This window comes from Microbispora sp. NBC_01389, assembly GCF_045040095.1.
Classification (GTDB): Bacteria; Actinomycetota; Actinomycetes; order Streptosporangiales; family Streptosporangiaceae; genus Microbispora.
Genome location: NZ_CP109552.1, coordinates 6323266 through 6435925, shown reverse-complemented (window position 1 = coordinate 6435925; position 112660 = coordinate 6323266). Strand labels below are relative to the sequence as shown.

103 protein-coding genes and 1 pseudogene (1 of these 104 cut by a window edge) are annotated in these 112660 nt (G+C 72.6%); 55 read left to right on the top strand and 49 right to left on the bottom strand.

The features are described 5' to 3' along the window. On the top strand, nucleotides 1-528 hold the end of the coding sequence (locus tag OG344_RS28395) for an FAD-dependent oxidoreductase (protein WP_405085711.1). Its footprint begins 624 nt before the window's first position; the window shows 528 of its 1152 coding nt (coding positions 625-1152); its start codon lies beyond the left edge, outside the window; it ends in the stop codon at nucleotides 526-528. A gap of 83 nt (nucleotides 529-611) precedes the next feature. Here OG344_RS28395 and OG344_RS28390 read toward each other — a convergent pair whose 3' ends face one another. Both OG344_RS28390 and OG344_RS28385 read right to left on the bottom strand, forming a co-directional pair. Continuing rightward, the gene (locus tag OG344_RS28390) at nucleotides 612-2216 is read right to left on the bottom strand and encodes an amidohydrolase (protein WP_405085710.1); all 1605 of its coding nucleotides are present in this window, start codon (nucleotides 2214-2216) and stop codon (nucleotides 612-614) included. 56 nt (nucleotides 2217-2272) lie between these two features. Further along, nucleotides 2273-3670 carry an NAD(P)/FAD-dependent oxidoreductase gene (locus tag OG344_RS28385; RefSeq protein WP_405085709.1) on the bottom strand — a complete coding sequence of 466 codons (1398 nt, stop codon included), beginning with the start codon at nucleotides 3668-3670 and terminating at the stop codon, nucleotides 2273-2275. Nucleotides 3671-3865: 195 nt separating this feature from the next. On the opposite strand from OG344_RS28385, the gene OG344_RS28380 reads away from it, so the two are divergent. The 3 genes from OG344_RS28380 to OG344_RS28370 all read left to right on the top strand — a co-directional run bounded on the left by OG344_RS28380 (nucleotide 3866) and on the right by OG344_RS28370 (nucleotide 7857). After that, nucleotides 3866-4930, top strand: coding sequence for a GNAT family N-acetyltransferase (locus OG344_RS28380; RefSeq protein WP_405085708.1), 1065 nt, complete (start codon nucleotides 3866-3868; stop codon nucleotides 4928-4930). A gap of 411 nt (nucleotides 4931-5341) precedes the next feature. Beyond that, nucleotides 5342-6859 (top strand): SMP-30/gluconolactonase/LRE family protein, encoded by a 1518-nt coding sequence (locus OG344_RS28375; RefSeq protein ID WP_405085707.1) that lies wholly within the window; start codon nucleotides 5342-5344, stop codon nucleotides 6857-6859. A gap of 56 nt (nucleotides 6860-6915) precedes the next feature. Beyond that, nucleotides 6916-7857 carry a hypothetical protein gene (locus OG344_RS28370; RefSeq protein ID WP_405085706.1) on the top strand — a complete coding sequence of 314 codons (942 nt, stop codon included), beginning with the start codon at nucleotides 6916-6918 and terminating at the stop codon, nucleotides 7855-7857. 12 nt (nucleotides 7858-7869) lie between these two features. On the opposite strand, the gene OG344_RS28365 is transcribed toward OG344_RS28370, so the two are convergent. From OG344_RS28365 to tkt, 7 genes are all read right to left on the bottom strand, one after another. Next, the gene (locus tag OG344_RS28365) at nucleotides 7870-9138 is read right to left on the bottom strand and encodes an ROK family protein (RefSeq protein WP_405085705.1); all 1269 of its coding nucleotides are present in this window, start codon (nucleotides 9136-9138) and stop codon (nucleotides 7870-7872) included. A gap of 206 nt (nucleotides 9139-9344) precedes the next feature. Beyond that, complete coding sequence (pgl, locus tag OG344_RS28360; RefSeq protein ID WP_405085704.1) at nucleotides 9345-10124, bottom strand: 6-phosphogluconolactonase; 780 nt, start codon at nucleotides 10122-10124, stop codon at nucleotides 9345-9347. Beyond that, nucleotides 10121-11068: a glucose-6-phosphate dehydrogenase assembly protein OpcA gene (locus OG344_RS28355; RefSeq protein ID WP_405085703.1), complete on the bottom strand. Its 948-nt coding sequence runs from the start codon at nucleotides 11066-11068 to the stop codon at nucleotides 10121-10123. The genes pgl and OG344_RS28355 overlap by 4 nt, the downstream gene beginning before the upstream one ends. After that, on the bottom strand, nucleotides 11065-12762 hold the full coding sequence (gene zwf, locus OG344_RS28350) for a glucose-6-phosphate dehydrogenase (RefSeq protein ID WP_405085702.1): 1698 nt from the start codon (nucleotides 12760-12762) through the stop codon (nucleotides 11065-11067). The genes OG344_RS28355 and zwf overlap by 4 nt, the downstream gene beginning before the upstream one ends. Before the next feature lie 46 nt (nucleotides 12763-12808). Further along, nucleotides 12809-14434 (bottom strand): glucose-6-phosphate isomerase, encoded by a 1626-nt coding sequence (locus tag OG344_RS28345; RefSeq protein WP_405085701.1) that lies wholly within the window; start codon nucleotides 14432-14434, stop codon nucleotides 12809-12811. Nucleotides 14435-14441: 7 nt separating this feature from the next. Continuing rightward, nucleotides 14442-15545, bottom strand: coding sequence for a transaldolase (tal, locus tag OG344_RS28340; protein ID WP_327046303.1), 1104 nt, complete (start codon nucleotides 15543-15545; stop codon nucleotides 14442-14444). Between the two features lie 10 nt (nucleotides 15546-15555). Next, nucleotides 15556-17658: a transketolase gene (gene tkt, locus OG344_RS28335; RefSeq protein ID WP_405085700.1), complete on the bottom strand. Its 2103-nt coding sequence runs from the start codon at nucleotides 17656-17658 to the stop codon at nucleotides 15556-15558. A gap of 238 nt (nucleotides 17659-17896) precedes the next feature. Between tkt and OG344_RS28330 the strand changes: the two genes are divergently transcribed. Further along, nucleotides 17897-18850 carry a heme o synthase gene (locus OG344_RS28330; protein WP_405085699.1) on the top strand — a complete coding sequence of 318 codons (954 nt, stop codon included), beginning with the start codon at nucleotides 17897-17899 and terminating at the stop codon, nucleotides 18848-18850. 20 nt (nucleotides 18851-18870) lie between these two features. Here the strand turns inward: OG344_RS28330 and OG344_RS28325 are convergent, their stop codons facing one another. After that, on the bottom strand, nucleotides 18871-20439 hold the full coding sequence (locus OG344_RS28325) for a N,N-dimethylformamidase beta subunit family domain-containing protein (protein WP_405085698.1): 1569 nt from the start codon (nucleotides 20437-20439) through the stop codon (nucleotides 18871-18873). Between the two features lie 141 nt (nucleotides 20440-20580). Here OG344_RS28325 and OG344_RS28320 point away from each other — a divergent pair, with 141 nt between their 5' ends. Together OG344_RS28320 and OG344_RS28315 are read left to right on the top strand one after the other, a co-directional pair. Next, nucleotides 20581-21942, top strand: coding sequence for a PrsW family intramembrane metalloprotease (locus OG344_RS28320; protein WP_405085697.1), 1362 nt, complete (start codon nucleotides 20581-20583; stop codon nucleotides 21940-21942). A gap of 231 nt (nucleotides 21943-22173) precedes the next feature. Continuing rightward, a complete protein-coding gene (locus tag OG344_RS28315; protein WP_405085696.1) occupies nucleotides 22174-23283 on the top strand; it encodes a lytic polysaccharide monooxygenase in 1110 nt (369 codons plus the stop codon). 283 nt (nucleotides 23284-23566) lie between these two features. On the opposite strand, the gene OG344_RS28310 is transcribed toward OG344_RS28315, so the two are convergent. Further along, a complete protein-coding gene (locus OG344_RS28310; protein ID WP_405085695.1) occupies nucleotides 23567-24286 on the bottom strand; it encodes a vancomycin high temperature exclusion protein in 720 nt (239 codons plus the stop codon). Beyond that, nucleotides 24283-25305: a COX15/CtaA family protein gene (locus tag OG344_RS28305; protein WP_405085694.1), complete on the bottom strand. Its 1023-nt coding sequence runs from the start codon at nucleotides 25303-25305 to the stop codon at nucleotides 24283-24285. The genes OG344_RS28310 and OG344_RS28305 overlap by 4 nt, the downstream gene beginning before the upstream one ends. Before the next feature lie 172 nt (nucleotides 25306-25477). On the opposite strand from OG344_RS28305, the gene OG344_RS28300 reads away from it, so the two are divergent. Beyond that, nucleotides 25478-26188, top strand: a complete 711-nt coding sequence (locus OG344_RS28300) for a GntR family transcriptional regulator (protein WP_405085693.1) — start codon at nucleotides 25478-25480, stop codon at nucleotides 26186-26188. A gap of 18 nt (nucleotides 26189-26206) precedes the next feature. On the opposite strand, the gene OG344_RS28295 is transcribed toward OG344_RS28300, so the two are convergent. From OG344_RS28295 to OG344_RS28285, 3 genes are all read right to left on the bottom strand, one after another. After that, entirely contained in the window at nucleotides 26207-27118 is a 912-nt protein-coding gene (locus OG344_RS28295; RefSeq protein ID WP_405085692.1) for an EamA family transporter, read from the bottom strand. Between the two features lie 92 nt (nucleotides 27119-27210). Further along, nucleotides 27211-27939: an ABC transporter permease gene (locus OG344_RS28290; RefSeq protein WP_405089183.1), complete on the bottom strand. Its 729-nt coding sequence runs from the start codon at nucleotides 27937-27939 to the stop codon at nucleotides 27211-27213. A gap of 56 nt (nucleotides 27940-27995) precedes the next feature. Continuing rightward, nucleotides 27996-28925 carry an ABC transporter ATP-binding protein gene (locus OG344_RS28285; RefSeq protein ID WP_327049616.1) on the bottom strand — a complete coding sequence of 310 codons (930 nt, stop codon included), beginning with the start codon at nucleotides 28923-28925 and terminating at the stop codon, nucleotides 27996-27998. A gap of 395 nt (nucleotides 28926-29320) precedes the next feature. Here OG344_RS28285 and OG344_RS28280 point away from each other — a divergent pair, with 395 nt between their 5' ends. The 9 genes from OG344_RS28280 to OG344_RS28240 all read left to right on the top strand — a co-directional run bounded on the left by OG344_RS28280 (nucleotide 29321) and on the right by OG344_RS28240 (nucleotide 37841). Continuing rightward, entirely contained in the window at nucleotides 29321-30112 is a 792-nt protein-coding gene (locus tag OG344_RS28280) for a helix-turn-helix transcriptional regulator (protein ID WP_405089182.1), read from the top strand. Further along, nucleotides 30109-31521: a Fe-S cluster assembly protein SufB gene (gene sufB, locus OG344_RS28275; protein WP_405085691.1), complete on the top strand. Its 1413-nt coding sequence runs from the start codon at nucleotides 30109-30111 to the stop codon at nucleotides 31519-31521. The genes OG344_RS28280 and sufB overlap by 4 nt, the downstream gene beginning before the upstream one ends. Continuing rightward, nucleotides 31521-32645: a Fe-S cluster assembly protein SufD gene (sufD, locus tag OG344_RS28270; RefSeq protein WP_405085690.1), complete on the top strand. Its 1125-nt coding sequence runs from the start codon at nucleotides 31521-31523 to the stop codon at nucleotides 32643-32645. Before sufB ends, sufD begins: the two co-directional genes overlap by 1 nt. After that, the gene (locus OG344_RS28265) at nucleotides 32642-32971 is read left to right on the top strand and encodes a non-heme iron oxygenase ferredoxin subunit (RefSeq protein WP_327046293.1); all 330 of its coding nucleotides are present in this window, start codon (nucleotides 32642-32644) and stop codon (nucleotides 32969-32971) included. Before sufD ends, OG344_RS28265 begins: the two co-directional genes overlap by 4 nt. Before the next feature lie 7 nt (nucleotides 32972-32978). Then, nucleotides 32979-33731 carry a Fe-S cluster assembly ATPase SufC gene (sufC, locus tag OG344_RS28260; protein WP_405085689.1) on the top strand — a complete coding sequence of 251 codons (753 nt, stop codon included), beginning with the start codon at nucleotides 32979-32981 and terminating at the stop codon, nucleotides 33729-33731. Beyond that, nucleotides 33731-34996, top strand: coding sequence for a cysteine desulfurase (locus OG344_RS28255; protein ID WP_405085688.1), 1266 nt, complete (start codon nucleotides 33731-33733; stop codon nucleotides 34994-34996). The genes sufC and OG344_RS28255 overlap by 1 nt, the downstream gene beginning before the upstream one ends. A 2-nt stretch (nucleotides 34997-34998) precedes the next feature. Next, on the top strand, nucleotides 34999-35436 hold the full coding sequence (sufU, locus tag OG344_RS28250) for a Fe-S cluster assembly sulfur transfer protein SufU (protein ID WP_117410045.1): 438 nt from the start codon (nucleotides 34999-35001) through the stop codon (nucleotides 35434-35436). Between the two features lie 73 nt (nucleotides 35437-35509). Next, the gene (locus OG344_RS28245; RefSeq protein WP_405085687.1) at nucleotides 35510-35902 is read left to right on the top strand and encodes a metal-sulfur cluster assembly factor; all 393 of its coding nucleotides are present in this window, start codon (nucleotides 35510-35512) and stop codon (nucleotides 35900-35902) included. Between the two features lie 409 nt (nucleotides 35903-36311). Then, entirely contained in the window at nucleotides 36312-37841 is a 1530-nt protein-coding gene (locus OG344_RS28240; protein ID WP_405085686.1) for a DEAD/DEAH box helicase, read from the top strand. 166 nt (nucleotides 37842-38007) lie between these two features. Here the strand turns inward: OG344_RS28240 and OG344_RS28235 are convergent, their stop codons facing one another. The 3 genes from OG344_RS28235 to OG344_RS28225 form a co-directional block, all read right to left on the bottom strand. Continuing rightward, nucleotides 38008-38955: a carbohydrate ABC transporter permease gene (locus OG344_RS28235; protein ID WP_405085685.1), complete on the bottom strand. Its 948-nt coding sequence runs from the start codon at nucleotides 38953-38955 to the stop codon at nucleotides 38008-38010. Then, complete coding sequence (locus OG344_RS28230; RefSeq protein WP_405085684.1) at nucleotides 38955-39869, bottom strand: carbohydrate ABC transporter permease; 915 nt, start codon at nucleotides 39867-39869, stop codon at nucleotides 38955-38957. The genes OG344_RS28235 and OG344_RS28230 overlap by 1 nt, the downstream gene beginning before the upstream one ends. A 124-nt stretch (nucleotides 39870-39993) precedes the next feature. Beyond that, a complete protein-coding gene (locus tag OG344_RS28225) occupies nucleotides 39994-41286 on the bottom strand; it encodes an extracellular solute-binding protein (protein WP_405085683.1) in 1293 nt (430 codons plus the stop codon). 337 nt (nucleotides 41287-41623) lie between these two features. On the opposite strand from OG344_RS28225, the gene OG344_RS28220 reads away from it, so the two are divergent. The 6 genes from OG344_RS28220 (at nucleotide 41624) to OG344_RS28195 (ending at nucleotide 46865) form a co-directional block, all read left to right on the top strand. Further along, a complete protein-coding gene (locus OG344_RS28220; RefSeq protein WP_327046287.1) occupies nucleotides 41624-42589 on the top strand; it encodes an acetylxylan esterase in 966 nt (321 codons plus the stop codon). Between the two features lie 118 nt (nucleotides 42590-42707). Then, nucleotides 42708-42971 carry a phosphoribosyl-ATP diphosphatase gene (locus tag OG344_RS28215; protein ID WP_150934647.1) on the top strand — a complete coding sequence of 88 codons (264 nt, stop codon included), beginning with the start codon at nucleotides 42708-42710 and terminating at the stop codon, nucleotides 42969-42971. 68 nt (nucleotides 42972-43039) lie between these two features. Continuing rightward, a complete protein-coding gene (gene hisG / locus OG344_RS28210; protein WP_327046286.1) occupies nucleotides 43040-43885 on the top strand; it encodes an ATP phosphoribosyltransferase in 846 nt (281 codons plus the stop codon). Nucleotides 43886-43980: 95 nt separating this feature from the next. After that, entirely contained in the window at nucleotides 43981-44865 is an 885-nt protein-coding gene (locus OG344_RS28205) for an ABC transporter ATP-binding protein (protein ID WP_327046285.1), read from the top strand. 2 nt (nucleotides 44866-44867) lie between these two features. Further along, entirely contained in the window at nucleotides 44868-45605 is a 738-nt protein-coding gene (locus tag OG344_RS28200) for an ABC transporter permease (protein ID WP_405085682.1), read from the top strand. Nucleotides 45606-45695: 90 nt separating this feature from the next. Then, nucleotides 45696-46865, top strand: coding sequence for a sensor histidine kinase (locus OG344_RS28195; protein WP_405085681.1), 1170 nt, complete (start codon nucleotides 45696-45698; stop codon nucleotides 46863-46865). Here OG344_RS28195 and OG344_RS28190 read toward each other — a convergent pair. After that, a pseudogene (locus OG344_RS28190) lies at nucleotides 46828-47550 on the bottom strand (RNA-guided endonuclease TnpB family protein); the annotation flags it as partial. The gene OG344_RS28195 and the pseudogene OG344_RS28190 sit on opposite strands and share 38 nt — an antisense overlap. A gap of 166 nt (nucleotides 47551-47716) precedes the next feature. Between OG344_RS28190 and OG344_RS28185 the strand changes: the two are divergent. Further along, nucleotides 47717-48322: a response regulator transcription factor gene (locus tag OG344_RS28185; protein ID WP_405085680.1), complete on the top strand. Its 606-nt coding sequence runs from the start codon at nucleotides 47717-47719 to the stop codon at nucleotides 48320-48322. Between the two features lie 75 nt (nucleotides 48323-48397). Here OG344_RS28185 and OG344_RS28180 read toward each other — a convergent pair whose 3' ends face one another. After that, entirely contained in the window at nucleotides 48398-49777 is a 1380-nt protein-coding gene (locus OG344_RS28180; RefSeq protein WP_405085679.1) for an EAL domain-containing protein, read from the bottom strand. A 118-nt stretch (nucleotides 49778-49895) separates the two neighbouring features. On the opposite strand from OG344_RS28180, the gene OG344_RS28175 reads away from it, so the two are divergent. The 5 genes from OG344_RS28175 (at nucleotide 49896) to OG344_RS28155 (ending at nucleotide 55697) form a co-directional block, all read left to right on the top strand. Then, on the top strand, nucleotides 49896-50636 hold the full coding sequence (locus tag OG344_RS28175; protein ID WP_405085678.1) for an acVLRF1 family peptidyl-tRNA hydrolase: 741 nt from the start codon (nucleotides 49896-49898) through the stop codon (nucleotides 50634-50636). A gap of 130 nt (nucleotides 50637-50766) precedes the next feature. Then, the gene (locus tag OG344_RS28170) at nucleotides 50767-52365 is read left to right on the top strand and encodes an ABC-F family ATP-binding cassette domain-containing protein (RefSeq protein WP_327046279.1); all 1599 of its coding nucleotides are present in this window, start codon (nucleotides 50767-50769) and stop codon (nucleotides 52363-52365) included. 115 nt (nucleotides 52366-52480) lie between these two features. Continuing rightward, entirely contained in the window at nucleotides 52481-52696 is a 216-nt protein-coding gene (locus OG344_RS28165; protein WP_030904785.1) for a helix-turn-helix domain-containing protein, read from the top strand. A gap of 198 nt (nucleotides 52697-52894) precedes the next feature. Beyond that, nucleotides 52895-53749: an enoyl-CoA hydratase/isomerase family protein gene (locus OG344_RS28160; RefSeq protein ID WP_405085677.1), complete on the top strand. Its 855-nt coding sequence runs from the start codon at nucleotides 52895-52897 to the stop codon at nucleotides 53747-53749. A 79-nt stretch (nucleotides 53750-53828) separates the two neighbouring features. Next, nucleotides 53829-55697, top strand: coding sequence for an ABC transporter ATP-binding protein (locus OG344_RS28155; RefSeq protein ID WP_327046277.1), 1869 nt, complete (start codon nucleotides 53829-53831; stop codon nucleotides 55695-55697). On the opposite strand, the gene OG344_RS28150 is transcribed toward OG344_RS28155, so the two are convergent. Further along, entirely contained in the window at nucleotides 55694-56572 is an 879-nt protein-coding gene (locus OG344_RS28150; RefSeq protein ID WP_405085676.1) for a sulfotransferase family protein, read from the bottom strand. The genes OG344_RS28155 and OG344_RS28150 overlap by 4 nt on opposite strands. Nucleotides 56573-56603: 31 nt before the next feature. On the opposite strand from OG344_RS28150, the gene OG344_RS28145 reads away from it, so the two are divergent. The 3 genes from OG344_RS28145 to OG344_RS28135 all read left to right on the top strand — a co-directional run bounded on the left by OG344_RS28145 (nucleotide 56604) and on the right by OG344_RS28135 (nucleotide 59619). Then, nucleotides 56604-57578, top strand: coding sequence for an LD-carboxypeptidase (locus OG344_RS28145; protein ID WP_405085675.1), 975 nt, complete (start codon nucleotides 56604-56606; stop codon nucleotides 57576-57578). Between the two features lie 43 nt (nucleotides 57579-57621). Next, complete coding sequence (locus OG344_RS28140; protein ID WP_405085674.1) at nucleotides 57622-58527, top strand: hypothetical protein; 906 nt, start codon at nucleotides 57622-57624, stop codon at nucleotides 58525-58527. A 102-nt stretch (nucleotides 58528-58629) separates the two neighbouring features. Next, a complete protein-coding gene (locus tag OG344_RS28135) occupies nucleotides 58630-59619 on the top strand; it encodes a pirin family protein (RefSeq protein WP_150934658.1) in 990 nt (329 codons plus the stop codon). Nucleotides 59620-59682: 63 nt separating this feature from the next. Here OG344_RS28135 and OG344_RS28130 read toward each other — a convergent pair whose 3' ends face one another. From OG344_RS28130 to OG344_RS28115, 4 genes are all read right to left on the bottom strand, one after another. Beyond that, complete coding sequence (locus OG344_RS28130; protein ID WP_405085673.1) at nucleotides 59683-61482, bottom strand: glycoside hydrolase family 15 protein; 1800 nt, start codon at nucleotides 61480-61482, stop codon at nucleotides 59683-59685. A gap of 27 nt (nucleotides 61483-61509) precedes the next feature. Then, nucleotides 61510-62100 carry a snapalysin family zinc-dependent metalloprotease gene (locus OG344_RS28125; protein ID WP_327046271.1) on the bottom strand — a complete coding sequence of 197 codons (591 nt, stop codon included), beginning with the start codon at nucleotides 62098-62100 and terminating at the stop codon, nucleotides 61510-61512. A 108-nt stretch (nucleotides 62101-62208) separates the two neighbouring features. Continuing rightward, entirely contained in the window at nucleotides 62209-64014 is a 1806-nt protein-coding gene (locus OG344_RS28120) for a glycoside hydrolase family 15 protein (protein WP_405085672.1), read from the bottom strand. A 24-nt stretch (nucleotides 64015-64038) separates the two neighbouring features. Then, nucleotides 64039-64677 carry a YitT family protein gene (locus OG344_RS28115; RefSeq protein WP_405085671.1) on the bottom strand — a complete coding sequence of 213 codons (639 nt, stop codon included), beginning with the start codon at nucleotides 64675-64677 and terminating at the stop codon, nucleotides 64039-64041. A 64-nt stretch (nucleotides 64678-64741) separates the two neighbouring features. On the opposite strand from OG344_RS28115, the gene OG344_RS28110 reads away from it, so the two are divergent. The 3 genes from OG344_RS28110 (at nucleotide 64742) to fxlM (ending at nucleotide 69888) form a co-directional block, all read left to right on the top strand. Further along, nucleotides 64742-66223 carry a PLP-dependent aminotransferase family protein gene (locus OG344_RS28110; RefSeq protein ID WP_405085670.1) on the top strand — a complete coding sequence of 494 codons (1482 nt, stop codon included), beginning with the start codon at nucleotides 64742-64744 and terminating at the stop codon, nucleotides 66221-66223. A 202-nt stretch (nucleotides 66224-66425) separates the two neighbouring features. Then, nucleotides 66426-68534 (top strand): DUF222 domain-containing protein, encoded by a 2109-nt coding sequence (locus OG344_RS28105; RefSeq protein ID WP_405085669.1) that lies wholly within the window; start codon nucleotides 66426-66428, stop codon nucleotides 68532-68534. Between the two features lie 94 nt (nucleotides 68535-68628). Beyond that, nucleotides 68629-69888, top strand: coding sequence for a methyltransferase, FxLD system (gene fxlM, locus OG344_RS28100; protein WP_405085668.1), 1260 nt, complete (start codon nucleotides 68629-68631; stop codon nucleotides 69886-69888). 65 nt (nucleotides 69889-69953) lie between these two features. Here fxlM and OG344_RS28095 read toward each other — a convergent pair whose 3' ends face one another. Beyond that, on the bottom strand, nucleotides 69954-71459 hold the full coding sequence (locus OG344_RS28095; protein ID WP_405085667.1) for a peptide MFS transporter: 1506 nt from the start codon (nucleotides 71457-71459) through the stop codon (nucleotides 69954-69956). Between the two features lie 168 nt (nucleotides 71460-71627). Here OG344_RS28095 and OG344_RS28090 point away from each other — a divergent pair, with 168 nt between their 5' ends. Then, nucleotides 71628-73487, top strand: coding sequence for an AMP-dependent synthetase/ligase (locus tag OG344_RS28090; protein WP_405085666.1), 1860 nt, complete (start codon nucleotides 71628-71630; stop codon nucleotides 73485-73487). A 127-nt stretch (nucleotides 73488-73614) separates the two neighbouring features. Here the strand turns inward: OG344_RS28090 and OG344_RS28085 are convergent, their stop codons facing one another. After that, nucleotides 73615-74037 (bottom strand): hypothetical protein, encoded by a 423-nt coding sequence (locus OG344_RS28085; RefSeq protein WP_405085665.1) that lies wholly within the window; start codon nucleotides 74035-74037, stop codon nucleotides 73615-73617. Nucleotides 74038-74241: 204 nt separating this feature from the next. Between OG344_RS28085 and OG344_RS28080 the strand changes: the two genes are divergently transcribed. The 3 genes from OG344_RS28080 to OG344_RS28070 all read left to right on the top strand — a co-directional run bounded on the left by OG344_RS28080 (nucleotide 74242) and on the right by OG344_RS28070 (nucleotide 76899). Next, nucleotides 74242-74868, top strand: coding sequence for a hypothetical protein (locus OG344_RS28080; RefSeq protein ID WP_405085664.1), 627 nt, complete (start codon nucleotides 74242-74244; stop codon nucleotides 74866-74868). 171 nt (nucleotides 74869-75039) lie between these two features. Continuing rightward, nucleotides 75040-76002 carry a hypothetical protein gene (locus tag OG344_RS28075; RefSeq protein WP_405085663.1) on the top strand — a complete coding sequence of 321 codons (963 nt, stop codon included), beginning with the start codon at nucleotides 75040-75042 and terminating at the stop codon, nucleotides 76000-76002. 240 nt (nucleotides 76003-76242) lie between these two features. After that, nucleotides 76243-76899, top strand: coding sequence for a response regulator transcription factor (locus OG344_RS28070; protein ID WP_327046261.1), 657 nt, complete (start codon nucleotides 76243-76245; stop codon nucleotides 76897-76899). On the opposite strand, the gene OG344_RS28065 is transcribed toward OG344_RS28070, so the two are convergent. The 9 genes from OG344_RS28065 to OG344_RS28025 all read right to left on the bottom strand — a co-directional run bounded on the left by OG344_RS28065 (nucleotide 76801) and on the right by OG344_RS28025 (nucleotide 87460). After that, entirely contained in the window at nucleotides 76801-78585 is a 1785-nt protein-coding gene (locus OG344_RS28065; RefSeq protein ID WP_405085662.1) for an ATP-binding cassette domain-containing protein, read from the bottom strand. The genes OG344_RS28070 and OG344_RS28065 overlap by 99 nt on opposite strands. Then, nucleotides 78582-80294 (bottom strand): ABC transporter ATP-binding protein, encoded by a 1713-nt coding sequence (locus OG344_RS28060; RefSeq protein ID WP_405085661.1) that lies wholly within the window; start codon nucleotides 80292-80294, stop codon nucleotides 78582-78584. Before OG344_RS28060 ends, OG344_RS28065 begins: the two co-directional genes overlap by 4 nt. A 107-nt stretch (nucleotides 80295-80401) precedes the next feature. Further along, the gene (locus tag OG344_RS28055) at nucleotides 80402-80539 is read right to left on the bottom strand and encodes a SapB/AmfS family lanthipeptide (protein ID WP_327046258.1); all 138 of its coding nucleotides are present in this window, start codon (nucleotides 80537-80539) and stop codon (nucleotides 80402-80404) included. An 83-nt stretch (nucleotides 80540-80622) separates the two neighbouring features. Further along, nucleotides 80623-80757 carry a SapB/AmfS family lanthipeptide gene (locus OG344_RS28050; protein WP_327046257.1) on the bottom strand — a complete coding sequence of 45 codons (135 nt, stop codon included), beginning with the start codon at nucleotides 80755-80757 and terminating at the stop codon, nucleotides 80623-80625. Nucleotides 80758-80763: 6 nt separating this feature from the next. After that, nucleotides 80764-83475 (bottom strand): class III lanthionine synthetase LanKC, encoded by a 2712-nt coding sequence (gene lanKC, locus OG344_RS28045; protein ID WP_405085660.1) that lies wholly within the window; start codon nucleotides 83473-83475, stop codon nucleotides 80764-80766. A 255-nt stretch (nucleotides 83476-83730) separates the two neighbouring features. After that, complete coding sequence (locus tag OG344_RS28040; protein ID WP_405085659.1) at nucleotides 83731-84444, bottom strand: sensor histidine kinase; 714 nt, start codon at nucleotides 84442-84444, stop codon at nucleotides 83731-83733. 265 nt (nucleotides 84445-84709) lie between these two features. Beyond that, nucleotides 84710-85771: an NAD(P)/FAD-dependent oxidoreductase gene (locus OG344_RS28035; RefSeq protein WP_405085658.1), complete on the bottom strand. Its 1062-nt coding sequence runs from the start codon at nucleotides 85769-85771 to the stop codon at nucleotides 84710-84712. Further along, the gene (locus OG344_RS28030) at nucleotides 85768-86325 is read right to left on the bottom strand and encodes an isoprenylcysteine carboxyl methyltransferase family protein (RefSeq protein ID WP_405085657.1); all 558 of its coding nucleotides are present in this window, start codon (nucleotides 86323-86325) and stop codon (nucleotides 85768-85770) included. The genes OG344_RS28035 and OG344_RS28030 overlap by 4 nt, the downstream gene beginning before the upstream one ends. 55 nt (nucleotides 86326-86380) lie before the next feature. Further along, nucleotides 86381-87460 carry a type III polyketide synthase gene (locus OG344_RS28025; protein ID WP_405085656.1) on the bottom strand — a complete coding sequence of 360 codons (1080 nt, stop codon included), beginning with the start codon at nucleotides 87458-87460 and terminating at the stop codon, nucleotides 86381-86383. A 100-nt stretch (nucleotides 87461-87560) separates the two neighbouring features. Here OG344_RS28025 and OG344_RS28020 point away from each other — a divergent pair, with 100 nt between their 5' ends. Then, nucleotides 87561-88448, top strand: a complete 888-nt coding sequence (locus OG344_RS28020) for a UbiA family prenyltransferase (RefSeq protein ID WP_405085655.1) — start codon at nucleotides 87561-87563, stop codon at nucleotides 88446-88448. Here the strand turns inward: OG344_RS28020 and OG344_RS28015 are convergent. From OG344_RS28015 to OG344_RS27995, 5 genes are all read right to left on the bottom strand, one after another. Next, nucleotides 88341-89201, bottom strand: a complete 861-nt coding sequence (locus tag OG344_RS28015) for a hypothetical protein (protein ID WP_405085654.1) — start codon at nucleotides 89199-89201, stop codon at nucleotides 88341-88343. The two genes, OG344_RS28020 and OG344_RS28015, sit on opposite strands and share 108 nt — an antisense overlap. Before the next feature lie 104 nt (nucleotides 89202-89305). Next, the gene (locus OG344_RS28010; protein WP_405085653.1) at nucleotides 89306-90028 is read right to left on the bottom strand and encodes an IclR family transcriptional regulator; all 723 of its coding nucleotides are present in this window, start codon (nucleotides 90026-90028) and stop codon (nucleotides 89306-89308) included. 94 nt (nucleotides 90029-90122) lie between these two features. After that, nucleotides 90123-90734: a methyltransferase domain-containing protein gene (locus OG344_RS28005; RefSeq protein ID WP_405085652.1), complete on the bottom strand. Its 612-nt coding sequence runs from the start codon at nucleotides 90732-90734 to the stop codon at nucleotides 90123-90125. Further along, nucleotides 90731-91438, bottom strand: a complete 708-nt coding sequence (locus OG344_RS28000) for a TIGR04282 family arsenosugar biosynthesis glycosyltransferase (protein WP_405085651.1) — start codon at nucleotides 91436-91438, stop codon at nucleotides 90731-90733. Before OG344_RS28000 ends, OG344_RS28005 begins: the two co-directional genes overlap by 4 nt. Beyond that, entirely contained in the window at nucleotides 91435-92082 is a 648-nt protein-coding gene (locus OG344_RS27995; protein ID WP_327046246.1) for a glycosyltransferase family 2 protein, read from the bottom strand. Before OG344_RS27995 ends, OG344_RS28000 begins: the two co-directional genes overlap by 4 nt. Before the next feature lie 93 nt (nucleotides 92083-92175). On the opposite strand from OG344_RS27995, the gene OG344_RS27990 reads away from it, so the two are divergent. Both OG344_RS27990 and OG344_RS27985 read left to right on the top strand, forming a co-directional pair. Continuing rightward, entirely contained in the window at nucleotides 92176-93543 is a 1368-nt protein-coding gene (locus tag OG344_RS27990; protein WP_405085650.1) for a hypothetical protein, read from the top strand. A 56-nt stretch (nucleotides 93544-93599) separates the two neighbouring features. Then, nucleotides 93600-94928, top strand: coding sequence for a cytochrome P450 (locus tag OG344_RS27985; protein ID WP_405085649.1), 1329 nt, complete (start codon nucleotides 93600-93602; stop codon nucleotides 94926-94928). On the opposite strand, the gene OG344_RS27980 is transcribed toward OG344_RS27985, so the two are convergent. Then, nucleotides 94916-96070, bottom strand: coding sequence for an RtcB family protein (locus OG344_RS27980; protein ID WP_405085648.1), 1155 nt, complete (start codon nucleotides 96068-96070; stop codon nucleotides 94916-94918). The two genes, OG344_RS27985 and OG344_RS27980, sit on opposite strands and share 13 nt — an antisense overlap. Nucleotides 96071-96384: 314 nt before the next feature. On the opposite strand from OG344_RS27980, the gene OG344_RS27975 reads away from it, so the two are divergent. The 4 genes from OG344_RS27975 (at nucleotide 96385) to OG344_RS27960 (ending at nucleotide 99045) form a co-directional block, all read left to right on the top strand. Next, complete coding sequence (locus tag OG344_RS27975) at nucleotides 96385-96873, top strand: hypothetical protein (protein WP_405085647.1); 489 nt, start codon at nucleotides 96385-96387, stop codon at nucleotides 96871-96873. A gap of 172 nt (nucleotides 96874-97045) precedes the next feature. Then, nucleotides 97046-98035 carry a GTP 3',8-cyclase MoaA gene (gene moaA, locus OG344_RS27970; protein ID WP_405085646.1) on the top strand — a complete coding sequence of 330 codons (990 nt, stop codon included), beginning with the start codon at nucleotides 97046-97048 and terminating at the stop codon, nucleotides 98033-98035. Between the two features lie 12 nt (nucleotides 98036-98047). Then, nucleotides 98048-98731: a molybdenum cofactor guanylyltransferase gene (locus OG344_RS27965; protein WP_405085645.1), complete on the top strand. Its 684-nt coding sequence runs from the start codon at nucleotides 98048-98050 to the stop codon at nucleotides 98729-98731. Further along, a complete protein-coding gene (locus OG344_RS27960) occupies nucleotides 98728-99045 on the top strand; it encodes a DUF6457 domain-containing protein (protein ID WP_405085644.1) in 318 nt (105 codons plus the stop codon). The genes OG344_RS27965 and OG344_RS27960 overlap by 4 nt, the downstream gene beginning before the upstream one ends. 260 nt (nucleotides 99046-99305) lie before the next feature. Here OG344_RS27960 and OG344_RS27955 read toward each other — a convergent pair whose 3' ends face one another. Further along, nucleotides 99306-99629, bottom strand: coding sequence for a DUF3099 domain-containing protein (locus OG344_RS27955; RefSeq protein WP_327046238.1), 324 nt, complete (start codon nucleotides 99627-99629; stop codon nucleotides 99306-99308). Between the two features lie 86 nt (nucleotides 99630-99715). Here OG344_RS27955 and OG344_RS27950 point away from each other — a divergent pair, with 86 nt between their 5' ends. Then, nucleotides 99716-99931, top strand: coding sequence for a dodecin (locus OG344_RS27950; protein WP_117409424.1), 216 nt, complete (start codon nucleotides 99716-99718; stop codon nucleotides 99929-99931). A gap of 49 nt (nucleotides 99932-99980) precedes the next feature. On the opposite strand, the gene OG344_RS27945 is transcribed toward OG344_RS27950, so the two are convergent. Together OG344_RS27945 and OG344_RS27940 are read right to left on the bottom strand one after the other, a co-directional pair. Continuing rightward, nucleotides 99981-101414 (bottom strand): metallopeptidase TldD-related protein, encoded by a 1434-nt coding sequence (locus tag OG344_RS27945; RefSeq protein ID WP_405085643.1) that lies wholly within the window; start codon nucleotides 101412-101414, stop codon nucleotides 99981-99983. After that, nucleotides 101411-102904 carry a TldD/PmbA family protein gene (locus OG344_RS27940; protein ID WP_405085642.1) on the bottom strand — a complete coding sequence of 498 codons (1494 nt, stop codon included), beginning with the start codon at nucleotides 102902-102904 and terminating at the stop codon, nucleotides 101411-101413. The genes OG344_RS27945 and OG344_RS27940 overlap by 4 nt, the downstream gene beginning before the upstream one ends. Before the next feature lie 76 nt (nucleotides 102905-102980). On the opposite strand from OG344_RS27940, the gene OG344_RS27935 reads away from it, so the two are divergent. Both OG344_RS27935 and fabI read left to right on the top strand, forming a co-directional pair. After that, a complete protein-coding gene (locus OG344_RS27935) occupies nucleotides 102981-103685 on the top strand; it encodes a beta-ketoacyl-ACP reductase (protein WP_405085641.1) in 705 nt (234 codons plus the stop codon). 55 nt (nucleotides 103686-103740) lie between these two features. Next, nucleotides 103741-104505, top strand: a complete 765-nt coding sequence (gene fabI, locus OG344_RS27930; RefSeq protein ID WP_327046234.1) for an enoyl-ACP reductase FabI — start codon at nucleotides 103741-103743, stop codon at nucleotides 104503-104505. 15 nt (nucleotides 104506-104520) lie between these two features. Here the strand turns inward: fabI and OG344_RS27925 are convergent, their stop codons facing one another. After that, nucleotides 104521-105558, bottom strand: a complete 1038-nt coding sequence (locus OG344_RS27925) for a hypothetical protein (protein WP_405085640.1) — start codon at nucleotides 105556-105558, stop codon at nucleotides 104521-104523. A gap of 141 nt (nucleotides 105559-105699) precedes the next feature. Further along, entirely contained in the window at nucleotides 105700-106647 is a 948-nt protein-coding gene (locus tag OG344_RS27920) for an aldo/keto reductase (RefSeq protein ID WP_405085639.1), read from the bottom strand. Between the two features lie 35 nt (nucleotides 106648-106682). Here OG344_RS27920 and OG344_RS27915 point away from each other — a divergent pair, with 35 nt between their 5' ends. From OG344_RS27915 to mshC, 6 genes are all read left to right on the top strand, one after another. After that, nucleotides 106683-107501: an undecaprenyl-diphosphate phosphatase gene (locus tag OG344_RS27915; protein WP_327046225.1), complete on the top strand. Its 819-nt coding sequence runs from the start codon at nucleotides 106683-106685 to the stop codon at nucleotides 107499-107501. After that, entirely contained in the window at nucleotides 107498-108199 is a 702-nt protein-coding gene (locus tag OG344_RS27910; RefSeq protein WP_405085638.1) for a histidine phosphatase family protein, read from the top strand. The genes OG344_RS27915 and OG344_RS27910 overlap by 4 nt, the downstream gene beginning before the upstream one ends. 9 nt (nucleotides 108200-108208) lie before the next feature. Next, on the top strand, nucleotides 108209-108784 hold the full coding sequence (locus OG344_RS27905; RefSeq protein ID WP_405085637.1) for a DUF3090 domain-containing protein: 576 nt from the start codon (nucleotides 108209-108211) through the stop codon (nucleotides 108782-108784). Nucleotides 108785-108837: 53 nt separating this feature from the next. Further along, nucleotides 108838-109641 carry an SCO1664 family protein gene (locus OG344_RS27900; protein WP_405085636.1) on the top strand — a complete coding sequence of 268 codons (804 nt, stop codon included), beginning with the start codon at nucleotides 108838-108840 and terminating at the stop codon, nucleotides 109639-109641. Between the two features lie 94 nt (nucleotides 109642-109735). Beyond that, nucleotides 109736-110560 carry an NRDE family protein gene (locus OG344_RS27895; protein ID WP_405085635.1) on the top strand — a complete coding sequence of 275 codons (825 nt, stop codon included), beginning with the start codon at nucleotides 109736-109738 and terminating at the stop codon, nucleotides 110558-110560. A 10-nt stretch (nucleotides 110561-110570) separates the two neighbouring features. Beyond that, nucleotides 110571-111782 (top strand): cysteine--1-D-myo-inosityl 2-amino-2-deoxy-alpha-D-glucopyranoside ligase, encoded by a 1212-nt coding sequence (gene mshC, locus OG344_RS27890; RefSeq protein WP_327046221.1) that lies wholly within the window; start codon nucleotides 110571-110573, stop codon nucleotides 111780-111782. 44 nt (nucleotides 111783-111826) lie between these two features. Here mshC and OG344_RS27885 read toward each other — a convergent pair whose 3' ends face one another. Then, entirely contained in the window at nucleotides 111827-111967 is a 141-nt protein-coding gene (locus OG344_RS27885; RefSeq protein ID WP_327046220.1) for a hypothetical protein, read from the bottom strand. Nucleotides 111968-111978: 11 nt separating this feature from the next. Then, nucleotides 111979-112644, bottom strand: coding sequence for a class E sortase (locus tag OG344_RS27880; protein ID WP_327046219.1), 666 nt, complete (start codon nucleotides 112642-112644; stop codon nucleotides 111979-111981). Nucleotides 112645-112660 lie beyond the last annotated feature (16 nt).

Here is a 112660-nt window from a genome sequence, read left to right as displayed (position 1 = left end):
GGCCCGGCTCTTTCGGTCGCCACCTGCCGGGCCGGTGAACCGCCGCCGGGGTCTCCCGCCGTACGGCTCACTCCGGTGCCCGCCTACTTCGCCTGGCAGGTGTCGTGCGACAGCGACTGGGGGAGCGCGGCGGACCTGCGGCAGGCCGATGCCGCCACACTGCACCGGGCGGCCCTGGAGGCGATCGCCCGCTTCCACCCGGCGGCCCGGGGGATCGTCGAGGAGGCCGACGTGTCCGCCACCTTCCCGGTCGCGCTGCGGACCGCCCGGCCCGTCGAACCCTGGACCACCGGGAACGTCACCCTGCTCGGCGACGCGATCCACACCATGTCTCCCGGCCGGGGCGAGGGCGCCAACGTCACCCTCCGCGACGCCGCTCTGCTCACCCGCACGCTGGCCGAGGCCGCTGCCCGGGACGTGCCGCCGCCCGCCGCCCTGGCGGGCTACGAGCGGGAGATGCTCCGGTACGGCTTCGCGGCCGTCGCCGCCTCCCGCGACCAGCCGTTCATGCCCCGCCGGTTCGGCTGAACGAGGCGATCAGGCGGGGCCGGCCGCTTCTGTCGTCCGCCGAGGTGGTCGTCCTCGCGCCGGCCGGGGCGCTCGTCGAGCGGTCAGCCGTGCACCTGTTCGCCGTCGAGGAAGGTCATGACGACCTTGGTCGTCCAGATGTCCTTCGGATCGAGGGCGAAGGGGTCGCGGTCGAGGACGACGAGGTCGGCCGGGCGGCCCGCCTCGATCACACCGGCGGGGGAGCGGTTGATCCAGGCCGATCCCTCGGTGTAGGCGGTCATGACCGTCCGCAGGCCTAGGCTCTGCTCCGGCAGGAATGGCGTCTGCGCGGTGGGGTACGTCGCGTGGACCGAGCCGCCCGGCTCGGTGCGGTTGACCGCCACGTGCATCGCCTCCAGCGGGTTGGCCGAGGAGACGGGCCAGTCGGAGCCCCCGGCGATGCGGGTGCCGTGCCGTACGAGGTCGGCGAAGGGGTACTGCCAGGACGCCCGCTCCTCGCCCAGGTAGGGGATGCACAGCTCGTCCATCTGCAGGTGGTGGGTCGCCCACAGCGGCTGGAGGTTGGCCGCCACGCCGATCTCGGCGAAACGCGGCACGTCCCGCGGCGTGATGATCTGCACGTGCGCGATGTGGTGGCGGTTCGCGGGGTCGGTGCCGGTCAGCGCGTCGAGCGCCTCCCGTACGGCCCGCTCGCCGATGGCGTGGAAGTGCACCTGGAAGCCCTGGGCGTCCAGTTCCTTGACGTACCCGCCGAGCAGGGCGGGGTCGACGTACGACAGGCCGGTTCCGCCGCAGCGGCAATAGGGCTCGATGACGGCGGCGGTGAAGTTCTCCGGGATGCCGTCCTGCATGATCTTCACGGAGGTCGCCCGGAACCGGTCCAGGCCCTCGGCCATGGCCCGCCGCTCGACCAGGCCGGGGATCTGCTCGGCCCCCCGGGCGCGGTCCCACCACAGGGCGCCGACCACCCGCGCCTTCAGCCGCCCGGAGGCGGCCGCGGACAGGTAGGCGGGCAGCTGGTCGTCCGACCCGGCGTACGAGCCGACGATGGCGTCCTGCCAGCCGGTGATGCCGAGGGAGAACAAATGGGCCTGCGCGTCCATCAGGGCGGCCTCGACGTCGGCCGGGGTCGGGCGGGGGGTGAGCAGGCCGACGAGGTCCATCGCGCCCTCGTGCAGCACGCCGCTCGGCGTGCCGTCGGGGTCGCGCTCGATGCGGCCGTCGGCGGGGTCGGGGGTGTCCGCGGTGATCCCGGCGAGCTCCAGGGCCCGGGTGTTGACCCACGCCGCGTGGTGGTCGCGCTGGACGAAGTAGGCCGGCCGGTCGAGGAAGTCAAGCTGGGACCGGTGGGGAAGGCCGCCCGGGAAGGCGGCCATGTCCCAGCCGCCGCCGTCGATCCACTCCTTATCCTGATTTCTCGCAGCATAGGCGGCGATCTCGGCTTTGTAGGCGTCGAGGCCGTACACCTCGGACAGGTCGCACTTGGCTCGCTCCAGCCCGGCCTGCACCGGGTGGATGTGGGCGTCGACGAACCCCGGCGTCAGCAGGCCGCCGCCGAGGTCGACCGGCTCGGCGTCCGGAGCCAGCCGTACGAGGTCGGCCTCGGCGCCGACGGCGGCGATGACGCCGTCGCGGACGAGCACCGCCTCGGCGAAGCCGCCGGTGGTGAAGGCGCGGCCGCCGCGGAAGAGGAGGGTGGAACTCACGGGTGTCGTGTCCTTCTTTCTGGTGACTGTTGCACAGCCGTACGGGCGGGACGCGGTCAGTGGCCGGTGATCCTGTCGGCGATCCGGGCCAGCACGGACGTCCTGGTCATGCCCGCGCTCTCGCGGGCGTCGGCGAGCCGGTAGAGACGGTACATCGAGTGGACGCCGAGCCAGCGCAGCGGCTCGGGCTCCCAGGCGCGCACCCGCCGGTCCACCCACGGCATCCGGGTGAGGCCCGTGTCGCGGCGCAGCACGAGGTCGCGCAGCGTGCGCCCGGCGAGGTTCGTGGTGGTCACGCCGTGGCCCGTGTAGCCGCCGGCCCAGCCGAGGCCGGTCGCCGGGTCCAGGTGGACGGCCGAGCACCAGTCGCGCGGCACGCCGAGCACGCCCGACCAGGCGTGCGCCACCCGCGAGCCCGCGACGGCGGGGAAGAACGCGACCAGCAAGTCCCACAGGGCGTCCACGGTCAAGGCGTGGGTGTGCCCGCGCTCGTCGATCCGCGATCCGTAGAGGTACGGCCTGCCCCGCCCGCCGAAGGCGATGCGATCGTCGGCGGTCCGCTGGGCGTACATGTAGTAGTGCGCCATGTCGCCGAGCAGTTCGCGGCCCCGCCAGCCGATCTCGTCCCAGACCTCCGGCGGCAGCGGCTCGGTGACGATCAGGGAGCTGTTCATCGGCAGCCAGTCGCGGTGGTGGCCGTCGATGCCGGCGGTGAATCCCTCGGTGCAGCGCAGCACGTGGTCCGCCCACACCGTGCCGTACGGCGTGACCGCCCGCCCAGGCGCGATCGCGGTCACCGGGGTGCCCTCATAGACCTCCACACCGAGGTTCCGGACGGCCGCGGCCAGCCCGCGGGCGAGCGTGGCCGGCTGGATCCGGGCGCAGTGGGGGGTCCAGGTCGCGGCGACCGCGCCCGCGACCCGGAGCCGATCGTTCATCTCGTCGCCGGACAGCAGCCGGACGTCCTCGGGACCCCAGCCCCACTCGCGCTGACCGGCCAGTTCCTCGCGCAACCGCAGCGCCTGCGCCGTGCCCCGCGCGACGGTGAGCAGGCCGCCCTTGACGATGTCGGCGTCGATGCCCTCCTCGCCCGCGACCCGGATCACCTCGTCGATCGACTCGAACATCGCGCGCTGCAGCCGCCGGGCGCCGTCCGCGCCGTGGGTCTTCGCGTACCGCTCGGGCGAGCCCGCCAGCGCGCCGGTCAGCCAGCCCCCGTTGCGTCCCGACGCCCCGAAACCGGCGAACTCCTTCTCCAGCACGACGACCCGCAGCGAGGGAGCGGCCTTCTTCAGGTAGTAGGCGGTCCACAGGCCGGTGTAGCCCGCGCCGACCACGGCCACGTCGGCCCGCGTGTCGCCGTCCAGGCGCTCGCCGGGCGCCGGGACCCCGGACGACCGGTACCAGAAGGACACCTCACCGTTGACGAAGCCAGGAGACAGGGGAGCGCTCATGCGACACATCCTGCTATATCCGTTCTCTTGTCGCTATTCGGCGACGGATGTCGTGGCATACGGGGAAGAGTCATGCGGATAACCATGGTCTTAACGTGCCATACCGAACGGAAACGCTCGGCTCACCGCCGTGTAGCAAGCGTGTAACAGCGCTCCGGCAGGCTGAAGGTCAGCGCAACGAAGGGAGTGGCACCGATGGGGTTCTTCCGGATCCGGACCACTGTGGACGAGCGGCCGGGACGGCTGGCGTCGCTGACGGCCGCCCTGGCCGACAAGGGCGGCAACATATTCGGACTCTCGGTGCAGCCCGACACGGACGGCACGGTCGACGAGTTCGTCACGGAGATCCCGGCGTCCCCCGAGGCCGTGCGCGAGGCGCTGGAGGCGGCCGGTGGGCGGCGCGTGCGGATCGTACCCGCCACCGCGCACGAACTGACCGACGAGCCGACCCGTACGCTGCTGCTCTCCGCCCGGCTGCGGTCGGCGTCCTGGCGCCTGCCGGAGATCCTGGGCGAACTGCTGCGCGCCGACGACGCCCGCTGGGTGTACGGCGCGGCTACGGCGCGCCCCGGCGACCGGAACGAGGGGGAGACGCCGGAGCTTCCCGACCCCACGCTGCTGGTGGTGCCCGTGGCGCCGCGCCGGTCGATCCGGCTGCGCCGCGCCGGGCTCCCGTTCACCCTGACGGAGGCGGCCCGCGCCGCCGCGATGGTGCGGCTGGCGCAGCCGCCGGCCGAGCCGTCCGCGGCCGAGGGGCCGGTGCGCCTGGCCGACGGCGCGGAGGTGCAGGTCAAGCCGTTGACCCCGTTGTACCGCGAGGCGCTGCGCGACCTGCACGAACGCTGCTCGCCCGAGACGCGCCGGTTCCGCTACTTCACCTCGAACCCCAACCTGCCGCCGCGCATGCTCGACCGGCTGTGCGACCGGGCCCGCGGGCAGTCGCTCGTCGCCGGGCACGACGGGCAGGTGGTGGCCCTCGCGAGCCTGCTGTTCACCGCGGACCCGGGCATCGCCGAGATCGCGCTGCTGGTGGAGGACCGCTGGCAGGGGCGAGGCCTCGGCGGCACGCTCGCCCGCATGCTCCTCACCCAGGCGCGGGACCTCGGCTTCGCCGAGGTGCGAGTCACCCTGCTGTTCGACAACATGCGCCTGCGCAGACTGCTGAGCTCCCTCGGCGCGTCGCTCACCCACACCGAGGACCCCGGTGTGATGGAGGGGCGGATCGCCGTGGGCGTGATGGCGACGGCATCCCCGAGCTGACGCTTTCGCGGGTGGTCCTCCTGGTCCGGTGTTGCTCAGGGCACCGGACCAGGACGGTCGCCGCCATCGCCGGGCGTACGGCGGATCAGCCGCTTCCGGGGGCCGCGCCGGGCCGCTCACGACGCTCCCGCGCGCTCGGCGCGGGCTGAACGTTTCAGCGCCGTGGCCTGGGCTCCCTCCGGCCGCCGATCGGCTCGCCGGAGGGGCCGGCGGTCGCGTTCACCCAGGCCGAGGCGGCCGGCGGCGCGGCGCCTGACCGGCCGCCGCGACGCGGACGACGACACCGCGTCTCACAGGGCGAACGCCGCACCGGGCGGCCGATCGCGACCGCCTGCCCAGTGACCTAATTTCGGGACGGCACTCTGACACGCGGCGGCAGCCGCCCGTCGTCGTTCCCGAAAGGACTTCCAGATGAGACGAAGTCTCGCCACCGTCGCGGCCACGGGGCTCGCCGCCGCGCTGGTCGCCGCCGGTGGAGTCGCGACGGTGACGATGCCGGCCGCGGCCGCCGCCGGATGCAAGGTGACCTACACGATCGTCAGCCAATGGGGCGGCGGCTTCCAGGGCGACGTGGCGATCACCAACCTCGGCGACCCGGTCGGCAACTGGAAGCTGGAGTTCGACTTCCCCAACTCCGGGCAGAAGATCGCGTCCGGCTGGAACGCCACCTGGACGCAGTCCGGCACGCGCGTGACCGCCACCAGCCTGTCCTACAACGGCTCCATCCCCACCAACGGCACTGCCAGTGGCATGGGATTCACGGCGACCATCACCGGCGCCAACCCGGTTCCCACCACCTTCTGGCTCAACGGCGCCATGTGCGGCGGCCCCGTGACCCTCAGCCCGACACCCACGCCCACGGTCAGCCCCTCTCCGACCCCTTCGCCGACGCCGACGCCGACGCCGACACCGTCTCCGACCCCGACCCCGACACCGACCCCGACACCGTCTCCGAGCCCCACGCCGACGCCGACCGTCACCCCCACGACGGGCACGCCGCGTCCCGGCGTCGGGCCGTGCACGCCGGGCGCGACCTATCCCAACCCGCTGCCGTCGTCGTCGGTGACCGCCACCAAGATCCGGGACGGGTTCAACTTCCTGGAAGGCCCGGTCTGGGACTCCGCCAGCCAGACCCTGCTGCTGTCGCTCATGCGTGACGGCACCGGGTCGGAGAACGTCCAGCCCTCGGACGTGCTGCGGTTCACCGAGCCGAACACCTTCCAGACCTTCATCTCCGGCTCCGGCAGCAACGGCCTCGCCCTCAGCCGGGACGGCGCCACGCTGCTGGCCGCCACGCACGACCAGCGCAGCGTCTCCTCCTTCCGCCTGTCCGACCGGACGCGGGGGGTGGTCGCCTCCAACTACCAGGGCCGCGCCTTCAACTCGCCGAACGACCTCACCGTCGGCGCAGACGGCACCGTCTACTTCACCGACCCCGACTTCCAGCGCGCCAACCGGTCCGACCAAATGTCCGGCCGCACCGGTGTGTACCGGGTCAAGAACGGCGTCGTCTCGCTGATCGACGACACCATCCGGGAGCCGAACGGCATCGCGCTCTCTCCCGACGGCAAGACGCTCTACGTCGGCGGCAACGGCACGGGCAAGATCTACAAGTGGCCCGTCAACTCCGACGGCAGCGTCGGCACCCGCGCCGACTTCGCGTCCCTGAACGGTTCGGACGGCGTGACCATCGACTGCGCCGGCAACCTCTACCAGGCCTCCTTCAACGACGGCAAGGTCCACGTGTACGCGCCGTCCGGCGTGCAGCTCGGCACCATTTCCGCCGGGCAGAACACCACCAACCTCGCCTTCGGCGGCCCCGACGGCCAGACGCTGTACATCACCTCGGGCACGCCCTCCCGCGGCGGGAACACCGGAAACTTCGGCCTCTACCGCGTCCGGCTGAACGTTCCCGGCTGGCCGTACTGACGCCCACCGGAGGTGACACCTTTGAAAGCCGGGCGGAACTGAGGTAGAGCTGGTCCGTGGACCTCGACGAGGCGGCGGACCGGCTCTACGGCATAGTGCCGGAGGAGTTCACCACGGCCCGGGACGCACTGGCCAAGGAGACGAGGGCCGCCGGCGACGCCGCGCTGGCCAAGCAGATCAAGGCGCTGCGCCGGCCGGCCGTCGTCGCCTGGGCGGTCAACCAGGCCGCCCGGCGGGAGGGGCTGCTCGATCCGCTGCTCGACCTCGGACGGCGGCTGCGCGAGGCGTGGCGGACCCAGGACGCCGAGGCGCTCGCGGACGCCGGTCGCGAACGCACCCGGCTCGTCGCCCGCGCCGTCCGGTCCGTACGGGAGAACGCCGAGGCGGCCGGGCGTCCGCTGGCTCCGGGGGCCGACCTGGAGATCGAACAGACCCTCGACGCGGCCGTGGTGGACGAGGAGGCGGCCGAGCGGGTGCGCCTGGGCAGGCTGACCCGCCCCCTCAGCCACAGCGGCTTCACCCCGGCCCCCGTCGTACGCCCGGCGCCCCGGGCCGGGGTGAAAGCGCCTGCCGCCGCGAAGGCGGCCGGGAAGACCGGCAGTGCGGGTGAGAGCCGGGAGGCGGAGACGAAGCGCCGGGCCACGGAACGGCGGGAGGCGGAACGGTGGCGCGGGAAGGCGGAACGCGAGCGACGGCTGGAAGATCTCGGACGCGCGCTCGCCGACGCCGAGGAGGCGGCGGCCGAGGCGGAGCGGAGCCGCGCCGGCTGGGCGGCCGAGCGCGCCGACGCCGTACGCGAGCACGAGCGGCGCGTGGAGAAGGTGGAGACGCTGACGGCCAAGCTCGCCAAGGCCAAGGACAAGCTGGACGCCGCCTCCCACCGGCTCGACGTCGCCCGGCGTGAGGAGGCGGGCGCGGAACGCGCCGCCCGCTCGGCCCGCAGCCGCGCCGGCGAGGCACGCGATGCCCTCGACGCCGCACGGTCCGCCGGGGACTGAGTCGGCCCGGGGTCATCGCAGGTGGGCGAGCGCCTCCAGCGGGCCTGCCATGAGGGGGGAGAAGGCCAGCTCGGCGGCGCCGATCAGCGTCGCGTCGTCCCCGAGGGCCGAGACGCGCAGCCGCACCCGCTCGCGCGAGATGAGCAGCACGTTGGCCTCCACCCGGCGGCGGACATGCTCCGCCGAGCCGGGGTACACGTCCCTGAGCATGCCACCGAAGATCACCAGGCCGGGGTTGAAGAGATTGATCAGGTTGGCCACCCCGATGCCCAGCCAGTCGCCGATCCGTCTCAGCGCCTCCGCGGCCGCCTCGTCGCCGTGCCCGGCCGCCGCCACCACGGCCCGCACCCCCTCGCGGCCGGTGAGCTCGCCGGACCGGCCGGCGGCGTCGATCAGGGCGTGCTCGCCGACCTCCGCCTCCAGGCAGCCGCGCGAGCCGCACATGCAGGGCCGCCCGTCGTACGGATTTATCACCATATGCCCCAGCTCGCAGCCGTAGCCGCCGTCACCGCCGAGCAGCCTGCCGCCGACGATGATCCCGCCGCCCACCCCGACGTCGCCGTGCAGGTAGACGAGGTTGTCGAAGCCCACGCCGGCTCCGCGCTCGTGCTCGGCCAGCGCGCCCAGGTGGGCCTCGTTGCCCACCGAGACCGGCAGCCCGAGCCCGGCCGCGAGTTCGTCGCCGAACGCCTGGTCGACCCAGCCCATGTAGGGCCCGTACCGGACCGTCCCGTCGGCAGGCCGGATCATGCCGCAGTAGGCCGCGCCGACGCCGGCGCACACCGAGCCCGGATCGGCCTCGCGCCGCAGTTCCCGGCCGAACTCCGCCAGCACGCCGACCACGTCGTCGAGGTCGGCGTCGGCGCGCCGCCGCCGCACCGCCTCCCTGCGGTCGAGGATGACCCCGCCGAGCCCCACTCTGGCGGCGACCAGCCGGTCCACCCGGACGTCGAAGGCCAGGACGTACACCCGGCCCGACTCGGGCCGCACCACCAGCGACGGCCGGCCCGCCCGGCGGGTGTCGGCGGGAAGCTCCTCGCGGACCAGGCCCGCGGCGGTGAGCTCGGCGGTCAGCGCCATGATCGTGCTGCGGTTCAGGCCCATCCGCCCGGCGAGCGCGGAACGGGAGACCGGGCCGTTCAGGTGGACGTGCCGCAGCAGGGCGCCGAGGTTGCCGCGGCGGATCTCCTCCTGGGTCCGGCCGCCTCTCGGCGTCGGCGGACCCTGCGAGCCGTGCGGACCCTGCGAGCCGTGCGGACCCTGTGGACTGGGAGCCGTCATCGCCGTATGCCGCCTTCACGCAGGGCGGACGCGCCCGTCATGCCGACCTCACCGAACCCCGCCACCCCGCGAGATTATCAACCGGGGTCCCGCTCAGGAACATCCCGCGAGGCGGCGCAGCGGGCCCCCGGCTTGTGGGTGACCGCGAAACGGAACGGCCGGGCGGGCGTGGTGCCCGGCCCGGCCGTCCTTTCGCGGACCGGGATTCAGGGTGAGGCGATCCGGCCGAGGCCGGGGGGGATCTTGGCGGCGGCGGCGCGGTCGAGCAGGAACAGCGTGCGCTGCCGCCCGCGCGCCCCGGCCGCCGGCACCTGGAACGGCCCCGCGCCGGACAGGGCGAGGTGGACGGCCTGCGCCTTGTCCCCGCCGGCCACCACGACCCAGGTCTCCCTGGCGGCCCTGAGCGCGGGGAACGTCAGCGACAGCCGGGTCGGCGGCGGCTTGGGGGAGCCGTGCACGGCCACCACCGAGCGCTCCTCCTCGTACACCGCGGGTCTGTCCGGGAACAGCGAGGCGACGTGGCCGTCCGGTCCCATCCCCAGCAGCAGCACGTCGAACGACGGCACCGGCCCGTGGTCCTCCGGCCTGGCCGCCTTGGCGAGCTCCACCGCGTACGCGTCGGCCGCCTCCTCGGCGGTCATCCCCGAGTCGGGGCCGGGCATGACGTGCACCCGCTCCGGGTCCACGTCCACGTGGTCGAGCAGCGCCTGCCGCGCCCCCGTCTCGTTGCGCTCCGGGTGGCCGGTCGGCAGGAACCGCTCGTCCCCCCACCAGATGTCGAGCGCCCGCCAGTCGATCGCGTCGTGCGCGGCCGTGGCCGCGAGCGCCGCGAGCGTCGCGATCCCGACGGTGCCGCCGGTGAGCACCAGGTGCGCCGAGCCGCGGGCGGCCTGCGTGTCCACCAGCCTCGTGACGAGGCGGGCGGACACGGCCTGGGCCAGCACATCGGCGTCGCGGTGGACGACGACCCCGGGGACGGCGGTCACGACCGCCTGCCCTTCTTCGCCTGAGGATCCGCCTGCTCGTTCGTCTGGGCCAGGCGGCGGATCGTGGCGGCGTAGATGTCGTCCGGGTCGAGCCGGCGCAACTCCTCGGCGAGCAGCTCCGAGGTCGGGCGGCGGGCGAGGGCGACCCTGCGGTCCGGGTGGCCCGGCCGCGACAGCGTGGCGAGCCGGGCGTCGCTCCGGCTCACCGTCATCTCGCCGCCGCCCTCGATCACCAGCCGTACCCCGGTCAGCCCCGGGCCGCCGGAGTCGGCGACCTCGATCGGCGCCTCCAGGCGGTCGCAGAGCCAGGCCGCCAGCAGCGGCGCGCTGGGGTTGCCCGGCGAGGCCTCCACGACGCCTCTTTCGATCTTCCCGACCGGCTGGTCGAAGGCGGCGGCCAGGAGGCTCCGCCACGGCGTCAGCCGGGTCCAGGCGAGGTCCGTGTCGCCCGGGACGTAGCTGGCGTCCCGGGCGGCGACGGCGGCCACGGTGTCCTGGGCCGACTTGGCGTCGGTGATCCGGCGGTTGGCCAGGTGCCCGATGGCGTCCTTCGCGGGAACCTCGGGACAGCCGCCCGGCCACCAGGCCACCACCGGCGTGTCGGTGAGCAGCAGCGGCATGATCACCGAGTCGCCGTGCTCGGTCAGCTCGCCGTACAGGCGCAGCAGCACGACCTCGCCCGGCGCCGACTCGCCGACCCGGATCTCGGCGTCGAGCCGGTTGGGCTCGGCCGAGTCACGGTTGATCACGATCAGGATGCGCGAGGGGTGCTCGCGCGCCGCGTCGGTGGCCGCGCGAAGGGCGTCGTACTGCCCGGCCTCGTCGACCACCACGACGAGCGTGAGCACCATGCCGACGGCGGGCGCGCCCATCTGGTGCCGCAGCCGGGTCAGCGTCGAAGAGATCTTCGACGCGGTCGTCTCGGTCAGGTTGAACGTCGTCACAGCCGCCTCCAGGCGCGTCCGTCCCTGGCGAGCATCGCGTCGGCCGAGGCGGGACCCCAGGAGCCCGACTCGTACCCCTCCGGCCTGCCCTGGGAGGCCCAGAACTCCTCGATCGGGTCGAGGATGCTCCAGGACAGCTCCACCTCCCGCTGGTGCGGGAACAGCGGCGGGTCGCCGATGAGCACGTCGAGCAGCAGCCGCTCGTACGCCTCGGGGGACGACTCCATGAACGACTCGCCGTAGGCGAAGTCCATGTTGACGTCCCTGACCTCCATCGCCGTGCCGGGCACCTTCGAGCCGAAGCGCACGGTGATGCCCTCGTCCGGCTGCACCCGGATGACCAGCGCGTTGTGGCCGAGTATCTCGGTGTCGTCCTGGCTGAACGGCAGGTGCGGCGCCCGCTGGAAGACCACCGCCACCTCGGTCATCCGGCGGCTGAGCCGCTTGCCGGTGCGCAGGTAGAACGGCACCCCCGCCCATCGGCGGTTGGCCACCTCCAGCTTCACCGCGGCGTACGTCTCGGTGGTGGAGTCGGGCGAGATGCCCTGCTCCTCCAGATAGCCGACGACCGGTTCACCGCCCTGCCACCCGCCGTCGTACTGGCCGCGGGCCGTGCCGGTGGACAGGTCGGCGGGCAGCCTGACCGCCCGCAGCACCTTCTCCTTCTCCCGGCGGAGGGAGTCGGCGTCGAAGGACGTGGGGTCCTCCATCGCGACGAGGGCCAGGAGTTGCAGCAGGTGGTTCTGGATCACGTCGCGGGCCGCGCCGATGCCGTCGTAGTAGCCGGCCCGGCCGCCGATGCCGATGTCCTCGGCCATCGTGATCTGCACGTGGTCGACGTAGCCGCGGTTCCAGATCGGCTCGTACAACGTGTTGGCGAACCGGAGCGCCAGGATGTTCTGGACGGTCTCCTTGCCGAGGTAGTGGTCGATCCGGAAGACCGAGCTCTCCGGGAACACCGCGCTGGTGATCTCGTTGAGCTCCCGGGCGCTCTTCAGGTCGTGCCCGAACGGCTTCTCGATGACCACCCGGCGCCAGGACCCGTCGGGGGCCTTGGCGAGGTTGGTCCGCTTGAGCTGCTCGACGACGACCGGGAAGAACTTCGGCGGCACCGACAGGTAGAAGGCGTAGTTGCCGCCGGTGCCCCGGGTCTCGTCGATCTCCTTGAGCATCATGGAGAGCACGTCGAACGCGCCGTCGTCGTCGAAGGTTCCGGGGCAGAAGTGGATGCCCTCGCTGAGCTGCTTCCAGACCTCCTCGCGGAACGGCGTCCGCGCGTGCTCCTTGACCGCCTCGTACGTGACCTGCGCGAAGTCCTCGTGCGCCCAGTCGCGGCGGGCGAAGCCGACCAGGGAGAAGCCCGGGGGCAGCAGCCCCCGGTTGCCCAGGTCGTAGATCGCCGGCAGCAGCTTGCGCTTGGCGAGGTCCCCGGTGACGCCGAACAGCACCAGCACGCAGGGCCCGGCGACCCGCGGCAGCCGCCGGTCGCGCGGGTCGCGCAGCGGGTTGACCTCCGTGGTCAGGTCGGTCGTGGCGGTGGTGGTGGCGGCCTGCGCGGCGGTCACCGCCGCGTGCTCCGCCACCGGCAGCGCCACGTCGTGGACCTGCTCGGCAGCCGGGGCCTGCTCGTCGGCTTTCGCCTGGCCCGGCGCCGCGCGGTCCTCGTCGGCCCGGGGCTCCTGGTGCTCCGTCATGTCTCCTCCGGGGGGACGGGCCCGTCGCCGGTAACGCATCGCATGGTCAGAGCTCCTCGGCCACGGAGAGCAGGTGCCTGACTCCGGCGACGCGGTCGGTCAGGTGCAGCCGCACGGCCGGCCTGCCCCGGGAGGTCAGGGCCCCCAGGTCGCCCAGCGCCTGCGCGAGCTGGAGCCTGCCCAGCGTGTACGGCTTGCCCGGCACCTCGACGTCGTCGGTGACAGCCCCGGTGACCTGGAGGAACACCCCTTCCGACGGCCCGCCCTTGTGGTACTGGCCGGTCGAGTGCAGGAAGCGCGGCCCCCAGCCGAATGTGACGGCGTGGTCGGTCCGGTAGTCGAGCAGCGCCCGGAGGGTGGCGACGTCGGCGCCGGCCCACGTCTCGGTCATCTGCTCGAAGGACGCCTCGCCGACGACCGCCGCGTCGAACGCCGCCTCGCGGTCGAGGTAGGCCATGATCGCCAGGTAGCCGCGCTCGGGGATCGAACGCAGCAGCCAGGTGAGGACGTCGGCGAGATTCTTCAGGTCGCCGGGCACGTCGCCGTACACCTCGACCGGGCCGTCGGTGAGCATCGGGGTGCCGGTCGGCAGGGGGCCGCCTCCGGCCTCCTCCAGGAGCCGGGTCGTGTTCTCCTTCGACTCGGCGACGTTCGGCTGGTCGAACGGGTTGATCCCGAGCACCCGGCCCGCGACCGCCGTGGCGTACTCCCAGACCAGGAACTGCGCGCCGAGCGGTCCGTCGACGGTCGTGCCGCTGTCGGGGCCGATCGAGACGAGGAACTGGTCGTCGGCCTCGGCCGCCTCGGCGCCGACGACGGGCAGGACGCCCTTGCCCTCCTTGCCGGTCGACTCGGCGATGAGCTGCTCGATCCAGTCGGGCAGGCCGATGATGTCGGACATCGCGTCCCGCAGGATCAGCTTGTCGCGCCCGCGCAGGGCCTGCGCGCCGAGCAGCGCGCCGAGGTCGAGGCCGGGGTTGCCCTCGTCCTGGGCGAGCAGCGGCGCGACGGCGGCGGCGTCGTCGAGCAGCTTCGCCACGTCCGCGCCCGCCAGGGCGCTCGGCACCAGGCCGAACGCGGTGAGCGCGCTGTAGCGGCCGCCGACGTTCGGGTCGGCGAGGACCACCGGGTAGCCGGCCTCGCCCGCCGCCCGCTCCAGCGGCGAGCCCGGGTCGGTGACGACCACGATCCGCTCGGCCGGGTCGATGCCCGCGTCGCGGAACGCCTGCTCGTAGACGCGCCGGTGGCTGTCGGTCTCGACCGTGCCGCCGCTCTTGCTCGACACCACGAGGATCGTGCGGTCGAGCCGGTCGGCGAGCGCCCGCCGCACCTGGTGCGGGTCGGTGGTGTCGAGGACGGTCAGCGGGACGTCCTCGGTGGCGCAGATCACCTCGGGGGCGAGGGAGGAGCCGCCCATCCCGGCGAGCACGACGTGGTCCAGGCCCGCGGCGCGGGCCCGCTCCACCAGCGTCGCGATCTGCGGCAGCAGCTCCCGGCTCGTGGTCGGCAGGCCGAGCCAGCCCAGCCGGATCGCGGCCTCGGGCTGCGCCTGCGGCCCCCAGAGGGCGGGGTCGCCCGCGGCGAGAGCCGCGGGCACCCCCTCGGCCACGAGCTTGTCCCTGACAGCGCCGACGGCGTCCGCCTCGTCGCCGAGGGTCACCTCGATAGTCATATGAAGATCAGGCCTTCCGCAGCTCGCCGTCGACGGTCTCCAGCAGCTCGCCCCAGGACGTCTCGAACTTCTCGAGGCCCTCCTCCTCCAGCGCGCGGACCACGTCGTCGTAGTCGATGCCGGCCTGCTTGAGCGAGGCCATGACATCCCACGCCTGCTGGTAGAAGGGGCGGATGGTGTCGCCGGAGATCCGGCCGTGGTCGGCCGAGGCGTCCAGCGTCTTCTCGGGCATCGTGTTCACCACTCCCGCGGTGACCAGTTGCTCGACGTACAGGGTGTCGGGGAGATCGGGGTTCTTCACGCCCGTGGACGCCCACAGGGGACGCTGCGGGTGCGCGCCCGCCGCGTGCAGCGTCTGCCAGCGCGGGGAGTTCACGACCTCCTCGTACGCCGCGTAGGCCAGGCGGGCGTTGGCCACCGCGGCCCGGCCCTTCAGCTCGGCGGCCTCCGGCGTGCCGATCTTGTCGAGGCGGGAGTCGATCTCGGTGTCCACCCGGCTGACGAAGAACGACGCGACCGACTCGATCGTGGCCAGGTCGAGGCCGTTGGCCTTCGCCTTCTCCAGCCCGCTCAGCCAGGCGTCGAGCACCTGGCGGTAGCGCTCCAGCGAGAAGATCAGCGTGACGTTGACGCTGATGCCCTCGGCGATGGCCTGGGTGATCGCCGGCAGGCCCTCGACCGTCGCGGGGATCTTGATGTGCACGTTCGGCCGGTCGACCATCCACCACAGCGCGCGGGCCTCGGCGATGGTCGCGTCGGTCCGGCGGGCCAGGCGCGGGTCCACCTCGATCGACACGCGGCCGTCGACGCCGCGGGTGGCGTCGAAGACCGGCCGCAGCACGTCGGCCGCCCAGCGGATGTCGAACGTGGTGATCGCGCGTACGGCCTCCTCGACCGTCACCCCGCGCGTGGCGAGGTCGCGCAGTTGCGCGTCGTACGCGTCGCCCTTGCTGAGCGCGGAGGCGAAGATCGTGGGGTTGGAGGTGACCCCGGTCACGTTCTTGTCGCGGATCAGGGTGGAGAGGTTGCCGGAACGCAGCCGCTCCCGGCTGATGTCGTCGAGCCAGATGGAGACTCCGGCGTCGGACAGCCGCTTCAGGTTCTCATTCATCCTTCGTCCCTCAGTTTCCGGTCGTCTCGCCCTTGTCGGCGCCCGTCTTGGCCAGGCTGGCCTTGGCGGCGGCGACGACGCGGTCGGCGGTGAGGCCGAACTGCTCGTAGATCGTCTTGTACGGCGCGGAGGCGCCGAAGTGATCGAGACCGAGGACCTCGCCCGCGTCACCCACGAACTCGCGCCAGCCGAGCGGGATTCCCGCCTCGACGGCGACCCTGGCGCGCACGGCGGGGGGCAGCACGGTCTGCTTGTAGGCCGGGTCCTGCTCCTGGAACCACTCGACGCACGGCATCGAGACGACGCGGGTCGGGATGCCCTGCGACTCCAGGATCGTGCGGGCCTCGACGGCGAGCTGGACCTCGCTGCCGGTGCCGATGATCACTACGGCCGGCTGGCCGTTCGACGCGTCCTGCAGCACGTAGCCGCCCCTGGCGACGGCGTCGGCGTCGCCGGCACCCTCCAGGGTCGGGACGTTCTGCCGGGTCAGGGCGAGGCCCGCCGGCCGGTCGTCGTGCTCCAGCACGGCCTTCCAGGCGGCCGCCGTCTCGTTGGCGTCCGCCGGGCGGACGACGTCGAGGCCGGGGATCGCGCGCAGCGCCCACAGGTGCTCGATCGGCTGGTGGGTCGGGCCGTCCTCGCCGAGGCCGATCGAGTCGTGCGTCCAGACGTAGGTCACCGGCAGCTTCATCAGCGCGGCGAGCCGCACCGACGGGCGCATGTAGTCGCTGAACACCAGGAACGTGCCGCCGTACGGGCGGGTGCCGTTGTGCAGCGCGATGCCGTTGAGGATCGCGCCCATGCCGTGCTCGCGGATGCCGAAGTGGAGCGTCCGGCCGTACCTGTCGCCGGGGAACTCCTTGGTCTGGTACTCGTCCGGGATGAAGGACGGCTCGCCCTTCATCGTGGTGTTGTTGGACTCCGCCAGGTCGGCCGAGCCGCCCCACAGCTCCGGCAGCACCGGCGCGAGCGCGCTCAGCACCTCGCCGGACGCCTTGCGGGTGGCCACCTGCGAGCCGATCTCGAACGTCGGCAGCGCCTTGTCCCAGCCCTCGGGCAGCTTGCGGCCGGAGATGCGGTCGAACAGCTCCGCCCGCTCCGGGTTGGCCGAACGCCAGGCCTGGTAGCCCTCGTTCCACTCGGCGCGCAGCGCCCGGCCACGCTGGACGACCTCGCGGGCGTGGTCCAGCACCTCGCCGGGGACGTCGAAGCTCTTCTCCGGGTCCATGCCGAGGACGCGCTTGGTCGCGGCGACCTCCTCGGCGCCCAGGGCCGAGCCGTGGATCTTGCCGGTGTTCTGCTTGTTCGGCGCCGGCCAGCCGATGACCGTGCGGAGCTTGATGAACGTGGGCCGCTCGGTCTCCGCGCGGGCCGCCTCCATCGCCGCGTACAGCGCCTGGACGTCCTCCTGGTACTCCCCGGTGGCGGTCCAGTCGACCTCCAGGACGTGCCAGCCGTACGCCTCGTAGCGCTTGGCGATGTCCTCGGAGAGGGCGATCTGGGTGTCGTCCTCGATGGAGATGTGGTTGGAGTCGAAGACGACGGCGAGGTTGCCGAGCTTCTGGTGGCCGGCGAGCGCGCTGACCTCGTGGCTGATGCCCTCCTCGAGGTCGCCCTCCGAGGCGAAGCACCAGATCATGTGGTCGAACGGCGAGGCGCCCTCGGCCGCGTCGGGATCGAACAGGCCGCGCTCGCGGCGGGCGGCCATGGCCATGCCGACCGCGTTGCCGACGCCCTGGCCGAGCGGGCCGGTCGTGGTCTCCACACCGAGGGTGTGGCCGTACTCCGGGTGACCCGGGGTGAGGCTGCCCCACTGGCGCAGCGACTTCAGGTCGTCGAGGGTCAGGCCATAGCCGGACAGGTAGAGCTGGATGTAAAGCGTCAGGCTCGAATGCCCACAGGAAAGGACGAATCTGTCACGTCCCGCCCACTTGGGATCCGAGGGGTCGTGCCGCAGGACCCGCTGGAAGAGAAGGTAGGCGGCGGGGGCGAGGCTCATCGCGGTGCCGGGGTGACCCGATCCCGCCTTCTCCACGGCGTCCATCGCAAGGGCACGTACGACGTCGACCGACTGCCGGTCAAGGTCACTCCACTCAAGGCTTGCGCTGCTCAACTGCTCGATCCCCTCATAGTTTTCGCGCCGGTTCTGGCATTTCCCGCCCACAGGGGACCCTAACGGGTCGGCAGTAATACCGTTTGGTAGGCACCTCCGGTACGCGCCCGCGACTTCGCCCCCGGTTCGGGGACCACCCACTCCGGCGACTACAGTGAATGCTCAAGTGCCGGCCGCTGCCCGGAGATCCGCCCTAATCAGAAGGTTACGCGTTGACCTCGCACGTGTTGGAAGCGCCTTGACGGTCCTGACGAACAAGCAGGCGGTGGCCCCCCTCGGGCCGACCGCGACGGCCACGGCTCCCCGCTCCGCCGGGGCGCTCGTGAAGGCCTACGTGGCGCTCACCAAGCCGCGGATCATCGAACTGCTGCTGATCACGACCCTGCCGGTCATGTTCCTCGCGGCGCGCGGGCTGCCCGACCTGTGGACGGCCACCGCGACGATGGTCTTCGGCACGCTCTCCGCGGGCAGCGCGAACGTGCTGAACTGCTACATCGACCGGGACATCGACCGCACGATGCGGCGGACCCGCAGGCGGCCGCTCGCCAAGCACGACGTCTCCCCGGCGGGCGCGCTGGTCTTCGGTGTGATTCTCGGCACGTTGTCCACCCTCGGCCTCGCCCTCACGGTGAACGCGCTGGCCGCCGCTCTGTCGCTGGGCGCGATCCTGTTCTACGTCTTCGTCTACTCGCTGGTGCTGAAGAGGCGTACGTCACAGAACATCGTGTGGGGCGGCATCGCCGGGTGCATGCCGGTGCTGATCGGCTGGGCCGGCATCACCGGCGGGCTGTCGTGGGCGCCGGTCGTGCTGTTCGGCGTGGTGTTCTTCTGGACGCCGCCGCACACCTGGACCCTCGCCATGCGCTACCGCGAGGACTACGCGGCGGCCGAGGTGCCGATGCTCCCGGTGGTGGCCACCGAGCGCCGGGTGGTGGGGCAGGTCGTCGCCTACACCTGGGCCACCGTGCTGTGCTCGCTGCTGCTGTGGCCGGTCGCCGGCACCTCCCTGTTCTACCCCGCCGTCGCGCTCGTGCTCGGCGTGGTCTGCCTGGTGGAGGTCCACCGCCTGCTGGGCCGGGTGAACGCCGGCAAGACCGGCGTCGACCTGCGGCCGATGCGGTTCTTCCACTGGTCGAACATCTACCTGGCGCTGCTGTTCCTCGCCGTCGCGATCGACTCGCTGCTCGTCTGATCCGGGTCGTCTGGGCGGGATCAGCGGCGGTAGGTCCTCCGCACGTTGTCGTCGGGCGCGGGCGTGCGATCACCCGCCGGGCCCTCGGCGAAGCCCTTCAGCACGTTGGTCGTCGCGGTCGTGACGAAGGCCCGCGTGCGCGCGCCGATGCCGTGCGCCCGGGGCAGGTCCCGGGTGCCCGCCATGAGCGTCTCGGCCCACCGCATGGTCCCGGAGGCGAACACCCCGGCCCCGCCCGGCGCCGTGTAGTAGGCCGCGTCGGCGAAGCTGGGCCGTCCCACGCAGGTGACCGGCGAGTGGGCGAGGATCTGCAGCGGCCTCGGCGTCGGCACGTCGGTGTTCACCCGGTCGTACTCCACCCCCACCAGGTGGGGAAAGGCGTCACCGCGGCGCGCGCCGGTGCCGGCGAAGATCCAATGACCAGGCTCGTGTACGACGAAGGGCGCGTCGACCGGATAACCGTCGTAGTAGACCCCGACGAGCGACGACTCGGGGTCGGGCTTCGGCGCCGCCCGGAAGTCGGTGGTCGCGAGCGACGGGTGCCTGCGGACCAGCGGGTCGAGGTCCACCGCGGTCTTGTAGCAGACCACCGTCCGGCCGTCGTCCTCCAGTCGCACGCGGCGGTAGCACGTGTTCGCGCCCAGGAAGGCGAGGTTGACGCCCGCGTCGCGGGCCCCGGCCACGGAGCGGCGGACCCCGGGCGTCCAGTACTCGTCGTGGCCGAGGAAGATCACGGCGGAGGCGCCGGACAGCACGTCGTGGCCGTCCTCCAGGTCGCCGTGCGTCGTGTAGGCCAGGGGCAGGCCGAGCCGTTCCGCCAGCGCCACCACCGGCCGTTCGTGGACCAGGAACTTCTCCATCCCGGTCCGGTCGTACGGCCGGTCGAAGCTGACCGCGAGCGACCGGCTCTCGTACCTGCCGTCCTCCCCGTAGTAGAGGCTGTAGCCGCCCCACCGGTTGTAGGCCTGCCAGGTCGGGGTCGCGTGGACGAGCACCGTACGGCCGGCTCCGGAGGCCGAGCGCACGACCAGGGGCACGTACCGCTGGTGGCCGCGCTCGGAGTCGAGGCGCAGCAGGTAGACCCCCTCGGGCCAGCCCTCGGTCGGCACCGTCATGCTCCGCCGCCAGCCGGCCCGCACGGTGCGGGTGTCCCCTGCCGCTCCCCTGCCGCGGCCCTGGTCACGGCCGCGCGCCCACGCCGAGCGCCACACCCGGCGGGCCAGGGCGCCGCCGTACCAGCCCATCCGGTAGGCGGTGACCCGGAAGCGGTCCCCGGTCGTGGACACGTGCAGCCCGAAGGTCTCGCCGGGCGGCACGCTCGCGCGGTCGCAGTAGCCCTCGATCGCCTCGTCGGGGCCGGTCCGGCGAATCCGCCAGTCCGGATCGCCGGCCAGGAGCCGTTCCGGTGCGGGCGTGCGGGACGATCCGGGCGAGGCGGCGGTTCCCGAGGGCGTGGCCTGCCCCGACCCCCTGAGCTGTACGGCGGGCTCGCAGGCGGCGACCGAGCCGGCGACCGACCCGGCGGCCGCCGCGGCCGCGACGCGCAGGAAGCCGCGCCGCCCGAGCCCGCCGCGTGGTGCGACGTTCACGATCGATTATTGTGCCGTGGGTTCCGGGTGACTTCGCCGATCCTCCGGTTCGACATGCGGGATACTTCCCGGCGCGGGATCTTTGGGATCTCCTGGGACCGGAGGGGGACCGCAGCGGCCGTGTTCGGTTACAGTCGCAAAGTGGCAGGCCTCGACCCTCGCGCCGTCCTGAAGGAACGCCCGTCCGTCGGTCTGATCGCGGGCCTGGTCATCGCCGGGATCTGCGCCCTGGTGTCGTTCTCCTTCGACATCATCAACGGCGACCCGGTCCAGTTCTTCATCGCGCTCGGGCTCGCGGTGGCGCCGGTGCCGCTGCTGCTCGCGGGCGTGCTCGCGCTGGACCGCATGGAACCCGAGCCGCGCAGCAACCTGGTCTTCGCGTTCGCCTGGGGCGCCGGCATCGCCGTGCTGCTCGCCGGGCTGCTGAACTCGCTCAACCTCGTCTACGTCGCCCACCAGCTCGGCGACGTCGGAAACGCGCGGAACCTGGTCGCCACCTTCGGCGCGCCGCCGGTCGAGGAGACGGCGAAGGGCCTGGTGCTGCTCGGGCTGCTCTGGTTCCGCCGGCACGAGCTCGACGGCCCGACCGACGGAATCATCTACGCGAGCATGGTCGGGCTGGGCTTCGCCATGTCCGAGAACGTCAGCTACTACATCGCCGCGCTGCAGGAGAACGGCGCCCAGGGGCTCGCCGCCACGCTCGTGCTGCGGGCCGTGCTCTCGCCGTTCGCCCATCCGCTGTTCACCTCGCTGATCGGCATCGCGGTCGCGTACGCCGCCCAGCGCCGGGGCGCGGTGGGCGTCATCGTGATCGTCGTCGGCTGGATCGGCGCGATGCTCCTGCACGGCCTGTGGAACGGCCTGGCCACCTTCGGCGGGCTCGGCGGGCTGGCCGTCGCCTACCTGCTGCTGATGCTGCTGCTCGTGGTCGAGCTCATCGTGATCTTCCGGGACAGGCGGCGGATCGTCGGGCTGATCCAGCACTACCTGCCGCCGTACGAGCGCAACGGGCTGATCAACCAGGCCGACATCTTCATGCTGTCGTCGCTGCGCCGCCGGCGGCACGCCCGGGCCTGGGCCAAGGCCCTCGGCGGCCGGGCCGGGGCGCGAGCCATGATCGACTATCAGCTCGCCTCGACCGAGCTCGGGCTGCTGCACGCCCGCGCGGCCAGGGGAGGGGTCGACGAGGAGACCTTCCGCGCCCAGCAGCGGTCGCTGGCGGACCTGATGGCCTACGCCCGGATGTCGTTCCCGCTGCCGGAGCGCCACCAGGCGGACGCGGCGCGCGGGGTGCCGCCTCCCGGGTACGCCCCCGGCGCGCCCCCGCCGGGGCGACGGCCGGGCGGCCCCGCCGTGCCGCCCTGGTACGGCCCGCCCGGTCCCGGGGGTGTCTCCCCCGGCGGCCACGCTCCCGGTGGTCCTCCCCCCAGCGGGCTCCCTCCCGCCGGTTACGGGCAGCCGCCGCCGCCCGGTCCCGGCGGGTACGGCCCTCCGCCTGCCTGATTGGGCCTGTCTGATCGGGCCCGCGTGATCGGGCCGGGTGATCGGTGGATTCGCCGGTCGAGGTTGGCCCGGGCGCCTCGCGCGTGTTTCAATCACTGTGCGCGGTGGCCACTGATGGGTGGGCTCAGGAGGGCGTGCGGCGATGCCGCACGCGTTCTTCTCGTACGACAGCCCAAGACGGCGCGACCCTTCCGCACCGGAGGCGCGCCCGCCCATCAGAGGAGAACCCCTGTGAGATTCCTGCCCCTGCGAACTCCGCGATTGAGATCCAGGCGCAACCTCGTCGTCTTCGCCGCGGTGGCGGCCCTGCTCGCCGGCGTCGTCGCGATAGTGACCCAGACCGCCGCCGAGGCCCACGGCGCCCTGCAGGCCCCCGCCAGCCGCACCTACGCCTGCTACACCGACGGACTGACCGGCGGCCAGATCATTCCCAAGAACGCCGCCTGCAAGGACGCGGTGGCGGCCGGCGGCACCCAGCCCCTCTACGACTGGTACGGCGTGCTCCGCTCCGACGGCGGCGGCCGCACCCGGGGCTTCATCCCGGACGGCCAGCTGTGCAGCGGCGGTTTCAGCAAGTACGCCGCCTACGACGCGGCCAGGACCGACTGGCCGACCACCACGCTCAGGGCCGGCGCGACGTACGATTTCGTCTACGGCGCCTGGGTGCCCCACCCCGGCGGCTTCAAGCTCTACGTCACCAAGGACGGCTACAACCCGACCAAGCCGCTCACCTGGGCGGACATGGAGGAACAGCCGTTCCTCACGGCCGACCCCGAGCCCGCGGTCACCAACGGCGCCTATCGCTTCTCGGGCAAGCTGCCCAACAAGAGCGGCCGGCACATCATCTACGCCGTCTGGTACCGGTCCGACAGCCAGGAGACCTTCTACGGCTGCTCGGACGTGGACTTCGTCGGCGGCAACCCGTCGCCGAGCGCGTCCCCCAGTGCCAGTCCCAGCCCCAGTGCCAGCCCGAGCGCCAAGCCCAGCGCCACCCCGAGCGTCACGCCCAGCCGGAGCCCCTCGGCGTCCCCGACGACCGGGAACCCGTCCTGCACCGCCACGGTGAAGCTGACCAACACCTGGCCGGGCGGCTTCCAGGGCGAGGCCACGATCAAGAACACCGGCACGACGCCGCTGAACGGCTGGTACATCCAGTGGCAGCTGTCGAACGGCGCGACGGTCACCCAGGCGTGGAACGGGACCTCGATGCAGAGCGGGCCGTTCGCGATGATCCACGCGCCGGACTACAACAACTCGCTGGCCCCGGGTTCCTCGGCCACGGCCGGGTTCCTCGGCTCCGGGTCGGCGGTGCCGGCGATCAGCGACATCAGCTGCGGCTGAGCGGCGCGCGACGGTGAACTGAATCCGGATTCGCGGGAGACGCCGGGGAGGCCGCCGTGACGGCCTCCCCGGCGTCGCGCGATGGGTGAGCGGAGGAGGGTCCGCCTCGTACCCGCGGTGCGATAGCCACTGTGGTGTGGCCTCACCTCCCGTACGGACAGGTGGGAGCGCTCCCACGTGCCCCGGACACTAACCCTCTCCTCGCCGACCGGCCAGCGGAGCGAGCCCGACCACCCCTGTCCGCCCAGGTCGCCGCGGCCCGCCGGATGAAAGTTTCGCGGCGTCAGGAGGCCAGCGCGCGGTCGAGGGCGACCTCGCGCCGGCCGAGGAACCGCGGCGATGAGTGCAGCACCAGACCGTCGAGCAGGGCCTTGGCGGCGGCGGGGAACTCCCGCATCGCGTAGGCCGCCGTCTCCACCGGCCAGTCGTGGCTGGAGTCGTCGCCGACGCCGAACGCGTCGAGCCCGGCGGTCCGGCACAGCGCGACGGCCCGGGGGAGATGGAACACCTGCGTGACCACGACGAGACGCGACGCGCCGAAGATCTCCTTGGCCCGGACGCAGGAGTCCCAGGTGTCGAACCCGGCATAGTCGAGCACGATCCGCTCGCCGGGGACGCCCCTGGAGATCAGATAGTCGCGCATGACCGTCGGCTCGTCGTAGGTCTTGCGGCTGTTGTCGCCGGAGAGCAGCAGGGCCCGCACCCGGCCCGCGCGGTAGAGGTCGGCCGCGATGTCCAGCCGCGTGCGCAGCATCGGGGAGGGGCGGTCGCCCATCACGCCCGCGCCGAGCACGAGCGCGGCCGGCATGGCGGGCACCGAGGCGGTCCACCGCGTGCCCGGCTCCGCCGTCACCCGGTGCGCCGCACTCGTCAGCCAGGCCCAGGTGATCGGCGCCAGCGGCAGCACGCTCAGGGCGACGAGCGCCTGGAAGCCCCGGCGCCGGGCCGTACGCGACCAGGTCCAGGGCGCAAGGGAGCGGGGTAGGCCTCCCACCTCGGTCACACCCCCGCGTGGTGGAGCGCCGGCTGTCCGGCGGCCCGGACGGGCGCGGGCCCCCGGGTGCGCATCAGGAACACGACGCGGAGCGCGCAGATCCACACGAGCGTCGCTCCGAGCACGTGCAGGAGCACCAGGGCCGCGGGCACGGCGAGGAAGTACTGGACGTATCCGACCACGCCCTGCGACAGCTCCACCCCGAGCAGCACGAGCGCGGCACGCCGGGCGCGGCCGGGGGAGTCGGTCACGTGCAGGGCGAACAGCAGCGCGAACGTCAGCCCGACGACCACGTAGGCGACGTCGGTGTGCAGCCGCACCACGCTCTGGATGTCGAAGCCGAACCGCGAGGCCGCGTCGTCCCCCGAGTGCGGCCCGGTTCCGGTCACCACGACCCCCGCCAGCAGCAGCGTGAAGGCGGCGGCGACCAGCACGTACCCGAGCGTGCGGATGTCCTTGTGGACCAGCCGCTGCGCCGGGGCGTCCCCCTCGGAGGCCCGCGCGTACAGCACGACGGCGGCGGCGGTCATGCCGATCGAGAAGAGGAAGTGGACGCTGACGGTCACCGGGTTGAGCATGCTGTGCACCACCAGGCCGCCCCACAGCGCCTGCACGACGACCCCGGCCGGCTGGAGCAGCGCGAGTCGCAGCAGGACGGGCCTGCCGTCTTCCGGCCGGCCACGCTCGCCGCGTCCCAGCCTCCAGGCGGCGACCACGCACGCGGCCGCGACCGCGAGAACCAGGAACGACAGCAGCCGGTTGCCGAACTCGATCGCCATGTTGAGCGGCGCGTGGGTGTCGATCCGGGCCGGCACGAAGCTGCCCGGTGTGCAGCGCGGCCAGGTCGGGCAGCCGAGGCCGGAGCCGGTGACGCGGACCGCGGCGCCGGTGACGGTGATGGCGACGTTGACCACGATCGCCGCGAGCGCCCACCGCCGCATCGACTCGGCCGTCGGGAACACGATCGAGCGATACAGGGCGAGCAGGGCGGAGCGGGTCCAGTCAGTCGCGGGCTTCACGACACTCATGGTAGGCGGCCCGCGGGGTGGCCCCCTCCCCGCCCCGGGCGCCCGTGCCCGCGTGGAGGGCCCGCTCCCGGAGCCCGTACGCGTTGATCATCCCGAGCGGGGAAACGGTACGATCGGCCGTGGAGCGTGAGGGGGCGGTGGCCGGACGATGTCCGGGGCGGGGGGAAGGCCGATGCGCGGAGAACCGGTATCCGACGGACCGGTGCGCAGGGAACCCGGAGACGCCCGCCGGGGGGTCCCGGCCACCCGGCAGAACCTGCGCGAGCAGGTGGCGCGGGCGCTGCGCGACGCGCTGGTGGCCGGGGAGATGCGGCCGGGCGTCGTCTACTCGGCGCCCGCCCTGGCGGCGAGGTTCGGCGTCTCCGCCACACCGGTGCGTGAGGCGATGCTCGACCTCGCGAAGGAGGGCCTGTTCGAGGCCCTGCGCAACAAGGGCTTCCGGGTCGCCGAGGTGTCCGAGCGGGACCTCGACGAGATCATCGAGATCCGGCGGCTGATCGAGGCGCCCACGGTGGCCCGGCTGGCCCGGGAGGGCCGCGCCGCCGAGGCCGAGGAGCTGCGCCCGCTCGCCCGGGAGGTCGTCGCGGCGGCGGCCCGCGGCGACCTGCTCGCCTACGTCGCGGCGGACCAGCGGTTCCATCTGGCGCTGCTCGGCCTGTCGGGCAACGCCCGGCTGGTGGAGACGGTCAGGGACCTGCGTGCCCGGGCCCGGCTCTACGGGCTGCGCGGGCTGCCCGACACGCGCATGCTGGTGGCCTCGGCCCGTGAGCACCTCGGCCTTCTCGACGCCGTCGTCCGCGGCGACGCCCCGGCGGCCGAGCGCCTGACGCACCACCACATTCAGCAGGTACGCGCGATCTGGTCGGCCGACCCGCCGCGCTAGCGCCCGGCGGCGGACGGCTCAGCCGCCGGCGCGGGTGGCGCCGACGGAGGCGACGACCACGCAGCCGATCGCCGCCCACTCGCGGCCCCGGAGCACCTCGTGCAGGACGAAGAGGCCGACGAGCGCGGCGACGGCGGGCTCCAGGCTCATCAGGATCCCGAAGACCCGCTTGGGCATCCGGCGCAGGGCATCCAGCTCCAGCGAGTACGGGATGACCGAGGAGAGCAGCCCGACGCCGGCCCCGAGGAGCAGGATCTCGGGCCGCAGCAGGGCGTCGCCGCCCGCCGCCACCCCGACGGGGGTGATGAGGACCGTGGCCACGATCATGGCGAAGGTCAGTCCGCTCGCGCCGGGGAACCGGGCGCCGGTGGCCGCCGAGAACACGATGTAGGCGGCCCAGAACGCCCCGGCCAGCGCGGCGAACCCGATGCCGGCCCAGCTCGCGGAGCCCGTCTCGCCCCAGGGCGCGAGCAGGATCACGCCGGCGGCGGCCAGCGCCACCCACAGCAGGTCCAGCCGGCGGCGGGAGGACACCACGGCCAGGGTGAGCGGCCCGAGGAACTCGATGGACACCGCGATCCCGATCGGCAGCCGGGCCAGGGCCTCGTAGAACGACAGGTTCATCAGGCCCAGGCTGAGCCCGAAGGCGACGCCGACGCCGAGGTCGCGCCGCGACAGCCCGCGCACCTTCGGCCGCACCACGGCCAGGAGCATGACGGCGCCGGTGGCGATGCGCAGGAACACCATCGCCGCGGGGGGAACCTGCGTGAACAGGTTCTTGGCCAGCCCGGCTCCCACCTGGACCGACAGGATGGCGAGCAGCACCAGCCCCGGTGGCGGCACCGCGTCCGACGCCGCCCGCAGCGCCCGGCCGGCCCGCGGCCCCGCCCGGTACGGCTCGGCTGCCCCGGACAGCGATTCAGCCGTCATGCCCAACCCTCACCCGTCACTTGATCAGCGCAAACTCCGCAATCATACGGTGCCGGCATACGGCGCAAAACGGGCGATGCCCCGGCTGGGAACTACTCCCAGCGGAAGGTGCGGGCGGCCAGGGCGAGGGCGGCGACGGCCCAGCAGAGCAGCACGAGCAGCGGACCGCCGGGGAACCCGCCGCCGTCGCTCAGGACGCCGCGCAGGCCGGAGGTGAGCGCGCTGATCGGCAGCAGTTCCAGCACCTGCCGCACCCCGCCCGGGAACCGGTCGAGCGGGAACAGCACGCCGCCGAGCCCGAGCAGCACCAGGTAGACGAGGTTGGCTCCGGCGAGCGTCGCCTCCGCCCGCAGTGTGCCCGCCATGAGCAGGCCGAGGCCGCTGAAGGCCGCCGTGCCGAGCAGCAGGAGCGGCACGGCCCACAGCGAGCCGAGCAACGGGCCGCCGTGCGGCGACCAGCCGAGGGCCAGGGCCACCACGGTGATCACCACGACCTGCAGCGCCTCCACCGCGACGACGGCGACGGTCTTGGCCAGCAGGAGCCCCGTCCGCGACAGCGGGGTGGCGCCCAGGCGCCGGAGCACGCCGTACCGACGCTCGAAGCCGGTGGCGATCGCCTGGCCGGTGAACGCGGTCGACATGACCGCGAGCGCGAGGATGCCGGGGGCGACGAAGTCGACTCGCCGGCCGCCGCCGACGTCCACCAGCGGGGCCGCGGAGAAGCCGGCCAGCAGCAGGACCGGGATGATCATGGTGAGCAGGAGCTGCTCGCCGTTGCGCAGCGTGGCCCGGATCTCCGCGCCCGCCTGCGCGAGCACCATCCGGCGCAGCGGCGCGGCCCCGGGCCGCGGGGTCAGGTCCAGCGTGGTGATCGCGCTCACCGCAGCTCCCTGCCGGTCAGTTCGAGGAAGACGTCCTCCAGCGTGCGCCGCTCGATGCGCAGGTCCTCGGTGGTCACGCCCTCGGTGGCGCACCACGCGGTGACGGTCGCCAGCAGCTGGGGGCCGACCAGTCCCTCGATGATGTAGTGCCCCGACGGCGACTCCTTGGCGGCGCTGCCCGGCGGCAGCGCCGCGAGCAACTCCTCCAGGTCGAGGCCCGGACGGGCGCGGAACCTGAGCTGGCGCTCGGCGCCGGTCAGCGCCGACGGCGTGCCCTCGGCGACCACCCGTCCGTGGTCGATGACCACCACGTGGTCGGAGAGCCTCTCGGCCTCGTCCATCTGGTGGGTCGTCAGCACGACCGAGACCCCCGCGTCGCGCAGCGCGGTGACCAGGTCCCAGCAGGCGTGCCTGGCCTGCGGGTCGAGCCCGGCCGTCGGCTCGTCCAGGAAGACCAGCTCGGGCCGCCCGACGACGGCCGCCGCGAGCGACAGGCGCTGCTGCTGGCCGCCCGACAGCCGCCGGTACGGCGTGCGCGCGTGCGCGGTCAGCCCGAGCAGGGCGAGCAGGGCGCCGGGATCGAGGGGATGGGCGTAGAACCGGGAGACCAGCCGCAGCCACTCGCCCGCGCGGGCGGCGGGAGGCACCCCGCCCGCCTGCGGCATGATCCCCAGACGCGGCTTCAGCGCGGGATCGGCCGGGTCGAGCCCGAGCACCCGCACGGTCCCGCCGTCCGGCCCGCGGAACCCCTCGCAGATCTCGATCGTGGAGGTCTTGCCCGCGCCGTTCGGGCCGAGGATGGCGGTGACCGCGCCGCGGGCGCAGGTGAGAGCCAGCCCGTCGACGGCCGTGGTGCGGCCGTACCGCTTGACCAGTCCGTCGATCTCGACCGCCGGCGCGCCGTCACCCACCCCGCCGTCACCCATGCTGCCGCCGGGCGTGCTGTCAACCCCGGTCACGCGACCGGCCTCCCCTCACAGACGCGACCGCGGAGCGGGACGGAGATCCGGGCGCGCTCCACGTCGTCGACTGCATCGAGTTTAGGTAGCGGGCGACGCGCTCTCGTCGGCGGATGCCGTTCGTGGACACCCGCGGAGTAAAAGAGGTGGAAAACTGTCCCGGCGCCGTCGTCGCAGGTTAGGTAAGGCTTGCCTGCGTGAGAAATTGCATGCCCGTCGACTTCGTCTTGGGTTTGTCGACCGGGAAGGAATTAAGGCACACTGATGTTGTGAAAAACGTGCAGGGGAGAGAGAGCGCGGAGAAGGCCGTGGCGACGCGGCCGCTCTCGGCGTCCTCGCCCCCCGCGCGTGCCGGCGCCATCATCGCGACCATCGGTGCCGGCGGCGTCGCAGGCGTCGGAAAGGACATCGGCGCCGAGCGGGGCACCCGGGCCAGGGTGGCGCGGCTCATCCTGGAGCACGGCCCGGTGACCGCCGCGGCGCTCGGCGAACGGCTCGGGCTCACCCCGGCCGCGGTGCGCCGTCACCTCGACGCGCTGCTGGCCGACGGCATGATCGAGCCGCGTACGGCCCGCCCCCGCGGTCAGCGGGGACGCGGCAGGCCGGCCAAGATGTTCGCGATCACCGACGCGGGCCGCAGCGCCTTCGTCCACGCCTACGACGACCTGGCCGGCAGCGCGCTGCGCTTCCTGGCCGAGCGCCTGGGCGGCGAGGCGGTGTCGGAGTTCGCGCGGGCGCAGGTGTCCGGGCTGGTCGGCAGGCTGGAGACGCTGATGCGCGAGGTCCCGGCCGAGCAGCGGGTCCGCGTGCTGGCGGAGGCGCTGTCGACAGAGGGCTACGCGGCGTCCGCGACCGCGACCGGCAAGGGCGGCGAGCAGCTGTGCCAGCATCACTGCCCGGTGGCGCACGTCGCGGCGGCGTTCCCGCAGCTGTGCGAGGCGGAGACCGAGGCGTTCGCCCGGCTGCTCGGCACTCCGGTGCAGCGGCTGGCCACGATCGCCAACGGCGACGGCGTCTGCACCACCCACGTCAGTTCACCCGCGCTGGCCGCGCGGCACGGCCGTACCGATCCGCCGGCCGCACTTACACGGGCCGCACTCACACCGGCCGCACATATATCGAGCACATCGACGAGCAAGGAGTCCGGCAGGTGACTGTCACCGACCGCCCGGAGCTGGAAGGCCTCGGGAATTACAAGTTCGGCTGGGCCGACGCCGACGTGGCGGGGGCCACGGCCCGGCGTGGGCTGTCCGAAGAGGTCGTCCGCAACATCTCCGCGCTCAAGAACGAGCCGGAGTGGATGCTCGACCTGCGCCTCAAGGGCCTTCGGCTGTTCCACAAGAAGCCGCTGCCGACCTGGGGCTCCGACCTCACGGGCATCGACTTCGACAACATCAAGTACTTCGTGCGCTCGACCGAGAAGCAGGCCGCCTCCTGGGACGAGCTGCCGCCCGACATCAAGAACACCTATGACAAGCTCGGCATCCCGGAGGCGGAGAAGCAGCGCCTCATCGCCGGTGTCGCCGCCCAGTACGAGTCCGAGGTCGTCTATCACAAGATCCGTGAGGACCTCGAGGAGAAGGGCGTCATCTTCGTCGACACCGACACCGGCCTGCGCGAGCACGAGGAGCTCTTCAAGGAGTACTTCGGCACGGTGATCCCGGTCGGCGACAACAAGTTCGCCGCGCTCAACACCTCCGTGTGGTCCGGTGGCTCGTTCATCTACGTGCCGCCGAACGTGAACGTCGAGATCCCGCTGCAGGCCTACTTCCGGATCAACACCGAGAACATGGGCCAGTTCGAGCGGACGCTGATCGTCGTGGACGAGAACTCCTACGTCCACTACGTCGAGGGCTGCACCGCGCCGATCTACTCGTCCGACTCGCTGCACTCGGCGGTCGTCGAGATCATCGTGAAGAAGGGCGCCCGCTGCCGCTACACGACGATCCAGAACTGGTCGAACAACGTCTACAACCTGGTCACCAAGCGCGCCGTGGCGTACGAGGGCGCGACCATGGAGTGGATCGACGGCAACATCGGCTCCAAGGTCACGATGAAGTACCCGGCCGTCTACCTCATGGGCGAGCACGCCAAGGGCGAGACGCTGTCGGTCGCGTTCGCCGGCGAGGGCCAGCACCAGGACGCGGGCGCCAAGATGGTGCACCTCGCGCCGAAGACCTCCTCGACGATCATCTCCAAGTCCGTCGCGCGCGGCGGCGGCCGCACGTCCTACCGCGGCCTGGTGCAGATCGACGAGGGCGCGGCCGGCTCGGCCTCGACCGTCAAGTGCGACGCGCTGCTGGTCGACCAGATCAGCCGGTCCGACACCTACCCCTACGTCGACGTCCGCGAGGACGACGTCTCCATGGGTCACGAGGCCACGGTCTCCAAGGTGTCGGAGGACCAGCTGTTCTATCTGATGAGCCGGGGCCTCGGCGAGGACGAGGCGATGGCCATGATCGTCCGTGGGTTCGTCGAGCCGATCGCCCGCGAGCTGCCCATGGAGTACGCCCTGGAGCTCAACCGCCTGATCGAGCTGCAGATGGAAGGAGCGGTCGGCTGATGGGCCTGGAGACCAGACCGCTGTCGACGCTGCACGGGAAGGCGTCGTACGACGTGGCGGACTTCCCGGTGCCGACGGGCCGCGAGGAGGAGTGGCGCTTCACGCCGCTCGCGCGGCTGAAGGGGCTGCACGACGGCACGGCCGCCGTCACCGGCGGGGTCGTGGTGGACGTCGATGCCGCGCCCGAGGTGCGGGTCGAGACCGTCGCCCGCGACGACGCCCGGCTCGGCCGGGCCTACACCCCGGCCGACCGGGTCAGCGCGCAGGCGTACTCGTCGTTCGAGAAGGCCACCGTCGTCACGGTCCCGGCGATGACGGCCGCCTCCCGGCCCACCGTGATCACGCTGCGCGGGTCCGGGGCCGGCGCCGCCGCGTACGGGCACACCCTCGTGTCGGTGGAGCCGATGGCCGAGGCCGTGCTGGTCCTGGACCACCGCGGCAGCGCGGTCTACGCCGACAACGTCGAGTTCGACGTGGCCGAGGGCGCGACGCTGAAGGTCGTCAGCCTGCAGGACTGGGACGACGACGCCGTGCACGTCTCCCACCACCACGCGAGGCTCGGCAAGGACGCGACGTTCCGGTCGTTCGTGGTCACCCTCGGCGGCGACCTCGTACGACTGTCGCCCTCGGTGTCCTACACCGCGCCGGGCGGCGACGCCGACCTCACCGGGCTCTACTTCGCCGACGCCGGGCAGCACCTGGAGCACCGCCTGCTGGTGGACCACAGCGTGCCGAACTGCCGCAGCAACGTGACCTACAAGGGCGCGCTGCAGGGCGACGCCGCCCACGCGGTCTGGATCGGCGACGTGATCATCCGGGCCGAGGCCGAGGGCACCGACACCTACGAGCTCAACCGCAACCTCCTCCTCACCGACGGCGCCCGCGCCGACTCGGTGCCGAACCTGGAGATCCTCACCGGCGAGGTCGCGGGAGCGGGCCACGCGTCCGCCTCCGGCCGCCTCGACGACGAGCAGATCTTCTACCTGCAGGCCCGCGGCATCCCGTTCGACGAGGCCCGCCGCCTGGTCATCCACGGGTTCTTCGCCCAGCTGCTGGAGAAGATCCAGCTGCCGGAGCTGCGTGAGCGCGTGCTGTCCGCGGTCGAGGCGGAGCTGGCCCGATGAGCGGCGAGACGCCCCACTGGGAGAAGGTCTGCCAGGTCGCGGACATCCCCGACGGCGGCGTCGTCGGCCTGGAGGTCGGGGACACGCCGGTCGCGCTGGTGCGGACCGGCGGCGAGGTCTTCGCCCTGCACGACGTGTGCTCGCACGCCGAGGTCCGCCTCAGCGAGGGCGAGGTGTACGACCACACGCTGGAGTGCTGGCTGCACGGCTCCTGCTTCGACCTGCGCAGCGGCAAGCCCACCGGGCCGCCCGCGACCAGGCCCGTCACCGTCTACCGAGTCAAGATCGAAGGCGACGACGTGTACGTCTCGCTCTCGAAGGAGTAAATACACAGTGGCCACCCTTGAGATTCGTGACCTGCACGTCGCCGTGGGCGACAAGGAGATCCTGCGCGGCGTCGACCTGACGGTCCGCAGCGGCGAGACCCACGCCATCATGGGCCCGAACGGCTCGGGCAAGTCCACGCTGGCGTACGCCGTGGCGGGGCACCCCAAGTACACCGTCACCTCCGGCACCGTCCTGCTCGACGGCGAGGACCTGCTGGACATGCCGGTGGACGAGCGCGCCCGCGCCGGGCTGTTCCTCGCCATGCAGTACCCGGTCGAGGTCCCCGGCGTCAGCGTGTCGAACTTCCTGCGCTCGGCGATCACCGCGGTCCGCGGCGAGGCGCCGAAGCTGCGCGAGTTCGCCAAGGAGCTGAAGTCGGGCATGGACGCGCTGTCCATCGACCCGGCGTTCGCCCAGCGCAACACCAACGAGGGCTTCTCCGGCGGTGAGAAGAAGCGGCACGAGATCCTCCAGCTCGAGCTGCTCAAGCCGAAGATCGCGGTGCTGGACGAGACCGACTCCGGCCTCGACGTCGACGCCCTGCGCGTCGTCTCCGAGGGCATCAACCGGTTCCGCGCGAGCGGGGACACCGGCGTGCTGCTGATCACCCACTACACCCGCATCCTGCGCTACGTGAAGCCGGACTTCGTCCACGTCTTCGCCGCCGGGCGCGTGGTGGAGGAGGGCGGCCCCGAGCTGGCCGACAAGCTGGAGGCCGAGGGCTACGAGGCGTACGCCACGAAGGCGGCGTCCGCCTGATGAGTGCCGTGCCCGGCTTCGACGTGGAGAGGATCAGGAAGGACTTCCCGGTCCTCACCCGCGAGCTTCCCGGAGGCAGGCCGCTGGTCTACCTCGACTCCGGCAACTCCTCCCAGAAGCCGGCCCAGGTGGTCGAGACCATGCGCGACCACCTGACCTGGCACTACGGCAACGTCGGCCGGGCGCTGCACGTGCTCGGCAGCGAGTCGACCGAGGCGTACGAGGCCGCCCGCGACAAGATCGCCGCGTTCGTCGGGGCGCCGTCGCGAGACGAGATCGTCTTCACCAAGAACGCCTCCGAGGCCCTCAACCTCGTGGCGTACGCGTTCGGCAACCCCGTCGGCGAGGACGAGCGGTTCCGGACGGGCCCCGGCGACGAGATCGTGATCTCGGAGATGGAGCACCACTCCAACATCGTGCCGTGGCAGCTGCTCGCGCAGCGCACCGGCGCGACGCTGCGCTGGTTCCCGGTGACCGACGAGGGCCGCCTCGACGTCGGGGGCCTGGAGGAGCTGGTCAACGAGCGGACGAAGATCGTCTCGATCACGCACCAGTCGAACGTGCTGGGCACGGTCAACTCGGTCTCGCCGATCCTGGCGCGGGCGCGCGAGGTCGGCGCGCTGATGATGCTCGACGCGTCGCAGTCCGTGCCGCACCAGGCCGTCGACGTGACCGAGCTGGGCGTCGACTTCGTCGCGTTCACCGGTCACAAGATGGTGGGCCCCTCCGGCGTCGGCGTGCTGTGGGGCCGGCGCGAACTGCTCGACGCGATGCCGCCGTTCCTCGGCGGCGGCGAGATGATCGAGGCGGTCTGGATGGACCACTCGACGTACGCGCCGGTGCCGCACAAGTTCGAGGCCGGGACGCCGCCCATCGTGGAGGCGATCGGGCTCGGTGCGGCGGTCGACTACCTGACCGCCGTCGGCATGGACCAGATCAAGGCGCACGAGCAGGAACTGGTGGCGTACGCCCTGGAGGCGCTGCCGGAGATCCCCGGGCTGAGGATCATCGGGCCGCGCACGCCCGTCGCCCGCGGCGGGACCATCTCGTTCGCGCTGGAGGGCATCCACCCCCACGACGTGGGGCAGATCCTCGACGACGTGTACGGGATCGCGGTCCGGGTAGGTCATCACTGCGCCCGGCCGCTGCATCTCAGGTTCGGAATTCCGGCCACCACACGGGCGTCTTTCTACCTGTACAACACGACGGCCGAGATCGACGCACTGGTCCGCGGCCTCCACCACGTGCAGAAGGTGTTCGGCTGAACATGATCGCTGAATCCATGTACCAGGAGCTGATCCTGGAGCACTACAAGCATCCCCAGGGGCGGGGCCTGCGGGAGCCCTTCGACGCCGAGGTCCACCACGTCAACCCCACGTGCGGCGACGAGCTGACGCTGCGGGTGAAGGTGGCCGACGGCGGCAAGGTGCTCGACGTGTCCTACGACGGCCAGGGCTGTTCGATCAGCCAGGCCGCCGCCTCGGTGCTGCATGAGCTCGCCACCGGCTCCACGGTGGACGAGTCGCTGTCGGTGGTGGAGGAGTTCACCCGGCTGATGCAGGGCAGGGGCCAGGTGGAGCCCGACGAGGACGTGCTGGGCGACGCTGTGGCGTTCGCCGGCGTGGCGAAGTTCCCGGCCAGGGTCAAGTGCGCGCTGCTGGCCTGGATGGCCTACAAGGACGCGCTGATGCGGAGCCAGGGATGACCGGACACCCCACCGGTGCCGACCGACCCCCGGGGAGCGCCGCCCGGCCCGGGAGAAGAGCTGAGGAGACGACGTGAGCAAGCCCACCGAGACCCCGACGGGAACCGTGACCGAGGCCGCCGACCCCGGCGCCTTCGGCGGGTCTCCCAGCCTGGACGACCTGATGGAGGCGCTGAAGGACGTCGTCGACCCCGAGCTCGGGATCAACGTGGTCGACCTCGGCCTCATCTACGGCGTCAACCTCGACCCGGCCGGCGAGGGCGAGCGGCCGATCGCGACGATCGACATGACGCTCACCAGCGCTGCCTGTCCCCTCACCGACGTCATCGAGGACCAGGCCAACTCGGCGCTCGCCGACCTGGTCTCCAACGTGGTCATCAACTGGGTCTGGCTGCCGCCGTGGGGCCCGGACAAGATCACTGACGAGGGCCGCGACCAGCTCAGGATGCTCGGCTTCAACGTCTGATCCGTCCCGCTGCCCGCCTGCTCCGTCCGGTCCGTGGCGGCCTTCCACCGGGAGGCCGCCCGCCGGTGCTCATCCCGCCGCGCGGGTCCGTGTCGCTTGTGTCGCCCCACGCGGCGCGGGGATGCCGTACAGTGATTCTTTGCTTCATCTTGTGCGACGCGAGTCGAGCGTCCGTGGGAGGCTGCCGCCAGGCGGCCCGCCGAACCGGACGCCCGCGCACGGTTCTCTGTGCGCACGGTTACTCGGGCGCACGGGCCGCCGGTAAGCCACCGGCGTGCAGCGCCCGAACGGTACGGCTCGCCGTACGTCATGGGTCGTCCTTTCGCAGAAGTGACGCCCCACGTGCTCCGGCACGTTCTCAACTCGTCCACGTGGCGGGATCTCCTACGAAAGGCACGATTACGTGACCATGCCTGACCTCGGTGACGGCACGACCGCCGGTATCGCCGAGAACCCCGTCGAGTTCGCGGACCTGGGGCTGCCCAGGCCGCTCGTGACGGGGCTCGCCCGCCAGGGCATCACCGCGCCGTTCCCGATCCAGCAGGCCGCCATTCCCGACATCCTCGCCGGACTCGACGTCCTCGGGCGGGGCCGGACCGGTTCCGGCAAGACCCTCGCGTTCGGCCTGCCCACGCTGGTCAGGATCTCGGGGGAGCGGGCCCGCCCCCGGCGGCCCCGCGCCCTCGTCCTCGTGCCCACCCGCGAACTCGCGCTCCAGGTGGCGAACGCCATCGAGCCGCTCGGCCGGGGGCTGTCGCTGCGCACCAGGACGGTCGTCGGCGGCATGCCGATGGGCCGTCAGATCGAGGACCTGCGCCGGGGGGTCGACGTCGTCGTCGCCACGCCCGGCCGCCTCACCGACCTGATCGAGCAGGGCGAGTGCGACCTCGGCGAGGTCGAGATCACCGTCCTGGACGAGGCCGACCACATGTGCGACCTCGGGTTCCTCCCGGTGGTGACCGCGCTGCTGGCGCGCACGCCGGCGGACGGCCAGCGGCTGCTGTTCTCCGCGACGCTCGACGGCGACGTGGACAAGCTGGTCCAGCGGTTCCTGACGGACCCCGTCGTCCATTCGCTGGACCCGGCCACCTCCCCGGTCGACACGATGGAGCACCACCTGCTCCAGGTGCACCGGGAGGAGAAGACGGACGTCACGGCGGAGATCGCCAACCGCGACGGCCGGACCATCCTGTTCGTGCGGACCCAGCACGGTGTGGACCGGGTCGTCAAGCAGCTGGCCCGGGCGGGAGTCCGCGCCGGAGGCCTGCACGGCGGCAAGCGGCAGAACCAGCGCACCCGCATTCTCGACGGATTCCGCCGGGGCGACATCGGCGTGCTGGTCTGCACGGACGTCGCGGCCCGCGGCATCCACGTGGACGACGTGAGTCTCGTGCTGCACGTGGACCCGCCGGCCGACCACAAGAGCTACCTGCACCGCGGCGGCCGTACGGCCCGCGCCGGCGAGCACGGGGTGGTGGTGACGCTGGTGCTGCCGAGCGAGCGCCGCGCCACCGAGTCGCTGACCCGCAAGGCGGGGGTCACCGCGTCCCGGCACCGGGTGACTCCGGGCGACCCGGTCCTCGCCGACATCGCCGGGGCCAGGCGCCCGACCGGCGACACGGTGCCCGTGTGGGAACCGGAGGTGCGCACGCCGCTGCGCTCCCGGCCGGACGACCAGTCCCGGGCCGGCCGTCCCCGGCGCTTCGGCGACCGCTCCCGCAGCGGTGGCGGCGGCGGTGGCGAGCGGTCGTACGGCGGGGACCGGCCGCACAGCGGCGACCGGCCCCATGGCGGTGAGCGCTCCTACGGTGGTGGCGGACGTCCCCGCGGCGGCAGTGGCGGCACCGGCGGCGCCGGCGGCAACTCCGGCGGACACAGTGGTGCGGGACACAGCGGTGGCGGGCGCGGCAGTGGCGGCCGCCGGTTCACCGGCCGCTGACCGGCCCAGCTGAGCCGGGCATTCCGAACCGGCTCTGCTGAACAGAGCCTGCTGACTGGGCCTGCTGACTGGGCCTTCCCGAGGGGAGGGACTGCGATCCGGATGCTGATCGCGGCCCCTCCCCTCGGTGCGTTTTGGGGCGTCTTGGTGCGTCCGGCCGCGCCGCTCAGCCCTTGAGGCCGCTCAGCACGATCCCTCGGGTGAAGTAGCGCTGGAAGACCAGGAAGAAGGCGACGGACGGCAGGGAGGCGAGAAGGCCGCCCGCCATGATCGCCCCCTGGTGCTGCGCGCCCGTGAAGTAGGAGTTGAGGCGGGCGAGCGCGACCGGGATGTTCGCCATCTCGTCGCTCTGCACGAGGATCAGCGGCCACAGGAAGTTGTTCCACTCGGCGAGCACGATGAAGATCGACATCGCGGCGAGGGCGGGGCGCAGCAGCGGCAGCACGATCCGCCACCAGATGCGCCACTCCCCGGCGCCGTCGACCCGGGCCGCCTGGATGAGCTCGTCCGGGATCGAGTGGAGGAACTGCACCAGGAAGAACAGCACGAACGCCTTGGCCAGCGCCGGGACGATGTAGCCCTGGTAGGTGTCCAGCCAGCCCAGGTTCCGCATGATGACGTAGTTGGGCACGAGCGTGGTCTGCCAGGGCACCATCATCGAGGCGACGATCATCAGGAAGATCAGCCGCCGGCCCGGCACCCGGTGCTTGGTGATCACGTACGCCGCCAGCGAGGCGATCAGCAGCGAGCCCACCGTGATCGCGACCGTGATCACCAGGCTGTTGAACATGAACCGGCCGAAGCCGAAGTCGACCTGGAACCGCTGGAAGAGGCCCTGGAGGTGTCCGGGGTTGACCTGGGTGGGGGAGTATCCGGGGTCGTAGAAGTTGTCCAGGGTGGGGTGCTCGGGCACGAACGATGGCGGCTGCCTGTCGATCTCCGTCACCGGTTTGAACACCGTGATCAGCATCCAGTAGAACGGCGCGATCATGGTGAGCGACAACAGGTAGAACGGCAGGCGCAGCAGGCCGCCGCGCCGGGCGCCGGAACGCGGTCGCCGCGGCGTGGTCGCGGGAGGCGCGGTGACGGGGGCGGTGAGAGGAGTGGCGGCCATCACAGCTCCTTCAGCGCGCGGCCGACGCGGAGGTTGACCATGCTGATCGCGAAGATGATCAGGAAGAGCACCCACGCGATCGCCGAGGCGTAGCCGAGCTTGAAGTGCGTGAAGCCCTGGTCGTAGAGGTAGGGCACGATCATCAGGCCCGAGTCGAGCACGCCGCCGATGTTGTTGGTGCCCCGGAACACGATGTAGACGGCTTCGAAGACCTGGAACGCCCCGATCAGGCCGGTCACGACCACGTACGTGGTGACCGGGCGCAGCAGCGGCAGCGTCACCCGGCGGAACTGCTGCCAGGGCGTGGCGCCGTCGATGCGGGCCGCCTCGTAGTACTCCTGGGGGATGGAGCCCAGACCGGCGACGTACAGGACCATGCCGTAGCCCATCCCGCCCCACACCGACATGAGCACGAGGATCGGGATCGTGAGCCCGGGCGTGGCCAGCCACTCGACGGCCCGGCCGCCGAACCATCCGACGACGGTGTTGGCCAGGCCGAAGTCGCCCGGATTGAAGATCCACTTCCAGAGCAGCATGAGCGCGATGGACGAGGTCACCGAGGGCAGGAAGAAGACGGTCCGCATGACGCGGTGCGGCCAGCCCGACCCGCCGAAGGCCAGCGCGAGGCCGAGCGACAGCAGCGTGCCGACGCCGACCGACGCCACCACGTAGAGGAACGTGTTGCCGAGGGCGTGCCGGAACCGGTCGTCGTCGAACAGCAGGCGCCGGAAGTTCTCCAGGCCGGCGAACTCGGGGGCGGTCACGCCGTCGAACTTCGTGAAGCTGAGATAGAGCGAGTTGGCCAGCGGCCAGACCAGGAAGCCGGCGAACAGGGCGAGGAACGGCAGCAGCATCAGATAGGACGTGCCGTGGCGGCGCCATCGGTGCCGGGACACGGCGGCAGGGGTTGCCATGGATTGTCTCCAGTCGGAAGGGGCCGCCCCGCGATCCGTACGGGCGCGAGGCGGCCGGTGAGGAGTGCCGCGGCCGATGAGAGGTCAAGTGTCACCGGCCGGCCGGCGGCCGTCCGCCGGGGCGTCAACCGGCGTTGCGCTCCATGACCTTGGCGGCCTCGCTCAGGGCCGTCTTGATGTCGGCCTTGCCGAGGATCGCCGACTGGAGGTGTTTGGCCACGTCGCCCGCGCTCTCGTCCCAGCCGGGGCATCCGGGAGCCGCGGCGCCGGTGCTGATGATCTTCGCGAACACCTCGGAGTGCTGCGGCTGGAACGGCGAGCCGGCCACCTTGTCCGGTCGCGGCGGGATGTAGGCGACGTTGCGGGCCTTCGCCTCGGCGTTCACCGCGTCGACCGCCTCGTCGGTGTAGAGGTACTTCACGAAGTCGGCCGCCTGCTGGATGTGCTTGCTGTAGGACGTCACCCCGACCGCCCGGCCGCCGATGAAGGTCGTCGGGCTCGCCGGACCGGCGGGCAGCGGGGCCACCGCCCACCTGCCCTTCAGCTTGGGCTTTGAGGTGTCGATGACGAGGGCGTTCCAGTTGCCGCCGTAGACCATCGCGGTGCCCGCGTCCAGCGCGTCCGAGGTGGTCACCGTGTCGGTGGGCGCGCCGTACCTGCGGTGTAGGTCGATCCAGAACGACAGCGCCCGCTCGGCCTCGGGGGTGCCGAGCGAGGGCTTGCAGTCCGGTGTGTAGAAGCTGCCGCCGGCCTGGTAGAGGAAGTTGAAGTAGCCGATCCAGTCGAGGTTGCCCCAGTCGATGCCGAAAGGCGTCTTGACCCCTGAGTCCTTGAGCTTCCCGATGTCTGCGGTCAGTTCGTCCCAGGTCGCGGGCGGCTCCTTGATCCCGGCCTTCTCCAGCAGGTCGGTCCGGTAGTAGAGCGCCTCGGTGGACATGTCCAGCGGAATTCCGTAGACGGTGCCGTCGGGGGAGACGGCCGACTTCCACTGGGCGGGCTGCGCCTGGGCCCTGAGCTGCTCGACGCCGTACTTGCGCAGGTCGACCATCCCGCCGCGCAGGCCGAACTGGATGGTCCAGGTCATGCCGCCGGAGATGACGTCCGGCCCGCTGCGGCTGGTGGAGGCCGCGAGCAGCTTGGCGTACGCGTCGTCCCAGCTCAGCGTCTGCACCTTGATCGTCACATTGGGGTGCGACTTCGTGTAGAGGTCGGCCGCCTTCTGGAAGGCCGCGCTCTCGTCGTCGCCTCCGGTGGACCACCACGTGATCGCGGCGGGGGCGTTCGCGTCGGCCTGCCCGGTCTCCGGGGTGCCGCTCGTCGCGCAGCCCGCGCCGAGCCCGATGACCAGGACGGCGATCAGGACGGCGGGCAGGGTGACGGGCAGGGCAGCGCGGGCGGCCGCCGGCGTTCGTCGCATGGAGGTCTCCGATCTCACGGACGGTTCTCACGGACAGTGATCGATTGACGGGTCCTGGCCCCCGAGAGGCGGCCCGCCGCGAGATCGTGCCGTGCGGACGCACCTCACACGCCTGGAATTTGTGCAGAGTCCAGCACTAAACCGGATTAGTTGCAAGAGGGTGTTTCAGTCCGCCAATCCGGCCTTTACGGGGCATCGGTCGCGATTGCGCAGGTGAAAGCCGCGCCAGTCGAGGAGATCCGGTTCGGACGGAGACCCTTAACCGGGTCAGAACCCTGAAACGAGCCACTTGTGTAGCCTTGACCGGCGTATGCCTCACCAGTTCACGGGAGCCCCCATGTTCGTTGACATGCCCCTCGACCAACTGCGTGCGTACCTGCCCGAGCGCCGGGAACCGGCGGACTTCGACGCCTTCTGGGACCGCACGCTCGCCGAGGCGCGGGAGCACGATCTGAACGCCGTCTTCGAGCCGTACGAGGCCGACCTCGCGCTGGTGGACGTGGCCGACGTGACGTTCGCGGGGTTCGGCGGGCATCCGATCAAGGGGTGGTTCATCGCGCCCGCGGGCGCGTCCGGCCCGCTGCCGTGCGTGACGGAGTTCATCGGGTACGGCGGCGGGCGCGGCCGGCCGCACGACTGGCTGCTGTGGCCCGCCGCCGGGTACGCGACCTTCGTGATGGACACGCGCGGGCAGGGCGGCACCTGGCGCTCGGGCGACACGCCCGACCCGGTCGGCGGCAACGGCGCGCAGATTCCCGGCAAGCTCACCCAGGGCGTGTTCGACCGGGACGACTACTACTACCGGCGGCTCTACACCGACGTCGTGCGGGCGGTGGAGGCGGCCAGGTCGCACCCCCTCGTGGACGCCGGGCGCGTCGCCGTGACCGGCGGCAGCCAGGGCGGCGGCATGGCGCTGGCCGCCGCGGCGCTCGTGCCGGACCTCGCGTACGCGTTCGTCAACGTGCCGTTCATGTGCGACATCCGGCACGCGGTGGAGATCACCGACGAGGACCCGTACGGCGAGCTGGGGCGGTTCTGCGGCATCCACCGCACCCGGGTCGAGGAGATCTTCGCCACGCTCGGCTACTTCGACGGGCTGCACTTCGCGGCACGGGCCCGCACCCCTGCCCGGTTCTCCGTGGCCCTGCGCGACGGCGTCACCCCGCCCTCCACCGTATTCGGGGCGTACAACCACTACGCGGGCCCGAAGGACATCACCGTGTGGCCGTTCAACGGCCACGAGGGCGGGGAGTCGCAGCAGGCGCTGGAGCAGCTCCGGCTGGCCCGCAAGATCCTCGGCTGAGTCCGGCCCGGCGCGGGCATGATCTCGCAGGGTGGACGCGGGGCGCGGACGCCCCGCGTCCGCAACTACCCTGGGGCCGATACGCTGAACGGGCAGGCCCACGATTCCGAGAGAGACCATGAAGACCTTCGAAGAGCTGTTCGCCGAGCTGGCAGACAAGGCCCGGACCCGGCCCGCGGGGTCCGGCACCGTGGCCGCGCTGGACGCCGGCGTCCATGCCATCGGCAAGAAGGTCGTCGAGGAGGCCGCGGAGAGCTGGATGGCGGCCGAGCACGAGTCGGCGGAGCGGGCGGCGGAGGAGATCTCCCAGCTCCTCTACCACGTCCAGGTGCTCATGCTGGCCCGCGGGATCGGGCTGGACGAGGTCTACAAGCATCTGTAGCCGCCGCGGCGGCCCCGGATGTCCGAAAGACCCATCGACCTCGTCCTGCCTGAAAGGATCTTCAACTCATGCTGCGCATCGCCGTGCCGAACAAGGGCGCGCTCTCCGAGGGCGCCCAGACCATCCTGAAAGAGGCGGGCTACCGCCAGCGCAGGGACAGCAAGGAACTCGTGGTCGTTGACTCCGAGAACTCCTGCGAGCTGTTCTTCCTGCGCCCCCGCGACATCGCCGTCTACGTCGGCGAGGGCACCCTGGACGCCGGCATCACCGGGCGCGACATGCTCTTCGACTCCGGGTCCCCGGCCGAGGAGATCATGCCGCTCGGGTTCGGGCGGTCCACCTTCCGCTTCGCCGCCCCGGCCGGCGCCCACTCCGGCGTCGCCGGCCTGTCCGGCCTGCGTATCGCCACCTCGTACGCCGGGCTGCTCGGCAAGTACCTCGCCGACCAGGGCGTGGACGCCCGGGTGATCAAGCTCGACGGCGCGGTCGAGACCGCGATCAGGCTCGGCGTCGCCGACGCGGTGGCCGACGTGGTGGAGACCGGCACGACGCTGCGCAACGTCGGGCTCGAGGTGTTCGGGGAGCCGATCGCGCACTCCGAGGCCATCTTGATCAAGCGGGCCGGGGCGCCGGAGGCCAACGGCTTCCAGCAGCTCATCCGCCGCCTGCAGGGCGTGCTGGTGGCCCGCGACTTCGTCATGATCGACTACGACATCCGGGCCGAGCGCATCGACGAGGCCATCTCCATCACCCCGGGCATGGAGGGGCCGACCGTCTCCCCGCTGCACCGCGAGGGCTGGGTGGCGGTGCGGGCGATGGTCCCGCGCAAGGGCCACCAGCAGGTCATGGACCAGCTCTGGGAGATCGGCGCCAAGGCGGTCCTCGTCACCGCCATCTTCGCCTGCCGCCTGTGACCCGCCGGGACGGCCGCCCGCGATGACATATGTCATCGCGGAGGCCGGAGGCATCCCACTGCCGCGTCTCCCGGCCCGCTTCTAGTTTTGTCCGCATGAACGCCATCTCCTTCACGGACGTCACCAAGAGGTACGGCGACGTGCTCGCGGTCGACGGCCTCGACCTGGAGGTCCCGGCCGGTAGCACCGTCGCGCTCCTCGGGCCGAACGGGGCCGGGAAGTCCACCTCCATCAACATGCTGCTGGGCCTGCTGAGGCCCTCGGCGGGCGAGATCCGGGTCTTCGGCGAGCCGCCGGAGACCGCGGTCGCCCACGGCGAGATCGGCGCCATGCTCCAGGAGGGCGAGCTGATCCCCGAGCTCACCGTGGCCGAGACCGTGGACTTCGTCCGCCGGCTCTATCCGAACCCCCTGCCGCGCGAGGAGATCCTCCGGCTCGCCGACCTGACCGAGCTGGCCGGGCGGCGGGCGAACCGCCTGTCCGGCGGGCAGACCCAGCGGGTGCGGTTCGCCCTGGCGGTCGCGGGCGGGCCGAGGCTGCTGCTGCTCGACGAGCCGACCGCGGCCATGGACGTCGAGTCCCGCCGTACGTTCTGGGAGAACATGCGGCGGTACGCCGCGCAGGGGCGCACGATCCTGTTCGCGACGCACTACCTGGAGGAGGCCGACGAGAACTCCGACCGGGTCGTCGTGATCGCACGAGGGCGGGTCGTGGCCGACGGCACCGCCGCCGAGATCAAGGCAGGCGTTGCCGGGCAGACGGTGAGCTTCCGGCTGGGCGACCAGCCGGCCGCCGGTCTGGAGAGCCTGCCGGGGACGACCGGCGTGGAGCTCCAGGCGGGCCGCGTCACGCTGCGCACCACCGACCTCGACGCGACGGTCGAGGCGCTCTACCGGAAGACCACCCTCGACGTGCGCGATCTCCAGGTCCACGGGGCCGATCTGGAGGACGCCTTCCTCGCTCTCACCAAGGAGTCGTGACGATGCCGCACTACCTGAAGGTCGAAGTGCTGCGCATGCTGCGCAACAAGCGGTACGTCATCTTCGTCGTCGCGTTCCCGCTCGGCTTCTACCTGCTCTACTCGAACCTGTGGGGCGCGCAGACGGACGAGGCCACCGGGATCAAGGGCAGCGTGCTGCTGATGGTCAACATGGCGGCGTACGGCGCGCTCGCCTCGTCGATGATGTCCACGGCCGTGCCCTGGGCGCAGGAACGGCACAGCGGCTGGCTGCGTCAGCTCCAGATCACCCCGCTGCCCGCCTGGGCCATCCTCGCGACCAAGCTCGTCGCGTCCCTGCTGCTGGTGCTGCCCGCGCTGGTGCTGGTGGGGCTCGCCGCGGTGCTCACCCAGCACGTGTCGCTGCCGGCGGGGCAGTGGGTGGGGCTGCTCGCCTTCATGTGGATCGGGACCATCCCGTTCGTGGCGCTCGGCCTCGCCATCGGCTCGGCGCTGCGGCCCGACACCGCCCAGCCCGTGGCCATGATCTCGATGTTCGGCCTGGCCCTGCTGGGCGGCCTGTGGTTCCCCACGTCGCTCATGCCGGAGGCCATGCGGAACATCGCCAGGCTGCTGCCGTCCTACGACTACGCGAGCGTCGGGTGGCGCATCGTGGCCGGGCAGGCGCCGTACGGGCCCGACGTGGCGGGCATCGTCGCCTGGGCCGTCGCGCTGGGGGCCGTCGCGGTGCTCGCCTACCGCCGCGCCGTGGTGCGTGCCTGACCCGGCGGGGCCTGTGCCTGACCCGGCGGGGCCTGTGCCTGACCCGGCGGGGCCTGTGCCTGACCCGGCGGAGAGCGGAGGGACGACGCGATGAGCCGGCTGGCCAGGATCTTCAGCTTCGGCGGACCGGACGACGGCCCGTACCGCCTGCGGCGGCTGATCGGCATGTCGCTCGGCCTGATCTACCTGTTCTACCCGGTGGCCGAGGTGATCGACGGCAGGGTGGGAACGGCGCAGGCGGTCTGGCGGATGACCGCGCTCGCGGCCTTCGTGGGCGTCTACCTGACGGTCGTGCTGGGGCCGCGCGGCCTCGGCCACCGGCCCCGGTGGATGTTCCCCCTGCTCGGCCTCGCGACCCTGATGGGAGCCGCCTTCCCGCTGGTGTTCCACAGCGAGAGCTGGCTGACCCTGCCGGTCTACCTGGCGGTCGTCTACGCGATGGCCCTGCCGCCCCGGCGCGCCCTGCTCGGCATCGGGGCCATGACGGCGATCCTGATCGCCGACGGCCTGGTGATCGGCGCCGAGGACGGGCTGCTGTGGATGCTCGTGCTGCAGACCGTCACCCTCGGCGTGCTGTTCATGAGCGTCCGCAACACCCGGGTCCTCATCGGCAAGCTCAAGGAGGCGCAGAGCGAGGTGGCCAGGCTGGCCGCCGCCGAGGAACGGCTGCGGATCGCCCGCGACCTGCACGACCTGCTGGGACACGGCCTCTCGCTGATCGTGCTGAAGAGCGAGCTCGCCCGCCGGCTGGCCGAGCAGGGGTCGCCGCAGGCGGCCGGGGAGGTGGCCGACATCGAGGCGGTGGCGAGGCAGGCGCTGCTCCAGGTGCGCGAGGCCGTCACGGGCTACCGCCGCAGCTCGCTGCCGGAGGAGATCGACGGCGCCCGCGCCGCGCTGGCCGCCGCCGGGATCGCCCTCACCGTCCGCATGTCCGGCGCGCCGCTGCCCGAGGACCTCGACGGCCTGTTCGGCTGGGCCGTGCGCGAGGCCACCACCAACGTCGTACGGCACGCCCGGGCCACCCGCTGCGAGATCACCGTGTCGTACGGCGAGCGGGGCGCCGCCCTGGAGGTCGCCGACAACGGCCGCGGCGGGCCGTACCGGCCGGGCAACGGCCTGACCGGGCTCGGCGAGCGGGCCCGCGCCGCGGGCGGCGACCTGGAGGTCGAGAGCGGCGGGCGGGGGTTCCGGGTGCGGATCGCGGTCGCGCTGCCCCAGGACCTCACTCCCGGGATCGTCGCGGATAGGTTGGCCGATTGACATCCTTCCCTCCCTGAAGGGAGGGGATTCCAACCCTCACAGGTTGGTCTTCCTGCTTCGCCGCCGGTTGCCCGCTCGGAGGACTCCGTTGAGGTCTTACACCAGCTCCACAGGCGTTTCACCTCTCCGCCGGCCCGGCGGCGAGGATGTTCCTGGCGGCGTTGACGTCCCGGTCATGGACCGCGCCGCAGGCGCACTCCCACTCCCGGACGTGCAACGGCATCGACTCTTGCAGTGCCCCGCAGGCCGAGCACAGTTTCGAGCTGGGGAACCATCGGTCGATCACGACCAGTTCCCGCCCGTACCACGTGGCTTTGTGTTCCAGCATCGAGCGGAGTTGCCGCCAGGAGGCGTCGGAGATGGCGCGGGCGAGGGAGTGGTTCTTGACCATGGCGCGGACGGTCAGGTCCTCGATCACGACCGTTTGGTTCTCGCGGACGAGCCGAGTGCTGAGTTTGTGCAGGAAGTCCCGGCGCCGGTCGGCGATCCGCGCGTGGGCGCGGGCGACCTTCACCCTGGCCTTGGCCCGGTTCGCGCTGCCCGCCGCTTTGCGGGCGAGCGAGCGCTGGGCCTTGGCCAGCCTGCGCCGGTCGGTGCGCTCATGCCGGGGGTTGGCGACCTTGCCGTCCTGGTCGGTCAGATCGGGTATCGGGCGGGACAGGGCCACCAGGCTGGTGATCCCCGCATAACCGTCTGCGCCACGCCGCACATCATGCCACCCGATCAGTCGCCGATCGCGTGAGTTCGTCCAGCGGTTCGCCTTGCGGTGAAATGCCTGCCCCTGCCCTGCTTCCCGCAAGGAGTTCGATTCCTCCCCCGCCTGAAGGCGGGGGTTTCCATGGAGGATCTTGATGATCAGGGTCGTGCTGGCGGAGGACCAGAGCATGGTCAGGGGCGCGCTGGCCTCGCTGCTCGGTCTGGAGCCCGACATCGAGGTGGTCGGGGAGGCGGCGAACGGCGACGAGGCGGTCGCGGTCGCCGAGGCGACCCGGCCGGACATCGCGCTGCTGGACATCGAGATGCCCGGCAGGGACGGCATCGCCGCCGCCGAGGAGTTGCGCCGGCGGGTCCCCGGGTGCCGGGTGGTGATCCTCACGACCTTCGGCCGGCCCGGCTACCTGCGCCGGGCGATGGAGGCCGGGGCGGTGGCGTTCCTGGTCAAGGACAGCCCGGCGCGCGACCTGGCCGCCGCCATCCGGCGGGTGCTCCGGGGCGAGCGGGTGATCGACCCCGGGCTGGCCGCCGCGGCGCTCAGCGCCGGGCCGAACCCCCTGTCGCCGCGTGAGCGGGACGTGCTGTCGGCCGCGGCGGACGGCTCGACCATCAACGACATCGCGCTGCGGCTGCACCTGTCGGAGGGCACCGTGCGCAACTACCTGTCGGCGGCCATCCAGAAGACCGCGGCGCGCAACCGCATCGAGGCCGTCCGGAAGGCCCACGCGCTGGGCTGGCTCTGATGCGCCCCGCCCGCTGACCCGCCCCGCCCCGCCCCGCCCCGCCCCGCCCCGCCCCGGGCCGGGCCGCCGGGCGGGTCAGCGGGCGGCCTGCATCTCGGCGACGTGCCGCAGCAGGTCGCTGATCCGGACCACGCCCATGCACCGGCCCACCTCGTCGACCACGACCAGGTCGTCGTACGCCCGGGTGGTGTCGCGCCCGGCCACCTGCATGGCCGCGATCGCCGGGGTGGTCTTCGCCACGATCTTCGCGGGGTCGGCCAGGCGGCTGGCCGGCTTCTTCGCGTGCAGCGCGTGGCCGTACGCCCCGGCCATGAACAGCAGGAACCGGCTGCGGTCGACGCTGCCCTGCGGGCGCTGGTACTCGTCCACCAGCACCACACTCGTGATCGACGGCTCCGCGCTGAGCACGCCGACGACCTCCTCGGCCGTCGAGCCGGCCGGCAGCGTCACCGCCGGGAGCAGGAACTCCTGCACGCGTGGCCCCAATCCGCTCGCGCCCGCTCCCATGAGGCCCGGCGCGCCGGGGACGGCCTCGGCCTCCGGCACCGGCAGTGGCACGTGGACGCGGTTGTGGCCGTGGGAGGGCCGCCAGTCGGGCGGCGCGAGCAGAGGGCCCTGCGCGAGCCGGATGCCCCAGCCGCGCACCGCCGCGAGCTGCGTCTCCTCGCGTACGCCGGGGGCGAGCACGTGCGCCCCGGCGCCGCGCGCCAGGCGGACGAGCGACTCCACGAGCGCGCCGCGCCGGGGGTCGCGTGCTCCCCGCGCCACCAGATCGCCGGAGAGCGCGATCACGTACGGCGCGGCGTCGGCGAGCAGGTCGAGCGGCAGCGGGGCCGTGCCGAGTTCGCCGAAGGCGACGAGGTAGCCCACCGCGCGCAGGCCGTCGATCCCGGACAGCAGGGCGGTGCGCCCCACGGCCGCGACATCGCCCTCGATCATCAGCATGACCTCGCGCGGACGGCGGTTGCACATCCGCAGCGCCTCGTGCAGCGGCGCCGTGCCGGCCGAACCGGCGGCGACCACGGCGGCGGAGATCGGCAGCACCAGCGGCAGCGCGGTCTCCTCGCGGGCCGCGGCCAGCACGCCGTTCACCGTGGCCGCCACGCCGCCCGTCACACCGCCCGTCACACCGCCCGGGTCCGGCGCGGCGTAAGTGACGCCGCCCGGCGTGCCGCCCCACGCGGGGTCCGCGGGGATCACCTGTACGGCGATCGCGCCGCCGGTGTCCAGGTCGACCACCGGCAGGAACAACGGGACGGGCGGGCGATGCGGGGTGCTGTGGGGAGTCCCGGGGACGAAGGACGAGGGCAGGGGCCCCGTTGCGGAGGCGGCGGGGGTGTACCGCCGCACGAGGCCCGCCGGGTGGTGTCCCTGCGGGTCGTCCGGGTGGTACGCCGGCGGAGCGCCCGGAACGGACGCGGCGACCGGCGACGCCGGCGAGGAGGGGAGCGTCACGGGTGAATTGTGGGACGCCTCCCCGGGGCCGTTGACCCTTACAGGGGGGAATTCACCTACATTTCCCCGCCAGTTGGAGGGAATCCGGCAAACGACCACACCGGTAGGCTGATCAGCCATGACGGGACGGCCCGCCGCCGGAGGCGGCAGATGGGTCTCGGTGGCCCCCGAGCGGCTCGCGGGCTGGATCGCGCGCTTCGCCGCACGGCACGGCGCGATCGAGGCGGTCACTCTGCCGGACGTCGTGCGCCTCGACGCCGCCGACGGCGCGGTCGCCGAGTGTCACGTGCCGTTCCCGCCGCTGCGCCCGTCGCCCGCCGTGCCGCCCGCCGTGCCGCCCGCCGTGCCGCCCGTCATGCCGCCCGTCGCGCCGTCCGGAGCCGGGCAGGGCGAGGCGGCCCTCCCGGTCCCGGCGGCGGCGCTGGTCGCCCACGCGTGCCGCGAGCGGACGGTCGGCGTGCTGCTGGCCCGGCTCGGCGGGCACGCCGCCGGCGTCTTCACCGGCACCCGCCTGGTCGCGGCCAAGGTCGGGTCGCGTCAGGTCCACGGGCGCAGCGCGGCGGGGGGATGGTCCCAGCAGCGCTTCGCCCGGCGCAGGGACAAGCAGTCGGCCGAGGCGCTGCGGGCCGCCGCCGACGTGGCCTTCCGGCTGCTGACGCCGCGGCTGGCCGACCTGGAGGCGGTGGTGCTCGGCGGGGACCGGCGGGCGGTCGACGAGATCAGGGAGGATCGGCGTCTCGCGCCGCTGTTCGCCCTGGAGGCCGGGCCGTTCCTCACCGTTCCCGATCCGCGGCCGGCCGTCCTGAAGGGCGCACCGGACCTGTTCCGCGCCGTACGGATCCGGCTGTTCGACCCCTGACCGGCGGGCGGGCGCTCGGCGAAGCAGGTCGCGGTGACGGCGGCACTACACTTGAGCCCATGAGCGCTCCCGACTGATCGCTCCCGGCACCGGTCCTGTCCGCATCACCCACGGGAGTGTCCCCTTCATCATGATCATCGCTACCGACGTCGAACTCCGCGCGGGTTCCCGCCTGCTCATCGAGGGCGCCTCTTTCCGGGTGAACCCGAGCGACAAGATCGGGCTGGTCGGGCGCAACGGCGCCGGCAAGACCACCCTCACCAAGGTCCTCGCGGGTGAGGGCCTGCCCGCCACGGGTTCGGTCACGATCTCCGGCAGCGTCGGCTACCTGCCGCAGGACCCCCGTACGGGAGACCTGAGCGTGCTGGCGCGCGACCGGATCCTGTCGGCCCGCGGGCTCGACGAGGTGCTGCGCGAACTGCGCGCGGCCGAGACCGGGATGGCCGCCGACGACCAGCGCGTGCGCGACCGGGCGGTGCGCGCGTACGGCCGGCTGGAGGACCGCCTGCACGTCCTCGGCGGTTACGCGGCGGAGTCGGAGGCGGCCTCGATCGCCTCCAGCCTCGGGCTGCCCGACCGGGTTCTCGGCCAGCCGCTGCAGACGCTGTCCGGAGGGCAGCGCAGGCGGGTCGAACTGGCGCGAATCCTGTTCAGCGGGGCGGAGACTCTCCTGCTCGACGAGCCCACAAACCACCTCGACGCGGACTCGATCGGCTGGCTTCGTGAATTTTTGCGCTCCCACCAGGGCGGCTTGGTGATCATCAGCCACGACGTCAACCTTCTTGAAGCCACGGTAAACCGGGTGCTCCACCTGGACGCGAACCGCTGCGTCATCGACACCTACAACGTCGGCTGGAAGGCCTACCTGGCCCAGCGGGAGACCGACGAGAAGCGGCGCAAGCGGGAGCGCGCCAACGCCGAGCGGCAGGCGTCCGCCCTGCTGACGCAGGCCGACCGCATGCGGGCGAAGGCCACCAAGGCCAAGGCGGCCCAGGACATGGAGCGCCGGGCCCGGCGGCTGCTCTCGGGCGTGGAGGGCGAGCGCCGGTCCGACCGCGTCGCCAAGCTGCGCTTCCCCCAGCCGGCGCCCTGCGGCAAGACGCCGCTGACGGCTCGCGGCCTGTCCAAGTCGTACGGCTCGCTGGAGGTCTTCACCGACGTCGACGCCGCCGTCGACCGCGGCTCGCGGATCGTCATCCTGGGCCTGAACGGCGCGGGCAAGACGACCCTGCTGCGCCTGCTCGGCGGCATCGAGACACCCGACACCGGCGAGGTCCTGCCCGGCCACGGGCTCAAGCTCGGCTACTACGCGCAGGAGCACGAGACCCTCGACGCCGGGCGCACCGTGCTGGAGAACATGCGCTCCGCGGGCCCCGACCTCGCCGACGTCGACCTGCGCAAGGTGCTCGGCTCGTTCCTGTTCACCGGCGACGACGTGGACAAGCCGGCGGGGGTCCTGTCGGGCGGTGAGAAGACCCGTCTGGCGCTCGCCACGCTCGTGCTGTCGAGCGCCAACGTGCTGCTGCTCGACGAGCCTACCAACAACCTCGATCCGGCCTCCCGCGACCAGGTGCTCACCGCCCTCGGCTCCTACACTGGCGCGATTGTGCTGGTCACCCATGACGAGGGCGCCGTGGAGGCGCTGAAGCCGGATAGGGTGATTCTGTTGCCAGACGGAGTGGAAGACGCATGGAGCGACGAATTTTCCGATCTTGTGGCGCTTGCCTGATCTTAATTTGAGCGGGTAGGGATCTTTTCCCGCGGAGTAGGTAGCCGATCCCGTCGAAATGACTGATCATGGGCTGAAGTAACGCTGCGGAAGTCTGGCACTACAGGAGGTACTCGTGGCCGAGACTCTGAAGAAGGGCACCCGGGTGACCGGGGCCGACCGGGAAAAGCTGGCCAGCGATCTCAAGAAGCGCTATTCGGCGGGTGAGAGCATCCGCGCTCTGGCCGCTTCCACTGGCCGGTCGTACGGGTTCATCCACCGCATCCTGAGCGAGTCCGGAGTGACTCTGCGCGGGCGCGGCGGAGCGACCCGGGGCAAGTCCAAGCGCTAGATCCACCTCAAGACGCGCGACCGCAGCCGCTCGTTCCTGTGAGAGGGCGTGGCCGGGCCCGGCTAACCAGAACGTCGTTCGGTAGGCTCGGGCGCGACCGCGGGTCGAACAGGAGCGCGGACGCCCGGCACGGGCGGTGCGCCGCACCGGACCGGCCGTGCGAGGCGACGTGGCTCCTCGTCGAAGGCAGGAGCAGGCATGGCGGAAGCGGCAGTGGGGGGGGATCCGGAGCACGCCCCAGAGACGGGCGAAGGCTCCGATGTGTCGACGGTCTCGGCGGCCGCGCCGGCCGAGATCGGACTGCGCTGCGAGGTGGACGGCGAGATCGCGACCGTCACCCTGGACCGGCCGGACAAGCGCAACGCGCAGACGTTCGCGACCTGGTCGGCTCTGGCCCGGATAGGGGACACCCTTCCGGAGCGGGTGAGAGTGGTCGTGATCAGAGGCGAGGGGCCGTCCTTCTCAGCCGGAATCGACCTGCGCATGTTCACGCCCGAGGGAGTGCCCGGGCAGGAATCGTTCGCGAGCGCCGCGGCGCTCGGCGACACCGAGTTGGAGCGACTGATCGCGGAGGCACAGAGGGGTTTCCTGTGGCTGCGCAGGCCGGAGATCGTGTCGATCGCGGCCGTGCAGGGCCATGCGATCGGGGCGGGTTTCCAGCTCGCGCTCGCGTGTGACCTGCGTGTCGTCGCGGACGACGTGATGTTCTGCATGAAGGAGCCCGCGCTGGGGCTGGTTCCCGACCTGACCGGGACCAAGCCCCTGGCCGACATCGTCGGGGTTCCCCGCGCCATCGAGATGTGCCTGACCGCCCGCGTCGTCGGGGCCGAGGAGGCCGTACGGCTCGGCCTGGCCGAGATCGCGGTACCGGCGGGCGAGCTCGACCAGACCACCCGTGACCTGGCCGCCGCGCTGCTGGCCACCGGCCACGCCGCCGCGACCGCCACCAAGCGCCTGCTGCGGGCCGCGCCGGGGCGCACGCTGGAGGAACAGGCCGCCGCCGAGCGGGCCGAACAGGTGGCGCGCATCCGCGCACTGTTCGCTTCGAACTGACGGGTGCTGTTCGCTTCGAGCTGACGGGGGAATCGGGGGAGTCCTCCCATCGCTGCACGCCTGGGAGGATGTACGGCATATGTCGATGATGAACGGGGGCTACGGCTTCCAGGTGATGCGGTCCCTGCGGCGTGACAGCTCCGTGACGAAGGAGCGCATCGCGCCGGGGACCGTCCGGCGCATCGCGGGGTACGCGCGGCCCTTCCGGGCGCAGATCGCCGGTTTCCTCGCGCTGGTGGTGGTCGACGCGGTCATCGTGGTCGCCAACCCGCTGCTGATGAAGGCGATCATCGATGACGGCATCATGCCCAAGCGGGTCCAGGTGGTGCTGTGGCTCGCCGTCACGATCGCCGCGCTGGCCGTCGTGGACGCCGGGCTCGGCCTGGCGCAGCGCTGGTTCTCCGCGCGCATCGGCGAGGGCCTGATCTACAACCTGCGCACCGAGGTCTACGACCACGTCCAGCGCATGCCCGTGGCGTTCTTCATGCGGGCCCAGACCGGCGCGCTGGTCTCCCGGCTGAACACCGACGTCATCGGCGCGCAGCGGGCGCTGACCAGCACGTTGTCGTCGGTGGTCTCCAACGTGATCAGTCTGGTGCTGGTGCTCGGCACGATGATTGTGCTGTCGTGGCAGGTCACGCTGGTCGCGCTGGTCCTGTTACCGATCTTCGTCTTCCCCGCCAAGTGGGTCGGCCGCCGCATGTCGGCGCTGACCCGCGAGCAGATGCAGCTCGACGCCGAGATGAGCTCGGTGATGACCGAGCGCTTCAACGTGGCCGGGGCGATGGTCGCCAAGCTGTACGGCAGGCCGGACGACGAGGCATCGTACTTCGCCGAGCGGGCGGGCCGCGTCCGCGACGTGGGCGTGATCGTCGCGATGTACGGCGCGGTGTTCCGCATCGCGCTGGGACTGGTCGCCGCGCTCGCCACCGCGCTCGTCTACGGCCTCGGCGGCACCCTCGCGATCTCCGGGGCGTTCGCGCTCGGCACCCTGGTCGCCCAGTCGTCCCTGCTCATGCGCCTGTACGGCCCGCTGACCAGCCTGTCGAACGTGCACGTCGACGTGATGACCGCGCTGGTGAGCTTCGACCGGGTCTTCGAGGTCCTGGACCTCAAGCCGATGGTCGCCGAGAAGCCCGGCGCGCGGCCGATCCCCGAGGGGCCGGTGACGATCGAGTTCGACGACGTGCGCTTCCGCTACCCGGCCGCCTCCGACGTCTCGCTGGCGTCGCTGGAGTCGGTGGCCCGCCCGGACACCGGTCCCTCCCAGGAGGTGCTGAAGGGCGTGTCGTTCACCGCCCGCGAGGGCGAGCTGGTGGCGCTCGTCGGCCACTCGGGCGCGGGCAAGACCACCATCACCTCGCTGGTCTCCCGCCTGTACGACGTGGACGAGGGGGCCGTGCGGATCAACGGGCTCGACGTCCGCGACGCCACCCTCGACGGCATCAGGGACACGGTCGGGGTGGTCATGCAGGACGCCCACCTGTTCCACGACACGATCGGCAGCAACCTCCGCTACGCCCGTCCCGACGCGACCGACGAGGAGGTCTGGGAGGCCCTGCGCGCGGCCCAGATCGCCGACCTGGTCAAGAATCTGCCCGAGGAGCTGGAGACGGTAGTCGGCGACCGCGGATACCGGCTGTCGGGCGGGGAGAAGCAGCGCATCGCGCTGGCCCGCCTGCTGCTCAAGGCGCCCCGGGTCGTCGTGCTCGACGAGGCCACCGCCCACCTCGACTCCGAGTCCGAGGCGGCGGTGCAGCAGGCGCTGAAGACGGCCCTGCGGGGACGAACCTCGCTGGTGATCGCCCACCGGCTGTCGACCATCCGCGAGGCCGACGCGATCCTGGTCATCGAGGACGGCCGGGTGGTCGAGCACGGCCGGCACGAGGAACTGCTGAAGCGGGGCGGCGCCTACGCCGAGCTGTACCGCACCCAGTTCACCGGCTAGCGGTAGCCGAGGCGGGCGAGTTCCTCCCTGGCGACCTTCTCCACCAGTTCGGCGTCCTCGCCGGACAGGCGGGTGCGCCAGGCGCCCGGCCGGGGGATCGTCGCGCCGTACAACGCGATCATCGAGACCTTGGTCTCCAGGAAGGACGACACCGCGTCGATCGCCTCGCCGGGCGCGGCCACCAGGTCCTCGTACCTGAGCGTGAGCAGGTGCTCGGCGGGCAGTTCGCGGCGCAGGGCCGCGTTCAGCCGTACGGCGCCGCGCCAGCGCAGGGCGCACCTGCCCGCGGCCGGCATCTCGGCCCAGCGCTGCCGGTGCTCGGCCGAGCGCACGCCGAGGAACGGGTTGGGAAACTCGGCGTCCTCGCTCAGCATGTGCGGCTTGACCCAGGCCATGCAGGCGGGGTCGGCCAGCATGTCGGCGACGACGTCCCGGCCGTCGCGGACGACCTGGATGAACCGGGCGTCCGGAAACGCCCGCAGCAGCACCGGCGTGCTGTAGATCAGGTCGGGGCTGGCGTCGCCGAACCGCGTCAGCGCCCCCGGCCCGACGCAGGGCCCGGCACCGATGATGCCGCCGGCCTCACGGCAGGCGGTCGTGCACTCCGCGCAGGACGCCGGGACGACCTGCCAGGCCTCCGCCAGCACATCGCGCAGCACCCGGGGCGCCCCGCCGCTGCGCGCGATCGAGGGCCTCCGGGCGAAGGCGTAGACGACCCGGGTCACCGGGCCCCTGCCCATGGTCATGTGGAAGCCGGGAGAGCGCTTGAGCGCACGGCCCAGCAGGTCCGCGCCGGAGTGCGGGGCCGCGATCACGAACACCGGGCGACGGACCTTGACGCCGTTGACCACGAGGATGTGCGTCGGAGGTCGCATAGATACCGCTTAGTCTGACACCCTTTGAAGGGTGAGCGAGCGCATCCGCGGCGGGCCGGGGGGTGTCGCCTCGGTAACGGTACCGGAGGCGCCCCGGCGGCTGCGGCCGGGAGACACCGTCGCGCTGGTCGCGCCCGCCGGCCCGGTGGATCCCGTACGGCTGGAGCGCGGCGGGGCGGTCCTGGAGGAGCTGGGCCTGCGGGTCGTGCACGGAGCGTCGGTGCGGGCCCGGGAGGGCTATCTCGCGGGGCCCGACGCCGCGCGCGCCGCCGATCTCCAGGCGGCCTGGTGCGACCCCGGGGTGGCGGCCGTCATCTGCGCGAGGGGCGGCTACGGCGTGACCCGGCTGCTCGGGCTGCTCGACTGGGACGCCATGGCGGCGGCCGGTCCCAAGATCCTGCTCGGGTCGAGCGACGTCACCGCGCTGCACCGGGCCTTCGCCGACAGGCTCGGCCTGGCCACGCTCTTCGGGCCGATGCCGGCCTGCGCGACGATCAGCGATCCCGGGGGGCCGGAACCAGTCACGTTCGCCCACCTGCGGCAGGCTCTGTTCGAGGGCGGCACGCCCGCCCCGATCACGGGCGACCGCGTCATCGTGCCGGGACGGGCCGAGGGGCGGCTCACGGGGGGCAACCTCGCCCTGCTCGCCGCCCTGTGCGGCACGCCGTACGCGATGCGGGGGGAGGTGCGGGGGGAGGGCCGGATCGTCCTGCTGGAGGACGTGACCGAGGAGCCCTACCGGATCGACCGGATGGTGACGCAACTGCTCCAGGCGGGCTGCCTGGACGGCGCGGCGGGGATCGTGCTCGGGTCGTGGGTGGACTGCGGCGACCCGCTGCCGATGCTGGCCGAACGCCTGTCGCCCCTGGGTGTGCCGGTCCTCGCGGGGCTGCCCGTCGGGCATGGATCACCACAACTGAGTATGTGGTTGGAGACGAATGTGGCTATTGTGACCGAATCGTGCCCAGCCTCGGGCGCATTCCGCGACTCTGACGCGGCAACCTGAGACGCGCCCGGAGGCGCCCGGGCGGTGGCGAAGGGATGGTGCGTTGGGACTCTTGCGGCGACTGCTCAGCCGGACGCGGCCGGACGATCCCGCTCCGAGAGCCGTCGAGGACGTCGATCTCGACTCCCTGCTGGGGCTGGTCGCCGAGACCATGGGCTACACCTGCGACTTCGCCGCGGACGGCACGTCACTGGCGCTGGCCTCCCCCGATCGCGAGCGGGTGGTGAACCTCGTCGGCCTGCGCCGTGAGGCCGCCCGGCGCACCCGCGAGGACTGGCCCATGCTGGTCTCCGAGCACCTGGCCCACGCCGTGTCGGGCGAGCCGTTCGACGCCTGCAACCTCAAGCCGATCAAGCCGCTGCTGCGCACGCGGGTGCACGCCGCCGACGACCCGGCCTTTCCCGACCCCTCCCGGATCATCGGCCGCCACCTGAGCGCCGACCTGATCGAGGTGCTGACGATCGGCGCCCGCCCGGTCCGCCCCGAGGAGGCCTTCTGCTGGCCGATCCCGCCGGGGGAGGCGCTCGACGTCGCGGTGGGCAACGCCCTGGCCGACGAGCGGCCCACGGTGTCCCGGCTGGACCTGGGCGGCACCGAGGTCACGCTGCTGGCCGCGCCCAGCGCGGCCGCCCACCTGCGCCGCCTGCCCGCCCACACGCACGTGCCCGAGGACGGCATGCTCGCCGTGCTGCCGCACCGGGGGGTGGTCGCGGTGCATCCGGTGGCCGGGATCGGCGTGGTGCGGGCGATCGAGCGGCTGCGCCTGTTCGCCCACCGGGAGCACGCCGGTCACGCCGACGGGCTCAGCCCGCACGTGTACTGGTGGCGCCGGGGCAAGCTGACCCGCATCCAGGCCGACCTGATCAGCCACGACGGGCAGACCCGGCTCGTCGTCGCGCCGCCGCCGGAGTTCGCCCGGCTCCTCGCCCGCATCGCCGGCCGGTCCTGAGCGTTCGTTCCTGAGCCGCCGGTCCTGGGCTGCGGGGAATGTCCTGCGGGCGGGCTTGGTTCAACGCGTAAGAAGTTGAACTTTAAACCAGGAGAGGTGGCCATGCCCGCCGTCACCGCAGACACCCTGACCCTGCCCCGCGTCGCCGCACCCGATCCGGCCGTCGCCGGACCCCGCCCCGTACGGTCGGTGACGACCGCCCCCAGCGGTTTCGAAGGCGAGGGCTTCCCCGTACGGCGCGCGTTCGCCGGGGTGCCGCAGTCGCTGCTCGACCCGTTCATCCACATGGACCAGATGGGCGAGGTCGAGTACGCCCCCGGCGAGCCGAAGGGCACGCCGTGGCACCCGCACCGCGGCTTCGAGACGGTCACCTACATCATCGACGGCGTCTTCGAGCACCAGGACTCGAACGGAGGCGGCGGCACCATCACCAACGGCGACACGCAGTGGATGACCGCCGGGTCCGGCCTGCTGCACATCGAGAAGCCGCCGGAGCACCTGGTGGTCTCGGGCGGGCTCTTCCACGGCATCCAGCTGTGGGTCAACCTCCCCCGCGCGCACAAGTTCCACCTGCCCCGCTACCAGGACATCCGGGGGCGGGAGGCGGCCCTGCTCGCGTCGGCCGACGGCGGCGCGCTGCTCCGGGTCATCGCCGGGGACCTGGACGGGCACGCCGGCCCCGGCGTCACGTTCACCCCGATCACGATGGTGCACGCGACCGTCAGCCCGGGCGCCCGGCTCGACCTGCCCTGGAACCCGGACTTCAACGCCCTCGCCTACGTGTTGGCCGGTCAGGGCTCCGTGGGCGCTGAGCGGCGGCCGGTCCGCAAGGGGCAGCTCGCCCTCTTCGGCCCGGGCGGGTCGCTGACCCTCGCCGCGGACACCGCCCAGCCGCAGGCCGAGCCCGCACTGGAGGTGCTGCTCCTCGGCGGGCGGCCGATCCGCGAGCCGGTCGCGCACTACGGCCCGTTCGTGATGAACACCCGCGCCGAGATCATCCAGGCGATGGAGGACTACCAGGCCGGACGCCTGGGCGTCATCCCCGCCGAGCGGGTCCCGCACGCCGACGGCCCGCTGCCTGAGACGCCCTGACCTGAGACGCGCTGACCTGAGACGCGCTGACCTGAGACGCACTGGCCTGAGACGCACTGACGGCTACCGGAGCGCCAGCGCCGTATTGATCAGGTGGATGTGGCTGAAGGCTTGGGGGAAGTTGCCGAGTTGGCGTCTGGTGCGGGGGTCGTATTCCTCGGCGAGGAGGCCGACGTCGTTGGTGAGGGCGATGAGGCGTTCGAAGAGTTCGACCGCTTGGTGGTGGCGGCCGGTGAGGGCGCGGGCTTCGGCGAGCCAGAAGCTGCAGGCGAGGAAGGCGCCTTCGCCGCCGGGGAGGCCGTCGACGGGGTTGTGGTCGGCGGGGTTGTGGTCGGCGGGGTTGTGTTCGGCGGGGTTGTGGTCGGCGGTGGGGTAGCGCAGGACGAAGCCGTCGGTCATGAGTTCGCGTTCGACGGCGTCGATGGTGCCGGTGACGCGGGGGTCGTCGGGGGGCAGGAAGCCGACGATGGGGATCTGCAGGAGTGCGGCGTCGAGTTCGGTTGAGCCGTAGGACTGGGTGAAGGTGTTGCGGACCGGGTCGTAGCCCTTCTCGCAGACCTCCGCGTGGATGCGGTCGCGCAGCGCGCCCCACCGCTCCACGTCGCCCTCCCGGCCCAGCTCCTCGATCACCCGGACCATGCGGTCGGCCGCGACCCAGGCCATCACCTTGGAGTGGACGAAGTGGCGGCGCGGCCCGCGCACCTCCCACAGCCCCTCGTCGGGCTGGTCCCAGTTGTGCTCGAAGAACCTCATCAACGCGGTGATCATCGCCCAGGCGTGGTCGTCGGGCGGCATGCCCTGCTTGCGCGCCTCGTACAACGCGCTCATGACCTCCCCGTAGATGTCGAGCTGGAGTTGCGTGGCCGCGCCGTTGCCGATCCGCACCGGCCGGGACCCCTCGTAGCCGGACAGCCAGTCGAGCGTCGTCTCCGGCAGGCGGCGCTCGCCGGCCACGCCGTACAGGACCTGGATGTCCTCCGGGCGGCCGGCGATGGCGCGCAGCAGCCAGGAGCGCCAGGCGTCGGCCTCCTCGACGTACCCCGAGCCGGTCAGTGCGTCGAGCGTCATCGCGGCGTCGCGCAGCCAGCAGTAGCGGTAGTCCCAGTTGCGCACCCCGCCGAGATGCTCGGGCAGCGACGTGGTCGGCGCCGCGACGATCCCGCCGGTCGGGCTGTAGGTCAGGGCCTTGAGGGTGATCAGCGACCGGACGACGGCGTCGCGCCACGGGCCGCGGTAGCCGCACCGGGACGACCACGCCTCCCACATGGCCGTGGTCTCGGCAAGCTGCTCCAGGGGATCGATCCGTTCGGGCTCCGGGTGGTGGGAGGGGTGCCAGGTGAACACGAACGGCACCCGCTCCCCGGCGGAGACGGTGAAGGTCGCCTCGTGCCGGTAGTCGCTTCCCCGCAGGTGGACGGGGGAGTGGATCCAGACCGAGTCGGGCCCGCCCACGGCGTGCAGGTGGCCGCCCGTACGGCGCACCCAGGGCACGATGCGCCCGTAGTCGAAGCGGATGCGGATCTCGGTGCTCATCTCGACCGTGCCCGACAGGCCCTCCACGATCCGTACGAGATCGGGGTTGACGGAGCGGGGCGGCATGAAGTCGATCACCTTGACCACGCCGGTGGAGGTCTCCCAGACGGTCTCCAGGACCAGCGTGTCCCCGGCGTACGCCCGGCGGGTCGCCTCCTCGTGGCCCGTGGGGGCCAGGCGCCAGAAGCCGTTGGACTCGTCGCCGAGCAGCTTGGCGAAGCACGAGGGGGAGTCGAAGCGCGGCAGGCACAGCCAGTCGACCGAGCCGTCCCGGCCGACGAGGGCGGCCGACTGCATGTCGCCCACGAGGGCGTAGTCCTCGATCCGCATCCCGCCACGCTACCCGGGGGATGGCTCCTATGCCGCCGGAGCGAGGCTCGCGGCGTCCGGGCGGTCGACGAAGAGCGCCGCGGATCCGCCGAGCAGGGCCGATCCGGCGAAGTTGGCGTTGACCGCGCTGCGCTCCGCCGCGCTGGGGTTGGCGTTGGTGCAGCTCACCGGGGCGCTGGAACCGGACATCAGGTCGGAGCACAGGCCGGTGCGCCGGTCGGGCAGGCCGAGGATGTGGCCGATCTCATGCGTGGCGATGCGCAGCGGGTAGTAGCCCTCGCTCGTCGCCTCCCTGCCCATCCAGATGGTGCCCCGGCCGAGGCCGGTGCGGCTCGTGCGCGGCCAGCCGTTGTCGGCGAGCACGGTGAAGTCGGCCGGTGTGCCCGCCACGAGCCGGACGTTGGTGACACTGGCGTTCCACACCTGGGCCGCCTGGTCGATCACCGTGCGGAACTCGGCCGCCCGGCTGGCGTCGTAACGGAGCACGCGCACCGCGCTCACTGTGCTCAACCCGCTCGCCCCTGCGTGGGCGGACGGCACGGGCGACAGCAGGACGAGTCCCACAACCAGGCCCAGGACCAGGGCCGGGAGGGCGCGGAGGAACCGTGACAGGCGCATCGGGGTCTCCTCGATCGGGGGGTTGCCACCGCGAGGCGCGCCTCGGGTGGGGCCTGCCGTCACCGTACGCGCGGCCCAGCCCGCCGGGGACAGGCCAATTTCCCCCTACTACTGAGGTATAGGGGCCGCGCCGCTCAGGGCCTGGGCGGTGTGGATCAGGTGGATGTGGCTGAAGGCCTGGGGGAAGTTGCCGAGTTGGCGTCTGGTGCGGGGGTCGTATTCCTCGGCGAGGAGGCCGACGTCGTTGGTGAGGGCGATGAGGCGTTCGAAGAGTTCGACTGCTTCGGTGTGGCGGCCGGTGAGGGCGCGGGCTTCGGCGAGCCAGAAGCTGCAGGCGAGGAAGGCGCCTTCGCCGCCGGGGAGGCCGTCGACGGGGTTGTGTTCGGCGGGGTTGTGTTCGGCGGGGTTGTGGTCGGCGGTGGGGTAGCGCAGGACGAAGCCGTCGGTCATGAGTTCGCGTTCGACGGCGTCGATGGTGCCGGTGACGCGGGGGTCGTCGGGGGGCAGGAAGCCGACGATGGGGATCTGCAGGAGTGCGGCGTCGAGTTCGGTTGAGCCGTAGGACTGGGTGAAGGTGTTGCGGACCGGGTCGTAGCCCTTCTCGCAGACCTCCGCGTGGATGCGGTCGCGCAGCGCGCTCCACCGCTCGAACGGCCCGGTACGGCCCAGCTCCGCGGCGCCTCGGGTCATGCGGTCCATGGCGAGCCACGCCATGATCTTGGAGTGGACGAAGTGGCGGCGCGGCCCGCGCACCTCCCACAGCCCCTCGTCGGGCCGGTCCCAGTTGTGTTCAAGGAACTCGGCCCCTTTCACCAGCAGCGCCCAGATGTAGTCGTCGGGCGCCATGCCCTTCTTGCGGGCCCGATAGAGGGCGTTGACCACCTGGCCGTAGACGTCGAGCTGGAACTGACCGGCGGCGCCGTTTCCGATGCGGACGGGCCGGGATCCCTCGTAGCCGGGCAGCCAGTCGAGCGTCGTCTCCGGCAGGCGGCGCTCACCGGCCACGCCGTACATGATCTGGTGGTCCTCGGGGCGGCCGGCGATGGCGCGCAGCAGCCACACGCGCCAGGCGTGGGCCTCCTCGACGTACCCGGCCCGCAGGAGCGCGTCGAGCGTCATCGCGGCGTCACGCAGCCAGCAGTAGCGGTAGTCCCAGTTGCGCACCCCGCCGAGATGCTCGGGCAGCGACGTGGTCGGCGCCGCGACGATCCCGCCCGTGGGGCTGTATGTCAGGGCCTTGAGCGTGATCAGCGACCGGACGACGGCGTCGCGCCACGGGCCGCGGTAGCCGCAGCGCGCGGCCCAGTCCTGCCACAGCCGGATGGTCAGGCCGAGTTCGGCGAGAGGGTCGATGGCCTTCGGCCGCGGCTGGTGGGAGGGGTGCCAGGTGAACACGAACGGCACCAGGTCTCCGGCGGAGACGGTGAAGGCGGCCTGGTGCCGGTAGTCGCTTCCCCGCAGGTGGACGGGGGAGTGGATCCAGACCGAGTCGGGCCCGCCGACCGCGTGCAGGTGGCCGCCCGTACGGCGCACCCAGGGCACGATGCGGCCGTAGTCGAAGCGGATGCGGATCTCGGTCGTCATCTCGACGGTCCCCGACAGGCCCTCGACCACCCGTACCAGGGCCGGGTTGCCGGACCGGACCGGCATGAAGTCGAGCACCCTGGCCGTCCCGGTGGAGGTCTCCCAGTCGGTCGCGAGCACCAGCGAGTCGCCGACGTACGCCCGCCGGGCGGCCGTGTCCCGTCCCGCGGCGGCCAGGCGCCAGAAGCCGTTGGACTCGTCGCCGAGCAGGCGGGCGAAGCACGAGGGGGAGTCGAACCGCGGCAGGCACAGCCAGTCGACCGAGCCGTCCCGGCCGACGAGGGCGGCCGACTGCGTGTCCCCGACGAGGGCGTAGTCCTCGATCCGCATGCGCTCACCTCCCCGCGCGGCGCGTCATGACGGCTGCGTACCCGGTGACCGGGCGGTGACCCCGGCCGGGGCCCACAGCTTCATGAAGACCTGCGTCAGCGGGCCGATCGCCAGGGCGAAGACGACGGTGCCGATCCCGGCGGTGCCGCCGAGCAGCCAGCCGGCGGCGAGTACGGTGAGCTCGACGAGCGTACGGGCGAGCCGGATCGACAGGCCCATCCGGTGCAGGCCGGTCATCAGGCCGTCGCGCGGCCCCGGGCCGAAGCCGGCGTGGATGTAGAGCCCGGAGGCGGCGGCGATGGCCACGATCCCGCTCAGCAGGAAGGTCCACTGGACCGGCCACGTGGCGGGCGCGGGCACCAGCCACATCACGACGTCGGCGCTCGTGCCCACCACCAGCACGTTGCTGATCGTGCCGAGGCCGGGCCGCTGCCGCAGCGGGATCCACAGCAGCAGCACCAGCGCGCCCACCAGGTTGATGCACATGCCGATCGACCAGCCGGTGCGCACCGCGAGGCCCTGGTGGAAGACCTCCCAGGGATCGAGGCCCAGGCCCGACTCGACGAGCAGCGCGATCCCGCCGCCGTAGAGCGCCAGACCGACATAGAGACGGACGAGCCGGAACGTGAGCGAGCGGGGGTGCGAAAGGGAGAGTTCGGTCATAGTGGGCTTAATGGTGCAGGCCAATGGCTTGCCATAAAAGGGCCAATCGGCGAAATTGGACCGCATGGACCGGTATGTCAGCGCTCCCCAGCTCGCCAGGCTCGTCCGGGTGCCGCCCGGCTCCCGCCCGTACTACCGGGCGCTCGCGCACGCCGTACGCGGCCTGATCCTTGACGGGAGGCTCGCCGTGGGCGTGCGCGTGCCGCCCGAACGGCACCTGGCCGAGTCGCTCGGGGTCAGTCGCACCACCGTGACCACGGCGTACGACCGGCTGCGCGAGCAGGGCTACCTGGAGAGCAGGCAGGGGTCGGGAAGCCGCACCGCCCTGCCGGACCCCGGCGCGCTGGGCGCCGACAACCCGTGGCTCGCCTCCGACGAGGACGGGCTGCTGCCGCTGCACGCCGCCGCCCCGTCCGCGATCTCCCTCCTCGGCGAGGCCGTGGAGGAGGCGGGGCAGGCCTACCACCGGTACGCGCTGGGCTCGGGCTACCACCCCCTCGGGCTCGCGCCGCTGCGGGAGGCGATCGCCCGCAGGTACGGCGAGCGCGGGCTGCCCACCCGGCCCGAGCAGATCCTCGTGACGGGCGGGGCGCAGCAGGCCGTCCATCTGATCATGTCCCTGCTCGCGGGGCCGGGGGACCCGGTGCTGGTCGAGTCGCCGACGTACCCGCACGCGATCGACGCGGCCCGGCTGCGGTCCGCCCGCCTGGTGCCGGTGGGCGTGCAGGAGGACGGCTGGCACCTCGACCTGGTGAGCGGCGCGATGCGCCAGTCGGCGGCCCGCCTCGCCTACGTCATCCCCGACTTCCAGAACCCCACGGGTCACCTCATGGACGACGCCGGCCGCGCCGCGCTGGTCGGGGCCGCACGGCGTCACGGCACGACGCTGATCGTGGACGAGGTCTGGGCCGAGATGGCGCTGGACCCCGCCGTACGCGCGACGCCATTGGCCGCGTTCGACACCGACGGACGGGTGATCAGCGTGGGATCGGCGTCGAAGCTGTGGTGGGGCGGCCTGCGGGTCGGCTGGATCCGGACGACCGCGGCGATGGTGCGGCGTCTGGCCCTGCTGCGCGCCGCAGTGGACATCGCGAGCGCCGTGTTCGACCAGCTCGTGGTGGCGTGCCTGTTCGAGCGCATCGAGGAGGCGCGGGCCGAGCGCCGCCGCACGCTCGGCGCCTCGCTCGCCGCGCTGACCGAGGTCCTGCGCGAGCAACTGCCCCGATGGGCCTTTACCCCGCCGCCCGGCGGCGGGTCGCTGTGGGTGCGGCTCGACACGCCGGTGGCGAGCGCGGTCGCCGAGGCCGCCGCCGCCCGGGGCGTACGGCTGGCCCCGGGCCCGTGGTTCGGCGTCGACGGCACGCTGGAGCGATACGTGCGGCTGACGTTCACCCAGCCACCGGCGGTGCTGGAGGAGGCGGTACGGCGCCTCGCCGCCTCTCCGGCCGATTTCCCTGCCGTCTCGCACGTGGTCTCCGGCGCGGCCTTTCCGGGAGACTCTCCGGCTCGCTTCCGATCCCGGGAGCCGCTCACGCCGACGCTGTGACCACCCGGACCGGGCCGTCCAGATAAGGCAAGTTCCCTGGCTGTGGCCATTTAACGACCAATTGGAGAGAAGTCGGCGGGAGCCGCATATTCGACATTTAGGAATCGGTCTGTGGCTCCAACCAAATCGTCGCGTGGGGGTGTTCTTGACTGGCTGATGTGGAAGAATTAATACAGGATTTCGAATCTATCGGGGAGATGTGATGGATCTGTTCGACGTTGATCCTGAGCGCCTCCCTCGTTCGAACGGTACCGGTGCGGACGACTGGTGGGAGCAGCTCACCGCCCGCTCGCCCCTGTGGGCTACCGAAGATTCACTCCCCCGCGAATATGTGCCGATTGTCGACCCTGCGACGCGGAAGCATGCGAGCCGGTTCGACGACTCGGTGGAATCGCCTGGCCCTGCCCGTTCATTCACGACTCGTGGTGATACCGCGTCCGGTGTCGAATCCACCCACGATGAGACCGCGAGTGATGCTTCCTGTGGCGCCGGAGGTGCCGACAGCAGTGATCCCGCCGGCGCTTCCAGCGGTGCTGTCGGTGCTTCTGGTGGTGCTTCCGGCTCGGGGTCGTCGTCGTGGGTGGCGGTGGCGGCGGTTGTCGAGGCGGCTCGGGTGGTGGCGTTGGTGCCGGTGCCTGAGGACGCGGGTGTGTGTCTGGCCGAGGCGGAGGAGTTGCTTGCGGTCCGTGATCGGATCACGTCGGCGTTGGCGGCCCGGGTGGGTCGTGTCCATCGGGCGGGGGAGGCGAAGAACCATGGGCATGCGTCCACGAAGTTGTGGTTGCGGTCTGCCGGGGGGATGACGCCTGCGGGGGCGGGGCGCCTGTTGACGATGAGCATGGAAGTGCACCGTCTTGCTGAGGTGCGTCGCCTGTTCGCGGAGGGTGGTCTGGCGGAGGGGGTCGTGGAGGCGATCTGCACGGCCACCGCGGGGTTGACCGATGAGCAGGCGGCGACGGCTGAGCGGATTCTGTTGGAGTTGGCGGGGTCGGCGGGTGCGGCGGAGGTGGCGAAGGCGGGGCGGTATCTGCGGGCGGTGCTGGACCCCGACGGGCACGAGAAGGACGAGCAGGCGGATTTCGACCGCCGGTTCTTCCGGGTGCGCCGGCGTAGGGGCGGCGGGCTGGAGGGGGAGTTCTACCTGCCGGTGGAGGCGGCCGCGCGGTTGCGGCACATGCTGGACGTCTACGCCAGGCCGAAGGCTGATGGTGATGACCGTACGTTGAGTGTGCGGAACGCGGATGCGTTGATCGCGTTCTTGGAGAACAAGATCGTCACTGAGCTTCTGGTGCTGGTCAACGCCGAATCCCTTCCCGACGACCCTCCGAGTGGCACTGCCTGCGACGAGGGTGAGCCCATCATCGACGATGGCGAGCCCACCATTGAGGAGCCCGCCGACGGAGAACCACACGAAGAGCCAGACGAAGAGCCAGCGGGTGCGGAGCCGGGGGGCGCGGAGCCGGGCACACGGCCATCGGCCGTCAGCCCCGAACGCACGACCACTGTGCCCCCAGCGGGCGGTGATCGCTCAGCCGGCGAGGACGGTTGCTCGACCGTTGCCCCCTCCGCAGGAGACGACACTCGCCCTGCCGCCTCCCGCGCCGCCTCCAGTGCCGCCGGTGATGCCGCCTCCCGTGCCGCCGCGGGTACGGGCGCGGGCGCGGGTGGGGGCGCTGACGGGCAGGAGCCTGCCACCGGCCGCGGAGCCGCCGGTAGCTCGCCCAACCCCGCACCCGAGCCCGACGCTCCGCCGGATGCGGAACACGGCGGCGACGCTGGGCCAGGAGACGACGCCTGGCCAAGAGGTGGCGCTTGGCCTGGCAGTGATGCCTGGGCGGGGGTGGGAGCCGACGCTTCGCCGGGGGCGGGGGTGAACTGTCCGCCGGGGGTGTTGTTGCGGGGGTTGCCGGGGCTGATCCTGGCGACCGGGCATCTGCTTCCCGCCTCCAGCGTGCACCGGCTGGCCCGCACCAGCACCCTGGTGAGGATCGTCATGAACGCCGCCGGGCAGGTCCTCGACATGGGCCGCAAGGTCCGCCTGGCCACCCCCGCCCAGCGCCGGGCGGTCTTCGCCCGGTACGCCACCTGCTGGGTCGACGGCTGCCCCCTGCCCGCCACCATGTGCCAGATCGACCACGCCGACAACTGGTGCAGCGGCGGGCTGACCGACCTGAAGCTGCTTGGGCCGGCCTGCCAGTTCCACAACCGCGACCGCTACCGCCACCCCACCCGCTACACCCGCCGCAAGATCGGCGACGACCGCTGGGCCTTCACCTACCGCAACCCCCGAACCACCCGATTGCGGGTGTAGAGGCGAAAGCCGGAATCCTTGGTGGCCCGGCCCGGCTGGCGGGGTTCAGCCGAAACGGCGCTGGATACGGGGGGCTTTCGCTAACGTCGGGGGAGTGTCCGCCGACGCCCACACCGACGCCCACACCGACGCCCGTCCACCGGCATCCGCCGATCGCCTGCGTGCCGAAATGGTCGCCGCGCTCACGGAGTGGGGTTCGATTCGGTCTCCTGAGGTCGCCGAGGCCTTCGCGAAGGTCCCCAGGGACAGGTTCGCGCCCGAAGCGGCGCTCGACGCGGCCTACTCCGCCCGGGATGTCGTCATCACCAAACGCGACCCTGACGGCAGGGCGACCAGTTCCATCAGCGCGCCGTGGCTGCAGGCCGAGATGCTGGAGGCCGCCCGGCTGACCCGCGGCGCGCGGGTCCTGGAGATCGGCTCCGGCGGCTACAACGCCGCGCTCATCGCCGAGATGGTCGGCCCGGACGGCTTCGTGCTCACCGTGGACATCGATCCCTGGGTCACCGAGCGGGCGGCCCGCTTCCTGGCCGACACCGGATATTCACAGGTCAAGGTGGTTCTCGGTGACGCTGAGCACGCCGCCGACGAGTACGGGCCGTTCGACGCCATCCTCGTGACGGTCGGCGCCTGGGACTGCCCCTGGGGGTGGCTGCTCGCTCCGGAGGGCCGGATGGTGGTTCCCCTTCGTTTCGCCACGATCACCAGGTCCTTCACCTTCGTACGGGACGGCGACCGGTTCCGAGGTCTGAACCCCACGGTGTGCGGGTTCATCGCGATGCAGGGTGCCGGGGCGTACAGGGGGCGGGAAGCCGTCCTCGACGGCGGAGCGGTCACGCTGACGATCGAAGACGGCCCCGAACTCGACGTCGACGCGCTCGGCCGGGCGCTGGTCGAACCCCGCACGGAGTTGTGGACCGGCGTCGAGGTCGGCGGCGGGGAGCCGTTCGACACGCTCAATCTGTGGCTGGCCACGGCCGAGGACAGGTTCGGCATGATCTGGCAGGACCCGGATCGTGGCCGCGATCTCGTCCAGACCGCCATACGGTGGTACTGCCCGGCTCTCATCACCCGTGACAGCTTCGCGTACCTCGCTCTTCGCGACGCCCCGTCACACGCGACGGCGTCACACGCGACGGCGGCGGCCCGTCACGAGTTCGGGGCGTACGGACACGGCCGTCACGGCGCCGACCTCGCCCGCCGGCTCCACGACCAGATCAAGGTCTGGGACCGTGACTGGCGCCGCCGCCCCCAGCCGGCCTTCAGCCTCCACCCCGCCGACGCCGCGGTGCCGGATCCGGCAGTCGGCCGGATCTTCCGCAAGAGGCACACCCAACTGGTCATGGCCTGGACCTGAACCTCGCAGACCGCGTACGGCGGTCAGGACGGGGAGATCAGGACGAGGAGATCAGGACGGGTAGATCAGGACTGAGCGGGCACGGGGGGCAGGTGGTGTTCGGCCATGAGGACGCGGAGCCTGCGGACGAACAGCAGCATGAGGAGACCCGCGGCGACCGCGGCGAGCGCGAGGACCAGGTAGTACACGGGCATGGGCACGACCGTGGTCAGCCGGTAGGTCTGGCCGCCGACGGAGTCCCCGAGGGCCATCGCCAGATACCACACGCCCATGAGCTGGTTCTCGAAGGCGCGGGGGGCGAGCTTGTTGGTGGCCGACAGCCCGGCCGGGCTGAGGAACAGCTCGGCGATGGTCTGGATGAGGTAGACCGACAGCAGCCACATGATGGAGACCTTCACCCCGTCCGAGGCGACGCCCGCCGCGACGGACATCACGACGAAGCTCAGCCCGACGATCACCAGCCCGATCGCGAACTTGAGCGGTGTGCTGATGCGGGTGCCGGCCCTGAGGAACATCTCGGCGAACAGCGGGGCGAGCACGATGATCGCGAGGGAGTTGATGTTCCCCACCCAGCCCGGCGGGATCGTGAAGCCGAACACGTCGAGGTCGGTGTCCTTCTTGGCGAACAGCAGCAGCGAGCTTCCGGCCTGGTCGTAGACGAGCCAGAAGATCGCGGCGGCGAGGAACAGCCACACGTACGCGAACAGCCCCCTGCGCTCCTCCGCGGTGACCTCGTGCGACGAGAACAGGAAGGCGAAGTACGCGATCGGCACGACGGCCGTCACGACCGTGAGCGCGAGGGCGAAGCGGTCGACGGTGAGCGTCCCGCTGACCGCCCACAGGGCCAGCCCGCCCGCGACGACGGCGAGGCAGAGACCGGCGACCATCTTGAAGCGATGTTCCTCGGCGGGCGTGAGCCGGTGGTCGGGCTCCTCGCCGGCGCCGCACAGGGTCGCCCGGCCGCGTATGTACTGCACGAGGCCGAAGAGCATGCCGACCGCCGCCGCCCCGAAGGCGAGATGCCAGCGGCCGCCGGTCTGCAGCCAGGGCACGATCATGATGCCGAGGAACGCGCCCAGGTTGACGCCCATGTAGAAGATCGTGTAGCCGGAGTCGCGCCGGGCGTCGTCCTCGTGCCGGTACAACTCGCCCACCAACGCCGCCATGTTCGGCTTGAGCAGACCGCTGCCCAGCGCGATGAGCACGAGGCCGAGCCAGACGAAGCCGCCGCCCATGGGCATCGCCATGCTCAGGTGACCACCCATGATCACGAAAGCGCCGACCAGGACGGTCCTGCGTGCCCCGAGCAGCCGGTCGGCCAGCCAGCCGCCCACGAGGGCCAGCAGGTACACCGAAGCGACGTACACGCCGTAGACGCCCACGGCGGTCGTCTCCGGCAGGCCCATGCCGCCGCGGGTGGCGGGCGCCGTGAGGAACAGCACGAGCACGGCGCGCATGCCGTAGTAGCTGAAGCGCTCCCACATCTCCGTGCCGAACAGCGTGGCCAGCCCGCGCGGATGGCCGAAGAACGTCCGCTCCCCGGCAGGCGACCCTGGTCGTCCGGATGCCATGCGTACCCCCCGATCACGCATCATCTCAGCAACTTTATATGCCTTTATGTCCTGTTTGTCCGTTTGGGATGGCGCATTCGTGCGCCCCTCGCCCGTGGAGTCTTGTCCTCGGTGATCCCCTGTGGTGCGATGCAGGCCACGCGTGCGACATACCCGTTGGGAGGCACGATGGCCGGCGTTCTCGAGGAGCGGGCCGCGATCGAACGCGACATCGCGGGCAGGACCCTCTGCGAGCAGCTCAAATGGGCCGCGCAGGAGCACCCGGACGCGCCCGCCTACTCCGATCCCGTCTACTCCGATCCTGAGGGAGCCGGCGGCTGGCGCACGCTGACCTACGCCGAGGCGCGGCGGCGCGTGCTGGAGATCGCCGCCGGCTACGCCGCGCTCGGCCTGCGGCCAGGCGAGGCGGTCGCGCTGATGCTGGTCAACCGGAGCGAGCACGTGCTGGCCGACCTCGGCGCCGTCCACGCGGGCGCCGTCTCGTGCTCAATCTACGCGACCTTCGCCCCCGAGCAGGTCGCGTACGTCGTCCGTGACGTCGGGGCGCGCATCGCGGTGCTCGGCGGCCCCGGCGACCTGGCCCGCTGGGCGCCCGTGCTCGGGGAGCTGCCCGGGCTGACCAGGATCATCATGCTGGAGGGCGCCCCAGAGGGCGACGATCGCTTCCTGAGCTGGGACGACTTCCTGACGATCGGCGCGCGGGCGCACGCCGCCGACCCGGACGCGGCCGAGCGGCGCTCGCGGGAGGTGACCCCGGACGACGTCCTCAGCGTGCTGTACACCTCGGGCACGACCGGCACACCCAAGGGTGTCCCGCTCACGCACGCGAACGTGCTCTACGAGATCGAGGCGACGCGGCGGATGATCGACCTGGCCGAACAGGGGACACAGATCTCCTATCTCACCTACGCCCACATCGCCGAGCGGGCGCTCAGCCTTTACCTGCCGCTGTTCAAGGTCAACCACGTGTACTTCTGCACGGATTTGACCGCCCTCGCCGCGACGCTGGGCCAGGTGCGCCCGGTGCTGTTCTTCGGCGTGCCCAGAGTCTGGGAGAAGATGGCCGCCCGGCTGCAGGCGCTGCTGGCCTCCCAGCCCGCCGACCAGCAGGAGAACGTCCGCGCCGCGATGGCCGCGGGGCTCGCCTACATCGAGGGGCAGCAGTACGGCAACACGGTCTCGCTCGAGGTGCGGGAGGCCTACGAGCGGGCGGACGCCGCACTGCTGTCGGTGATCCGCGGCCTGATCGGGCTCGACCGGGCCCAATGGTGCGCCACCGCCGCCGCGCCGATGCCGCCGGAGGTGCAGCGCTTCTTCGCCGGCCTGGGCCTGAAGGTCATCGACCTCTACGGCATGACCGAGACGACCGGCGCCATCACGGTCAACAGCCCGGAGGTCTTCCGGCTCGGCACGGTGGGACGGGCCGAGCCGGGCGTCGAGGTGCGGGTGGCGGAGGACGGTGAGATCCTCACCCGCAGCCCGCTGAACACCCGGGGCTACCTGGGCCTGCCCGAGGCGACCGCCGAACTGCTGGACGCCGACGGATGGCTGCACACCGGCGACGTCGGGTCGATCGACGACGACGGGTTCGTCCGGATCGTCGACCGCAAGAAGGAGGTGTTCATCACCTCCGGAGGGGAGAACGTCTCCCCGGCCGGCATCGAGGGCCACCTGAAGGAGCACCCGCTCATCGGGCAGGCCCTCGCCTACGGTGAGGGGCGGCCGTACCCGGTGGCGATCCTCACCCTCGACGGGGAGGTCGCGCCCGAGTGGGCGCGGGCCCGCGGAATCGCCTTCGAGTCGCTCGCCGGCCTGGCCGGGCACCCGGACCTGCTCAAGGAGATCGAGGCGGCGGTGGAGGCCGCCAACCGCAAGCTCGCCCGGGTGCAGCAGGTCAAGCGGTGGCGCCTGCTGCCCGTCGAGTGGACGGCCGAGACCGAGGAGCTCACCCCGAGCCTCAAGCTCAAGCGCCGCGTCGTGCACGCCACGTACGCCGGCCTGATCGAGGAACTGTACGCGGCGGGCTGAGCCGGGGAAATCTTTTACCGGCGGGGGAGGGTGTCGGGAGCGGGACACGCGCCGGTCGTGCGTACGGTCTCGGGGCATGACGACGCCTCTCCTCGTGCCCGCACTTGTCGCGTCCTCCCTCGCCGCGTCATCTCTCGCGCCAGTGGTCCCAGTGGTCCCAGTGGTCCCAGTGGTCCCGGCGGCCGGTGAGACGGCGATCCGCTCGGTCGTGGTGCGGCCGTCGGACCCCGTCGTCGGGCCGGCCGGCTCGGTGCGGCTGGTCGTCGACGTGGTGGCGCGCGGCGCGAACCGCGTCTCGGTCGTCCTCGAACCCGGCCGCGCGCCCTCCGCCGGTGGTGAGGGGCCAGGCGGGGAGGGGCCAGGCGGGGAGGGGCCAGGCGGGGAGGCACCGGGTGGGGAGGCACCGGGTGGGGAGGCACCGGGTGGGGAGGGACACGGTGGAGGGGAGCCCGGCGGAGAGGACGGGCCGGGCGACGGCCCCCCGCCGCCGTCCGGTGACGCAGTGCCGCTGCCGGGTCCTGCGCCAGGCCCCGTGCATGGTCCTGTGCATGGTCCTGTGCATGGTCCTGTGCATGGTCCCGTGCCGGGCCCGGTGCTCGGACCGGGAGCTTTCTGGCCGGGATCGCCGCGTTCGAGGCCCGAACCCATGCCCAGGTCCCCGGCCGTGCGCCCGCGCTTTCCCGTGCGACCGGGTGTGCCCGGCGGCTTTCCCGCGACGATTCCCGGAGTTCCCGGAGTTCCCGGAGTTCCCGGGATGCCCGGGTTTCCTGGGGTGCCCGGGTTGAGCGGCCTGGCCACCGCGGTGCCCGGGGTCGTCGGCGCGGCCAGGGACGGCCGGGCCGCCGGGAGAGGCAGCACCGTCGGTGAGAACAGCACCGGCGGTGAGAACAGCGCAGCCGGTGAAAGCAGCGGGTCCGGGAGCGACAGTGCGGCCGGAGGATGGGAGACGTGGCGTTTCCTGCCCGACCGGCCGCTGTCGCGGTGGTATGCGAGTGGGCCCTGGACGGTCACCGCCACCGCCGTGGACGCCCGGGGCGGGACGGCCGTCGCGCGGGCGGTGTTCCATCTGCGGCGGGCGACCGAGATCGAGGGGCTCAAGGTCGCCCGTGGCCGGGGCGGGGACGAGACCCGGGTCACCGGGACGCTGCTACGCGTCGACCCGGGTGGCCGGGTCGACTACCGGCCCTTCCCCGGGCAGCGGGTCAGGATCTCCTTCCGGCCCAACGGGTCGTCCGAGTGGCGGCCCGTGGGCGAGGCGGTCACCCGCAGGGACGGCTGGTTCAGCGCCCGGACGCGGGAGGACGGCCAGGGCGCCTGGCGGGCCGAGTACGCGGGCTCGCCCCGCTACGCCGCCGATGTCAGCGCGGAGCGAGAGGCATAAACCGCCCTTCAATGCCATAAAAAGCATAGAAGTGGCATATAAGGGACAGTTACAGACTTGTTACGGTTTACTCTGAGAAAACTGGCAACTTTCCTTTTCCTTTTAACGTCTATGACGTTGGCGCGCCCCAACCCGGGGGCGCGTTTGAACACGGGGAGAGGACACACCCTCATGGTGAAACGAGCTGCTACCGCCCTGGCAGTGATCGCCATGGGCGCCACGGCGCTCGCGACCGCGCCCGCTTACGCGGACCCGGTCACATCCACGCCGACGCCCACAGAGTCGGCCACACCGACGCCGACCCCCACGCCCACCCCGACCCCGGACGGCCGGCGCCCGTACGTGCCCGAAGCGCGCATCCTGTGGTTCGGCGTCAACCCCGACGAGGTCGTCGTGAGCGGGCGTGGCTCCGCCACGGTCTCCGCCTCGGTCAGGACCAAGGACGTCAGGAAGGTCACCTTCACCCTGTCCGGGTCCCGCGGGCACGGCGACGGCCACGGCGGGCATGGCGGCCATGACGGCCCCTGGTGGGGCAAGCGCAAGGGCGGCCCGCACGACGGCCCGTCCTTCGACACCTTCTCCCAGTCGTGGAGCTTCGACAGGCACGACCGGGAAGGCGTCTACAAGGTGCGGATCGAGGCCGAGGGCCTCGACGGCCGGACGCTGACCGCGGAGCGTTCCTTCAGCGTCAAGCACAAGGACTGGCAGGCGCCGCGTCCGTCGGGCCCGAAGGCGACCCGCATCGTCGGCTTCGACGCCACGCCCGAGCCGGTCCGCCAGGGCCGTGCGCTGACCCTCAAGGGTGAGCTGCAGGTCGCGCAGTGCTACTCCGACTGGTACTTCGGCTGGAACGGCTACACCGGCCGTCGCGGCGGGCACGACAACTGCTACGACAGCCGTGACTACTGGCACGACTGGCACTGGCTGGGCTCCCAGGAGGTCGGCGTCTACTTCCTGCCCGCGGGCTCCCGCAAGTGGCGGTACGTCGACACCATCAGGACCGACGGCGACGGCGACTTCGTCACCAAGGTGCGGGCCAAGCAGTCCGGCACCTGGGGCGTGCGCTTCGACGGCACCCGTCGTCTCAAGGGTTCCGAGGCCACCGACTACGTCAAGGTGATCCGGCACCACTGAGGCGCGTCTCAGCCCAAACAGGCAACCTGGGAATGTCCTGGGAGAGCCAACAAATCTGCAGTTCACGGACGCCCGGCTTCCTCACGGAGCCGGGCGTCCGGTTTTTCCTGACTCATCCGCAGATTAAAGATGACAGTTCGGGTAGAGAGGTCCCGGTGCTCACGTTCTGCGGCCATAGTGGGTGAGGTCGTGGTCACACAGGGCGAGCACCCGCTCGCGTCGCGTGGTAGGGAGTCTGGCTTGATCCGACTGATGCTCGCCGAGGACATGCACCTCATCCGCAAGGCGCTGGTCGCTCTGCTGTCGAGCGAGGACGACCTGGAGGTCGTGGCCGAGGCGGACAGGGGTGAGGACATCGTGCGGCTGGGCTGTCTGCGGCGCCCCGACGTCGCGGTGCTCGACATCGGGCTGCCCGGCGTCGACGGCCTCACCGCGGCGGCCGAGCTGCACCGCCGATTACCCTCCTGCAAGACCGTCGTGCTCACCGGGCTCGGCACGCCCACGGCCCTGCGCAAGGCCCTGGACGCCAACGTGCGCGGCTACGTGGTGAAGGACGCCTCCCCGGCGCATCTCGTCGACTGCATCCGCCGGGTGGCCGCGGGTGAGCGGGTCATCGACCCCGAGCTGGCCGTGGCGGCACTGGACGCCGACAGCAACCCGCTGACCGCTCGTGAGCTGGACGTCCTGGAGACCGCCGCCGGAGGGGCCACCGTCTGCGAGATCGCCGACCGCCTGTCCCTGTCTCAGGGCACCGTACGCAACTACCTGTCCCGCATCCTCGGCAAGGTGGGCGCCCGCTCACGCGTCGAGGCGATCCAGATCGCCTCCGAGTGCGGCTGGCTCTGGCCGTCGGCCGGGCGCGACATCGGCATCCTCCGCTACCGCCCCCGCCGGTAGGCCGGTCCAGTGGCCCACGAGGTCGGCGTACAGCGGTGACGTGGCCACCATCTCCTCGTGGGAGCCGAGCCTGACCCGGGTGCCGTCCATGACGAGCACCCGCTTGGCGCGCAGGGCCGACGAGATGCGGTGGGCCACCACGACCAGTGTCCCGCCGCGCGCCGCGAACGCGGCCTCCGCCCGTGCCTCCGCCGCCGGGTCGAGGTGACAGGTCGACTCGTCGAGCACGACCAGCCGGGCGGGGGACAGGTACGTCCTGGCCAGCGCGACGAGCTGCCGTTCGCCCGCCGACAGTTCGGCCGGGTCGAGCGGGCCGCCCGCGCAGCGCTGCGCGAGGTCCGTGAGCCCGAGCGCCGCGACCGCCTCGTCCACCCGCTCCGGCGTCGTGCCGGGCGCGAGATAGGTCAGGTTCTCGGCCAGGGTGCCGGGGAAGACGTACGCCTCCTGGGGGATCAGCGCGCGGGCGGCCGGGCGGACGCGCGCGGCCGGGACGCCGCCGACGAGGACCTCGCCCTCGTCCGGCGTGAGCAGGCCGGCGACCAGCGCGGCCAGCGTGGACTTGCCGATCCCGCTCGGGCCGACGACGGCCAGGTGATCGCCCTCCGGCACGTCGAGGTCCAGGCCGTCGATGACCGGCTCGGGGGCCTTCCGACCGGCGGCGCCGTACGCGAAGCGGACCCCCCGCAGCACCAGGCGGGCGCCGTCGGGCTCGGTGTCGGGCTCGGTGTGAGGCCTGGTTTCACTGTGCGGCACCGGCGGCCCGGGCACGTGCAGAATGCGGTCCAGCGTGACGGCGAGGCGTACGCCGCTGACGCCGAGGCCCTGCACCAGGCCGCCCAGCGCGGGGGCGAGCGACTGCATCACGTAGGTCAGCGTGCCGAGGATCATCCCGCCGGTGATCCCCTGGCGGACGAGCCAGGGCGCGCCCGCGAGCAGCAGCACGACCGGCAGCCACGCTCCCACCGCCAGTGACAGCGTCCGCGTCGCGGTCACCCGGGCGAGCGCCCGCGCGGACGCGGCCTGCCGGGTCACCGCCCGCCCGACCTCGGCCGCGACCCGCTCCTCCGCGCCGCAGGCGGTCACGTCGCGCAGCCCGCTCGCCATCGCGGCCACGGCGGCCGCCGTACGCTCGTCGGCGACGATGAACTCCCGCTGCCGCCGGGCGAGGGAGGGCAGGGAGACGAGGAACAGGCCCACCCCGAGAGCCACCGGGGGCAGCACGAGCGGCACCACGGCGGGCGCCAGGGTCGAGAGCCCCACCACGACGCTGACCAGCGTGAACACGAACGACCTGACCACCGTGATGATGGCGCCGAAGGCGTCCCTGGCCAGCTCGACCTGATGGTTCATCCGGGCGACGGCCGCGCTGTCGCCACCCCGCCCGGCCCGCAGCGCCCCGGTCACCACCCGCCTCAGCAGGTCGTCGCGGAACGGCTCGACGATCCCCGCGACCAGCAGCAGCACCTGCCGGGCGGACACCGCGGCCACGGCCCACGCGGCGGCCAGGACCCCGAGCCAGGCCAGCCCGAGGCCGGGCCGACCGGCCGCGAACCCGTCGTCCACCGCCCGCGCGACGGCGTAGCCCCCGGTCAGCGAGGGCAGGGCCTCCGCCACCGACCAGCAGGCCAGCCGCAGCAGCCGGGACGGCTCGCGCCACAGCGCGTCCAGGACGACCCGCCGCCTCACGACGCCTCCTGCGCTTGGGATACGGCTGCCTGGAAGACGGCCCGGTAGCCGGGATCCGCCCACAGCCGTTCGTGCGTGCCGATCGCGCGGACCCGCCCGTCCTCCAGCCACACGACCTGATCGGCCTGGGCCGCCGTCGTCACCCGGTGGGCCACCACCAGGCGGGTGCGGTCGGCCAGGCTGCCCGTGAGCGCGCGCCCGACCTGCCGCTCGGTCACCGTGTCGAGGCTCGACATGGCGTCGTCCAGGATCAGCACCCGCCCGGCCTGGGCGAACGCGCGGGCGAGGCCGATCCGCTGGATCTCGCCCCCGGACATCGGCGCCTCCTCGACCGGTGTGGCGTACCCGAGGGGCAGCCTGCGGACGAAGGGGTCGGCGCAGGCGGCGACGGCGGCGGCCCGCACCGTGCTGTCGTCATGAGCCGGGAGTCCGAAGCCGACGGCCTCGCCCAGGGTGCGGCCGAACAGGGCCGGGCGCTCGAAGGCGTACCCGACCGCACGCCGGAGCGGCTCCCGGCCGAGCTCCCGCAGCGGCACGCCGTCCAGCAGCACGACGCCCCGCTCGGGGTCGGCGAGCCGGCCGGCGACGGCGGCCAGCGACGACTTGCCCGAGCCGGAGCGGCCGACCACCGCCGTGCAGGTGCCTCCCGGCACCACGAAGCTGATTTCGCTCAGCAGCCGGACCCCGTCGGCCCGTACGGTCACGTCACGCAGTTCCAGGGTCCCCGGGCCCGGCGGCAGCGGGCGGGAGCCGTACGCCGGGGGCGGCACGGCGAAAAGCTGCTCCAGGCGCTGCGCGGCCGACCGGGCGCGGGCGATGCGGGCGGCGTAGCCCAGCGCCGATCCGAGGCCCGCGCCGAGCACGACGTAGCGCGCGGCGGCGAGCAGTTCGCCCACGGTGAGGCCGCCCGCCGACAGGCGGAGCCCGCCGACGGCGAGCACCGCGATCTCCAGGAGCGGGACGACGACGGCGGCCTGCACACCGGCCCGCGCCTGCAGCCGCCACAGCGCGAGGCCGTGGGCGCGCAGCCGGGGGAGCGGAGCCAGCACCCGTGCGGCCTCGCGGTCCTCGGTGCCGGCGGCGCTGATGGTGCGGGCCCCGGCGAGCGCGCCGACGAGCATGCCCGCGATCTGGCCCTGCGCCTCCTGGTAGCCGCCGGAGGCCGCGGTGGTCTTCCGTACGAACGCGCGCAGCACGGCCACGATCAGCAGCAGGCCGGCCACCAGCGTGACCGCGAGCCAGGGGTCGATCAGCGCGAGGGCGACGACGCTGCCGGCCGACGGGATGACCAGGGTGGCGGCCGTCACGACGGCCTCCGGGGTCCGCCCCGCCTCCTCGACGTTCACGCCGGCGCGGGTGACGATCTCCCCGGGCGCGAGATGCCGGGTCAACCCGGTGCCGGCCGAGAGGGTGTGGGTCACGACCCGGGTGCGCAGCCACCGGGCGGCCCGCGCGCCGCTCACCCCCGCGGCGAGGACGCCCAGCGCGTCGCACGCGACGACGAGCGCGGCCAGCAGCGCGGCGGCGGCGACCGTCTGCGGGAGGTCGGGGGACGTGCGCATGACGGCGTCGAGCGCGCGGCCGAGCGCCGCCGGGATGAGCAGGTCGGCCGCGGCGCCTGCCAGCGCCGTCACCGTCAGCACCGCGAGCCAGGGCCCGCCGCGCCTTACGGCCCGCACGATCAGCAGGTCCGCCGTACGAGAACTCACCAGGGGTCCCCTCCAGTCCCGAAACGCCGCCAGTCCCGAAACGCGGAAGCCTGGGCGGCCGCGACGACCGCCCAGACCTTCGCTTCATGCGCCAGCAGCAGCGGTTATCAGCCGCAGATGATGCTCAGGCTGCTGTTCTCGTGCGGGGTGCAGCCCAGGAGGCTCAGGTTGCTGCCCTGGGTGCCGCCGCCGCCACCGCCGTGGCCGCCGGGGATCTCGAGGGTCTGCAGGTCGAGAAGCGCCATGTGGATCATCTCCCTTGTCTGGATGGTTCATCCGGCACGGAGCCGGAAGTGGGGTTGAGCAGGTCGGGTCGAGCGAGGTGCCGTCAGCCGCAGATGAGGCTGAGGCTGCTGTTCTCGTGCGGGGTGCAGGCGAGCAGGCTCAGGTGGCTGCCGCCACCACCACCGCCGCCGCCACCACCGGTGGGGGCCTCGAGGGTCTGCAGGTCGAGAAGCGCCATTGCGATTCACCTCCTTCCGGGACTGGTCGGGACATGCGACCCGGCGGCGGTACGCAGGGGGACCTGCGCCTGGGACCGTCCGGGGGGCTCAAGGAACGGGAGGCGGACCGGCTCGTCGTGCAGCGCGGTGCCGAGCGCGAACAGCACGCCGGCGCTCCCTGTGGCGAAGTCCATGGACAGGCGGAGCAACTGGGCCCCGGGGAAGGCCAGCCCGCCCTGGTACGGAAGCTCCTGCCAGGCCAGCCGGGCGATCTGTGCCTCGGCGGCCCCGGGGTCGGGGCGCGAGCCGGACGACAGGCAGGCGATCATGCCCGCCCGGCCGGCGAACAGCCCCGACTGGACGTAGTACGGAAGGGTCAGCACCGACCGGATGGCCGCCAGCGACCCCGCGAAGTCGTGTTCGTCGCCGTGGTTGTCGTCGCCGTGGTTGTCGTCGCGGTGGTTGTCGTCGCGGTGGTTGTCGTCGCGGTGGTTGTCGTCACGGTGGTTGTCGTCACGGTGGGCGAGATAGCGGTCGAGCACCAGCCCGATGCCGGCCGACCCCTCGTCCAGGTAGGGGTTGGTCCGCCAGCCCTGCTGCACCTGGAGCTGCCCGTCCTCGCGGCCGACGCACCGGCGCAGGTCCTGGCGCAGCGCGGTGGCCGCGAGGTCGAGCAGACCGGGGTCGCCGGTGCGCTCGTAGGCGTGCAGGAACATCAGGGCGGGCCCCGACGAGCCGTACATCAGCCCCGCGTGCGGATACCTGCCTCCGCTGATCTCGGGGACGTCGTCCGGGCCGCCGATCCGGTCGGCCACCGCGGCGACGACGCGCGCGGCCCGCTCTCGGAACGCCGGCTCGCCGGTCGCGTCGTGTAGGCGCATCAGGGCGAGGGCGACGCCGGACAGGCCGCGGTAGAGGCTGAGGTCGAGCCCCTCCCAGGGCTCCCGCAGGCACCGCTCGGCCACGCCGAGCGCGTCCTCGCGCCGGCCGAGCTCCTCCAGCGCGTACGCCACGCCGTGCAGCCCGTTGTAGAAGCCGATCCCGATGCCGGGCTCCGCCGTCCGCCTGACCAGCCACTCCTCGTGCTCGGGGAAGTGCCCGGCCCCGGTCGCGGCCAGCGCGTGGAGCACGCCGGCCGCGCCGTTGGCGAGGCTCACACCGCCGCCGGGCTCGAACTGGACGATGTCTCCGGGGAACAGCCGGTCGTCGCGCCCCGGCGTCGCCGAGGCGAGGATCGCCGTCGCCAGGGCGTCCCGGAGCGCGGGCCAGCCCTCGGAGAGCTGGCTCGGCTCCGGTCCGGCGGAATGGACGGCGGAGTGCGTGCCGGTCTCGTCGCCGAGGAGTGTCGCCACCGCGCCGTCGATCAGCTCGGGCGGCACCGGGAACGTGTCCTTCACCAGCCTGCCGAGCTGGGCGGCCTTGGGCCGGTGCAGCTGCAGCAGCATGGTGGTCATCGGGGCGAAGATCCCGAGGTGCAGGCAGGCGAGGGCGTACTCGTCGGCCTCGACGCCGGCGAGGCCGCTCGGCGGGACGAAGCCGGGGTTGGCCAGCGTGGGCCGTCTGCGCTCCTCGACCGGCGAGGAGACCTCGAAGTCGATCAGCACCACCCGGTCGCCGTCGACGAGGATGTTGAAGGGGTGCAGGTCGCCGAACACCACGCCGCGCTCGTGCAGGGCCGCGACCGCCGCCCGCACCTTGGCGAGCATCGCGACCGCCCACTCCGCGTAGTCCGTGCTCATCTCCGGCGTGCGGTCGGCCCGCGTGAGGGGGTGCTTCTGCGCGATGAGCTGGCTGAGCGAGGCGCCGTCGACGTACTCCTGCGCGAGGAAGTGGTGCTCCCCGACGGTGAAGTGGCCGTGCAGGCGGGGGACGCAGTCCAGCCCGGCGAGACGCTCCATGATCTCGGCCTCGTGCCGGAGGCGGGTGACCGCGTCGCGTCCCTCCACGTCGAGGCCGGCGTGCGGGCGCGCCTCCTTCAGCACCACCTTCTCGCCGGTGCGCGTGTCGTGCGCGAGGTAGACGCCGCCGCCGTTGGAGAAGTGCAGGACGCTGTCGACCTGGTACGGCACGCCTTCCATGGTCACGGCGTCGCGCGCGGCCAGGTGGGGTTCGAGGAACGCCGGCAGGGACACCCAGGAGGGCAGGGAGAACCCCGGGCCGCGCACGTCGGGGACGAGCTCGCCGTTGGCGTTCTCGATCGCGAGGACCTGCTCGCCGCTCTCGTCGAGGCAGTGGCGCTCGGCGAACCCGCCGTACCGGACGTACATCGGTCCGTCGCCGTAGCGCAGGTCGCTGAGGATGTAGGGGCCCTCGACGCCGTCGAGGACCTCGGCCAGCTCCTTGAGCGTCAGCTCAAGCTGGGCCTCGTCGACCGGATAGACGGTGACCAGCTTGCCGCTCGACCCCCGGAAGGCGTACTTGGAGTTCTGCATGGTCATCACGCGCCGGCCGCGCAGGAACTTGAAGGCCAGCCCGCGGGGCACGCAGTAGTCCCACGCCGCCGCGATCACCCGCTCCGCCTCCTGTACGGAGGAGGAGATGTGGATCTTCCAGCCCTGGGTGGGCAACGTGGCGCCGGCCGGCGCGTAGTGCAGCCACGTTCCGGTCGCGAGATGCGTCCACCCCTCGGGGGTGGGCCGCGCGGCCACGGAGAAATCCGGGTGCTCCGCGCGCTTGCTGTCGAGGGTGTCGTAGAACAAGGGATCTGCGAGGCAGTAAATCTCGTACTTACTAATCACCAGATGTCCCCTTAGGCCGGTCACAAGTAAGAATTCCGGAATTGTGGGGACGGGCCAAGTTACGCCCGTCAACTGCGTCATGTGAAATCTGCACATAACAAACCATGACGCGGTCACGGGTCAGGTGATGACGCTCTCCACGGTCGCCCGGAGGCCGCGGGCGAGGCCGCGGTGAGATCATCTGTCAAACGGCAGGTCAAGTACGCGGAGACGGTGCCGGAGGCGGCGCGGAGTGTTTTGGAGCGGTCCGGCCGCTCAGCGGCGGCTGTTTCCCCTGCTCGGGATCTCGGCGACCAGGCGGAACCAGCCGTCCGGGTCGAGGACCGTTCCCACGGCGCCGTCGAGCGCGGCCGCGCGGGTGCGGAGGTTGTCCAGGCCGTTCCCGGCGCCGGACGGAGTGGAGGGGTCGACGCCGTCGTTGGCCACGGTCAGCGTCACCGTGCCGGCCCTCAGGGCGATCTCGATGACGCACAGGGTCGCGCGGCTGTGCCGCACGACGTTGGTCACGGCCTCGCGCACCATGATGGCGAGCGTCGCGCCGACCTCGTCCGAGAGCTCCGCGTCGGTCGCCTCGATCTTGCAGTCAGTCCCGTACGCGCGGAGCACGGCACGCGCGTTGGCCAGCTCCGACGGCAGCGAGACGTCCTGGAACGAGCGGGTCACGTTGCGGATGTCCGCGGCGGCCTGGCGGATCGCGTGCACCACGTCGGCCAGGGCGGGGCGCAGCGGGTTGTCCTCCTCGGCGAGGCGGTAGGCGAGCTCGCTGCGCAGGGTGGCCAGCCACAGCCGGCTGCTCACCAGGTCGTGCACGTCCCGGCCGAACTGCTCCCGGGCCTCGGCCGCGGCCTGGCGGACGGCCTCGGCCTGCATGACGCGCAGCCGGCGCAGCCGGAGAGTCAGGATCGCCAGCGCGGCGACGGGGAGCGCGCCGAGCGACGTGAGCAGGGCGAGTATCGCGAAGTCAGGCAAGTGACGACCCTCCAGTCATCCTCGCCGTAACATCGGCCTCGCCTTTCGGTACATGCGCTATATCCTTGCATACCTGTCACAAAAGATGGCCACTTCGTTCATGTCGAAGTAAGTTCTAACGTCCGGGGATATAACCCTGTGCGGCCACGCATAAAAACGGGCGTTCGCGAACTGTGAATTCCGGCCATGGACAAATTGCGCTATGTCCCGATTTATCCCACGGGCCGCTTTCCCTGGCCGCTCACTGGGCCCCTCACTGGGCCGCTCAGGCGAGCGATCGGACGGCGGCGCGGAACAGCACCGGCAGCCGCCGGGCGGCCGGCACGATCATCCGCGCCGCCGGAGGGCGCCGCCGGGCCTCCAGCAGCGCGGCGGTGAGCAGCCGGGACCGCCACGACAGGCGCCGCCAGGCGGCCTCGTACTCCTCGGGACGGCCCGCGCTCAGGCAGCCGACCAGCGCGCGGGCCGACAGCAGCGCGAGCGACAGGCCCTCGCCGGTGAGCGCGTCCACATAGCCCGCGGCGTCGCCCACGAGCAGGACCCGGCCGGCCACCCGCCGGCGGACCCGCTGGCGCAGCGGCCCGGCACCGCGCACCGGGGTGGCGGGCGGCCCGTCCAGCCGGGCGAGCAGGTCGGGGAACCCCGCCAGGTGCTCGTGGTATCCCCGCCGCTCGCCGCTCAGCACGGCCACGCCGACGAGGTCGTCGCCCACCGGGGTGACGTACGCCTCGCCGCCCGGCGCCCAGTGCACCTCCACGAAGTCGGTCCACGGCGCCACCCGGTAGTGGCGGCGCAGACCGTACCGGCGGGGGCCGCCCGCGGGCAGGTCCAGCCCGAGGGACGCCCTGATCGGCGAGTGCAGGCCGTCCGCCGCGACCAGCCACCGCGCGCGCAGATCCAGACCGTCCGGGGTGCCGCCGGAGGGCAGCACCCGCGCGTGCACGTCGTCGTCGCCCGCGCGCACACCGGCGACCCGCCCGGAGACCACCCGGACTCCGGCCTCCCGCGTGCGCAGGGCCAGGGCCGCGTGCAGCGCGGTGCGCCGCACGCCGAGCCCGGCGCCGTCCCGGAACTCCGCCTGCACCCGGTGGCGTCCGTCGACATAGCGGATCCCCAGGAACGGCCTGCTCTCCGGCAGCGCGATCTTGAGGTCGATCCCCAGGCCGGCGAGGGCGGCGACGCCCGTGGGCATCAGGCCCTCCCCGCACGCCTTGTCGACCGGGACGGCCCGCGGCTCGACCACGACCGTCTCCAGGCCGGCCAGCGCCGCGTGGATGGCCGTGGCCAGCCCCGCGGGCCCGCCCCCGGCCACCAGTACGTCGATCACCGAGCGTGCCGCAGGGAACCGGGCGCGGATTCGGGAGCGGCGGCGGTCGCGAGGGCGGCGTTCTCGCACCGCAGCCGGACGACCATGAGCGGCACGTTGAGCAGGGTGAAGGCCAGCGCGGTCAGCCACGCGGAGTGCACGAGCGGCAGGGCCGCGCCCTCCACCGCCACGGCGACGTAGTTGGGGTGCCGCAGCCACCCGAACCGGTACGGCCCGCGCGTCACGAGAGGCAGGCCGGGCACGACGATGACCTGGGTGTTCCACTGGCGGCCGAGGCTCGTGACACACCACCAGCGCAGCGCCTGCGCGGCCACGACGAGCGCCAGCATCGGCCAGCCCAGGGCCGGGACGAACGGCCGGTCCGCCAGCGCCGCCTCCAGCAGGCACCCGGCGAGCAGGCCGGTGTGCAGGGCCACCATCCAGGGATAGTGCCCGGCGCCGTACAGCACCCCGCCGCGCTCCATGCTCCAGCGGGCGTTGCGGCGCGCGACGAACAGCTCCGCGAGGCGTTCCACGCCGACGAGCGCGACGAGCACCGCGTACCAGGGCGACATCGGTCCCCTCCATCCCTTTCGGCCGGCTTCAGCCGGCCCCCCTTCACCAGTGCCTTCACCAGCGCAGCAGGACGAGCTCGGAGCAGAATCCCGGGCCCATCGCCAGGAGCATCCCCGGGGTGCCCGGCGGTGGCGGCCGCAGGGCCAGGGTGTCCCGCAGCACGTGCAGCACGGACGCGGACGACAGGTTGCCGATGGCGGCGAGCGAGCGCCAGGTGAGGTCGAGCGCGCCCTCCGGCAGCGCGAGCGTCTCCGCGACCGCCTCCAGCACCTTGGGGCCGCCGGGATGGCACACCCACGCGGTGATGTCGCCGATGTCCAGGCCATGGTCGCCGAGGAACCCGCCCACGTCCCCGGCGAGGTGGGTGCGCACCACGTCGGGCACCCCGGCGTCGAGGACGACCCGGAACCCGCTGTCGCGGACGTCCCACCCCATCACCCGTTCCGAGTCCGGGTAGAGGCGGCTGCGCGTGGCGACGACGGCCGGGCCCGGCCCTCCCCCGGGGATGTCACGGCCGGGAATCTCACGGTCGTCGCCGCACGCGACTACGGCGGCGGCGCCGTCCCCGAACAGCGCGCCCGCGACGAGGTTGGCCGTGGAGGAGTCGTCGCGCTGGAGGGTGAGGGAGCACAACTCGACCGAGAGCAGCACCGCCACATGGCCGGGCCATCCGCGCAGGTAGTCGTGCAGCCGGGCGATGCCCGCCGCCCCCGCCACGCAGCCGAGGCCGAACACCGGCACCCGCTTCACGTCGGGACGCAGCCCGATGCGGTTGGCCAGCCGGGCGTCCAGGGACGGCGCGGCGACGCCGGTGACCGACGTACACATGATCATGTCGACGTCCGCCGGGGTGAGGCCGGCGGCGTCGAGCGCACCGGTCACGGCCTCCGCGCCCAGGTCGAGGGCGGCCTCGATGAACAGGTCGTTGGCCATGCCGAAGCCGTCGAGCTTGCCGTACCGGTCGAGCGGCTGCACGAGGTTGCGGTGCTCCACCCGCGCGCTCGCGTGCAGCCTGTCGAGGAGCCGGCGGTCGGCGCCCGGAGGGAGGCAGACCCTCGCCAGCGTGTCCGTGATCTCCTGCTGGGAGTGGCGATGGGGAGGAAGGACACCATGGACGGCCGCGATCCGCGTCATCTCACATCCCACTGGCTGGCGGAGGAAGCTACCTGCACTCTTGCCCGTCCGGGCGGCTCACATACCTCCCAACCCGGATCATCCGGTTACGCTCGTGACGATGACCTGCTCCAGAGCACTCCCCGGCGACGGGCCGCGGCAGGTGGCCGGGCTGGCCCGCGCGTGCCATCCGGGCCCGGCCGTCGCGGTGACGGTCCTGGTCACGGCGCTCACGGTGCTCGCCGGGCACGGGCTCGCCGGGCGCGGCCTCGCGGGGGCGGCGGCGGTGGCGCTCGCCGTGCTGACCGGCCAGCTCTCGGTGGGCTGGTGCAACGACGCCGTGGACGCCGCCAGGGACGCCACGGCCGGGCGGACCGGCAAGCCCATCGTCGCCGGCCTGGTCACCGCGCGTACGGTGCGCGCCGCGGCCCTCACGGCGCTGGCGGCGTGCGTGCCGCTCTCGCTCGCCTGCGGGCCGCTGCCGGCCGCGGCGCACCTGCTCGCCGTCGCCGCGGCCTGGGCCTACAACCTGTGGCTGAAGGGCACGGCCGCGTCGTGGGCGCCGTACGCGATCGGGTTCGGCGCCGTGCCGGTGTTCGTTGCGGCGGGCATGCCGGGCGGTCATGGCGGCCCGCCCCTGCCCGCGTGGTGGGCCGTGCTCGCGGCGGCGCTGCTCGGCTGCGGAGCGCACCTCGGCAACGTGTTGCCCGACATCGAGGCGGACCTGGCGACGGGCGTGCGGGGCTGGCCCCAGCGGCTCGGCGCCGCCCGGGTCAGGGCGCTGATGCCGGTGCCGCCGCTGGCGGCGTCCCTGCTGCTGGTCGTCGCACCACCGGGCCCGCCCGGCCCGGCGGAGTGGCTCGCCCTCGCCGGAGTGGCCGGGTGCGCGGCGGCCGGCCTGTCACTCGGCCGGCGTCTGCCCAGGGCTCCCTTCGCCGCCGCCATCGCCGCCGCCGGGATCGACGTGCTGCTCCTCGCCGCCACGGGCGCCGGCGTCGCCGCCCCCTGACTCGCTCACGACCGGGTGTGGTTTCGGAGTGCCCTTGTACAGAGAGGAGAGGCTCCCGCACATGACGTTCGACGAGCCGACCCACACGATCGTGAAGGGGACGCCGTTGACTTCCCTGCCGACGCCGTCGCTGCAGAAATCGGGCCGGATCTCGTCGGAGAGGATCCTCTGGCTATCGGCGGGAGCGTCGAGCTGCGCTCTTCTCAGCAGCCAGCAGACTCCGGTGCCGATCACCGCGTCGAGGTCCTTGCGGACGACCGCGACCACGCCGATCGACCACGGGGTGCGGTTGTGGTGGTACACCCCGATCGCCAGGTGGCCGGTCTCGTAGGCACACTCCGCCACGTCGTTGACCGCGTTCACCCTGGCGACGAGTGTTTCGAGCCCGCCACGGAACTCGTTGAACTTTTCGGAGCGGCCCTCGGGGACGAAGCCGAGGACCTCCTCGACCAGGCCCGCGAAGCTGAGGCAGGGATTCTGTGTGATCAGACCGACCCCGTCCGCCGCCGGGAAACGGGGGAGCTGGGACTTCGCCCTGGACTCCGGGACGGGACAGACCGGGCCTTTGGCCTCCTTGGACTTCTTCGGCCCCTGAACGTGCTCCTTCTCGGTCTTCGTGGGGTTCGGCGAGTCGCCGAACTCCTCGCCCGGACACGCCGTGGCGAGAAGGGAGAGAGACAGGAGGACGACCAGGAACCCGCGTGTGACGGACCGGCCGGCGGCGAACGGTGCAACAGGAAATGAGCGACGCATCGGGCTGCCCCCACCGATATCCGGGTCTACTTGCCGCCGTCACATCGTCATCCGGGCCGGCCATCGGAACGGCGTCACGGTTCGGTCAGCGGACCGTAAGGCGGTCAGGGCAGCGCGGCGGTGACGGCCTTGCTCGTCCTGACCAGGTTCTGAGCGAGATCCGCGAGCGGGCGTACGGCCTCGACCGGTGAGCACACGGCGGCGACCAACGCGCCATCCCTGTCCAGCACGGGGGCCGCCACGCAGGAGACGCCTGACGTGTTCTCCTCACGGTCGAAGGCGACACCCGTGCCACGGATTCTCGTGGCGTCCCTCCGCCATTCCGTCGGCTCCAGCGTCAGCCCGGAGGCCTCCCGTGACCAGGCCGTCAGCACCTTCGCGACCGCCGTCGGCCAGTCCAGCACCGCACCCGGGTGCGGGGGAGAGAAGTACGGGATCCGGCCCGGTGCACCTCCGACCGCTATCGTCTGGCCGCCGGACAGCAGGCACAGCCAGATCGCGGCCTCCGTCGCCCGGACGAAGTTGCGCATCGGCGCTCGAGCCGCCTTGTCCAGCGACGGCTCCGGCCGCCAGACGTGGCCCAATCTGCGCATCCGTGGTCCTATCCGGTAGCGCGGACCACGCTTTTCCACGGCACCCATGACGGTCAGCTGTTCGAGCAGCCGATAGGCCGTCGCCTTGGGAAGGCCGCTGTCCGCCGCCAGCCGGGTCAGGCCCGCCTCCTGGACCCGTTCCAGAGCGTCCAGCAGGGCGAAGGCGCCTTCGAGGACGCCGCGTCCGCCGACAGGCCGTGTGTCGTCGCCTCCGCCGGGTGCCGAACCGAGCACCGCATCACCGATCCCTCTCTCTCGCCCATTGTGTTCGTTCAGGGGAAGTCGCGCCAGAGCGGGGCCGGGGTCCTGGCGGGCCTCGGGCAGTGCGTCAGCCGAGGACGCAGAACCAGCGTCCCGCCTCGGTCCACACCTCCGCGCGGCGGAAGCCCGCACGCCGGGCGAGCGGGCCGATGCCGTCCGCCCCGACGCGGGCCCAGGCGAACCACCCGGTGGCCGTGTCGTCCCGGCGCAGCCTGACCCGCTCGGACCGGGTGGCGGTGCCGGGAGGGCCGAGCTCGGCGACGACCTCGCCACCGGGCCGCAGCAGCTCGCGGGCCCGCCGCAGCAGGGCCTCGGGGTCCCCGCCGATGCCGATGTTGCCGTCGGCCAGCAGCACCGTCGCCCAGCGCCCGCCGCCCGGCACGTGCCCGAACACGTCACGGCACAGGGCCCGCCCGCCGGCCAGGCGGGTGAGGCGCACGGCCCGGGGGGTGACGTCGATGCCGAGCGCCCGCACCCCGCGCCTGGTCAGCGCCACGGTGAGCCGCCCGGGTCCGGAGCCCACGTCGAGCGTGGGGTCGCCGCAGCGGGCCAGCATGGCCTCGTCCCCTTCGGCGCCGTCGAGCCAGCGCCACGACTCCAGCGGCCACGTCCTGCCGTCTGCCGCCTCGACGTCGACCCGCGCGCCGTCCAGCGACTCGGCGTAGAGGGGGCCGATCACGCCGGGACGTCCGCGCCGAGGGCCGCCAGCGCCGCCGCGAACCGCGAGGAGGGGGCCCGCTCAGCCACCGCGCGGGCGTCGGCGGCGGTGTCCACGTCGGTCAGCTCGGGCAGCAGGGCGGTCCGCAGGCCCGCCTCCCGGATCCGGCGGAGCAGCAGCGCCCCCGTGTCGGAGCGCGACATCGGCAGCCCGGAAAGCAGCCCGGAGAGCAGCGCGGGATCGGGTCCGCGCTGCCCGAGCAGCCAGAACCCGCCGTCGGCGGCCGGGCCGACCACCACGTCGTGCTCGTCCAGCAGCCGTCCCGCCTCGGCCAGCAGGCCCGGGGTGACCTGCGGGGTGTCCATGCCGATCAGCACGGCCGGCGCCGGGCAGGCCGCCCGGGCGTCGTCGAAGGCGTGCGCCAGCCGCTCCGCGAGGCCGTCCCCCCGCTGCGGGACCACGTCGTACCCGGCGGGCAGCCAGGGCCCGGGCTCGCCGAGCAGGGCCAGCACCCGGCGCGCCGCCGGAGCGGCGGCGACCGCCGCCAGCGTGTCGCGCAGCGCCGCCTCCGCGAGCGCGGCGGCCTGGCGGGGCGTGTACGGCGGGGTCAGCCGCGTCTTGACCCTCCCCGGCCTGGGCGCCTTCGCGATGACGATGATCTGCGGGGGGATCTGCGGGGGGATCTGCGGGGGGATCTGCGGGGGGACGCGCGCGGGCTGTGTCACGCGGCCGCCCGCCACATGTCGCGGACCGTCCGCGCGGTGCCGAGAACGGTGCCGGTGACCTTGGACCGGCCGACGCGCGGCAGGTAGTCGACCTCGACCTCGCCGATGCGCCAGCCCGCCTCGCTCGCCCGGAGCACCATCTCCAGGGGATAGCCGAACCGGCGGTCGCGCAGGCCCAGGCCGAGCAGCGCCGTACGGCGGGCCGCGCGCATCGGCCCGAGGTCGTGCAGCGCGGCGCCGGTGCGGTGGCGCAGCCGCCAGGCCAGCAGCCGGTTGCCCAGGCGGGCGTGCGCGGGCCACGCCCCGCGGGCGACGGGCCGGCGGCGGCCCAGCACCAGGTCGGCGGTGCCCTCCAGCACGCCCTCCGCGACGTACGGCAACTGCCGCGGGTCGAGCGAGGCGTCGGCGTCCATGAAGCAGACGACGGGCGCGGTCGCGGCCGTGAGACCCGCGTGGCAGGCGGCGCCGAAGCCGGGAACGGACTCGGTCACGACGAGCGCGCCGTGCCGGGCGGCGACCTCGGCCGACCCGTCGGTGGACCCGTTGTCGACCACGATGGCCCGGCAGCCGTCCGGCATCCGGCCGAGCACCCAGGGCAGGGCCTCCGCCTCGTCGAGGCAGGGAAGCACCACATCGATCTTCATGCCGCCGACGGTAGGGCCGCCCGGGCCGCTCAGTTCTTACGAAGTGACTACGTGACGGGGGCCCACCGCTCCGAAGTGCCTAGCCTGTGGGTCGTGATCACACGACGTGGCCTGCCGGTGGCCTGGGCCGGCCTGGTGGCGGCCGCGTTCGCGGTGGGCGGGGTGCTGCACGCGCGCGGGGTGCTGTCCATCGACCATCTGCCGCCGCTGCACGCGCTCGCCCGGCGGCCCACGGCGGCGAGCGCGGCCGCGCTCGTTCCGGCGGCCGTGTTCGCCGCCGTCGCGGTGCCCGTGCTGCCCCGGCTGACCGCGCACCTGCCCCTGCGGGCGGCGTTCGCGGCGGCCTTCGGCGTGTCGCTCGCGTGGACCGTCCTGCTGGCGGTGTCCGGGGAGGGGCTGGCGTGGCCGTTCACCCATCCCCAGGAGTACCCGGCCGTGCTGGGAGCGGTGGGCGACGACCCGCTCGGCTGGCTGGCCGGGTTCACCCGCGACCTGCCGGCCTACCCGACGCACGTGCGGGGACACCCGCCGCTGCCGGTGCTGGTGCTGTGGGCACTGGCCGCCGCCGGGCTGCCGGGACCGTTCTGGGCCGCCGTCCTCGTCGTCGTCGTCGGATGCTCGGCCACGGTCGCGATCGGGCTGGCGGTGCGGCGCGTCTCGGGAGAGGAGGCGGCCCGGCGGGCGCTGCCGTACCTCGCCCTGTCTCCGGCGGCGGTGTGGATCGCGACGACGATGGACGCGTTCTTCGCGGGAGCGGGGGCGTGGGGGACGGCGCTGCTGCTGCTCGCGCTGCCGGGCGCCGGCGGATCACGCGGGCGGGTGGGCCGGGTCGCGCTCGGCCTCGGGGCGGGGCTGGCCCTGGGCGCGCTGCCGTACCTGAGTTATGGCCTGGTGCCGTATCTGCTCATCCCCCTCGCCGGGGCGGCCGTCGTGCTTCGAGAGACAGCTGTGCTTCGAGAGACAGTCGTGCTTCGAGATACAGGGGCGCGGGCGGCGCGGGCGGCACGGGCGGCCGTGCTCGCCTGCCTGGCCGGGATGGCCGGGGTGAGCGCGCTGTTCGCCGCCGGAGGCTTCTGGTGGCCCGACGGAGTCGCCGCCACACACGCCGAGTGGGCGGCCGATCCCGGGGCGGCCCGGCCGTACCTGTACTTCCTGTTCGCCAACCTTGCCGTGCTCGCCCTGGTCACGGGACCCGCCACCGCCACCGGGCTCGCCGCGCCCCGGCTGCCGGAGGGCCCGTCGGTGGGGTCGTCGGCGGGGCGGGTCCTGCCCGTGGCCGCGCTCGTCGCGGTGCTGGCCCTCGACCTCAGCGGAGTCACCCGGGGCGAGGTGGAGCGCATCTGGCTGCCCTACACATTGTGGATCACCGCCGCGGCCGGGCGCATGGGGGACCGCCGCCTGCTCGCCGCGCAGGCGCTGACGGGCCTGCTGCTGCAGGGACTCGTCCGGTCGCCCTGGTGAGTCCCGCTGGTGACCCCGGCCCGTTTCCGCCGCGCGAACGCGGGCAGTCAGGACGTATGCCGCTGCTTGACACCACGCTGCTTCTGCTGCTGGAGGGTTATGCCTGGCTGCCGGCCCGGTGGCGGGAGGCCCAGGGGGAGATGATCCGGACCCGGCTCCTCGGCCAGCGCGCCGTGGTGCTGCGCGGGCCCGACGCCGTCCGCTTCTTCTACGACGACAACCACGTCCAGCGCGCCCCCGCGCTGCCCGAGCCGATCAAGAGCACACTGTTCGGCCACGGAGCCGTGCACAGTCTCGACCAGGCCGCGCACCGGGCGCGCAAGGCCATGTTCATGGGGCTGATGACCCCCGAGAGCGTCGCCTCCCTCGTACGGGAGACCACCGCCGCCTGGGACGAGGCGGTGGCGGCGTGGCCCGGCAGGGGCGAGGTCGTGCTCTTCGACGAGGCCGCCCGTGTCCTGACCACGGGGGTGTGCCGCTGGGCGGGCATCCCTCTCGGTGAGGAGGAGGCCGGCCCGCTCGCCGCGGACCTGGTCGCGATGGTCGACGGCTTCGGCTCGCCCGGCGCCCGGCACTGGCGGGCCCGCGGCGCCCGGGCCCGGCGGGAGGCGTGGCTCGCGGAGATCGTCGAGCAGGTGCGGCGTGGCGGCTCGCGGGTGCCCCCCACCTCGGCGCCCACCTCGGCGCTCGGCGTGGTCGCCGCTCACCAGGAGCCGGACGGGGAGCCGCTCGCGCCCCGGCTCGCGGCGGTCGAACTGCTCAACCTGGTGCGTCCCACCGTCGCCGTGGCCTGGTTCCTCACGTTCGCCGCGCACGCCATGCACCACTGGCCGGTCACCCGGGTCCGCCTGAACGACGATCTGGACGGCACCTACGCCGAGGCGTTCGCGCATGAGGTGCGGCGCTTCTATCCCTTCGTCCCGTTCGTCGCGGGGAAGGCGGTCAAGGACCTCACCTGGAAGGGCGAGCCGATCCTGGCCGACTGGCTCGTGCTGCTGGACGTCTGGGGGCAGAACCACGACCCCGCCCTCTGGCCGAACCCGTGCTCGTTCGACCCGCGGCGGTTCGTCGGGCGGGAGATCGGGCCGTACGACCTGATCCCGCAGGGCGGGGGCGATCCGGCGGCCGGGCACCGGTGCCCGGGGGAGCCGGTCGCCGTGGGCCTGCTGGAGGCGCTCGCGCCACGGCTGGCCGGGCTGGACCACACCCTGCCTCCGCAGGACCTCACCGTCTCGCCGTACCGGATCCCGGCCAGGGTGACCAGCGGTTTCGTGCTGTCGCCCGGGGGCGCGGCCGTCCCCCGCGAGCCGGTGGTCCCACGGGCGGCCGCACCGTCGGTCGCACGGTCGGCCGCACGGCCGCGCCCCCGGGTTCACCCCTTGTAGTTGAACACCTGGCGCAGCGTGTTCCGGACCTCGACGAGGTCCTTCTGGTCCGCCATCACCTGGTCGATGGGCTTGTACGCCTCGGGGTGCTCGTCGACCAGGGCGGCGGCCCGGTCGGCGTTCCAGGTCCGGCCGCGCATCGCCTCCCGCAGCGACGCCGCGGACAGCTCGCGCTTGGCCCGGGACCGCGACATCCGGCGCCCCGCGCCGTGGGAGCAGGAGTGGTACGACAGCGGGTTTCCGCGCCCGCGGACGATGTAGGAGCGGGTGCCCATCGAGCCCGGGATCACGCCCTCGTCCCCGGTGTCCGCCTTGATCGCCCCCTTGCGGGTGATCCACAGATCCCTGCCCTCGTGGGTCTCCATCTGGGTGAAGTTGTGGTGGCAGTTGATGGTCCGGACCCGGGAGCCGGAGCCGACGACGCGGAACAGCCCCTCGCCCAGCACCCGGTCCATCCGCGCCCGCGACGCCATCGCGTACCGCTGCGCCCACAGCATGTCCTCGACGTACGCCGTGAACTCGGGGGTGCCCTGGGTGAAGTAGGCGAGGTCGGGGTCCTCCAGCCCGATCTCCATGCGCCGCATGAGCTGCTTCGCGCCCTTGATGTGCGCGGTCGCGAGCTGGTTCCCGATGCCGCGCGAGCCCGAGTGGAGCACCGTCCACACCCGGTCGCGCTCGTCGAGGCAGACCTCCACGAAGTGGTTGCCCGATCCGAGGGTCCCGAACTGGCAGGCCACGGTGGTCTCCTGCTTGGGTGTGAGACCGGTGTGCGGCCGGCCCAGTTCGCCGAGGGCGCGGTCCACCGCGCGGTCGGTGTGCCCCTTGCCCACCCCCGCCGGGATACGCCGCTCCACCACCCGCATCAGCGCATCCAGCGAGTCGGGCAGGTCGGCGGCGGTGAGCGTGGTCTCGGTCGCGACCATGCCGCAGCCGATGTCCACCCCGACGGCGGACGGGATGATCGCGCCCTCGGTGGGGATGACGGAGCCGACCGTCGCGCCGATGCCCACGTGCGCGTCCGGCATGAGCGCGACGTGCCCCGGCACGAACGGCAGGCGCGCCGCCCGGGCGGCCTGGACGACCGTGCCGTCGTCGATCTCACTCGCCCAGGACAGCACCTTGGGGGCGATGTGCTTCGGCATCGTGGTTCTCCTCCTCGGTCGGGATCCACAGCGGGATCCGCAGCGGGATCCAGCGGGATCCACGCCGAGATCCACTGTGCCGGGCGTCGAGCCGGAATCCCAACCGAATTATCGGCAGTGTCGTCGCCGGCAACGCGGGCGGCGGAAAGTCGTTTGCCGCCCTACCCCTCCAGCCCGGATCATGCCGTGATGGGGCGACGCAGTGGGGCCACACGGGGGCCACACGGGGGCCACACGGGGGCCACACGGGGGCCACACGGGGCGACGCGGTGCGACGACTTCCGGCCCCGCGGCCGGACGACGGGAGGCACACGATGAACCACACCTCGGCGAACCACACCTTGGCGAACCACACCTTGGCGAATGACACCGCGACGGCCGTGGGGGCGGCCGCCGCCTTCGTCTGGCTGGGGATGGTGCTCGCGATCTCGTTCCTGGAGGCGCCGCTGAAGTTCCGGGCGCCGGGGGTGACGATCCCGATCGGCCTCGGCATCGGCCGCCTCGTTTTCCGCGCGCTGAACGCGGTCGAGGCCGTGCTGGCGGCCGTCGTGATCGCGGCGGTCGTGATCACGACGGTGGCGTCGGGATCGCCCGCCGCCGTCGTGGTGCTCACCGCCGTCGCCGTGGCCGTCCTGGTGATCCAGCTCGTGCTCGTACGCCCGCCGCTCAACCGGCGGTCCGACCGCGTGCTCGCGGGTGAGGACCCGGCGCGGACGCGGTCGAGGGCCCATCTGTGGTACGTGGCGCTGGAGAGCGTGAAGGTCGTGTCACTGGCCGCCCTGGGGTGGGCCCTGCTGGGGTGACGGGCCCCGGTCAGCGGCGTCAGGGCCGTGACGCGCGGCGGGAACGGCGAGCAGCGGCCGGCACAGCGTGCGATCGAGGCTCCGCCTTGGGGGAATGGCGGCGGCGGAACCGAGGTTGTCGTCGTCGTGACGGCAGGGCTTAGGCTGGTGGCTCTGATGACGGAGGTCCTTTGTGCTGGTTGACTCCTTCGGCCGGGTCGCGACCGATCTGCGAGTGTCGCTGACCGACCGGTGCAACCTGCGGTGCGCGTACTGCATGCCGCCTGAGGGCCTCGACTGGCTGCCCAAGCCCGACCTGCTCACCGGCGAGGAGGTTGTCCGCCTGGTGCGGATCGGCGTGGAGCGACTGGGCATCCGGGAGGTCCGCTTCACCGGCGGCGAGCCGCTGCTCAGACGCGAACTCGTGGACATCGTCACCGCCGCCGCCGCGTTGCGCCCGCGTCCGCAGGTGTCGCTGACCTCGAACGGCATCGGCCTGGCCCGGCTCGCCGAGCCGCTCGCGAGGGCGGGGCTCGACCGCGTCAACATCTCGCTCGACACGCTCGACCGGGAGGTGTTCGCCCGGCTCGCCCATCGCGACCGCCTGCACGATGTGCTGGACGGCCTCGCGGCGGCGGCCGCCGCCGGGCTCACGCCGGTCAAGGTCAACGCGGTGCTGATGCGGGGGATCAACGAGCGCGACGCCGTGCCGCTGCTGCGCCACTGCCTCGACCGGGGATACGAACTGCGCTTCATCGAGCAGATGCCGCTCGACGCCCAGCACGGCTGGCGCCGCGACGACATGGTGACGGCCGACGAGATCCTCGGGCTGCTGAAGGACTCCTTCGACCTCACGGAGGACGATCCGCGCGAGCGCGGCAGCGCCCCCGCCGAGCTGTTCCTGGTGAACGGGGGGCCCGGGAGGGTCGGCGTGATCGGCTCGGTCACCCGCCCGTTCTGCGGCGCCTGCGACCGCGTGCGGATCACCGCGGACGGCCAGGTGCGCAACTGCCTGTTCGCCACCGAGGAGTCCGACCTGCGTACGGCGCTGCGCTCGGGCGCCTCCGACGACGACCTGGCGGCTCGCTGGGTGGCGGCGGTGCGGGGCAAGAAGGCCGGGCACGGCATCGACGACTCCGCCTTCCTCCAGCCGGCCCGGCCGATGTCGGCCATCGGCGGCTGACCGGGGGTCTCCATGCGGCTTTCCGGCACAGACGAGGCGGGCACAGACGATGCGGGCACAGGCGAGGCCGGCGCGGACGAGGCCGGCGGCGGCCCGCCGTACGACGCGGTGATCCTCGCGGGCGGCCGGGCCGAGCGGTTCGGCGGCGCGGACAAACCGGGCGCGCTGGTCGGCGGGGTGCCGCTCGTCGAGCGGGTGGCGGCGGCGGTCCGCGCGGCCCGCACCGTGATCGTGGCAGGCCCGCCCAGGGACCTGCCCGGGGTGGTCTTCACCAGGGAGGACCCGCCGGGCGGCGGGCCGGTCCCCGCGCTGCGCGCCGGGCTCGCCGAGGTGACGTCTCCGTCGGTCGTCCTGCTCGCCGCCGACCTGCCGTTCCTCGAGACCGCCCACGTCGCCGAACTGCTGGCCGTGCTGCGCGGAGACGGCACAGGCGGAACAGTGGGCGGCACGGCCGGAGCGGTGCTCGTCGACGACACGGGCCGGGAGCAGTGGCTCGCCGGGGCGTGGCGGACGGCCGTGCTGCGGGCCGCGCTGGGCGCGTACGGTGGCCGGTCGCTGCGGGGGCTGCTCGGCCCGCTCGCTCCGGTGCCGGTGCGCCTGGCGGCGGGGGCGGCGCCGCCGTGGTTCGACTGCGACAGCATCGAGGATCTCCGCGCGGCCCGCGTCCGGGCCGGCGAACGAAGGGAGCGCGCGTGAACGTGCTGGAGGAGTGGACGGCACGGGTCTGCCGCGAACTCGGCGTCGACCCCGCCCGGGTGGATCGGACCCTGGTGCTCGACCTGACCAGGGATGTCGCGCACGGCGTGGCGCGGCCGGCCGCGCCGCTGACCGCCTACCTGCTCGGGCTCGCGCAGGGAGCCGGCACCGCCGGGCCGGACGCGGCCGGGCTGCTGTCGCGGATGGCGAAGGACTGGGCGGCGGAGACCGCCGAGACCCCGAGCGCCGAGACCCCGAGCGCCGAGACCCCGAGCGCCGAGACCCCGAGCACCGAGACCCCGGGCGATACCTGACCCCCGGAGGTGCGGGAACGGCCGCTTTCCGGGCGGCGGGCGAAAAGGTGTACATACCAAACATCGCAGGCCGGAGAAAGCCGGAAAGGGAAAGATCCTGGAAAAGGGCGACGCCGGGCGGTTACGGGGGCAAACCACCCGGCGTCGCTTCATCGGCGTTCCGACGGGGGCCCGGAACGCCGGCACTAGCGCTCTGACGGGGGACCAGAGCGCTTGGCTAAACTGTACACCTCCAACCCATGGGTTGCGTCAAGACTTTGTCACGACCCGATCTCGCGTCGATGCCGTGGTATCTCGTTTTGGTTAGGCGAGGTCAAGTCCATGCGTGGTGGGGGCTCGTGACCTCTCTGATTGGCCCCAAGAACGGCAACGTATGGCAAAAGAACCGCCCCGGCGACGAAGAGGGCCTTGACAGGCCAGGGGGAAGGTACCGCGACGGCCAGGATGAGGCAGACGATCCGGATGCCCATCTTGATGAGATAACTGATCTCACGCTTGCGGATGTCCTTGGACAGCGACGGCTGCGCGTCCGTCACCTGGTGAACGACCGGGCGGTCTTTTCTGAACCTGCGCCATGGATTCACGTTTTCCACGGTAGACCCCGGAGTGAGCGGGGGGACGTTCGCGGGGGGGTTACGATCACGCGGACAGGCACAGGCAGGAGGACGTGATGTCGGATCGCACCTATCGGGTGACCGAGATAGTCGGCACCTCGGAGGAGAGCGTCGACCAGGCCATCCGCAACGGCGTCCGGCGGGCCGCCCGGACGCTGCGGCACCTGGACTGGTTCGAGGTGACCGAGGTACGCGGCCACATCGTGGACGGCGAGGTGGCCCACTTCCAGGTCGGCATGAAAGTGGGCTTCCGCCTCGAGGACGCCGAATAGCGCCGAACAGCGCAGAACAGCGCCGGACAGAGCGGCAGGGCGGGCGGGCTCAGCTCGCCTGGCTGACCGTCGACATGTTGAAGTCGGGCACGCGGACCGGCGGCATGACGGCGCGGTTGAACCAGTCGCCCCACTCGCGGGGCAGCGTGGGCAGGCTCGCGCCGACCTCGGTCAGCCGGCCGAGCAGGTCCACCGGCGACTCGTTGAACCGGAAGTTGTTGACCTCGCCGACGACCTCGCCGTTCTCGACCAGATACACCCCGTCCCTGGTCAGCCCGGTCAGCAGCAGCGACTGCGGGTCGACCTCCCGGATGTACCACAGGCAGGTCAGCAGCAGTCCCCGCTCGGTCGAGGCGACCATCTCCTCCAGTGAGCGGCCGCCCGCCGGGCCCTCCATCACCAGGTTGTCGATCTGCGGGGTCGCGGCCAGGCCGGTCAGCTCCGCCGAGTGCCGGGTCTGCACCAGGTTGGCCAGCGTGCCGTCGCTGATCCACTCGGTGCGGCCGAGGGGCAGGCCGTTGTCGAAGACCGACTGCTCGCGTCCGGAGGAGTGCGCGACGACGAACGGCGTGCACGCGATCCCGGCGTGGGCCGGGTCGCTGTACAGCGAGATCGGGTGCGGCGACAGCCGCTCGCCGACCCGCGTGCCGCCGCCCGGCCGGGAGAACACCGTCCGCCCGTCGGCGGCGTCGCGCGCCCCGGACGACCAGTACAGGTAGATCATCAGGTCGGAGACCGCCGTCGGCGGCAGGATCGTCTCGTAACGACCCGGCTCCAGGTCGATCCGCCGCTTGGCCCAGTCGAGCCGCCGGGTGAGCGTGGCGTCGAGCGCGGCCACGTCCACGTCGGCGAAATCGCGGGTCGCGACGCCCGTCCAGGCCGAGCGCGCCAGGTCCGCCGACTTGGCGTTCAGCTCCAGCCGGCCGGTCGGCTGGTCGTGGCGGAGCCGCAGGCCGGTGGACGAGCCGACGAAGGTGGAGGTCACGATGTGCTCGGCGAAGCCGTAAAGCCGGCGTCCCGAGGCGTCGGCGGCGGCGAACGCCTCCCCGAGCGCGGGGGCGAACTCGCCGAAGACGTCGATGGACGTCGGCTCCACCGGCCGGTCCCAGCCCGCCGCCTCCGTGCCCGCCTCGTCCGTGCCCACCCGGTCCATGTCCACGAGGGGCCGCGCGTCCTCCGACGGGCGGGCCTCGCGGGCGGCGCGGTCGGCCGCCGCCACCACGTCGGCGAGCTGCCCGTCCCGTACGGCGGAGCGCGACACCACCCCGACCCCCGCGCCAACCACGGAGATCACGGTGAGCCGCGAGGACCGGGCGACGCCGTTGGTCGTCAGCGTGTTGCCGGCGAATCGGAGGTTGGCGGTCGAGCCCTCGTCCACGATGACGACGCAGCCGTCGGCCTCGCTCAGCGCGAGCGCCCGCTCCACCGTCTCCTGCGGTGTGATGACCCCGTCGCTCACCCCGTCGCTTGAATGGTCGCTCACTTTCCACCCTCCTGGACGGTGTTGAGGATCCGTACGCCGCGGAACAGCGCCGCCGGGGCGCCGTGGCTGACCGGCGCGACCTGGCCCGGCTGGCCCTTGCCGCAGTTGAAGGCGCCGCCGAGCACGTACGTCCCGGGGCCGCCCACGGCCTCCATGGAACGCCAGAAGTCCGTGGTGGTCGCCTGGTAGGCCACGTCGCGGAGCTGCCCGGCCAGCCGGCCGTTCTCGATGCGGTAGAACCTTTGTCCAGTAAATTGAAAATTGTACCGTTGCATGTCGATCGACCAGCTCTTGTCGCCCAGGATGTAGACGCCGCGCTCCACCCGGGAGATCAGCTCCTCGCTGGACGGGCCGTCGGGGGCCGGCTGGAGCGACACGTTCGCCATCCGCTGGATCGGCACGTGCCCGGGGGAGTCGGCGAAGGCGCAGCCGTTCGACCTGCCGAGGCCCTTCAGCAGCGCCATCCGGCGGTCGAGCTGGTAGCCCACCAGCGTGCCCTCCCGGACGATGTCGAACGACTGGCCCGCGACGCCCTCGTCGTCCCAGCCGACCGTGGCGAGGCCGTGCTCGACCGTGCGGTCGCCCGTCACGTTCATCACGGGCGAGCCGTAGTGCAGGCTGCCGAGCTGGTCGAACGTGGCGAACGAGGTGCCGGCGTAGGCCGCCTCGTAGCCGAGCGCCCGGTCGAGCTCGGTCGCGTGCCCGATCGACTCGTGGATGGTCAGCCACAGGTTGGAGGGGTCGACGACCAGGTCGTACCGCCCGGCCTCCACCGAGGGCGCCTTGAGCTTCTCGTCCAGCAGGTCGGGCAGCTCGGCCAGCTCGGCGGGGAAGTCCCAGCCAGCGCCGGTGAGGTACTCGTACCCCCGGCCGACCGGCGGCGCGAGCGTGCGCATGTCGTCGAACCGGTCGCCGTCGGTCTTCATCGCCGTCACCACGGGATGCAGCCGCACGCGCTGCTGGGTGGTCACCGTGCCCGCCGAGTCGGCGTAGAACTTCTGCTCCTTGACCTGCATGAGCGAGGCGGAGACGTGGTCGGCCCGGCCGAGCGGGCCGGACGACCACTCCGCCAGCAGCGCCGCCTTCTCCGCCAGCGGCACGTCGAACGGGTCGACGTCGTAGGCCGACACCCAGGTCACGTCGTCGTAAACCGGCTCGGGGGCGAGCCCGACCGGCTCGCGGTTGATCGGCGCGCTGACGGCCGCCACCCGCACGGCCTCCTCGGCGGCGCGCGCCGCCGCCTCCGGGGTCAGCTCGATGCCGGACGCGAAGCCCCAGGTGCCGTCCTTGATCACCCGTACGGCGAAGCCGAGGTCGTCGGCGTCGGAGGACCCCTCCAGGCGGGCGTCGAACAGGCGCAGCGTCTCGGCGCGCACCCGTTCGAGGCGGAAGGAGGCGTGCTCGGCGCCCAGGTCACGGGCGCGCTGCAGGGCCGCGTCCGCCAGCCGCCGCAGTGGCAGGGCGAGGAAGTCCGGGTCGATCTGGCGCATGTCCACGATCCTAGCCCTGTGATCTTGTGTCCTGCGGACAAGCGGTTACCGTCGGGTAGCCGATACGGTCGGTTGCATGGCTCGCTCTGTTCTCGTCACCGGTGGAAACCGCGGTATCGGCCTCGCGATCGCCCGTGAGCTCTCCGCCGCGGGAGACGCCGTCGCCGTCACCTACCGTTCCGGAGAGCCCCCGGAGGGCCTGTTCGGGGTCCGCTGCGACGTGACGAGTGCCGCCGACGTCGACGCCGCCTTCGAGAAGACCGAGGCCGAGCACGGCCCGGTCGAGGTGGTCGTCGCCAACGCCGGAATCACCAAGGACACCCTGCTGCCGATGATGAAGGAGGAGACCTTCACCGACGTCATCGACACGAACCTGACCGGCGCCTACCGCGTCGCCAAGCGGGCCGTGCGGCCCATGCTGCGGATGCGGCGCGGGCGCGTCATCCTGATCTCCTCCGTCGTCGGCCTGTCCGGTTCGGCCGGCCAGACGAACTACGCCGCCTCCAAGGCCGGGCTGGTCGGCTTCGGCCGCTCGCTCGCCCGCGAGCTCGGCTCGCGCGGCATCACGGTCAACGTCGTCGCGCCCGGGTTCGTGGAGACCGACATGACCGCGGTGCTCGACGAGGCGCAGCAGGAGCAGATCCGCAAGAGCATCCCGCTCGGACGGCAGGCGCACGCGGAGGAGATCGCGCGGGTCGTCAGGTTCCTGGCGAGCGACGACGCCTCCTACATCACCGGGGCGGTCATCCCCGTCGACGGCGGCCTCGGCATGGGCCACTGAGCCACCGGGCCACTGCGTCACCGGGCCACTGAGCACTAACTGAGCGGAGCAGGACATGGGTTTGCTGGACGGTAAGCGACTGCTGGTCACGGGAGTCCTCACCGACTCGTCGATCGCCTTCAACGTCGCCAGGCTGGCCCAGGAGGAGGGCGCGCGGGTCGTGCTGACCGGCTTCGGCCGCCTCAGCCTGGTCGAGCGCATCGCCAAGCGGCTGCCCGAGCCGCCGCCGGTGATCGAGCTCGACGTGCAGGACACCGACCACCTCGACACGCTCGCCGACCGCGTCGGCGAGCACCTCGACGGGCTGGACGGGGTCGTCCACTCCATCGGCTTCGCCCCGCAGTCCTGCCTGGGCGGCAACTTCCTCAACACCTCGTGGGAGGACGTCGCAACGGCGTTCCACGTCTCGACGTTCTCGTTCAAGTCGCTCGCCGTCGCCTGCCTGCCGCTGATGAAGGAGGGCGGCGCGGTCGTCGGCCTGGACTTCGACGCGACCAAGGCGTGGCCGGTCTACGACTGGATGGGCGTCGCCAAGGCCGGTCTGGAGTCGTGCTCCCGCTACCTGGCGCGCGACCTGGCCAGGCACGGTATCCGGGTCAACCTCGTGGCCGCCGGCCCGCTCCGCACGATGGCCGCCAAGAGTATCCCCGGGTTCCAGGAGTTCGAGGAATCCTGGCCGGAGCGCGCGCCGCTCGGCTGGGACCTGACCGACACCGCCCCCGCCGCCAAGGCGTGCGTCGCGCTGCTGTCCGACTGGTTCCCCGCCACCACCGGCGAGATCGTCCACGTCGACGGCGGCGTCCACGCGATGGGCGTCTGACGGCGAACGGCGCGCTCAGGCGAGCCGGTGGCGGCCCGACCGTTCGGGCAGCCGCAGGCCGCCCTCGAACGGGATCGACTCCTGCGTTTCCTGCTGCCCGGCGCGGGCCCGCCGCGCCGAGACGACCCGGGTGGCGAGCACCGCCGACAGCAGCAGCGCCGCCGTGAGGGCCGTCCCCACGGCGTCGTACGGCCGCTGGTCCCGCAGGGGCGCGCCGGTGACCCTGCCGGGCAGCCACGGCATCTCGGGCATCTTCTGCCCGGGCCACAGGAGAGGGATCAGGCCGTCCGCGTCCGGGTCCACGACGGTTCGGGAGGGCGCGATCGGCGTCCGGCCGCGCTCGACGGCCGGTCCCGGCCGGTACGGCTCCGTCGGGAGGGCGACCTCGGGGGCGTGCGAGGCCTTCGGCCGCGCCGGGCGGCCGGCGGTCCCGGCAGGGGAGCGGTTCCGGCCGTTCTCGTCCCCGGCGCCCGTCTCGCCGCCGTCCGCGCAGCGCTCGCCGGCCACCAGGGGCAGGCAGGTGTCCTGGATCGTCTGGTTCAGCCCGTCGGTGAGATCCTGCACGGGAGCGGGGACGCCCCCGGGCGAGGAGCCTCCCGAGCGGCCTCCGGTCACGTCGCCGACGACACCGCCGCCCGCCGAGCCCACCGAGCCCACCGCGTCAGACGCCGCGCCGGCCGCACCACCCGCCGCGCCGGTGGTCGCCTTCACGGTGTCCTTCACCGTGTTCTTCACGGTGTCGTCCACCGTCTTGCCGACGTCGTTCACGGCCGTGCCGGCGGCGCCGGTGACCGTCTGAACGGTGTCGTCCACGGCCTTGGTGATCGGCTTCGTCGCCCCTCCGGTGGCCTTGTCCGCGACGTCGGTGACGCCGTCCGCCACGCGGCTCACGCCGTCCACCAGTTGGCAGACGCCGCCGGTGAGGCCCGAGACGAGCCCGCCGCCGGTGGTGCAGTCGGCCCATGCCGGGGACGCGGCGAGGGGGAGCCCGCCGCCGAGGGCGATCGCGAGAGCCCCGGCGGAGATGGCGGAGGCCTTGCGTGCGGTGCCCATGTGTCCCCTTCCGCGATCGTCTGGTCCGTCTCCCGACATACCCGCCACTCTTCGCCAGAGCGCGGGGTTATGCAGTAGAAAGTTGCAGTTCGGTATCGATGCGTGATACGTGAAGGCGATTCTCGTTCGGCCCGCGGCAGGTCAGGGGCCGGAGACGTCCGACACGTCGTCCAGAGCCTCCCTGATCTCCCACGGCAGGGTCAGCTCCTCGGCCTGCAACACGCCGAGGAGCTGTGCGTGGGTGCGGGCGCCGACGACGGCCGACGACACGCCCGGGCGGTCGCGCACCCAGGCGAGCGCCACGGCGAGCGGCGACACGCCGAGCCCCTCGGCCGCCGTGGTCACCGACTCCACGATCCGGCGGCACCGCTCGTCGAGATAGGGCCGTACGAACTCGGCGAAGTGCGGGGTGGCGGCGCGCGAGTCGGCGGGGATCCCGGTGCGGTACTTCCCGGTGAGCACGCCGCGTCCCAGCGGCGACCAGGCGAGCAGCCCGGCGCCCACGTGCGCCGCGGCGGGGATCAGCTCCTCCTCGGGCTCCCTGGCGAGCAGGGAGTACTCCGCCTGCGCCGCGACGAGGGGGGCGCGCGTCTCGCCGCACCGCTGCCAGGTCGCGGCGGCGGCGAGCTGCCAGCCCGTGTAGTCGCACACCCCGGCGTAGGCCGTGCGGCCGGTGGAAACGGCGAAGTCGACGGCCGCGAGCGTCTCGTCGAGCGGCACCCGGTCGTCGAACGCGTGGAGCTGCCAGAGGTCGACCTCCTCCAGCCCGAGCCGGGCCAGGGACGCGTCGAGGGCGCGGATGAGGTGACGGCGGGAGGCGTCCCGCTCGCCGCCGGGCATGAGGACCGCCTTGGTCGCGATCACCAGCTCCGAGCGCGGCACCACGTCGCGGATGAGCCGGCCGATCAGGCGCTCCGCGTCGCCCCCGCCATACACGTCCGCGGTGTCGATCAGCGTGCCACCGGCCTCGGCGAACGCGGTGAGCTGGGCGGTCGCCTCCTCGGCGGAGGTGTCGCGGGCCCAGGTCATCGTGCCGAGCCCGATCCGGGACACTGAGAGCCCGCTGCGCCCGACAAGTCGCTGGTCCATTGTGCGGACAGACTAGCCGATAGGCTGTCCGGACCATGGACGTACTACAGGCCATCGTGCTGGGAGTCGTGCAGGGTCTCACCGAGTTCCTGCCCATCTCCAGCTCCGCCCACCTGCTGATCGTGCCCAAGCTGGCCGGCTGGGGCGACCCGGGCGCCGCCTTCACCGCGGTGATCCAGCTCGGCACCATGCTGGCCGTTCTGCTCTACTTCTGGCGCGACATCGTCCGGATCTCCTGGACCTGGCTGCGCAGCCTGTGGACGCCGGAACTCCGGGGCGACCTCGACGCCCGCATGGGGTGGTACATCGGGCTCGGCACGATCCCGATCGGCGTGGCCGGCCTGCTGTTCAAGGACGCGATCGAGGGCCCGGCCCGCAACCTGTGGCTCAACGCCACCATGCTGATCGCGTTCGGCCTGCTGCTGCTCGCGGCCGAGCAGTTCGGCAGGAAGAAGAAGGAGGTCGCCGACCTCACCATGCGGGACGGCCTGATCGTGGGGCTGTGGCAGATGGCGCCGCTGATCCCGGGCGCCTCCCGCTCGGGCTCCACGATGACCGGCGCGATGTTCCTCGGCTACACGCGCGAGGCGGCGGCCCGCTACTCCTTCCTGCTGTCCATCCCGGCCGTGGTGCTGTCGGGCCTGTTCGAGCTGCGCGACGTCGGCGACGGCGGCGGCCCGCCGCTCGTGCCGACCCTGATCGCGACCGTCGTCTCTTTCGTGGTCGGGTACGCCTCGATCGCCTGGCTGCTGCGTTACGTGGCGCGGCACTCCACGATCGTCTTCGTCGTCTACCGCGTCTTCGCCGGAACGTTCCTCCTCACCCTCCTCTACCTCGGGGTGCTCCAGTCATGACGACCGTCCTTCTCGTACGGCACGGCCTGACCGACCTGACCGGCCCGGTGCTGGCGGGCTGGACACCCGGCGTCCACCTGGACGAGCGCGGCCGGGAGCAGGCGCGCGCGGTGGCCGAGCGGCTCGCGCCGCTGGAGCTGGACGCGATCGTGTCGAGCCCGCTGGACCGGTGCCGGGAGACCGCCGCCGCCATCGCCCAGGGCCGCCCGGTCACCGTGCGGACCGACGACAGGTTCGGCGAGTGCGGCTACGGCGACTGGACCGGCAGGCCGCTGAAGGAGCTCGCCGAGGAGCCGCTGTGGCAGATCGTGCAGGCCCATCCCAGCGCGGCGGTCTTCCCCGGCGGTGAGGCCATGGCGGAGGTGCAGAGCCGGGCCGTGCGGGCCGTGCGGGACTGGAACGAGCGGCTCGGCGAGAAGGCCACCTATCTCGTCTGCAGTCACGGGGACGTCATCAAGGCGATCGTGGCCGACGCGCTGGGGCTGCATCTGGACCAGTTCCAGCGCGTCACGGCCGACCCCGCCTCCGTCACCGTGATCCGCTACACGCCGCTACGCCCCTTCCTGCTGAGGGCCAACGACGTGGGCGGGGGAGTGGCCAACCTGGTGCCCCCACCCGAGGTTCCGTCGCGGGACGACGGGGGAGAAACCATCACCGGAAGCGACGCCGCCGTCGGCGGCGGAGCAGGGAACACATAAGGTCGGGCTATGCCGGTCTTCGATTACGATCCGCCTGACAGGTTCGTGGCCGGTGCCGTTGGGCAACCGGGCGCACGAGCCTTCTTCCTGCAGGCGCGCGGCCACGGCAGGGTCACCACCGTGGCGCTCGAGAAGTTCCAGGTCGCCGTGCTGGCCGACCGTCTCGACGAGCTGCTCGACGAGGTGCTGCGGCGCAGCGGCGGGCGTGCGCAGGTCCCGGCCGTCGCCCCCGCCGATCTGACCGACGAGGGGCCGCTGGAGCTGCCGCTCGACGAGGATTTCCGGGTGGGGACGATGGCGCTCGCCTGGGACCCGGAGACCTCCCAGGTGGTCATCGAGGCGCAGGAGGCGGGCGAGGGCGACGAGGGCGACGAGGAGGACGAGCCGCCGGCCGACGACCGGCCCGAGCCCGCCGTCCTCAGGGTGCGGATCAGCGCCGCCGCCGCCCGCGCGTTCAGCCGCAGGGCCCTGGAGGTGGTGGCCGCGGGCCGCCCTCCGTGCCCGTTGTGCGGCCGGCCCCTCGACCCGGAGGGCCACATCTGCGTACGGCTCAACGGCCACCATCCCGGAGGGCTGTCCGCGTGAGAGGCAGGTCCTTGTGAGAGGCGGGGCCGCACGCGCGGCGGGCGAGGATCCGGATGACGGCTGAGGACGAGGCGAGCATCGGCGGCGTGGACAGAGCGGGACCTGGCGCGGGATCTGAAGGCGCGGGATACGAAGGCGCGGGGCTGGACGACGCGGCGGCGATGCGCCTGCTGCGGGAGGGCACCTTGGAAGTGGCCGGGCGACTCGTCGAGGCCACGAACATGACGCTCTACTGCTCCGTCGCCACCGGCGAGCACGCGGCGGCGTGCGTGTACAAGCCGGTGCGGGGCGAGCGGCCCCTGTGGGACTTCCCCGACGGCACGCTCGCGGCCCGGGAGGTGGCCGCCTACGAGGTGGCGGCCGCCACCGGCTGGCGGATCGTGCCGCCGACGGTCCTCCGGGACGGCCCCTTCGGCCCGGGCATGGTGCAGCTGTGGATCGACGCCGATCCCGACGCCGACCTGATGACCCTGATGCGCAGCCGCAACCCCGCCCTGCGCCGCATGGCCGTCTTCGACGCGGTGGTGAACAACGCCGACCGCAAGGGCGGTCACTTACTGCCGCTGCCGGACGGCCACGTGTACGGCGTCGACCACGGCGTGTGCTTCTCGGTGGACGACAAGCTGCGCACCGTGCTGTGGCAGTGGCGGGGCAGCAGGCTGCCGCGCGAGGCGGTCAACGTGCTGGAGCGGCTGGAGCGCGAGATCGAGCGGGGCCGTCTCGGGCGGCGGCTGCGCGAGCTGCTCACCCAGGCCGAGGTGGAGGCGACCTGGGAGCGGGTCAAGAGACTGCTGGCCACCGGCGTCCACCCGCAGCCCTCCGACGACTGGCCCGCCATGCCGTGGCCGCCGATCTGATGGTCCGCCCGGAGCTTGCGCAGAACGTACGTATTGTGCACTCTGCAGGGGTCTCTACCGTTCTTGGAGGGAACACGCAGTGTGTACGGTCATCGTGAGTGTCGACCCGGAGGCCGGCGCACCGGTGCTCCTGGTGGGCGTGCGTGACGAGTTCGTCACGCGGCCGTGGATGTCACCCGACCGGCACTGGCCCGACCATCCCGGGCTGATCGGGGGCCGTGACCTGGAGGCGGGCGGCACCTGGCTGGCCGCCGGCCCGGCGGAGCGGCGCGTGGCCGCCCTGCTCAACGGGGAGGGCACGGCGGCCTCCGCGGCCGGCCGGCGGTCCCGCGGTGAGCTGCCGCTGCTGGCCGCGGAGGCGGGGGAGCTGCCGCCGGTCGACCTGTTCCGCTACGACCCCTTCCACCTCGTCCTCGGCGGTCTCGACGGCGTACGGCTGTGGAGCTGGGACGGCGAACGGCTCGCCGAGGAGAAGCTGCCCGGGGGCGTCCACATGATCGTGAACACGGGCTGGGACCGGTCCGATCGCGACCCGCGAACCGCCTGGTTCCGGCCCCGGTTCGCCCGCGCCGCCCGGCCGGAGTGGACCGCCGGCGGCTCCACGGAGCGTTTCTGGGGGGAGTGGCTGGACCCGGCCTCCGGCGCCGGAGTAGGCGGCACGGCGGGTGGCACGGCGGGGAGCGCGGCGGGGAGCGCGGCGGGCGGTGCGGTGGCCTGGGACGACCCCCGGGCCCTGCTCGTGCGGCGGCGCCTTCCGGACGGGCGGATCTTCGCGAGCCTGTCGGTGACGCTGGTCGCCCTGGCGCCGGAGGGGCTGCGCTACGACTTCTGCCCCCAGCCGGACGACCCCTCCACCTGGCACGAGATCGACACGTCCCGGGGCAGACCGCCCGGCCGGCGCCGTCGGGCGCGCGGATAGGCTGCACACCATGCGATCGTGGTCTGCTCCGAATGTCCCCAAGCTGCCTGGTCCGGGCCTTCCGCTCCGTTTGTATGACACCGCCGCCCGAGAGGTGCGGGAGACGGCCCCCACGGGAGAGGCCCGGATGTACGTCTGCGGCATCACGCCGTACGACGCCACGCATCTTGGGCACGCCAACACCTACCTCGCCTTCGACCTCGTGAACCGGGCCTGGCGGGACGCGGGCCACGACGTGCACTACACGCAGAACGCCACCGACGTGGACGACCCGCTGCTGGAGCGGGCGGCGGCGACCGGCACCGACTGGCGCTCACTCGGCGAGCGGGAGATCGAGCTGTTCCGCTCCGACATGGAGGCGCTGCGCATCCTGCCGCCCCGTGAGTACGTGGGAGTCACCGAGACGATCGACGAGATCACCGCGGTGATCGGCCGGCTGACCGAGCGCGGCGCGACCTACGACATCGACGGCGACGTCTACTTCTCCGTCACGGCGGCGCCGAAGTTCGGCGCGGTCTCGGGATACTCCGAGGAGACGATGCTCGCGTTGTTCGCGGAGCGTGGGGGAGACCCCGGCAGGGAGGGCAAGCGCCACCCGCTCGACTGGCTGCTGTGGCGGGCCGAGCGGCCGGGCGAGCCCTCCTGGGACTCGCCGTTCGGCCGGGGCAGGCCGGGCTGGCACGTCGAGTGCACGGCCATCGCCCTGCGCAACCTCGGCACCGGGTTCGACGTCGCCGGCGGCGGCTCCGACCTGATCTTCCCCCACCACGAGATGGGCGCCTGCGAGGGCCATGTGGCCACCGGCGAGTGGCCGTTCGCCCGGGCGTACGTGCACGCCGGCATGGTCGGCCTCGACGGCGAGAAGATGTCGAAGTCCAAGGGCAACCTCGTGTTCGTCTCCCGGCTGCGGCCGGCGACCGACCCCATGGCCGTGCGGCTCGCCCTGCTGGCGCATCACTACCGCACCGATTGGGAGTGGACGGCCGGCCAGCTCCCCGAGGCGGAGGCCCGGCTGGCGCGGTGGCGCGCGGCGGTGGCGCGTCCGGCGGGGCCCGCGGGCGACGCCGTGCTCGCCGCGGTTCGCGAGCGGGTCGCGGACGACCTCGACACGCCCGGCGCGATCGCCGCGATCGACGCCTGGGCGGCCGGGGAGGGCGACGACGCCTCCTCGCCCGCGCTGGTCCGCGACGTCGCCGACGCGCTGCTCGGCGTCGCCCTCTGACCGCTCTCTGATCACCCTTGGACCACCCTCATCCCCTCGGCCGGTTATCCCATCGGCAGGCGCGGGGCCGCCCAGGGGAACACGACGTACCACAGCGCGGCCACCGCGGCTCCGGCCAGCAGCACGGTGATCGTCAGCCGGAGCGGGGTGCCGCCGGGCAGCCGCCTCCACAGGAACCTGTACATGGGAGATCCCCCTACCGATCCCGGCGTTCCTCGCGGCGGACGAGCTCGCTCCGCACGATCAGGCGCCGTGCCGCGGAGAACTTGGGATCACACGTGGTCATGGTCATCAGCGCCCGCGTGGGCCGTCGCGCCGGATGCCCCGGAACGGGATCGACGACGTCCAGGTCGCCGGGGTCCACGACCTCCTTGCCCCGCACCCGGTAGGTGTAGCGGGCGTCCGGCGCGTCCACCACGACGTCGTCGCCGGGCCGCAGTTCGTCGATCCGGTTGAACGGCGCGGCGTAGGTGGTGCGGTGCCCCGAGAGCACGAAGTTGCCCACCTGACCGGGCAGGGCGGTGCCGGGGTAGTGACCGGGACCCTTGCGCAGCTCGTCGGGGCCGACGCCCTCGACGACGGCGAACCGGTAGCCGGCGCCCAGGCGCGGGATGCGCAGCAGCGCCAGGGCGTCGCCGATCCCGGCCCCGCCCGGGGAGCCGTGCCCCTCGTGCCGCAGGAAGACCTCCCCCAGCCGCCGCTGCAGGACGCGCTGCTCCCGTTCGGTCTCCGCGCCGGTGCCCCAGAGCAGGTACGCGTAGAACAGCAGCAGGACCAGCCCGGCGGGCAGGCACAGCTCGCCGACCACCCGGACGGTCGCCGTCACGGCTCCGCCGTCATCTCCGCGCACGGACCGAGTCACGGACCGAGTATCGCCT

Excerpts from the sequence above, each read along its gene's own strand:
- OG344_RS28385 (WP_405085709.1), bottom strand. The coding sequence starts at position 3,670 with ATGAGCGCTCCCCTGTCTCCTGGCTTCGTCAACGGTGAGGTGTCCTTC.
- OG344_RS28380 (WP_405085708.1), top strand. The coding sequence starts at position 3,866 with ATGGGGTTCTTCCGGATCCGGACCACTGTGGACGAGCGGCCGGGACGG.
- OG344_RS28375 (WP_405085707.1), top strand. The coding sequence starts at position 5,342 with ATGAGACGAAGTCTCGCCACCGTCGCGGCCACGGGGCTCGCCGCCGCG.
- OG344_RS28365 (WP_405085705.1), bottom strand. The coding sequence starts at position 9,138 with ATGACGGCTCCCAGTCCACAGGGTCCGCACGGCTCGCAGGGTCCGCAC.
- zwf (WP_405085702.1), bottom strand. The coding sequence starts at position 12,762 with ATGACGGAGCACCAGGAGCCCCGGGCCGACGAGGACCGCGCGGCGCCG.
- OG344_RS28345 (WP_405085701.1), bottom strand. The coding sequence starts at position 14,434 with ATGACTATCGAGGTGACCCTCGGCGACGAGGCGGACGCCGTCGGCGCT.
- tal (WP_327046303.1), bottom strand. The coding sequence starts at position 15,545 with ATGAATGAGAACCTGAAGCGGCTGTCCGACGCCGGAGTCTCCATCTGG.
- OG344_RS28305 (WP_405085694.1), bottom strand. The coding sequence starts at position 25,305 with ATGAGTGTCGTGAAGCCCGCGACTGACTGGACCCGCTCCGCCCTGCTC.
- OG344_RS28300 (WP_405085693.1), top strand. The coding sequence starts at position 25,478 with ATGCGCGGAGAACCGGTATCCGACGGACCGGTGCGCAGGGAACCCGGA.
- OG344_RS28295 (WP_405085692.1), bottom strand. The coding sequence starts at position 27,118 with ATGACGGCTGAATCGCTGTCCGGGGCAGCCGAGCCGTACCGGGCGGGG.
- OG344_RS28290 (WP_405089183.1), bottom strand. The coding sequence starts at position 27,939 with ATGGTGCTCGCGCAGGCGGGCGCGGAGATCCGGGCCACGCTGCGCAAC.
- OG344_RS28285 (WP_327049616.1), bottom strand. The coding sequence starts at position 28,925 with ATGGGTGACGGCGGGGTGGGTGACGGCGCGCCGGCGGTCGAGATCGAC.
- sufD (WP_405085690.1), top strand. The coding sequence starts at position 31,521 with ATGGGCCTGGAGACCAGACCGCTGTCGACGCTGCACGGGAAGGCGTCG.
- OG344_RS28265 (WP_327046293.1), top strand. The coding sequence starts at position 32,642 with ATGAGCGGCGAGACGCCCCACTGGGAGAAGGTCTGCCAGGTCGCGGAC.
- OG344_RS28255 (WP_405085688.1), top strand. The coding sequence starts at position 33,731 with ATGAGTGCCGTGCCCGGCTTCGACGTGGAGAGGATCAGGAAGGACTTC.
- sufU (WP_117410045.1), top strand. The coding sequence starts at position 34,999 with ATGATCGCTGAATCCATGTACCAGGAGCTGATCCTGGAGCACTACAAG.
- OG344_RS28240 (WP_405085686.1), top strand. The coding sequence starts at position 36,312 with ATGCCTGACCTCGGTGACGGCACGACCGCCGGTATCGCCGAGAACCCC.
- OG344_RS28235 (WP_405085685.1), bottom strand. The coding sequence starts at position 38,955 with ATGGCCGCCACTCCTCTCACCGCCCCCGTCACCGCGCCTCCCGCGACC.
- OG344_RS28230 (WP_405085684.1), bottom strand. The coding sequence starts at position 39,869 with ATGGCAACCCCTGCCGCCGTGTCCCGGCACCGATGGCGCCGCCACGGC.
- OG344_RS28225 (WP_405085683.1), bottom strand. The coding sequence starts at position 41,286 with ATGCGACGAACGCCGGCGGCCGCCCGCGCTGCCCTGCCCGTCACCCTG.
- OG344_RS28220 (WP_327046287.1), top strand. The coding sequence starts at position 41,624 with ATGTTCGTTGACATGCCCCTCGACCAACTGCGTGCGTACCTGCCCGAG.
- OG344_RS28215 (WP_150934647.1), top strand. The coding sequence starts at position 42,708 with ATGAAGACCTTCGAAGAGCTGTTCGCCGAGCTGGCAGACAAGGCCCGG.
- hisG (WP_327046286.1), top strand. The coding sequence starts at position 43,040 with ATGCTGCGCATCGCCGTGCCGAACAAGGGCGCGCTCTCCGAGGGCGCC.
- OG344_RS28205 (WP_327046285.1), top strand. The coding sequence starts at position 43,981 with ATGAACGCCATCTCCTTCACGGACGTCACCAAGAGGTACGGCGACGTG.
- OG344_RS28200 (WP_405085682.1), top strand. The coding sequence starts at position 44,868 with ATGCCGCACTACCTGAAGGTCGAAGTGCTGCGCATGCTGCGCAACAAG.
- OG344_RS28195 (WP_405085681.1), top strand. The coding sequence starts at position 45,696 with ATGAGCCGGCTGGCCAGGATCTTCAGCTTCGGCGGACCGGACGACGGC.
- OG344_RS28185 (WP_405085680.1), top strand. The coding sequence starts at position 47,717 with ATGATCAGGGTCGTGCTGGCGGAGGACCAGAGCATGGTCAGGGGCGCG.
- OG344_RS28175 (WP_405085678.1), top strand. The coding sequence starts at position 49,896 with ATGACGGGACGGCCCGCCGCCGGAGGCGGCAGATGGGTCTCGGTGGCC.
- OG344_RS28170 (WP_327046279.1), top strand. The coding sequence starts at position 50,767 with ATGATCATCGCTACCGACGTCGAACTCCGCGCGGGTTCCCGCCTGCTC.
- OG344_RS28160 (WP_405085677.1), top strand. The coding sequence starts at position 52,895 with ATGGCGGAAGCGGCAGTGGGGGGGGATCCGGAGCACGCCCCAGAGACG.
- OG344_RS28155 (WP_327046277.1), top strand. The coding sequence starts at position 53,829 with ATGTCGATGATGAACGGGGGCTACGGCTTCCAGGTGATGCGGTCCCTG.
- OG344_RS28150 (WP_405085676.1), bottom strand. The coding sequence starts at position 56,572 with ATGCGACCTCCGACGCACATCCTCGTGGTCAACGGCGTCAAGGTCCGT.
- OG344_RS28135 (WP_150934658.1), top strand. The coding sequence starts at position 58,630 with ATGCCCGCCGTCACCGCAGACACCCTGACCCTGCCCCGCGTCGCCGCA.
- OG344_RS28130 (WP_405085673.1), bottom strand. The coding sequence starts at position 61,482 with ATGCGGATCGAGGACTACGCCCTCGTGGGCGACATGCAGTCGGCCGCC.
- OG344_RS28125 (WP_327046271.1), bottom strand. The coding sequence starts at position 62,100 with ATGCGCCTGTCACGGTTCCTCCGCGCCCTCCCGGCCCTGGTCCTGGGC.
- OG344_RS28120 (WP_405085672.1), bottom strand. The coding sequence starts at position 64,014 with ATGCGGATCGAGGACTACGCCCTCGTCGGGGACACGCAGTCGGCCGCC.
- OG344_RS28115 (WP_405085671.1), bottom strand. The coding sequence starts at position 64,677 with ATGACCGAACTCTCCCTTTCGCACCCCCGCTCGCTCACGTTCCGGCTC.
- OG344_RS28110 (WP_405085670.1), top strand. The coding sequence starts at position 64,742 with ATGGACCGGTATGTCAGCGCTCCCCAGCTCGCCAGGCTCGTCCGGGTG.
- OG344_RS28105 (WP_405085669.1), top strand. The coding sequence starts at position 66,426 with ATGGATCTGTTCGACGTTGATCCTGAGCGCCTCCCTCGTTCGAACGGT.
- OG344_RS28095 (WP_405085667.1), bottom strand. The coding sequence starts at position 71,459 with ATGGCATCCGGACGACCAGGGTCGCCTGCCGGGGAGCGGACGTTCTTC.
- OG344_RS28090 (WP_405085666.1), top strand. The coding sequence starts at position 71,628 with ATGGCCGGCGTTCTCGAGGAGCGGGCCGCGATCGAACGCGACATCGCG.
- OG344_RS28085 (WP_405085665.1), bottom strand. The coding sequence starts at position 74,037 with ATGCACAGGACCATGCACGGGGCCTGGCGCAGGACCCGGCAGCGGCAC.
- OG344_RS28080 (WP_405085664.1), top strand. The coding sequence starts at position 74,242 with ATGCCCGGGTTTCCTGGGGTGCCCGGGTTGAGCGGCCTGGCCACCGCG.
- OG344_RS28075 (WP_405085663.1), top strand. The coding sequence starts at position 75,040 with ATGGTGAAACGAGCTGCTACCGCCCTGGCAGTGATCGCCATGGGCGCC.
- OG344_RS28055 (WP_327046258.1), bottom strand. The coding sequence starts at position 80,539 with ATGGCGCTTCTCGACCTGCAGACCCTCGAGATCCCCGGCGGCCACGGC.
- OG344_RS28050 (WP_327046257.1), bottom strand. The coding sequence starts at position 80,757 with ATGGCGCTTCTCGACCTGCAGACCCTCGAGGCCCCCACCGGTGGTGGC.
- OG344_RS28030 (WP_405085657.1), bottom strand. The coding sequence starts at position 86,325 with ATGTCGCCCTGGTACGCGGTGCTCGTCGCGCTCGTCGGCGTGGAACGC.
- OG344_RS28025 (WP_405085656.1), bottom strand. The coding sequence starts at position 87,460 with ATGACGCGGATCGCGGCCGTCCATGGTGTCCTTCCTCCCCATCGCCAC.
- OG344_RS28020 (WP_405085655.1), top strand. The coding sequence starts at position 87,561 with ATGACCTGCTCCAGAGCACTCCCCGGCGACGGGCCGCGGCAGGTGGCC.
- OG344_RS28015 (WP_405085654.1), bottom strand. The coding sequence starts at position 89,201 with ATGCGTCGCTCATTTCCTGTTGCACCGTTCGCCGCCGGCCGGTCCGTC.
- OG344_RS27995 (WP_327046246.1), bottom strand. The coding sequence starts at position 92,082 with ATGAAGATCGATGTGGTGCTTCCCTGCCTCGACGAGGCGGAGGCCCTG.
- OG344_RS27985 (WP_405085649.1), top strand. The coding sequence starts at position 93,600 with ATGCCGCTGCTTGACACCACGCTGCTTCTGCTGCTGGAGGGTTATGCC.
- OG344_RS27980 (WP_405085648.1), bottom strand. The coding sequence starts at position 96,070 with ATGCCGAAGCACATCGCCCCCAAGGTGCTGTCCTGGGCGAGTGAGATC.
- OG344_RS27975 (WP_405085647.1), top strand. The coding sequence starts at position 96,385 with ATGAACCACACCTCGGCGAACCACACCTTGGCGAACCACACCTTGGCG.
- OG344_RS27965 (WP_405085645.1), top strand. The coding sequence starts at position 98,048 with ATGCGGCTTTCCGGCACAGACGAGGCGGGCACAGACGATGCGGGCACA.
- OG344_RS27950 (WP_117409424.1), top strand. The coding sequence starts at position 99,716 with ATGTCGGATCGCACCTATCGGGTGACCGAGATAGTCGGCACCTCGGAG.
- OG344_RS27940 (WP_405085642.1), bottom strand. The coding sequence starts at position 102,904 with ATGCGCCAGATCGACCCGGACTTCCTCGCCCTGCCACTGCGGCGGCTG.
- OG344_RS27935 (WP_405085641.1), top strand. The coding sequence starts at position 102,981 with ATGGCTCGCTCTGTTCTCGTCACCGGTGGAAACCGCGGTATCGGCCTC.
- fabI (WP_327046234.1), top strand. The coding sequence starts at position 103,741 with ATGGGTTTGCTGGACGGTAAGCGACTGCTGGTCACGGGAGTCCTCACC.
- OG344_RS27925 (WP_405085640.1), bottom strand. The coding sequence starts at position 105,558 with ATGGGCACCGCACGCAAGGCCTCCGCCATCTCCGCCGGGGCTCTCGCG.
- OG344_RS27920 (WP_405085639.1), bottom strand. The coding sequence starts at position 106,647 with ATGGACCAGCGACTTGTCGGGCGCAGCGGGCTCTCAGTGTCCCGGATC.
- OG344_RS27915 (WP_327046225.1), top strand. The coding sequence starts at position 106,683 with ATGGACGTACTACAGGCCATCGTGCTGGGAGTCGTGCAGGGTCTCACC.
- OG344_RS27910 (WP_405085638.1), top strand. The coding sequence starts at position 107,498 with ATGACGACCGTCCTTCTCGTACGGCACGGCCTGACCGACCTGACCGGC.
- OG344_RS27905 (WP_405085637.1), top strand. The coding sequence starts at position 108,209 with ATGCCGGTCTTCGATTACGATCCGCCTGACAGGTTCGTGGCCGGTGCC.
- OG344_RS27900 (WP_405085636.1), top strand. The coding sequence starts at position 108,838 with ATGACGGCTGAGGACGAGGCGAGCATCGGCGGCGTGGACAGAGCGGGA.
- mshC (WP_327046221.1), top strand. The coding sequence starts at position 110,571 with ATGCGATCGTGGTCTGCTCCGAATGTCCCCAAGCTGCCTGGTCCGGGC.
- OG344_RS27885 (WP_327046220.1), bottom strand. The coding sequence starts at position 111,967 with ATGTACAGGTTCCTGTGGAGGCGGCTGCCCGGCGGCACCCCGCTCCGG.